This window comes from Micromonospora parva, assembly GCF_000718515.1.
In the GTDB taxonomy this organism is placed as follows: Bacteria; Actinomycetota; Actinomycetes; order Mycobacteriales; family Micromonosporaceae; genus Micromonospora; species Micromonospora parva.
In genome coordinates this window covers 112,831-226,184 of record NZ_JNZS01000008.1, presented here as the reverse complement: position 1 = coordinate 226,184, position 113,354 = coordinate 112,831, and the positions used below count along the sequence as shown (strand labels likewise).

Below are 113,354 nucleotides of genomic sequence, written 5' to 3'. Positions count from 1 at the left end.
GCGAACGGTGAGAATCCAGATCGGCCTTGGTTGTTGCTGCCGCCCAATTGCAAGTGCGACGCTCTGTACCTCTCAATTGCGCGAAGTTAAGAGATTCGCGAGGCGCGGAACAATGCCCCATCATCACTAATGATAACAGCGTGGCGGTTGGCGCCCCAAGTAATCGATTAGGGAAACTGAAATGCTTATTGAGGCGAGATGCCAGAGCAGTGAAGGTCGCTGACCGTGATCCAGAGCCGACTATAGGCTTTCAGCGGAGTCGGCACTTTGAATATTAGAATAATCCAATTGCCTCGGCCCCTCTTCAAAGCAGCGATGACGAACCATCATTGCTTCGAATATCTAGGCTTGTTGCACCCCACTGCATCCTACGTTCCTCTCGCACACGTAGTACCAATCGACCCCGACGCTAAAGCCGGCGCTCCCGCCGCCAGCACTACTCCCGTTCGGGTCGCCGACCGTGCGAGAGGTGCCATCGTTCAGCCAGAAGTAGCCGTACACGCCGTTGCCGTCCGCCTCTTTATCATAAACTTCCACGAAGGTGTGACCCGACGATACTGTTGCCACGTCAGAGCCGTGGTAGGCCGCAGTGAAGTGGGCATGGGCTGGTGATCCCCATGCACCCAGCATCAAGGTGGCGCCAATAGCGGAGGCCAAGGCGAGCCGGAGATTCTTAGGGATGTTCATATGCTCCTTCTTTCGATCGAAGATCGTTAAAGGTGAAGGCTACCTTGCAAGCTCTCTTCCGTCAATATCTATTGTTGCTTTCGAGATCGATGTCCAACGTAGTCGACGCGACGCTCATCAGGCGGTCGCGGGGTACCAGCGACCGCCTGATGAGCGTCAGGTTTCCTATAGCGCCGAGAGTTTGAACATCTAACTCACGTGCTACTACAGGGCATCACATTAGCGGCTCCACGCGTTTGAGGCTGCCCCGACAGCACGATGGGAGGAGTGGGTTCCGCGCACCGAGGGTGCGGCCGACGGGGCTGGGCGGGCACGCTGGCCGTATCCCGGCCGCGAAGGCGACCTGGGTCATTATGGTCGGCAACCTCACTGTCGGCGCCGGCGCGACGGTGACCATCGCACGCCCTTGGCGGTGTCGCAAGGCTGGGTGATTTCAGGAGTGCAGCGATCGCCGGCCGCCTGCGACCCGCCCGGCAGACCCCGCCGATGCCGATGTCGTCACTTCGAATCAGTTCCAGTCAAGCGCAGGTGAACTCACCGAGCATGACCAAACGCCCTGACCGATGATCCGGTCAGGGCGCTCTTTGATTGCTACGTCCGTTAAGGGCTGGATTAGCCCTGGCGGCTCTTCCACTGCGGGTTGGCGCGGTTCACCACGACCGTCCGGCCGCGACGGCGGACCACCACCGAACCTGGCTTCTGCTTCAGCGCACGCAACGAGCTACGTACCTTCATCTCTGCCTCCTCGGTGCAAGCGGTTCCGAGTATCGAAACGCCACGCCCACCCCGGGGATTCCCGCCCTCTACGCTGATGGCTGGCGATGCGTGGGGAGGTGCCAGAGTGTGGCCCGGGGCCTTTGTGACCGTGGTCTACGCGTTCCTCGGTTGGCTCGTGGCGTTCACCGCCCGGGCCGCGCTGCAACCGACGGTGAACAGAAACCGCAGCCCCGGTGTACGGACGCCGGCGACGATGCGTTCGGCGGAGCACTGGCACGCGGCGCACCAACGGGTCGCCCGCCCTCTGCGCCGCACCGGCATCCTGCTGGCGGCCGTCTCACCGCTGCCGATTGTGCTCGGGGCGGTCTTCGGTGATCCGCCGGTGATCGCGGCAGTGCTGGTGCTCGCCCTGCTCGTCGTGCCCTACCTGCTCTACCTGGCCTACCTCGCCGATCGCGCCGCAGGGTCCGTCGACGGGAAACGGTGACCGGAGCCGTCGAACCTTTGCCCCGCGCCGGCCGTACCAGTGGGCGGAGGTCGTCCCCATGCCCGTACGCCGGCTCCTCGCCACTGTGCTGGTCGCTGCCGCGACAGTGCCGCTGGCTGCCACGCCCGCCGCCGCCCACGGAGCCCCGACCGACCCGGTCAGTCGCGCGGCGGCCTGCGGCCCCGAGGGCCGGTACGCGGCCACCAGCGCCTGCCGGGCGGCGATCGAAGCCGGCGCGGCCGTGCGCGAGTGGGACAACGTACGCGTTGCCGCTATCAACGGGCGAGACCGGGAACGGATCCCGGACGGTGAGCTGTGCAGTGGTGGGCTGTCCGCGTACCGGGGACTGGACCTGCCCCGCACCGACTGGCCGAGCACCGAACTGACCACCAGTGCCACGTTCACCTTCCGGTACCGGACCACCATCGAGCACCGGGGCACCTTCCGGCTCTACGTCACCAAGCCCGACTACGACCCCCGCAAGAAGCTGACCTGGGCGGACCTGGAGTCGCGCCCGTTTCTGACCCGGACCGACCCGCCGGTGCGCGCCGGGGCGTACCAGTTGGCGGGTCGGCTGCCGGCGGGTCGCAGCGGCCGACACCTGATTTACACGATCTGGCAGAACTCCAACACCCCGGACACCTACTACTCCTGCTCGGACGTGGTGTTCCGGGGTGCCAAGGCCACCGGCTCGCCGCCGAAGGCCGCCGCACCGAAGAGCGCGCCGCGTACCGCTGCGAGCGCGCCAGCCGCCACCGGGTCGGCGGTGGCGGCGGCGGCCGACCCGGGCGTGCCGGTGGCGGCGGTGACCGACCTCGGCGGCCGGTGGCCGGTGCTGGCCGGTGCCGCCGTCGTGGTGGTTCTGCTGCTGCTGATCGGCGCGAGCCGGCGGCGTCGCGGTGCCCCCGCACCGGTGGGACGCCAGTGCGAGGTACGCAACCACCGGGCCGGGCGGCGTCGGATCTGGTGACCCGACCCGCCCGAAGCCCGGCGGTGCTCAGCCCAGGTGCTGTTCGATCTCGGCCAACTCGTCGGCGGTGAAATCGAGGTTGTCCAGCGCGGCGATGTTCGTCTCCAACTGCTCGACGCTGCTCGCCCCGATGATCAGGCTGGTCATCCGCGGGTCACGCAGCGCCCAGGCCAACGCGAGCTGCGCGAGGGACTGGCCGCGCCGCTCGGCGATCGCGCCGAGGGCACGGATGGTGGCCATCTTCTCCTCGCTGAGGTCGCTCTCGTTGAGGAAGACGCTGGTGCGCACCCGCGAGTCGGCCGGGATGCCACCCAGGTAACGGTCGGTCAGCAGGCCCTGCGCCAACGGACTGTACGCGATGCAGCCAGCGCCGACCCGCTCCAGCGTGTCGAGCAGGCCGTCGGACTCGGTCCAGCGGTTGAGCATCGAGTACGACGGCTGGTTGATCAGCAGCGGCGTACCCAGTTCGTCCAGGATCGCGGCGGCCCGCGCGGTCTGCTCCGAGTTGTAGTTCGAGATGCCGACGTAGAGCGCCTTGCCGGAGCGGACGATCGCGTCGAGCGCCCCCATCGTCTCCTCGAGCGGAGTGTCCGGGTCGAACCGGTGCGAGTAGAAGATGTCGACGTAGTCCAGCCCCATCCGGCCCAGCGACTGGTCCAGCGACGAGATGAGGTTCTTGCGCGAGCCCCACTCGCCGTACGGGCCGGGCCACATCAGGTACCCGGCCTTGCTGGAGATGACCAGCTCGTCCCGGTACGACTTCAGGTCCGTGGCGAGCATCCGGCCGAAGTTCTCCTCCGCCGAACCGGGCGGCGGGCCGTAGTTGTTGGCCAGGTCGAAGTGGGTGACGCCGAGGTCGAAGGCGCGGCGCACGATGTCGCGCTGCCGTTCGAACGGGCGGTCCGGGCCGAAGTTGTGCCACAGGCCGAGCGAGACGGCGGGCAGCCGCAGCCCGCTGCGTCCGCTGCGTCGGTAGGTCATGGTGTCGTAGCGGTCTTCCGCGGCGAGATAGGTCACGATCATGAGCCTAACTCCGGAGCACGGTGCCGGGGATCGGGCGTGTGAACCGGGACATCGGGGTAGTTTCGACGCCATGCGTTTCATTGCGCTCGACACCCCCAAACCGTTGTCCAAGATCGGGTTGGGCACCTGGCAGTTCGGCTCCCGGGAATGGGGATACGGCCCGGACTTCGAGCGGCAGGCGGCGCAGATCGTCCGGCGGGCCGTCGAGCTCGGCGTGACGGTCTTCGACAGCGCTGAGATCTACGGCTTCGGGCGCAGCGAACGCATCCTCGGCGCGGCCCTCGGCGACGACCGGCCGAGGGTGGTGGTGGCCAGCAAGATCCTGCCCGTGCTGCCGGTGGCCGCGGTGGTGCAGCAGCGGGCGGTCGCCTCGGCGGCCCGGCTCGGCGTCACCAGCATCGACCTCTACCAGGTGCACCAGCCCAACCCGCTCGTCGGCGACCACACCACCATGCGTGGCATGCGCGTCCTGCAGGACGTCGGGCTGGTCGGCGAGGTCGGCGTCAGCAACTACGGGCTGCGCCGCTGGCAGGTCGCCGAGGCGGCGCTCGGCCGTCGGGTGCTCACCAACCAGGTCCGCTACAGCATGCTGGACCGCGCGCCCGAACAGGACCTGCTGCCGTACGCGCGGCAGGCCGGCCGGGTGGTCATCGCGTACAGCCCGCTGGCACAGGGCTTCCTCTCCGGCCGGTACGACGCGAAGAACCCACCGACCGGGGCGGTCCGGCGGGCGAACCCGTACTTCCTCCCGGAAAACCTGGAACGCGGCGCGGCGCTGATCGACACGGTGCGTCAGGTCGCCGACGCCCATGACGCCACTCCCAGCCAGATCGCGCTGGCCTACCTGCTGCGCCACCCGAACGTGCTCGCCATCCCCGGCGCGTCCGGCGTCGAGCAGATGGAACGCAACGCCGCCGCGGCCGACATCGACCTTGCCGACGACGAGTACACGGCGCTGGCCGAGGCGGCGAAACGCTTCCGGCCGATCACCGGCCTCGCCGCGATGCCGGCGATGCTGCGCGCCCGGTTCGCCAAACCAACCGAGAAGTGAGCACAGTGGACGACATCACCGCACTGATCCTGGACGACCACGCCGCCTTCCGGCGCGGCTTCGCCCGCCTCGACGACGCCCGCGACGAGCAGGAGATGCTCGCCATCTGGGACGCCCTCGCCCTGCACCTGGACATCCACGCCGAAGCGGAGGAGGCGATTCTCTACCCGCACCTGGTCAAGCACGGCGACGACGGCGAGGACGAGACGGCCGACGCGATCGGCGACCACAACAAGATCCGCGACGCCATCGCCGAGGCGAAGCTGCACCCGGTCGGCTCGGATCAGTGGTGGGAGGCGGTCGGCACGGCCCGCCGGGAGAACAGCGAGCACCTGGCCGAGGAGGAGGACGAGGCGCTGCCCGACTTCCGCCGGCACGCCAGCACCGAACTCCGCGCCGAGCTGGGCCAACGCTGGCTGACCTTCTACGGCGAGCACAAGAACGGTCGCAACCTCCCGTTCCGCGACAAGGACCCGCAGCAGTACGTCGCCGACCACCGCTGACATCTCCCCGACGCGGGGGAGTCGCCGGGACCGGCCCCGGCCGCAGAATGGCGAGGTGACGATCCGAGCCGCGCTGGCCCCGCTGGTCGCCGGCACCACCTGGCGACGCGGCGTGTTCCTGCTGCTCGGCGGGGTGCTGGCACTGCCGTACGGGCTGCTCGCGGTGACCTTCGCCCAACTGCTCGCCGATACGACGATCCCGCGCCCGCTGGTGTACGTCCTGCTGGTCATCGCGGTGTTGATCGCCGTGGTGCCGTTGTTGCTGGACGGCAGCCGGGCGTTGGAGATCGCCGCCGTCCGGGCGCTGCTCGGCGTCGACCTGCCCGAACCCGCGCCCGGGCACCACGGTGACCGGGAGACCCGGCTGCGGAGCGCACTCTGGATCGCCACCCACCTCATCGTCGGCGCGCTGGTGGGGATCGCGCTGTTCAGCGCCCTGCCGATGGCGCTGGCGTTCATCGCCCAGCAGTTCGGCATCGGCGAAGAGTTGACCAGCCGGGAACGGTTCGGGCCGCTGGACGGGCAGGACAGCGGCTGGCTGACAGTGACCGGGGTGCTGCTGCTGGTCGGCCTCGGCTACGCCGTCGCCGGGCTCGGCGCGCTCGCCGGATCCATGGCGCCGGTGCTGCTCGGCCCGGCCCAGGCCGAGCGGATCGCCGCCCTCGAAGCGCAGGCCAGCCGGCTCGCCGAACGCAACCGGCTGGCCCGGGAGCTGCACGACTCGGTCGGTCACGCGCTGACGGTGGCCACCCTCCAGGCCGGGGCCGCCCGCGAGGTCCTCGACACCGACCCGGAGTTCGTCCGGCGGGCGCTCACCGCCATCGAGGACGTCGGGCGCAACGCGATGGACGACCTCGACCACGTGCTCGGCCTGCTCCGGGAGGGCGGACGCGACCGGCCCGTGGTGGCGCCGCAGCGTACCCTCGCCGACCTGGACCGGTTGGTCACCGACGCCCGCGCAGCCGGCCTGGCCGTGCACGCGCATCGCGCCGGCGACCCGACCCGGGTGCCCGCGGTGGTCTCCCGGGAGGGCTACCGGATCGTCCAGGAGGGACTGACGAACGCCGCGCGGCACGGCCACGGGCCGGTGACTGTCCGCCTGGACCTGCACTCGGACGCGCTGGAGCTGGAGCTGGTCAACGCGCTGCGCCACACCGTCCGGGCGCAGCTGGGGCGGGGCGGTCGAGGTCTGGACGGCATGCGGGAGCGGGTGCTGCTGCTCGGCGGCCGGCTCACCGTGGGCCCGGACGGCGACCGGTGGCTGATCCGGGCCCGCCTGCCCTACGAGGAGACGCGATGAGCACTGGCGTCCTCGTCGTCGACGACGACGAGCTGATCCGGATCGGGCTGCGGGCCATCATCGACGCCCAACCCGACCTGCGGGTGGTCGCCGAAGCCGCCGACGGGGCCGAGGTGCCGCCGCTGGTCGCCCGGCACCGGCCCGACGTGGTGCTGATGGACGTGCGGATGCCCGGCATCGACGGCATCCAGGCCACCCGGCACCTGCTGGCCACCTCCGCCGACCCGCCACGGGTGCTGGTGGTCACCACGTTCGCCAACGACGAGTACGTCTACGAGGCGCTGCGCGCCGGGGCCTCGGGGTTCCTGCTCAAACGGGCCCGGCCCGCCGAGGTGGTGGAGGCGGTCCGGGTGGTCGCCGCCGGTGAGTCGCTGCTCTTCCCGGCCGCGATCCGCCAGCTGGTCGCGGCGTACGGGCCGGCGGGCGGCGACCGGTTGAGCGCCGCCCGGCTCACCGACCGGGAGGCCGAGGTGCTGCGGTTGATGACCACCGGCCGGTCCAACCCGGAGATCGCCGCGCACCTGGTGGTCGGGGTGGAGACGATCAAGACGCACGTCGGCAACGTGCTGGCCAAGCTGGGCGTCCGCGACCGCACGCAGGCGGTCATCGCCGCCTACGAGTCCGGCTTCGTCACCCCGTCCGGCCCTGCCTAGCCGAGCGTTGCCGCGGAAAATGTGAGCTAGCGTGGTTCGGGTGACTGCGCCTACCCCGGTAATCCCGGTTCCACCGGCCGACCTGCCCGGCACGCTCGGCGCGCTGCGGGCGGCCGGTCACCACTACCGCACCGTCAAGCAGGAACTCCGTGACAACCTCCTCGCCCGGATGCGCTCCGGCGAGACCCGTTTCCCCGGCATCGTCGGCTATGACGACACAGTGCTGCCCGAGGTCGAGCGGGCGTTGCTCGCCGGGCACGACATGGTGCTGCTCGGCGAGCGCGGCCAGGGCAAGACCCGGCTGATCCGCTCGCTGGGCGCTTTGCTCGACGAGTGGACCCCGGTGCTGCCCGGCTCGGTGCTCAACGAGCACCCGATGCACCCGCTCACCCCGGCGTCCCGCGCCCAGGTCGCCGAGGCCGGCGACGAGCTGCCGATCGGCTGGCTGCACCGTTCGATGCGGTACGGCGAGAAGCTGGCCACCCCGGACACCAGCGTCGGCGACCTGATCGGTGACGTCGACCCGATCCGCATCGCCCAGGGTCGTACCCTCGGCGACCCGGAAACCATCCACTTCGGGTTGGTGCCGCGCACCAACCGGGGCATCTTCGCCGTCAACGAGCTGCCCGACCTGGCCGAGCGCATCCAGGTGGCGCTGCTCAACGTGCTGGAGGAGCGGGACATCCAGGTTCGCGGCTACCAGCTGCGGCTGCCACTGGACCTGCTCCTGGTGGCCAGCGCCAACCCGGAGGACTACACCAACCGGGGCCGGATCATCACCCCCCTCAAGGACCGGTTCGGCGCGGAGATCCGCACCCACTACCCGGTCGACCTGGAGTTGGAGCTGGCGCTGATCCGTCAGGAGGCGGACCTGGTCGCCGAGGTGCCGGAGCACGTGCTGGAGGTGCTGGCCCGCTTCGCCCGCGCCGTGCGGGAGTCGCCGTCGGTGGACCCGCGCTCCGGTGTCTCCGCCCGGTTCGCCATCGCCGCCGCCGAGACGGTGGCCGGTGCCGCGCTGCGGCGCGCCGGTCTGCTCGCCGCCTCCAGCACCCCGGACGGGCGTCCCGAGGCCGCCGTTGCCCGCGTCGGTGACGCGGTGTCGGTGACCAGCACGCTGCGCGGCAAGGTCGAGTTCGAGAGCGGTGAGGAGGGCCGGGAGATCGAGGTCCTCGCGCACCTGCTGCGTACCGCGACCGCCGAGACGTTCCGGGCCCACCTCGCCGGGTTGGACCTGTCCGGGTTCACCGCCCTGGTCGAGGACGGCGCCGCGATCGAGACCGGCGAGCTGGTCAGCGCCGCTGAGCTGTTGCGCCAGGTCGGCACCGTGCCCGGGTTGGCGAAGGTCCTGGACCGGCTCGGCCTGGGTGACGCGCCCACCTCGGAGGAGGCCGCCGCCGGCGTCGAGTTCGTGTTGGAAGGGCTGCACCTGACCCGCCGGCTCGGCAAGGACGTCACCGACTCGGGGCGCACCGTCTACGGCGGTCGGGGCTGACGGTGGCCGGTAACCGGTTCCGTTACGGGCAGTGGAACGGCGGGCCCGACCCGCTCGCACCCCCGTACGACGTGCGCGAGGCGGTGGACGCGGTCGGTGCGGAGGTGCTGGCCGGTGGCAGCCTGCGGGAGGCGCTGCGCGACCTGCTGCGCCGTGGTCCGCAGGGGCGGGGTGGCCTGGACGACCTGGCCGCCCGGGCGCGACGACTGCGCCGCGAGGCGATGCGCCGGGGTGACCTGGACGGCGCGGTGACCAGGGCGCAGGCCCTGCTCGACCAGGCCCTCGCCGCCGAACGGGACGAGCTGCGAGGTCGTGACGACGACGCCGCGCGGTTCGCCGAGGCGGTGCTGGACAATCTTCCCCGCTCGACCGCGCGGGCGGTGCAGGAGCTGTCCGGCTACCAGTGGGCCAGCGACGACGCCCGCCGTTCGTACCAGCAGATCCTCGACCAGCTCCGCGATGACGTGCTCGGCCAGCGCTTCGCCGGGCTGCGCGAGGCGGTGCGCGCCTCCGCCGACCCGGCCGCCCAGCAGCGGCTCGCCGAGATGATGGGCGACCTGAACGACCTGCTCGCCCGGCACGGTCGCGCGGAGGACACCACCGACGCGTTCGCCGAGTTCATGCGCCGGCACGGCGACTTCTTCCCGGAGCAGCCGGAGACCGTCGACGAGTTGATCGACGTGTTGGCCCGCCGGGCGGCGGCGGGTGAGCGGCTGATGAACTCGCTGTCGGAGCGGCAGCGCGCCGAGCTGTCCGGGCTGATGCAGCAGTCGCTCGGCGATCGCCTCGCGGGGGAGATGTCAGCTCTCGACGCGAACCTGCGGGCGCTGCGACCCGATCTGCGCTGGGGGCGGGGCGAGCGGGTCCGCGGCGACCAGCCGTTGGACTACGCCGACGCGGCCGGCGCGCTGGGTGAGATCGGCGAGCTGGACGACCTGCTGGACCAGCTCGACCAGGAACACCCGGGGGCGACGCTCGATGACGTGGACGTCGACGCGGTGGCCCGCACGCTGGGCCGGGACGCGGCCGACGACGTTCGGCGGCTGCGCGATCTGGAGCGGGAGCTGCGCCGCCAGGGGTGGGTGAGCCGGGACGCGGAAGGGCTCACGCTGAGCCCGAAGGCGCTGCGCCGGCTGGGCGGAACCGCGCTGCGGCGGGTCTTCGCCGACCTGACCGCCGGGCCGCGCGGCCAGCACGACCTGCGCTCGGCCGGTGCGGCGGGCGAGGTCAGCGGCGCGTCCAGGCCCTGGGAGTACGGCGATGAGCAGCCGTTGGACGTAGTCCGGACGTTGACCCGGGCGGTCAGCCGGGCCGGGCCGACGGTCCCGGTGCAGCTCGCGGTGGACGACTTCGAGGTGGTGGAGACCGAGAAGCGGGCCTCGGCCGCTGTGGTGCTCTGCGTCGACCTGTCGTACTCGATGATCTCGCAGGGTCGTTGGGGGCCGATGAAGCAGACGGCGCTGGCGCTGGCTCACCTGATGGAGACGCGCTTTCCGCAGGACGCCCTGCAGATCGTCGGCTTCGGGCGGGAGGCGATGACGCTCACCCAGCATGAGTTGGCGGCCGTGGAGCCGGACATGGAGCAGGGCACCAACCTGCAGCACGCGCTGCGGTTGGCGGGCCGGCACCTGCGCCGGCACCCGGACGCCGAGCCGGTCGTGCTGGTGGTCACCGACGGCGAGCCGACCGCCCACCTGGACCCGGACGACGGGGAGGCGCTGTTCCACTGGCCGCCGCTGCCGGAGACGATCGAGGCGACGGTCCGTGAGGTGGACCGGCTGAGCCGCTACGGCGCCACGCTCAACCTGTTCATGCTCGGCGACGACCCGGGTCTGCGGCGTTTCGTCGACGCGGTGGCCCGCCGTAGCCGGGGACGCATGTTCACCCCGGACACCGACGACCTGGGCGAGTACGTGGTCAGCGACTACCTCCGCTCCCGCCAATCCCGCCGCTAAGTCCCGCCGGGGCGGGTTGACTGGGGGGATGGAGAGCGGGGGGTTGCGACAGGCCTACGGTGCGGTGTTCGCGGAGGTCGACGCCGGCGGGTTCGGTCCGGCTCCGCAGGGACAGCTCAGCGCCGAGCAGATCGTCGCGCATCTGGTCGCCAACGACGAGCTGATGATCCAGGCCACCGAGGCGCTGCTGGCCGGGTCGCCGTTCGCGTACTACGAGTTGGAAGAGGACATGCACCGTCCGCAGCTCGACGCGCTCGCCGCCGAGCAGGGTGGTCTGCGTGGACTGACGGCGCTGCTGCACGGCACCAGTGATCGGCTGTGCGGGCTGGTCGACCAGCTCGGGCTGGCTGCGGAGACTCCGGTCGAGACGCACCTTCGCGAGGGCTTCGACCTCATCGTCGACGAGCCGCTGCCCTGGTCCCGGACTCTGGACCTGCACACCCGGGTCCACCTCCCCAAACACCAGGCCCAACTCCGACTCCTCCGCGCCTGAGACGCGTCACCGGCGCCGGGGCGCCGGGTGCCCGGGCGAGGCGTGGGCAGGGGCGGCAGCGTCCGGGTGTGGCGCGGGCAGGGGCAGGCCGTTCTGCTTAGCGTGATGTCTGTGAGACATCGTGATGTCTCACAGACATCACGCTCTCCCGAGTTACCGGCCCGGGCGGGCGCGTTTCACCGGCGCTCGTGCCGGCGCCGGGCGGCGTGGCCGGCTGAAGGTGCCTGCTGGCGTTGGGGCAGCGCGACGATCGGTTCCGCGCTGGGCCGGGAGGTGCTGCCGACCGACTCAGGTGTCGACCAACTCAGGTGTCGACCAGCTCGGGGCGGGGGTGGAAGGTGCGGCGGTAGGTGGAGGGGGCCACCCCGATGCGCTGGTGCAGTTGCTGGCGTAGGGCGGCGGTGGTGCCGAAACCCGAGCGGTGGGCGATCTGGTCGACGGTGAGGTCGGTTGTCTCCAGCAGCAGCCGCGCGTGGTCGGTGCGCTGTTGCAGCAGCCACTGGGCCGGGCTCAGACCGGTCTCCGACCGGAAGCGCCGGGTGAAGGTGCGCACGCTCATCCGGGCCTGCTCGGCCAGGTCGCGCAGCGCGATCGGCTCGTGCAGCCGCTGCCGCGCCCACTCCCGGGCGCCCGCCGTGCTGGAGTCGGTCGCCTTCGGCACCGGCTGTTCGATGTACTGCGCCTGGCCGCCGTCGCGCCACGGTGGCATCACGCAGCGGCGGGCCGCCCGGTTGGCCACCTCGCTGCCGTGGTCGAGGCGGATGACGTGCAGGCAGAGGTCGATGCCGGCGGCGACCCCGGCCGAGGTGAGCACCCGGTCGTCGGCGATGAAGAGCACGCCCGGGTCGAGGTCCACCCGGCCGTGCAGGTGGCGGAAGCGCTCGGCGTACGCCCAGTGGGTGGTCGCCCGCCGCCCGTCGAGGAGCCCGGCGGCGGCGAGCACGAACGCCCCGGTGCAGATCGACATGATCCGTGCGCCCCGCTCGTACGCCGCGCGCAGCGCCCCGGTCACCTCCGGCGCGATGGTGCCCGACGTCAGCACGGTGCCGTCGTGGATGCCGGGGACGATCACCGTGTCGGCGGTGTCGAGCAGTTCCAGGCCGTGGTCGGGGACCACCTGGAAGCTGGCGGTGCTGCGCACCGGCTGCCCGCCCGGGGTGCACACCCGCACGTCGTAGAAGGGTGTCCCGTCGGCGGCCCGGGCGGTGCTGAACACCTGGGACGGGGTGCCGAGGTCCAGGCCAACCACCTGGTGCAGAGCGAGGACGGCGATTCGATGCGGGCCAGCCTTCATGGCCCGATTATTGCGCATGATGGCTTTCCGGCCACTCGTCGCGGTGCCCGGCCCGGCCCAGACTTGCTCCGTGACCAAGAACCGTCGTCTGCATCCCGCCTGGCTGGTCGCCGCCGTCGCCTTCGTGGCGCTGGTCGGCGCGGCGGGCTTCCGCGCCACCCCGTCGGTGCTGCTGCACCCGCTGCACGAGGAGTTCGGCTGGCCGCTGGCCACCATCTCCGCGGCCGTCTCCGTCAACCTGTTGCTCTACGGGCTCACCGCGCCGTTCGCGGCAGCCCTGATGGACCGGTTCGGCATCCGCCGGGTGGTCTCGGTGGCGCTGCTGCTGGTCGCCGCGGGCAGCGGGTTGACGGTCTTCATGACCGCCAGCTGGCAGCTCCTGCTCTGCTGGGGTGTGCTGGTCGGGCTGGGCACCGGCTCGATGGCGCTGGCGTTCGTGGCCACCGTCACCGGCCGCTGGTTCGTCCGCAGGCGGGGTCTGGTGACCGGAGTGCTGACCGCCGGCGGGGCGGCCGGGCAACTGGTGTTTTTGCCACTGATCGCCATCCTGGTACGCGACCACGGCTGGCGGACGGCGGCGCTCGTCGTCGCCGCAGCGGCGCTGGCGGTCGTACCCCTGGTGGTGTGGCTTCTGCGCGAGCACCCGGCGGATCTCGGCCTGCCCGCCTACGGGGCGACCGAGGTCGTCGCGGCACCACCGGCGACCGGTGGCGCCGCGACCCGGGCGCTCGGCGCGCTGGCGACGGCGGCCCGGACCCGACCGTTCTGGCTGCTGGCCGGAGGGTTCGCGATCTGCGGCGCGACCACCAACGGCCTGGTCGGTACGCACTTCGTGCCGGCCGCGCACGACCACGGCATGGCCCAGACCACAGCGGCCGGGTTGCTCGCGCTGGTGGGGCTCTTCGACATCGTCGGCACTATCGCCTCCGGCTGGCTCACCGACCGGGTGGACAGCCGGCTGCTGCTCGGCATGTACTACGCGCTGCGGGGGTTGTCCCTGCTGGTGCTGCCGAGCCTGTTCTCCGGCAGCGCTGAGCCGAGCATGCTGGTGTTCATCGTCTTCTACGGCCTGGACTGGGTGGCCACCGTGCCGCCGACCGTGGCGCTGTGCCGGGAGTACTTCGGCGGGGCCGGGGCGGTGGTGTTCGGCTGGGTGTTCGCCGCGCACCAACTCGGCGCGGCGGTCGCCGCCACCGGCGCGGGGCTGGTCCGGGACCGGCTGGGCGACTACGCGATGGCCTGGTACGTGGCGGGCGCTTTGTCGATCGGCGCCGCCGGGCTGTCGTTGCTGCTGCGTCGACGACCGGGCCGAGCGGTGCCGGAGGCCGTGCTGCTCGCCGCGACCGCGCCCCGGGCCTGGAGCTACCGGGGCTGAGCGGGTTGGCTGGTCAGCCGAGGGTCCACTGCTGGGCGGGTCGGCCGTCGCAGGCGCGCTGGCGGATCTCGTCGTCGGGCTCGTCGCCGTCGTCGTCGGCCTGCGCGCACCTGCCGCTGTGCGCGGCCACCAGCAGCACCGGGCCGGTTCCGGTGGCGGACAGCCGCCACTGCTGGTTGGCCCCACCGTGGCAGGGGAACTGGAGCAACCGCGCGCCGTCGTCGGTACTGCCGCCCTCGACGTCCAGGCACTGCCCGTGGGCGGCGTTGGTCAGCGTCACCACGCCCGCGCCGGCCGGGTTGACGACCCACTTCTGTTCCGGACCGCCGGTGCAGACGGCCAGCTCGGCCCCCGCTTCCTTGTCGTCGCCGTCGAGCCCCAGGCAGAGCCCGGACGCGACCCGCAGCACCCGGGGGCCGGTGGTCGGTGCCGTCGAGGGCGTCGGCGACGGCTCGACCGACGGGGTCGGGCTCGGCCCGGCCGCCCCGGTGGTGGCCTCCGCCGCGCTGGACGTCGCACCCACCGGGGCCGGCACCGCCGGTTCGTCGTCGCCGCCGAGCAGCCCGGTCGCGAAGACCACCCCGAGGAGTACGCCCACCAGGCCGACGCCGAGCGCCACCCGCAGCAGCGGGTCGGTGAGCGGGCCGGAACGCGCGGCCCGTCGGCGGCCGCCGTAGACGGTGCCGGCGGGGTCGGGGCGTTCCTCGGGCGCGGGCATACGGGCCATCCTCACCCACCGCCGTCGGCCACGGCCAGTCGGTGCCGTCAGTCGACGACCCGGACGTCCTTCCAGAACGCCACCCGGTCACGCACCATCTCGGCGTCCGGTTTGGGCTCCGGGTAGTACCAGACCGCGTCCTTGCTGGTGCTGCCCTCGTGCTCAAGGGAGTAGTAGGAGGCGGTGCCCTTCCAGGGGCAGACGGTGTGCGTCGTGGACTCGCGGATCAGGTCGTCACGCAGGGCGGAGCGAGGGAAGTAGTGGTTGCCCTCCACCAGCACGGTGTCGTCGCTCTCGGCGACGACCAGGTCTTTCCACATGGCTTTTGGCATGCCTCAACACTATTCCGCGCCGCCCACCGGGGCTGTGCTCAGCGGGTGGGCTGGGGGTCGGTGACGTCTGCCACTGTGGCGTCGAGGGCGGCGATCGCGACGTCGGCGGCGATCGCGACGGCCAGGCCACGCTCGCCGGCGCCCAGGGTGATCTCCCGGCCGCGCAGTCGCTCGTCGGCGACCACCGGCCAGGCCGTGCTCGCGCCGAACGGGGTGATGGTGCCGCGTTCGTAGCCGGTGGCGGCCAGGGCACCGGCCGCGTCCGGCATGGAGAGCCGGTGCACCCCGAGCAGGGCGCGCAGCTTGGGCCAGGAGATGACCCGGTCGCCGGGGGTGAGCACGAACAGGTGATCAGCTTCACCACGACGCACCACGATCGTTTTGACCACGTCCGGGACGGCCACGCCCCGGACGGCGGCGGCCTCCGCGAGACTGCCGACCGCACCATGCCTGACCAGCCGATACGGCAGTTGGGCGGCGTCCAGGGCGGCGATCGCTGGCGATGGCATGCCCGCCACGGTAGCCGTCGCGCCTGCTACCGGACGGGAAACTGCCCCTGCCGACATCCCACGGTTTCCGAACGGCGAGCGTAAGGTGATCACATGCGCGCTGAGCGTGTGGATCATCCGATTGACCATGATCAAGCGGTGGACACGCTGCGGCGGTCGTACGCCGCGGTGCCCACGGGCGAGCCTGTCCGGCTGGCCAAACGCACTTCCAACCTGTTCCGCCCCCGGTCCGCTCCCCGGACTCCGGGGCTCGACGTGAGTGGCCTGAACGGTGTGCTGTCGGTCGACAGGGCCGCCCGCACTGCCGATGTGCAGGGCATGTGCACCTACGAGGACCTGGTCGACGCGACCCTCCCGCACGGGCTGATGCCGTTGGTGGTGCCACAGTTGCGCACCATCACGCTGGGCGGCGCGGTGACCGGCCTCGGGATCGAGTCGACCTCGTTCCGCAACGGCCTGCCGCACGAGTCGGTACGCGAGATGGACATCCTCACCGGCTCCGGCGAGATCGTCACCGCCCGGCCGGACGGGGAGTACGCCGACCTGTTCACCGCGTTCCCCAACTCGCTGGGCAGCCTCGGGTACGCCACCCGGCTGCGCATCGAGCTGCAACCGGTCGGCCGGTACGTGGCGTTGCGCAACATCCGGTTCACCCAGCTGGAGGCGCTCACCGACGCGATCGCCGAGGTGACCGCCACCCGCTCCTGGGCCGGCGAGCCGGTCGACGTGATGGACGGCGTGATGTTCAGCCCCGGTGAGGCGTACCTGATCCTGGGCACCTTCACCGATGCGGCCGACCCGCCCAGCGACTACACCGGTCAGGCGATCTACTACCGGTCGCTGCGCCAGCGCACCCGCGACGTGCTCACCGCGTACGACTATCTGTGGCGCTGGGACACCGACTGGTTCTGGTGTTCCGCGGCGTTCGGCGCGCAGCACCCGGTCGTGCGCAGGCTCTGGCCGGCGCGTTACCGGCGCAGCGACTTCTACCACCGACTGGTCCGGTTGGAGCACCGTCACCAGGTGGCGGCCCGGATCGACCGGCTGCGCGGGCAACCGGCCCGGGAGCGGGTCGTGCAGGACGTGGAGATCCCGCTGGACCGTACTGCTGACTTCCTGCGCTGGTTCGCCGGCGCGGTGGGGATGAACCCGGTGTGGCTGTGCCCGTTGCGGCTGCGGGAGCCGGCGGGTCCCGGTTCGGCGCGGTCCTGGCCGCTGTATCCACTCCAGCCAGGCCAGGACTACGTCAACATTGGGTTCTGGGGGAGCGTGCCGATCGCGCCGGGCGCCGCCGACGGCGACGTCAACCGCACGATCGAACGCAGGGTGTCGGAGTCGGGCGGGCACAAGTCGCTCTACTCCGACGCGTACTACGACCGGGACGCCTTCGATCGCCTGTACGGCGGCGACACGTGGCGGGCGGTGAAAGACCGCTACGACCCGGACCACCGGCTGACGGGACTGTACGAAAAGGCGGTAGCACGAGCATGAGCCTGACCGACCGAGATCAGGGGGCGGCGAGCGTCCCCGCCACCCCGCCGGCGGGGGGCCGGCGCACGGGTCCGACCGTCGCTGACGTCGTCCGCGCGGTCACCGCCGGGCCGCTTCCGGTGCGGATCACCGGGTACGACGGCAGCGCCGTCGGCCCGTCCGACGCCGGCATCACCCTGGCGATCCGTTCCGAGCGTGGGCTGTCGTACCTGCTCACCGCACCCGGCGACCTGGGCATGGCCCGGGCGTACGTCAGTGGTGACCTGGCGTTGCAGGGGGTGCACCCGGGTGACCCGTACGAGGCGTTGCGGGTGCTCAAGGACGAGCTGCGGTTGCGCCCACCGGCGCTGGCCGAGGGGCTGGCGTTGGTCCGTGGGCTGGGCTGGGAGCGGCTGATGCCGCCGCCGGCGCCGCCGCAGGAGGCGCAGCCCCGCTGGAAGCGGGTGGTGAACGGGCTGCGGCACTCGCGGGTGCGGGACAGCACCGCCATCTCGCACCACTACGACGTCTCCAACGCCTTCTACGAGAAGGTGCTCGGCCCGTCGATGACGTACACCTGCGCGGTTTTCCGGTCTCCGGACGACACGCTGGAGCAGGCCCAGGCGGCGAAGTACGACCTGGTCGCCGGCAAGCTGGCGCTGAAGAAGGGGATGCGGCTGCTGGATGTCGGGTGCGGCTGGGGTGGCATGGTGCGCCACGCCGCGCGTGAGTACGGCGTCAAGGCCCTCGGGGTGACCCTGTCGAAGGCGCAGGCGCAGTGGGCGCAGGCGGCGATCGAGCGGGAGGGGTTGACCGAGTTGGCGGAGGTGCGGCACCTGGACTACCGGGACGCACCGGCCGAGCAGTTCGACGCCATCTCCTCGATCGGGCTGACCGAGCACATCGGGGTGCGCAACTATCCGGCCTACTTCGGGGCGCTACGCAGCCGGCTGCGGCAGGGCGGGCGGCTGCTCAACCACTGCATCACCCGCGCGGACAACCGGGCTCCGCACCGGTCGGGCGCGTTCATCGACCGGTACGTCTTCCCGGACGGTGAGCTGGCCGGTCCGGGTCGGTTGATCAGCGAGGTGCACGACGCCGGGTTCGAGGTGCACCACGAGGAGAACCTGCGCCAGCACTACGCGCTGACGCTGGCTGCCTGGTGCCGCAACCTGGTCGAGCACTGGGACTTCTGCGTCTCGGAGGTGGGCGCGGGCACCGCCCGGGTGTGGGGGTTGTACATGGCCGGGTCGCGGATGGCGTTCGAGCGCAACGGCATCCAGCTGCACCAGGTGCTGGCCACCCACAACGGCCCGAACGGTGTGAGTGGCTATCCGTTGCGACCGGACTGGTTGCCCTGACCATCTGCTGAGTGTCGCCTGAAGCCGCGCCGGAAAAAGTCGGCGCGGCTTCTCGCGAAGCGATTGACAAAGAAGTTTTGTACGTACAAACTGATTTTGCCATGAGAGACGTCCTGTACCTGGAGCAGATCGAGCAGGCCGAAGTCCTGCTCAAGCCGCATCGCGTCGAGGTGCTGCGGCAACTGGCCGAGCCGCGCACCTGCACGGAGGTCGCGGCCCGACTCGACCAGACGCCACAGCGCGTCTACTACCACGTCAAGCAGCTCGTCGCGGCCGGCCTCGTCGAGCTGGTCAACGAACGCAAGGTCCGTGGCATCACCGAAGGCATCTACCAGGCCGCCGCCCGGTCCTACTGGCTCTCCCCACGGCTCGTCGGCCGGATCGGCCTGCGCCGGGCCCGCGACGAGCTGAGCCTCGGCTACCTGCTCGACCTGATGGAGGAGGTCCAGGCCGACATCGCCGGCCTGGACCGGGCGGCGCCCGAGCTGCCCTCGATCGGGGTCTCCGGCGAGATCCGGGTGCCCCCCGAGCAGCGCCAGCAGTTCCTGCACGACCTGCAAACCGCACTTCAGGACCTGTTCACCCGCTACGGCGGCAGCGAAGGCGACGCCTTCAAGCTGGCCGTCGCCTGCTACCCGAAAGGAAACGACAATGAGTGAACCGATGAAGGTTCAGGCTCGGCTCTCCGCGCCCGTCGGCCGGGTCCGCCAGGCCCTCACCGACCCGGCCGAGCTGCGTCTCTGGCTGGCCGAGCACGCCGAGGTCGAGCTGCCCCAGCGGTACGAGTTCTGGGGCCGCTTCACGCCCGAGGGCGACGCCCCGCACCAGCGGTTGCTGCACGTCGACGACGACACGTTGCGCTTCGGCTGGCTGCTCGACGGGGTGGAGACCACCACCGAGTTCCAGCTGGCCGCCGAGGGCACCGACAGCACCGTGCTGACGCTGATCCAGAGCCACTTCGACTTCGCCGAGGCGATGAGCGGCTCCAGCATCCGGGGCGTGCTCCAGACGTTCTGGGCGCTTGCCATCGCCAACCTGGCCGCCCAACTGGAGGGCAAGCCACTGCTGCCCCGCACCGACTTCACCTCCGCCGACCTGCGGGGTGAGCTGGTCATCGCCGCCCCCGCCGACAAGGTGTGGGAGTCGCTGACCGACTCCGAGCAGGCCAGCGCCTGGTTCGGCTACCCGATCGGCATCGAGCCCTGGGTCGGCGGCCGGTACGCCATGGGCGGCTTCGAGACCGGCTACGCGGCCAAGGTCGTCGACCTGGAGCCCGGCCGGCGGATGTCCGTGGACTGGGGACCGACCGGCGTGACGAACTGGGAGCTGGCCGAATCCGGTGGCAAGACCACGCTGACCTTCGTGCAGAGCGGCTTCGACGAGGCCAACCCGCCGTACGGGGCGTGGAGCGGGTCGGTTGCCGGGCTGTACGAGCTGCGCCGCTTCCACGAGGTGCCGAACTGGCAGCCGATCTGGATCTCCGAGGAGATCCCCGGCCTGGAGCCCGCCCCGACCAGCTGACGTGTGATCGTCTCGCCTTGATCGTGCTCGATCAGGGATGTAGTGGCCTCGTTCACCCCCCCCGGAGGCCCCCACATCCTGGATCGAGCACGATCTTGTGCGTACCGGGGCGGTGGTTGTTCTGATCAGGTGGCGGGATGTGGTGACTTTTCGCTGTCGAGTGGGTACTGGCGGGCGATGTTCTTCATCTTTGGTCTGCGTACCAAGGTCGACCGGTCCGGTGTCGTGCAGCAGGTCTGCCGCCACTGCGGCAACCAGGCCGCACAGGTGATCACCCGCCGCTCGACGAAATTCACCCTCTTCTTCATCCCCCTCATTCCGATCCGTACCCGGTACGCGCAGCAGTGCACGTTCTGCGGGGCGGAGTACGAGATTTCCAGGTCCGACGCCGAACGCCTCCCGGTCGGCTGACCCGACGATGGAACGCTTCCTCTGCTGGCTGATCGGCCGACCAACGCCCCCGGTCGACGTGGCGGTGCACACCGTTGCCCGCCCGCCCTGCACCCCCGGTCGGCGCAGACGCCGCCGCGCACGCCGTCCGTCGGCCGGCACGACGCTGCCCCGCTCACCCTGGAACCGCTCCGGCGGCCGCTGACCGCAGGTCCGGGCGTCCGCGACGGCGTGCACGTTCGGCTCTGGCGGGGTTTCTGAGCGCTGGTTAGGCTTTCGGGGTTTGCCGTGGACCGGTCCTGCCGAGGGTGCACGCACGACGAAAGGGCCGGAGCGACCGTGTCCCGACAGGACGGAACGCAGGCTGCGGGGGCGCTCAATCCCGCCGGTGCGTTCGTCGCGGCTGCGGTCATCCTGCTGGAGGCGGGCTGGCTGGTCGCCGCGATGCCCGGCGCCGCACTGGTCAGTGATGTGGGCGCGATGCTGGTCGCCGGCTGGGCGACACTCGCGTGCGTCGGGGTGGCCCGTCGGCATCCGACGCCGCTGCGTCGCTTCTGGACCCTGCTCGCCGTCACCATGGCGCTCGCCGCGATCGGCCGGGCGATCTGGACGGTGCAGCGGCTCGTCGGCGGCGACCTGCCGCACACGCCGGTGGTCGGGGTGGTCTTCACCGCCGGCATCCTCACCGGCACGGCCGCGTTGCTCAGCTCGCCGTCCGCACCACGGACCGCGGTCGGTCGGGCCCGTACGCTGCTGGACGGGGTGATCGTCGCCCTGGCCCTGGTGCCGATCGGTTGGGTGCTGGTCTTCCGCGGGGTCGCCGCGGCCGAGCTGGCCGACCCGGCGCGCACGCTCGGGCTGCTCTTCCCGATGTTCGACCTGATGCAGCTCACCATCCTGGTCGCAGTCTCCGGGCCGGCCCGGCCGATGTGGCGGCCGATGAGCATCCTCGCGGCGAGCCTCAGCCTGCGGGTCGTCGCCGACGTCGTCTACGTGTCGCTGGTCGCCCGCGCCGACTACGCCGCCGGTCACCCGATCGACCTGTGCTGGCCGTTGAGTTACCTGTTGATCGGCCTGGCCACCCGGAATCCGCCACCACCGGACTGCGACGGCACCGACGACACCGCCGAGTCGCCACTGCCACCCTGGTGGCGGGTGGCGCTGCCGTACCTGCCGGTGGGTGGGGCGATCGTCGCGGTGGTGCTGGCTCGTCGGCCCACCGGGCAGACCCCGCAGCTGGTGTTCGTGACCATGATGGTGTTGCTGGCGACTCTCGCCGTCCGGCAGGGGTTGGCCGCCAACGAGAACCTCCGGCTGGTGGTCCGGTTGCGTCGGCTCGCGTACGGCGACCAGCTCACCGGGCTGCCCAACCGGCTGTTGTTCAACCGGCGACTGCGGCTGGCCCTGCGCGACGGGCGGCCGGTGGCCGTGCTGCTGCTCGACCTGGACGGGTTCAAGCAGGTCAACGACCGGTTCGGGCATGCCACCGGTGACACCCTGCTGACCGGGCTCGCGGCCCGGATGCGCACTGCCGTCAACGGCGACGGCACCATCGCCCGGCTCGGCGGTGACGAGTTCGCCGTGCTGGTCGACGGCGACCGGCCGGTGTCACCCGAACGGCTCGCCGAGCGGCTGCTCGACGCGCTGCGGCCGTCCGACGACGAGGAGGACGTCGGGGTGCACCCGTCGGCGAGCATCGGTATCGCCGAGTTCGGCCCGCAGCACGCCTCCCACACCGACCTGCTGCGCGACGCCGACATCGCCATGTACGCGGCCAAGGCGGCCGGGAAGTCCGCGTACCGGACGTGCACACCGGCGCTGCGCGAGTCGGCCGTCTCCCGCGCCGAGCTGATCGCCGACCTGCGCCGCGCTGTCGACGAGGATCAACTGCGCCTGGAGTTCCAACCCATCGTCGACCTGAGCAGCGGTGCGGTACGCAGCGCCGAGGCGCTGGTGCGCTGGCGGCACCCCCGGCTGGGGATGTTGGCGCCGGCGAAGTTCCTGCCGCTGGCCGAGGAGACCGGGCTGATCCTGCCGATCGACCGCTGGGTGATCCACGAGGCGTGCCGGGCCGCCGCCACCTGGCGGGGGCGGGTGCCGGACGCGACCGTCGCGGTGAACATCGCCGCCGCGCACCTGCGTCGGCCGGACCTGATCGCCACTGTCACCGCGGCCACCAGCGCCGCCGGGCTGGCGCCCCGGGCGTTGACCCTGGAGCTGACCGAGTCGGCGCTGATCGAGGGCACCGATGCGGTGCTGGAGCGGCTGCACCAGCTGCGGGAGCTGGGCATCAGGATCGCCATCGACGACTTCGGCACCGGCTACTCGTCGCTGAGCTACCTGCACCGCATCCCGGCCACCGAGTTGAAGATCGACAGGTCGTTCGTGGCGCGGCTGGGCACCGACGACCGGGCGTACGCCACGGTGGAGATGGTCACCCGGCTGGCCGGCGCGTTCGACCTGGCGGTGGTCGCCGAGGGGGTGGAGACCGAACGTCAGCATGAGGCGGTCACCGCGATCGGCTGCCCGCGCGGTCAGGGCTATCTGTACGGGCGGCCGGACGGCCCCGCCATGGTGGGCCAGAATCGGAGTTGACTCTCACGTAACGGCAGGCAGGAGCCTGGTTCCCGGAAGGGAGGGGGACCATGGCGTACACGGTGGGTCAGGTGGCGAAGGTCGCCGGCGTGACGGTGCGGACGCTGCACCACTACGACGAGATCGGGTTGCTCTCGCCCAGCGGGCGGACCTCGGCCGGTTACCGCCGCTACGACGACGCGGACCTGCAACGGCTGCAACTCGTCCTGTACTACCGGGAGCTGGGTTTCCCGCTTGAGGAGATCACCGCGATCATCGACGACCCGGCGGCCGATCCGGCCGCACACCTGCGCCGACAGCACGAGCTGCTGACGGTACGGCTCAAACGGCTGCAGGAGATGGTCACGGCGATCGAGTTCGCGATGGAGGCGACCAAGATGAACATCCAACTCACGCCGGAGGAGCGGTTCGAGGTCTTCGGTGACTTCAGCCCGGAGGAGCACGAGGCCGAGGCGGAGCAGCGGTGGGGTGACACCGACGCGTACCGGGAGTCGAACCGCCGGGCCTCCCGCTACGGCAAGGAGGACTGGCTGCGGATCAGGGCGGAGAACGAGGACTGGGGTCGGCGGATCGTCGCGTTGATGGCCGCTGGCGCACCGGCGGACAGCGCGGAGGCGATGGAGTTGGCCGAGGAGCACCGGCAGCTCATCTGCCGTTGGTTCTACGAGTGCTCGTACGAGATGCAGACCGGGTTGGCCGACATGTACCTGGCCGACGAGCGGTTCACCGCGCACTACGAGAACATCGCCGAGGGGCTGGCGGCGTATCTGCACGAGGCGATCCACGCGAACGCGATCAGCCGGGCTTGATCGGCCGGCCGGCCGACCGGGAGCAACAGCGGCCGGCGGGCCGACCGGGAGCAACAGCGGCCGGCGGGCCGACCGGGACCAACAGCGGGCCGGCAGGCCGACCGGGAACAACGGCAGGTGCGGTCCGGCTACTCTGGCCGGACCGCACCACCCCGGGGGAGATGACAGTGCAGAAACCGAAGCTGATCGCCGCTGGTGTCATCCTGGTCGTGGCGGTCGCCGCGGGGGTGTGGGCACTCGTGGCCACCGGGGATGAGCCCGACGCGGGTCGTCCGGCGGCGTCGGCGGACCCGACCGACGGGGTCGGTGTGCTCAGGGCCGCCGCCGGGAAGGTCGACCAGCAGACCTACAAGCTGACGTTGAGCAGCGGCGGGACGACGGGCGGGGACGGCACCGTGGTGCTGTGGGACCCGAAGGCGAAGCGGGGTCTGGAGACCACCTCGCTGAAGGTGCCCACCGGTGAGGTGAAGATCGAACGGCTCACCACCGGGCCGGACGTCTACGTGCGGGTCAGCGCCCCGGACCGGCGCGTTCCGGTCTGGGACGGCAAGACCTGGTGGCATGTCGGCGCTCCGGGTTCACCCCCCGCCAAGCAGGGCCTGGACAACACCCGGCTGGCCGACACGCTCGGCACGGCGACCGCCGTCCGCCAGACCGCCACCCGGGAGTACGCGGGCACGCTGGACCTGCGCCAGAGCAGCGCGGTGCTGGGCGAGGGGGTCGGCAACGTGCTCGGTGACCGGGCCGGGGCGGTCCCGTTCACCGCTGCCGTCGACGAGCAGGGGCGACTGGTCCGTTACCGCATCGAGCTGGCGAGCGAGCAGTCGGAGGTCGCCCAGCTCGACCTGACGTACTCGGATTTCGGGCTGTCGGTGTCGGCCGACCCGCCGGCGGCCGACCTGGTCGGCGAGGACCCGCCGGCGAACATCCCCGGCGCCTGACGCCAGCTCACTCCTCGACCGCCCCGTCGGCCGGGTCGACCAGGAAGTCGTAGACGGTGCGGGCCATCCGTCGGACCGTCTCGTCGCCGGTGGCCATCGGCCCGGCGGTGAGGAAGGCGACGGCGGTCTCGGTGCCGGGGATCAGGTAGTAGCCGACGTCGTGTGAGGCGTCCGGCAGGTCACCGGTCTTGTGCGCCACCGGCACGCCGGGCGGCAACGCCGCCGGGATCTTCGTGTTCAGGGTCTGTTCCCGCATGAACCCGATCATCAGGTCACGGGAGGCGGGGGTGAGGATCTCGCCGTCCCAGACCGCGCCGAGCAGCGACACCACGTCGTCCGGGCTGGTGTAGTTCTCCTCGCCGCGTTGTGCGGCGGCGCTGTCGAGCATCCGGCGGGCCAGGATGGTGGACCGCTGGTTCATCGAGTCGATCAGCGCGTTGACCGGGGCGAACCCACCCAGGTAGGTGATCAGCACGTTCGCGGCCACGTTGTCGCTGTACTTGATCAGGTACTGGGCGAGCCGGTGCACCGTCACCACCTGCGGGAACGTCTCGAACTGGAGTTGACCGCTGCCGCCGACCACATCCTCGGGGGTGACCAGCACCCCGTCGTCGAGGAAGATCTGTCCGCAGTCGACCCGGCGCAGCAGCTCGACCAGGATCCAGAGTTTGATCACGCTGGCCGCCTTGGGGCGCAGCGACCCGTTGACGGCGATCTGCTGGTCGCCGTAGCGGCCGGACAGGTCACGGACGGTGGCCCCGGCCGGGTTGAGGCTCGCGTCGGCGACCACCCGGGCGAGCTGCCCGCTGAGCGGGAACAGCCGGGCCCCGGCGACCGGGTCGGTGGGCGGCTGCGGGCTGGTGACCACCACGCCGGTCAGCGTGGTCGGTGGGCGGTGCTGGGGGATCACCTCCAGCGTGCCCTCGCTGCGCCCGACCAGCGGCACCCGGTAGCGGTAGGCAGTGCCGCCGACGACGAGAGCGCCGCTGGCCACCCCGGCGGCGACCCGCATGGTCGGGTCGGCGACCCGGCCGGTGTCCCCGTCGCAGGCGCGGTAGCGCACCGTGTGACCGAGCGAATCCACTGCGAACACCCCGCCGGGAAACGACAGCCAGGACACCTCGCTGGTCGGTGGGCGCTCCGGTGTCGGGTCCAGTCCCGGTTCGTGGCTCCGGCCGTCACCGCCGTACCCCGGCTCGGTCGGCTGTGCCTGGTCCGTGGCGGGCCCGCGGCCCGGGTCGTCGGCGGTGGCCGGCCCGGTCGTCGCGAGCACCGCGAGCGCGACCGCCGCCGACAGCACCTTCACTGGTACGCGGGCAGAGTTCCCCAGCAGGGAAGATGAGCGCCTCTTGTCGCTTTTTCTCACGTTTGCACGATATGAAGCGGGCGGGGCGGTCGAGACCGGCGGGACTGGTGTCACCCGTCCGGGCGGCAGGTCCCGGTGCGTGTCAGGCCCCAGCGGTATAAACGTGACTCACAGGTATCACCGTCATCGGCGGTACCGGATCCTGGAGGCCCAATGTTGATCATCGCTGGCAGTCTGCGGGTCGAACCGGCCGCACGCGAGGCCTACCTGTCCGGCTGCGCGCAGGTCATCGCGCAGGCCCGTGCCACCGCCGGCTGCCTCGACTTCCTGCTGGCGGCCGACCCGTTGGAGCCCGGCCGGATCCACGTCTACGAGCGCTGGGAGTCTGCGGAGCAGTTGGAGGCGTTCCGTGGCTCCGGGCCGGACGACGGGCCGGAAGTGGCCATCCTCGACGCCGACGTGCGGCGTTACCTGATCTCCGGCGTCGAGGCACCCTGACCCCGCCGCTCAGGTGGGTGGCAAGGGGCCGGTGGGCAGGCCGGGTGCCATCCGACGGATCGACGCGAAGGTGGGCGTGAGGGCGTCGTACAGCTCGGCGAAGAGTGGCAGCAGCGCCGCGTAGGTGGCGGCGGCGGCCGGGTCGGGGCGGATCGTCTCCTCGATCTGCACCAGGTCGGCGGCGAGGTCGATGCTGGGGATCAGCCCGAGCGCCTCCATGCCGAGCAGCGCCGCGCCGAAGCTCGACCCCTCGTGCGCGGCCGGGAAGCTCACCGGCAGGCCGAGCACGTCGGCGAGCATCTGCCGCCACAGGCCGCTGCGGGCGAAGCCGCCACCGGCCCGGACCTCGCGAACCTCGTTACCGGCAGCGCGCACCGAGCTGAGCACCAGCGCGAGTTGCTGACAGACACCCTCCAGCGCGGCCCGCACCAGGTGCTCACGGCGGTGTGCGTGGGTCAACCCCACGTACGCGCCGCGCGGCAGGGCGCTCCAGTGTGGTGCCCGTTCGCTGTGCAGGTACGGCAGCATGATGAGCCCGCCCGAGCCGACCGGCGCGCGGGCCGCCAGCGCGACCAGCTCCTCCTCGGCGTGCTCGCCCAGGTCCGGGGCGAGCGCCGCGCCGGCCCACTTGAGCACGATGCCGCCGTTGTTGATCGCGCCGCCGACCGCCCAACGCTGCTCGGTCAGCGCGTAGCAGAACACCCCGCCGAGTGGGTCCACGCCGGGCCGCTCGACCATCACCCGCATCGCGCCGCTGGTGCCGATCGAGCAGGCCACCATGCCGGGGTGCACAGCGCCCAGGCCCAGGTTCGCCAGCGGCCCGTCGCCCGCGCCGACCACCACCGGGGTGCGCTCTGGCAGGCCGGTCTGGGCCGCGCTCTGCGGGGTGAGGTTGGGCAGCACGGCGGTGGTGGCGACGAGCTGCGGAAGCTGTTCCGCGGTGATGCCGGCGATGCGCAGCGCCTCGTCGTCCCACTCCAGTGTGTGGATGTCGAGCAGGCCGGTGGCCGAGGCGATCGAGTGGTCGGTGACCAGCGTGCCGCAGAGCCGCAGCAACACCCAGTCCTTGATGCCCACCCAGTGCGCCACCCGCTGGAAGATTTTCGGCTCCTGCTCGGCGAACCAGAGCAGCTTGGGCAACGGCGACATCGGATGCATCGGCGTGCCGGTACGCCGGTGCAGGGCCAGCCCCGACGGTGCCGCCCGCAACCGCTCGGCCTGCCGGGTGGAGCGCGAGTCGGCCCAGGTCAGCGACGGGGTGAGGGGGTTGCCGTCAGGATCCAACCCGATCAGGCTGTGCATCGCGGAGCTGAACGACAACCCGACCACCGGCTGCACCAGCTCGGCCACGACGATGCTGATCGACCTGAGCACCGCATCGAGGATCAGTTGCGGGTCCTGCTCGGCGTAGCCCGGTTGCGGGTTGTTCATCGGGTAGCCGGCCAGGTGGCTGCCGAGCTGCCGCCCGTCGGTGTCGTACGCGACGGCCTTGGTGCTGGTGGTGCCGATGTCGACCCCGATCACGACCCCGGGCAGCGTGACTGCCGGCACGACCGTCACCCCCTCGGAGAACATGAACGTCGGCACCAGTATCCCCCTATCGTGCTGATTGCTCCGCCGATCGGATACTTCGCCCGTTTCGACGTGTCCGGGTGCCGTGCCGCACCTGTTGAACCCGACGACACCCAGATTGGTGGCCTGCGCGGCGAAGGAGTCGGCGTGGCAAAGACTGATTCGACGGGTTCCACATGGCGGTACCGGTGGGCGCACCGGCAGAACGTGCGGCGGGTCAGCACGTTCCGTGGCGCTGAGACGGCGTGGCGGCGACGCGACGACGAGTTACGGCGGCTGCGTGCCCTGGCCGCCGACTTCCAGGGTTCGGCGGCTGCCGGCGCCGGCCTGCCGTTGGAGTTGGCCGGCGACGAGGTGGTGCTCTGGGCACTGCCCGCAGCGCAACTGGTCGAGGTGCGACACACCACAGTGCTGCCCGCGCCGGACCTGCATGTCGACCCGCGAACCGGGCCGCTGCGTCCACGCCGCCCCGACGGCGTCCGCGTCACCGACGCCGGCATGGCCGTGATCACCAGTCGTCGGCTCGTGCTGCTCGGCGGACGCGGCCGACGCGACTGGGCGTACGGCCGGATGACCGGCCTGGCCCACGACCCGACCGCACCGGTCACCCTGATCCAGGTGCTGGACCGGCGGCGTACCTCCGGGTTGCTGCTGCCCACCGACGCCGCGCCGGATTTCCGGTTCAAGCTCACCCTGGCCTTCGCCGACGCGATCGAACAGCGCTCCGCGGTGCTCGCCCAGCTCGACGAACTGATCGCCGAGCACGCCCAGCTCAAGCCGTTCCGGCCGGCGGTGGCCACCCCCGGGCAGGCCCGACTGTCGTCGTTCGTACCCGGTGGTCGCAGGAGCATCGCGGTGGCGGCGGCCATCGCGCTGCTGGTGCCGGCGGCGCTGATCGAGTCGAACCCGTCCGACCCGACCGGCGGCGCGGAGGTCGCTGCCGCCGCCACCCCGGCGCCCACCCACAGCGGGGCACCGGCGCTGATCCACCCGGTCGACCCGGCGCTCGCGCTGAAGACCCCACCACCGAAGCAGAAGAAGTCACCGCGCCCCTCGCCCAGCGCGACCACCGACCCGCGCTGCGGGGCACCGGAAAACCCCCTGGGGTACGGCTTCTGCGGCGGCACGCGGATCCGCAAACCGGCCGCCGAGGTGTGCGACTGGTTCGACTGCGTACCGCAGTTCTGGGCGGGTCGCGGCTACCTGGTGCAGTGCCGCGACGGCTCGGTCAGCCTGGCCGGGGGTCGGTCCCACGCCTGTGCCGAGCACAGGGGCGTGCGGCGGATCATCACGAAGTGACCGATTCGAGGCCTGAAGTCCGCTTCGCTCGGCCAGAATGATCGAGTGGAGATCCGGTCCGACGATGGCGCCCGGGTGCGGATACGCCCCGTCGGCTACCAGCCGGGCATCGACCCGCCCGACGACCCCGACGGGGCCACGCCCGGCTGGCACGACTGGCTGCTCATCGAGGTGGACGCCCGCACCGCCGACGGTCAGACCTGGTCACACCACTACCCCAGCCTGATGGTCGAGGAGGCCCGCGCGCTCGGCGGTTGGCTGCACGGGCAGGCCACCGCCGCCCTCGCGTTGAGCGCGCCACCGGCGATGGTCCGGTTCACCGAACCCAACCTGGCCCTGCGCAGCCGGGTGCTGCGCCGCCGCCGGCTGGAGTTGATCGTGGAGTTCTCCGCCGAGTCGTTGCCACCGTGGATGCGCCGCCCGTCCAGCGCGATCTACCCGCTGATCCTCACCGTCTCCGCGGACGCCCTGGCCACCGCCGCCCAGCACTGGGCCGAGCACTGCGAGGCGTACCCGCCGCGTACCCGGTCGAGGTTTCCGACCCGGGGCCGACTCCCCGACCCACTCGGCTAGAGTGATCTTCGTCAGCCACGAGAGGAGGTGAGCCCGGTGACCACCCATCGTCATTCCTGGGCGCTCCTCTCCGCCGTCCCCCTCAGCTGACCTTCCGCGTCGGGGAGCGCCCTCCTTGTCGGAGGACCAATGTCTTTCTCTTCCTTCCGCATCGACGTGCCCGATGCGGTCCTCAATGACCTACGGGCCCGACTGGCCCGTACCCGTTTCACCGACCGCGGCGGCAACCAGCCGTGGCAGGGCGGCGTCGACCCCGACTACCTGCGGGACCTGGTGTCCTACTGGCACGACGGGTACGACTGGCGCGCTCACGAAGCCGAGCTCAACGCGTACCCCCAGCACCTGGCCGTCGTCGGCGGCCGGAAGCTGCACTTCCTGCACGTCCGGGCCGCGCGCCCGGCGGGTACGCCCGCGCCGTTGCCGTTGATCCTCAGCCATGGCTGGCCCAGCAGCTTCGTCGAGATGCTGCCCCTGGTCGACCGGCTGACCAGCCCTGCCGGCGGCGGCTTCGACGTGGTGGTGCCGTCACTGCCCGGCTTCGGCTTCTCGGAGGTCCCAGACGAGCCGGTCACCCGGGCGTTGCTGGCTCGGACGCTGCACGAACTGATGACCGACGTGCTCGGCTACGAGCGGTACGGCGCCTTCGGCGGCGACGTCGGGGGAGTGGTCACGGGCTGGCTGGGCGCCCTCTATCCGGAGCAGGTGGCCGGCATCCACATGATCCATCCACCGTTCCCGGCCAGCTTCGACGCCCGTCCGCTGTCGGCGGCCGAGCAGGCGTACCTGGACGCCGAAACCGCGTACGACGAGACCGACGGCGGCTACAGCGCCATCATGGGCACCCGCCCGGACACTCTCGCGGCGGCGCTCGCCGACTCACCCGCTGGGCTGGCCGCCTGGATCGTCGACAAGTACCGCGACTGGAGCGACAACCACGGGGACCTGGCGAACAGCATCGACCGGGACACCCTGCTCACCATCATCACGCTCTACTGGGTGACTGGCACGATCGGCTCGTCGTTCCGGCAGTACGCGGACTTCGGCCACAACACGCCTCGACCCGACATCACCGTGCCGGCCGCGTTCACGGTGAGCACCGAACCCGCGATGGCCAACTTCCCTCGCTCGATCGCGGAACGGGCCTGTACCGACATCCGGCACTGGAGTGAGCCGGGCCGGGGCGGGCACTTCATGCCGCTGGAGGAGCCGGACCTGCTGGCCACTGAGATGAGGCAGTTCTTCACCTCGCTGTAGGGGCGATGCGCGGCGGCGGAGCCGAGCCCAGCGTGGCCGGCTCCGCCGCTGCCGGAAATTCTCTCCTTTCGGACGCAACGGGATGCATCGATCCGGTGCGCGTTGCCTGTCACGTACGTGAGCGGTTGTACCGCGTGTGACCGTGACCTCTGTGGCCTGTGCCCCCTGGCGGATCGCCTGGGCCGAGCGCGAGAACGAGCGGCGGCAGCGCGCGTACCGCGACGCCACCGACGCCTGGCGGCGCCGCGACGACCACCTGGGTCGGCTCCGCATCGAAGCCGCCAGCTTCCTCGGGTGTACGCAGCCGCGCACCGGCCTGCCGGTGGACCTCGACGACGACGAACTCGTCTTCCGCGTCCTCCCCGTCGCCACGCTCGTCGAGGCCGAGGGGCGGCACGTCCCCGGCCTGCCCACCCCGGGCTGGTGTTCCTTCGCTGAGCCGTCTTCTGACGCACTGCCGGCGGGGCTGCGGACCGTCGACAGGGGCATGGCCGTGGTGACCAGTCGACGGGTCGCCTTCGGCGGCGCTGAACACCGGCGCGAGTGGCGGTACGCCGACCTGATCGGCCCCGCCCACCACCCGGACGTCCCGGTCACCCTGCTGCCTGATCGCGGTCGACTGTCCGGCCTCCTGGTCCCGGTGGGCGCCGTGGTGAACTTCCGCTTCTACCTCACCCTCGCCGCCGCCGACGATCGCGCCGCCGTCATCGCGCAGGTCGACGCGCTGCTGGCCGCGCATCGGGCCGCCCGCCCCGCGCCCGTTGTCCTGGCGGAACCGGAGGACGCACCCCTGACCGCGGTACGCCCCGACCGACGGGCACTCGGCGCTGCCGCCGTCGCGGCAGTGGTGTTCGTGACCCTCGGCCCGGGTGCGCTGGGCCCCGGTGCTCTGGGACCTGGCGCGTGGGGTTCACACGGGCCGGTGGCCTCGGCGGACATCGTGACCATGGAAGTTCCGAGGGTCGGGGCGCTCCTCGTTCCGATCGGCCCCGCCGCGCCCGTGGCACCCCGGTCGCGGATTGGCTCAGCAGAGAGCGCCGTATGGAGTCCGGCTGTCCGACGGTCGACTCCGCCGGCCGTCTCTACAGTGGATCCCCCTGTCGTGGCGGTGGCCCTGCCGTCGACCGCTGCGCCGACCGTCGCCCCGGCCCCGCCGGCCAGTCCGGTGCCCACACCTGACCCGGCCCCCACCACCGACCCACCCGCGTCAGCCCCGCCGACACCGCCCGTCGCGTCGCTCACGCCGACGCCGACCGCGACTGTTACGGCGACGCCCTCATCGGATCCGGGGCTGCTGGCGATCTGCCTGGACCCACTTCAACTGCCGTTGCTGGACCCGCTGCTCTGCCCGTCTCCGGCACCCTGATCAGCGTCCGTGTCGGCGCGGCTCAGTTCATGGCGCTGAAGTCGGGAACGGTCAGGGAGCCGTCCTCCGCGAGGGCGAAGCCCGGGTTCCAGGCGATCTCCCACAGGTGGCCGTCCAGGTCGGCGAAATAACCGGCGTAGCCGCCGTAGAAGGTCTCCCGGGCCGGCTTGGTGATCGTGGCGCCGGCCTTGGTCGCGGTGGCGATCACCTCGTCGACCTCGGCCCGGGAACGGACGTTCTGGGCGAGGGTCATCGCGCCGGTGCCCGGCCCTTCGATGCCCGCGTCCTCGGCCAACTTGTCGCGGCCCCACAGGACGACGGCCAAGCCGCCGGCCTGGAAGAAGACGGTCTCCTCGACCTCCTGGCCCCGCCAGCCGAGCTGCTCGTAGAACGCCTTCGCGCGGGCCACGTCCGCGACGCCCAGGGTGATCAGGCTGATCCGCTGCTCCATGGTCTTCAACCTATCGCCAGCAGCACGCTCGCGGCCTGATCCCATAGCAGTGACTGTGCAGGGCTAGGCGGCGATCGTCCGGGCGGTGGCGTACACGTCAGCGGGTAGGGCGTGGTCGAGGTGCCACAGGACGCGCATAGGTCGGTCGCCGGTATGCGAGTCGTAGGTCATGGTGCCGGCGTAGAGGTACGGCGGTGCGCCCAGGTCACGGTCGGCGATGCGGGTTTCCCGTACGAAGAGGTGCACTGTCGAGCCGCCCGACGTGTAGCGCTGCCCGGTCGCCGACGCCGCCGACGTGGTGCTCTGCGACTCCCACTGGAACAACGTGTCGGTGATGGCCCGGTCGGCGTACATGGTGGTGGGGGAGTAGTGCGCCTCCGACTTGACCAGGGTGACGAAGAACAGGTCGGCCTGGGCGTCGGGCAGCCACTTCACCCCCTCACGCAGTGACCCCGGGTTGGTCATCCCGAAGGCGGCACAAGCCTCGTTGCGGCTGTACCGGGCGTGCACCCGCAACGGCACCGCGCCCGAAGCGACGGTCGGCATCACCCGGTGGATGCGGTCCCGCAGCACCTCGGCGAGCTGCCGCAACTCCGTGCAGCGGGCCGTTTCCTTCCACAGCCGTGCCAGCCGCTCATCGCGCGTCGACAGCGGGGCGTTCGGCCCCCAGAGGCTGAAGTGCAGCATGTCCAACAGTCGACTGTTGCCCGCGTACACCTGCTGACCTGGCGCGGGCGGTCCGGCCGCGACTCGGGTCAGCAGCTCCAGCCGGTCGATGTCGTCGGTGTGCAGCATCCGCCCGATGGCCCGGCCCAGGTCCCGGTCATCGGGGCCGGCGGCGGACGTCTCGATGCCGGCGAGCCGCCGCAGCCCGGTCCAGCCGCCGATGCTGGCCGACCGGTACACGTCCTCGACCTCCAGGCCGGTCTCGCGCAGGAACGTCGCCAGGCTGACGTCGCCGAGCTGTCGCAGCTCGGTCACCAGGCCGGTCTTCGAGGTGGGCAGCGCGCTCTTCAGGTTGGCCAGCACGACTTCCTTGGCCACCCGGTCCAGTTCGACGTGGCAGCCGCTGGGCAGGCTCGGGAAGTCGTCGCGGACCGCCTCGGTGATCGCTCGTCGACTCACCCCGGTCAGGGCACGCCACCGTAGGTCGAAGCGGAAGTTGGCGTGCTGCCCGCCGATGAAGTCGAGCACCGTGAGGCAGGGCTTGTCGTCGTCGAGGCGCAGGCCACGACCGAGCTGTTGCAGGAAGATCGTGGCGCTCTCGGTGGGCCGCAGCATCAGGATCGTGTCGACCATCGGCAGGTCGACGCCCTCGTTGAACAGGTCCACAGTGAAGAGCACCCGCAACTTGCCGGCCTTGAAGTCCCGCAGCATTCCCTTTTGCGTCGAGCGGTCGACTCCCGAGGTCACCGCCGCCGCCGCGACGCCGTGCTGCCTGAACCAGTCGGCCATGAACTCCGCGTGCCCGATGCTGACGCAGAACCCGAGCGCCCGCATCCGACCGACGTCCACCTTGTCGCTGACCGCGCGCAGCACCGACCGCGCCCGCGCGTGGTTGCCGGTGTAGAGGCCGTTGAGTTCTGCCAGGTCGTAGCCCTGGCCACGTTTCCAGGTGACCTGCGACAGGTCCACGTCGTCGTGCAGCCCGAAATACTGGAACGGCGCCAACAACTGCCTCTCCAACGCGTCCCACAGATGCAGCTCAACAGCCGCGCGGCCGTCGAACCACCGGCGCACGTCGCCGCCATCGGTCCGGTCGGGGGTCGCGGTCAGGCCCAGGAGTACGCGGGGGCGCAACCGCTCCAACAGCCGCGTGTACGTCGGTGCCTCGGCGTGGTGGAACTCGTCGACGATCACCATGTCGTACGCCTCGGGGTCGACCTCCCGGCGGTGCAGCGACTGAATGGAGGCGAAGACGTGCTTCCAGCCGTTCGGCTTCTCGCCCGCGACCAAAGTTTCGCCGAAGCTGCCGTCCCCCATGACCTGCCGGAACGTGGACAGGCTCTGCCGCAGGATCTGTTCCTGGTGAGCGACGAAGAGCAGCGAGTCTGCGCGGCCCGCCTTATGTAGCCGGCGGTAGTCGAGGGCAGCGACCACGGTCTTGCCCGTGCCGGTCGCCATCACCACCAAGTTGCGCCACCGTCCATGCACCAACCGCTCCGCGTCCAGGTCGGCAAGGATTTCCGCCTGGTACGGGTACGGGCGCACGTCCAGGTTCGAGATCTCGGTTGGTGCTTCGTCGCGGCGTTCTCCGGTGAGTGCCTGCCGCAGGCGTTCGGCGTCCCTGTCCGCGTCGTACGCCTCGAACGCCGGGTCGTTCCAGTAGTCCTCGAACGTCGCCGTGAACGTGTCGATGACGTGCGGCTGCTCGATGTTCGAGATGCGGACGTTCCACTCCACGCCGTCCACCAGCGCGGTCTTCGACAGGTTCGACGAGCCGACGTACGCGGTGGTGGTGCCGTTCTTGCGGCGGAACAGCCACGCCTTGGCGTGCAGGCGGGTGGTTCGCGTCTCGTAGGACACCTTGACCTCAGCGCCGAGCTCTTTGAGTCGGTCCAGTGCTCGCTGATCGGTTGCGCCGAGGTAGGTGGTGGTGATGACGCGAACCTTGCCGCCCCGGGCGATCAGGTCGCGGATGGCGTGCTCGACGACGCGGAGGCCGTACCACTTGATGAACGCGCAGAGCAGATCCACCTGCTCGGCGGAGGCCATCTCGTGGTTGACCTCGTGGCCGATGCGGGGCTGGTGACGGCCGTTGACCAGCAGCGCGCCGGTGGAGAGGGGAGTGGTCGGGCGCTGCGGGAAGGTGGGTTCCGCGGGTGAGGTTGGTGGGGCGGCGATGGCGTGGAGCAGGTGCTTGGCGTCGGTGACCTGGTCCTGCTCCGTCGCGGCCTTCGGGCTCAGGGCGGCGATGGCGTCGGCGATCTGGTTCGCCATTGCGACCTGGTGGTGGAGCTTGTCGTCGCCGTTGGGGAGGGATTGGAGGGCGCGGGCGGCCAGGGCGGCGATGTGCCGGGCGAGGGTGTGGTGCGCGTCGGCTGGGTCGAGTTTGTGGTGTTGGATCAGGGCGGGATCGACGTGCTGGAGTTGGTTGGCCAGCTCGCGGGTGATGAGGTGCTCGTACACACCCCGCTCAAGATCCGTCATCCTGACAGCCAATCAGCCAAGGCGCGTCTGCAGCGATTGTCCTCGATGCTGGGGGCCATCACGTCGTGGCCAGCCTCGTACCGACCCATGCTGTCGGCAAAGAGTTTGCCCACGGCGAGCATGGTCGGCAAGTTCTCAATGTGAGTGAACTGCAGAATCCTGGTTTGGCTTGGCTGACCGGCTGGTCCAGGCATAAATCAGTCCAAGTCAGTTGGATCGATGCGAGCCTTAACTTCTGCATGCTCGGCCAGCAGGTAGAGCAGGTTTGAGCCGTCGATTAACTCTAATGGCTTGCCTGAAGCGAACTCGTATGAGGCGGGGCCATATCCGCTTGTTGTAACCAAAATTCCCTTAGACGCGCCTTCATTCTGAAGGGTTCCATATAGGTCACGTACAGAAGAAACGTCTACGGTGTTGCGGTAGCGCTTCGCCTGAATGACGACCTTGCCACCGAAAATGGGTCGAGGATCGAACGCCACGCAATCCACACCACCGTCCCGTGACGCACGCGTTTGTTTAGCGTCGAGGCCCATCTTGGCGAATAGGTTTTGGATAAGGCTCTCAAACTCGCCCGGCGTCAGCCTTAGAAGATTTGGTCGCTGGTCGAGGTCGGCCAGCACGTCGACCTCGTCAATGAACCGCTTGTCCACCATGTCGAACTCAAGCACCGGTCGAACTGGCGCAAGGGCCTCGGGACGCTTCGAAACCGACGCGTTCAGGTGTTGCAGACATGCGCCTGGATCGACGCTGCGCAGCGTCAGGGCGGTAAACACTTCGCGGGTCGTTCGGAGTGTCACAAGGCAGGGTTGAACAGCAGTACCAGTGCGCGGGTCGGTTGTGTCGACGATGCCGTTGAAGACCATTGTCTCTACCAGTCCGGCTCGGTCGGACTCGAAGAGTTCATGGATTGTCCGCAGAGTCACTTGGCTCACGATGCTTGCATAGCGTTCCCTTATTTCCTTTGCCGGGCGCGCCACGGTGCTGATCTCGTCACGGGTTTTGACGTAGCGGTACTCTCGCACAGCTGGAATCACGTCCAACGTCGGCAAGTGGTATTCCACCACGAGCTGCCGGGATTCGGGCACGTATGCCAGTCGGTAGTGCTGGGGAAAGTCGTCGGGGTAGACCGAGTTACCGAGCACCATCCCGAAGTAATCCACCACCGCAGCGGGGTCCCCGGCGGCCACTGCGCCTGCAAAGCGATCGACCTCGGCGTTGTGCGCCTTAATTTCGGCCTCGACTTTCGCCCGGTCTTGTTGGTATCCCTGATATGCGAGAGCTAACCGGCGCTGCCGTTCGGCCTCTGCGGCTGCGTGCTGTGCCTGCGCTTGCGCGAAGGCGTGGTGCGCTTGGGCGAGATGCTGCTGATACTTGGCCTGACCGCCGAATAGCTTCCCAATGCCGGATGGGGCAGGGGGTTCGAAACGTCGCCAATCCGGTGGTGACAGGGGAGTGCCGAGAGGCCCTGGTTGGAAGGGTGGGTGATTTACCGATTTGCGAAGGCGCCGAAAATCAATGTGATCGTCCACATCAAGCGTGGCCAGCAGCAAGCCATCGAGCTCCTCTATGCGCGTCTGTAGGTCCGAGTTGTTTGCCGCAACCTCGGCATTGCGCGCCTCCGCGTAGAGTCGCTTGCGCTCTCGTTCATTCGCGGCGGACGCGCGCTCTGCGGCCTTCCTGGCGCGATCTGCCTCACGGTGTAGGTGCTGATGATGCCGGTAGGCGGCGGCTTGAGCCTGCCTCTGGGCGCGCGCGTGGCGAGCTTGCGCCCGTTGCATTTCCTTGAGAATCCCCACGCCATTCCTAAGGTCGCGACGACTGCGGTTCGGACACCATAGCCAGTAACTCGGCGTCCCGACACCCGCTCTGCGGCTGTAATCAAAATTCTTGGACAGAACCTTACGTCCTGCCTTGTTCGTGTTCATTAACGTTCTTAGTGTCGGATCTCCGACAGATGCACCCGTGCGATGCGTGCCTGGCAACCCTAGTTGCTGCACTTGGCCGGCGTTCGGCTCGATGCGAGAGAGACCTGCCAGTGAAGTTGGGCAACGGGCAGCGTTAATGGCAGCCGTGGACCGATTGCTGGCTCACGCCGTGCCTGCACCCACAATCCCTGACCACCGCAGTCATCCACTTGAGTCGGTGCGGCTCCCTGTGGCGCTGCGAACCAAGACATCGAAGATTGGTCCGTCTTCCCAGCTCGGTTGCAGCTTGGTGATCTTGCCCCAGCCCCAGGAACGGTACGCGGTCTGCGCGGCGACATTGTCAGGACGGGCCAGGAGCGTCGTTCGGGACTCTGCTCGACTACCGATCAGGTCTTCATGCAGCACCCTTGCGATGCCCTGACGCCGCCAACCGGAGTGCACCAACAGCTCGCTGAGCGCGAAGGTGCGCTTCCCGTCCTCCTGGGTGAACCCGGGCGGCACGGGCTCGTGAATGCCTTCCCACCATCGCGTGTTTGGAGGTAGCGGGAACCCGTAGATGTATCCGACCAAAGCTCCTTCAACGGTTGCAGTGACGAGCTTCCACCCAGCTCGCTGCATGTGGAGGTCGAGTTGGTGCCGGTAACGCTCCTCACTGTAGAACTCGCCGCAGCCTGCATAGACCTCCAAGTAGAGGTCCACAAGTTGATCGGTGATTCCTTCAGCCTCGTCGGCGCTGTGATGGCGAAGTTGCAGACCTTTGATCACACGTTCACCGCCTGGTCGTATGCATCAACGAACTGACGGGTCGTCGTGGTCGCTTGCAGTGGCGCCGCCAAGCTCCCGCGCACCTGCGCGAGATGCTGACTTACCCGCTTCGAGTTGATCTGGCGCACAGCAGGCAGGACGTCCAGGGCGATACGTGCTGCCGCGTTGACGTCACCCTGCTGGTACGTCGCCTCCGAGAGTCGCACCGTGTAGTACACCTGGTTCCGCCGATGACTAGGTGAGGGGTTGGCAGTGATCGCGCGCAACGACTGGACAGCGCGTTCGGGTCTGCCGAGGGCAAGGTACGAGAGCCCTTCGATCCCGTTCAACTCTTGGGCGTTCACGAAGTGCACGAAACCCTGGTCATCCTCGTGAGGGCCACGATCCAACTCTCGGCGGGCCTTGGTCATCTCGCGACTGAATCCGCTGGCATCCCCGAGAACCGCGTATGCAGGTGCCCGTCGCAGGTGCAGCAACGTGGTGAGTCGAGGTGTGGCCCATCCGGCGGAGATTCGTAGGGCTGCTTCGGCGCAGTGCAGTGACTCGCCGGGCTGACTCTCGCGGATCAGCAGCGACAGGTGCGTGAGGGCACGCACCTCCACCTGTGGGTCGTCCGCGATTCGCGCACGAGTGATGGCCTCATGTAGGTACGGCCGCGCCTCAGACCGGCGATCAGCATCGATGGCGAGCCAGGCAGTCTCGATGGATAAATCAGCAAGGGCGCTTTGGAGCGCGTCACCGACCTCCCGGCTGTAGCTCGCCCGCGCTGCCCAGTCCGACAGCCTCGTGTGCGCTTGCATGGCGACGTCGCAGAGCAGGTCGGCCCCGACGGCCGCGTCGGCCCGCCGGAGATCCTCGACCAGGGAACTGGCGAGCCGTACCTGCTCCATGCCAATGCTTCCCGGAACCTCCACAGACGGCCCGGGGAGCAGGTACGTGTGACCAGCCGCAGCGAGTCCCGCGAGCGCGGCCAGTACGTTGAAGCGTCGACGGTCCGTAGCGCCACCCCCTTTGCTTGATGCCTGCCCCACGCTAACCGCCACGGCTGCAGGGTTGCCTCGCTCAACCACCTGATCATCGGGCGGCGCGCTGATTGCTTCGCCACCCATGGGGCTTGCATCGGGCCAGCAATCCTGACCAGGAAGACGGAACCAGAGGCTCCTTGCCGGCATCCCAAGGAGCTTCGCCCAGTGCACGAGTCGGTCCAGGTGCACGAGCGGTGGTCCGTTCTCCACCCGACTGAGCTGCGCCTGCGTGATCCCCAACCACCCGGCCACCACGGTCTGCGGCAACACGACCCGACCGTGGTACGGATGGCACCGGTACGCCCTGATCACCCGCCCCAGATGCCGCTCGGCGAGGGCATGTCGCACCGGCTCGTGCTCCCAGAAGCTCGCCGGCACCACCGGTGGCGTGCTCAACCGGTCCCGCTCGGCGGCCTGGCACGGCGTACACCGTCCGCTGTCGTTGTCCCGGGCCAGCCGTCCGCCGCACCGAGGGCAGTTCGCGTGGGTCACCGGCGGCTCCGTCCGTCTCGCCTCATCCGAGCCTATCCATTGAACACGCTGCGTAGTGCGCTGGTATACGCACGACGCATATCGTCAAAGGACCGCCAATAGGCGGCAACCGTTCAGGACGTGCGTGCCGTCCGCAGCGCGTCGATGACCACGCCCCAACGCCCCGGCCCGTTCATCGAGTCCAGCGGCTTGCCGTCGGCCACGACCACGCCGGCAGCACGCAGAACCTCCAGGTGACCGGAATAGGCCGGATGCGCCGCCAACTCCGCCTTGGTGTGCGGAAACGCGATGATCGGCAACCCCGCGCCCAGCGATTCGTTGAGGACGCCGAGCGCCAGCGTGTCGTTGATGCCCAGCGCCCATTTCGTCACCGTGTTGAACGTGACGGGCGCGGCCAGCACCACATCGGCCGGTGGGTGCGGCTCGGGGTCGCCGGGCATCCGCCACTCCACGCGTACCAGATAGCCGGTCTTGTCTTGCAGCGCCTGACGGTCGAGCCACGGCGCGGCGGTCGGGCTGACGATCATGCAGACCTGCCACCCGTCGGCGATCAGGAGGTCGACCAGCTCGTCGATGTGTTCGGCCGGGCCTGCGGCGCAGACGACCAGATACAGCACCGGGCGTTCCGTCATGCCCGCAGTCTGCCCGATTCGATCGTCGCGACGTCGACCGCATGCGGATCGCGCATGCCGTCGATGATCACTGTGACATGCCGTCGTACCTGGTCAGCCGGGACAGTCGTCGTATGGCCCGGGGCGGGTGCCTTGTCCCGGAGTTGCGCCGGCCCTCAACGGCGCAACTCCTCCCGCCCGCCCCGGTGCCATCCATGAAGCAACGTCTTGGAGCCGGCATGCCCACCGTGATCGACGACGACCCCGACCGCCCGAGTCTGGTCGCCGCCTGGGAGTCGGTCGACGTGCGGGCCGCCGCCGATTTCTGGTGGACCCTCGAAGACCGCCGAACCGGGCTACTCCCACACCGCGACGCGCCGCTGTTCTTCACCGCGCTGGGCCGCCTCCTGGTCGGCGGCGACGACCCGGCGAACCGGGCGGCGCTGCTCCGGGTGCTCGGCCGTGCGTACCGTCACTTCGACCTGCTCCCGCATGCCACCACCATCGGCGACGCGCTGCTCGCCACCGTGGTTCGCCACGCGCAAACACTGTGGACGCCGCAGCTCGCCATCGCCGCCGGGCGCGCCCGGTGCCACGCCACGCACGCCATCCGCCGCGCCGCCGCGCAGGCCGGCGACGGCCCGGCCTGGTGGCACGTCCAGGTGATCGACCACGACCGGCCGTCGCCCGACATCGCCATCCTGACGGTACGTCCCTGGCGCCGGCTGCCCTTCCAACCAGGTCAGGCGGTGCCGGTCTGCACCCCGCGCCTACCCGGTCACTGGCGTTGGCTCTCCCCGGCCAATGCCCCACGCGCGGACGGCACCGTCGAGCTGCACGTCCGCGCCGTACCCGCCGGCACCGTCTGCCACCGCCTGGTCCATCAGGTATGCCCCGGCGAGCTGCTCTGGTTCGGCCCACCCCTCGACACCGGGCTGAGCCTCGATCCGGCGAGCACGGGCGATCTGCTCCTCGTCGCAGGCGGCACCGGCCTGGCGCCGCTACGCGCCCTGGTCGAGCAGGTCGCCGCCGCACCGGACGGCCGGCGGGTGACGCTGATCGTCGGCGCGCGCACCTTCACCGACCTGTACGACTCGATCGCCCTCGACAAGCTGCAATGCGCCCACGACTGGTTGACCATTGTGCCGGCGTTGTCCGACGACCCCGGCGCGGAGCCGGCCGAACGGGGAGACGCCCTGACCATCGCCCTCGAACACCACCAGCCGGATCAGGACATCTACCTCTGCGGCCCACCCGCGATGCTGGCCCGTGCGCGACCACTGCTGCTCGCCCTCGGCGTTCCGGCCGCCCGGCTCCACCTGCCCAAAGGCTTCGCCCACTGATCGCTGCGCCTTCTCATCCATCGATCGACATGAGACGCTTCATGCCTGAGCGTGTTCGTCTCAGTGCGGGGGGTGAGCGACGTGCGGGATGCTGACGGTCCGTCCCGGTGGTCGATCGAAAAGTTCGGGCTGCCGCTGGCAACCACTTTGCGCACGGAGATCCCTGCGGCGCTGCGCCGCGCGGTCGAGCTTGCCCAGGACGCCCGTGACGCGTCGGAGTTGGACACCGATCATGCGTTCGGCCCGGTTCGGTGGAAGCAGCAGTACGAGGTGTTGCACGAATATCTGCACGACCTCCCCGATGTGGTGGGCGTGCACCCACCGGGTGCGCAGGTGAGAGTCACCATCTGTCGGGGCCACCTTCTGCTGCCCTGGCGGTACACGACGCGGAGCGACCTGGACATGCGCGACGCCCGCCCGGGGCGTGACCTCAACCGGCTGATCCGAGACCTGTTGATCCTCTTTGGGCCTGAGCCGAGCCATGAGGAGGTCACTCTGCCGCTGATGCCGCTCACGCCGGAGGAGGCCCGCGACCGCTCGGCTCTTCGGGAGGCCGTGGAGCAGATGACCGACGAGCCGAGGGTGCTGCTCGTCGGGTTCGCCTGCAACTCCGACGAAGGTTTGCTCCGGGTCTCGTGGGGCGAGGCGGCTCTGCTCGGTGGCACCGAACTCAAATGGGGCCACGTCGAGGACCTGCCAGTCGCACGAGCACGGTGACGGCTTCGCGGGACCGCGAAAAATGTTTCAGGTCAGTAGCGTCTGGGCGTGTCCGACACTTCCTCCGACGATCCGCTGTCCGGCTTCAGCCCCGCGCGGCCCTACACACGGGACACCGCCGGTGACGCTCCCCAAACGCCCGGTGTGCACGTGGTTGTCGAGAACGGCGAGGTCGTTTACGTCGGTTCGACCGGGGATCTACGTCGACGCCTCCGCCAGCACCTGACCGGCAATCGGGGCTCGTCGGTCCTGCACGACCAGGTCGGCCGGCTGCTCGACCAGCACGGTGCTCCGGCTGCGGCTGCTGACATCGCCAATTGGTTGGCTCACTGCGACCTCCGCTGGCCGCGGACCGACGATGCGCGGGGCGTGAAGGAGGCGCTGGTCGCGACCCTTGGGCCTCGATTCAACAGGCATGTGCCGAAGGAAGCGAGGTTGCCAGAGGTCTCCGCGCAGGTGTTGAACGTTGACGACCTGCTGGACCGAGGGTTGATCTGGATTGACGAGTCGTACGTCTTGCACGTCGTGGGAGGCACCGAGCACTACTCCGGCTACCACGGCCAGCGGATCCGCCTACCGAGGAGGATCGAAGACCTGCCAGACCCGGAAGCGCTGCTTCGGCACCGACGCGACGTGGCATGCATGCCTTGACGTCGTAGAACGCCAGAAGCCAGAGCCAGGGTGCGGGATGGTCGGGGGTAGTTCGCGGTAGAGCGTGATGCCTGTGAGGCATCAATATGACTCACAGGCATCACGCTCGTCAGGACAAGTCGGGCCGGACGCCCGTTCGCGCCGCGACCACCAGGCGCGCGGTCAGGAGTAGGTGTCGCCGAACTCGCGTACCCCGTCGACGTCCAGCGTGATCCGGTCGTTCTCGGTCCACTGGCCGGTGGCGGCGAGCCAGCTCGGGTCGTCGCGTTCGTCGATGGTGCTCCAGCTGTGCCGGTGGTGCCGTAGCTGGATCGGCCCGGTCGACTGGCCGGGCGCGAGCGTGCCCTCGGTGAAGGTCAGCTCCACCCAGCCGGGGACTGGCGTTCCGGGGACCGGGTAACTCGGCGGCGCCGGGGTCGTCATCCCGCTGGGCGGCCCGCCTGGCGGGATGAAGAACTGCACGGTCTGCCGGATCCGGTCACAGCCCAGTGCGGCCCAGTCGCAGTTCGGCACCAGCGAGGTGTTGGCGCCCTCGAAGCGCAGGTGGTAGCGGACCTGCACGGTGCTCAGGTCGAGTGGCCCGGTGCCGGTGTTGGTCACCTTCAGCAGGTGCTGGATCTGGTTGTTCGTCGGGGACCAGTCCAGGTTGAAGTAGCTGACCGTCGCGCGGCCCGCCGCGGTGCGCACTGTGGTGGTGGGCGAGGTGTCGGAGTAGCCGCCGAGTGCGCGGGCGGCAATCCCGATCCGGTACGTCGTGCCGGGCGCGAGGTCGGTCAGCGTGATCGTGGTGTCGGTGGTGGAGCCGAGGAAGCGGTACGTGTTCGGCCCGAGCGGCACCTGCACCTCGTAGTTGATCGGCTGCTCGTTGCCAGGCTCGACCCAGGCGGAGGGCGTCCAGCTGAGCGTGAGCTGATGCGGTTCGTTGGCCACCACCGTGGGTGCGCCGGGGGTGCTGATCGCCGGGCCGTCGGCCCGGGCGGCGTTGACGGCGAGCAGGCTCGCCAGCGTGGCTAGGGCGATGGTGGCGGTGACGCGGCGAGCAGGCATAGCCGAATGGTATGCATGCGCATCGATGGCCATCCATCGTCCGTCAGTTCAGTGCGCGCCGACGACGGGCCCAGTCCATTACGCGACGGGTCGGCTCGAAGATGATGCCCGCGCCACGCCGTAGAGACCGACCAGCCGATGCAGGCGCCCTGCGAACACGCGAGCGGCTGCACCGGCTGGGTGGTCGGCTCAGGAGCCGCCCTGGCGCTGGATCCGCCCGTCGCCCGAGACCTTGGCCCGGCCCAGGTCGCGTTCGGTGCCGGCCGGGCCGGTCGCGGTACGGCGGTGCCGTTGGTCGGGCGAGTGCTCCACGGGCGAGCCCTGGCGGCCCGGAGCGCCGCTGCCCGAATGCCGCCGGCCTCGTGCCGACTCGCCGCCGCTGTCGTGTTTGTTCTGCTTGTGGCTACCCATGGATCGCGCGTACCCGGTCCCTGTGCGGCTAGTCCTGAGCCCCCGTCAGCTCCAGCGGCCTCACGGGTTCCAGTAGACGAGGACTCTCGCCTGGTCGAAGCGTCGCTCCTTCAGGTCGGCACGCTGGATCACCCAGTGGATGCTCGCGCCGCCCTGTCTGCCTCCGTGGAATTCGGCCAGCACCACCCAGTCACCATGGTCGGGTGGCCCGCCACCGCGTACCCCTCCGTCGTGGCCGGACCGGCCCGAGGGGTTGGCGCCCAACCAGGCGGGGTTGAAGCCGTTGCATTCAGTGCCGTAGCCGCCCAACAGCAGCGGCGTCCAGCCTCCAGAGAACGGGCCGTCCGGCACCTTGCCCAGGACGTCCTTCCACAACTCGGTCATCTCTTCGAACGGGGGGTCTCCCGGCAGCGGCGGAGACCACGGGGGCCCCGGGATCGTCTTGACGTAGGGCAGCGAGATGTCGACGGTGAGGTGCAGATCGCCCGGTGGGATCTCGGCGTAGACCTCGGCGAACTCTTCGTCGTCCGGCGGAAAGTCAGGCGGGTACTGCTCTCGCTCCTCGACCGCCACGCCTGCCGGCACGTACATGACCTCGCCCCAGCCGCTTTCCTCGGGCCAGCCGAACAACAACAGTTGGCCGTCGGACGGTAGTGGAAGGTCGGTCACGTCTGCCGGAAGGGCAGCGCAGTCGATGGTGGCGATCAGGGGGAACTCGGGGTCCTCGGCGTCAGCCGGAAGCATCACGGGCCCACGGATGGCACCCACAACCGGCCCGTCACCCCCCTGTGTCAGAAAGGCAGACGGGCGGGCAAGCCCCAGCCAGCGCTCCACGTCGCCAGCGGCTATGCCGCGGCGCAGCGCCTCGGCGCGGACCTGATCGAGGATCTTCACGTTTCGGGGAAGCACGGGAGCACCGTAGGTCAACCATGCGACGTTCTCGATCCCGTCAGATGCTGGCTGCCCAAAGACAGGCGTGATACCGCGATTTGCTGTCGGCAGGCAACGGGTGGAAGCGGCCGACCATAGTGTCCGAACCACGGAGTTCTGCGAGCGCGCGATCTGGGGGAGGCGACCATGCAGGCGACCGGGGGTGTGGTGTTACCGGGGGAGCGGGCTCCGGTCCGGGTCAACATGGACAGATGGCGGGCGGGGCTGCCCCCGGAGGCGTGGCCCGACACCCTGCCAGCTGGCGGGGAGCTCTGGCGGCGCGACGTCTTCGTAGTGGCCGACACGTACCGGGCGGGGTCCGCGAGCCCACGGCAACTACTGACCGCCGTGCTGGCCTGGGCTTACGGACCCCTCGGGTACGGCCCGTGGCGCGCCGCCAGGTCGCTCGACGCCGATCCGGGCGGCAAACGCCTGGCGTACGCGCTGGAGGAGGTTTCCACACCAGCGCCCGACCAGGAGGCGTTGTGTACGGCGTACCGCCGCTTCAGTGACCCCGACCACGCTCGTCTGCCCTGGTTGGGGCCGGGCCTGTTCACGAAGGTCCTCTACTTCGTCGGCTACCGGCGTGGGGTGGGTGGTGTGCAACCCCTGATCCTCGACCGTGTCGTGGCCAGCCAGCTCCCGGCCGAGGCGGGCGTCGGCCGCCGCAACGGGTGGTCGTCGGAGGAGTGGCTGGCCTATCTCCGCTGGGCGGCCGAGCAGGCTCGGGTCGGGGGAGTGGAGCCGGACACGGTGGAGATGGCGGGTCGTGCCTGACCAGTGAGGTGGCTATCTGCCGGCGCGTAGGCGGGTGTCCAACGCGTCGAGGTCGGGGAGGAACCAGATGTGCCCACCCCGGTTCGACTCGTGCACCAGCGCGCGCAACGCAGAACTCTCCGCGAGCTGCGCCGAGATGTCGCCGACGACTGCCAGTCGCAGCCGGTAGTTGACGAACTTCTGCATCACGTCGCCGGCGAAGCGGGTGCCCAGCGAGAAGAACCGTTCGTCGAGTCGGTTGGCCGGCACGGCGACCACCTGGGCGCCGAGGAACGCCGCCCCGATCAGGTCCAGCGCATCCTGCTCGGTGGCCAGTGGCGGGCCGTCGGGGTCGCAGACCAGCACCGGCACTCCGGCGCGTTCCTGGATCTCGTCAGGCATCGTGGACCTCCCGGTCGAGCAGGCCGTTGTCGGCGTTGAGTACAGCGTCGAGCAGGTGCAGCAACTCGGCGGTGGCGGCCGGGTCACCCAGGATGATGATCTTCATGCGGTGGCGTTGCGCGTCGTAGACGGTCTGCACCCGCAGCGGATTGGCCTGGTCGTGGGCGGTGTTGGCGCTGGTGAGCACGAGCGTGCCGAGCCGGTCGGCGGCGGCTCTGTCGACACCGTCGATCTGGACGATGCTCGACACCTCCGCCTGCCTGGCGAGGCTGGGCGCGGTCGGGGCCCGACCGGTGAGCGCGTCGAGATCACCGGCGGCGATCCGGTACTGCTTGCCGATCCGCACCGCGCGCAGCCGGCCCGAGCGGATGTAGCTGCGCACCGTCCGCACGTGCAGCCCCAGCCGGTCGGCCACCTGCTCAACTGAGTACATGTCTTCCGTCATCGTTCCCTATCCTATGCCGATAGGGAAGTTTAGTGACAGGTAGGGTCGATTCATTGGCGACATCAGCTCGACAGCGCCCTATCGACACGTGCGCTCCCCTGGGATCAGGAGAGGGGATCGGCCGGCCAACTCGCTCGCGGTGTCGGACGGTTGCCGTACCGTCTGGAAACCATGGACGCGCGGCGCGGCGACGCCATCATCGGGCGGGATCATCCTGCGGGCCTGTTGCGCGCCGAGTTGGACCGCGCCACCACCAGTCACGGCGGCCTCGTCCTGGTGACCGGCGAGCCGGGCATCGGCAAGACGACCCTCGTCACGTCGGCAGCCCGGGAGGCCCGGCACCGTGGCGCGCTGGTGCTCGGCGCTGCGTGCTGGGATTCCGACAGCGCCCCCGGCTACTGGCCGTGGGTGCAGGTGCTGCGCGGCCTGCGTCGATCCGCCGACGACTGGGCGGTGGCGCGACCGGACGCCGAGCCGGCCCTCGCGGCACTTCTCGGTGAGACCGACGCCAGCAAGCAGCAGGCCGAGCGGCTCGCCAGCTGGGCCGGCGTCGACACCGACAGCGTCGACCAGGAGGCGTTCGCGCTGTACGACGCGGTGACCGCCGCACTGGTCGCCGTCTCCCAGCACCGGCCGGTGGTCGTCGTCCTCGACGACCTGCACTGGGCCGACCCGGCCTCACTGCGGTTGCTGAGCTTCGCCGCCCAGCACACCTGGTTCGAGCGGCTCCTGCTGATCGGCACCTACCGTGACGCCGAGGTCGAGTCGGGTGAGCATCCGCTGCGCCCGCTGCTGATGCCGCTCGTCGCGAAGGCCACCACGATCACCCTCACCGGTTTCACCCGCGACGAGGTGGCCGCGCTGATGACCCGGACCGCCGGACGCGAGCCCGAGGCCGGCCTGGTCGACGAGGTGCACCGGCGTACCGGCGGCAACCCGTTCTTCGTCGAGCAGACCGCGCGGCTGTGGCACGCCGACGACGCGGTCGGCGCGATCGCGCCAGGCGTACGGGAGGCGGTGCGCCGCCGCCTGGCCCAGCTGCCCGCCGCCGTGGTCGAAGCGCTGACCGTCGCCGCTGTGCTGGGTCGTGAGTTCCACCGCCAGGTCCTCGCGGCCTGCGTCGCCGCCCCGGCCGCGCAGGTCGACCGGCTACTCGACCGGGCGGTGACCGCCCGGCTGGTGGTCTCCCGGGGCGGTGGCCGCTTCGCGTTCGCCCACGACCTGGTCCGCGAAACCCTCTACGACGGGCTGACCGACGACGACCGGCAGGCCCGACACGCCGCGCTCGTCCGCGCGGTCGACGACCTGCCGGAGCTCACCGAACGGCTGATCCCCGCCGACCTCGCCCGCCACGCCTACCTCGCCGGCCCCGCGCTCGACCCGGCCCGGGTGGCCACCCTGCTGGTCGCCGCCGGGCGGGACGCGTTCGTCCGGCTGGCCGGCGACGAGGCGGCCGTGCACTTCCGTCGAGCGCTGGAGGTCGTCGACGACCGGGAACAACGAGTGCGCATCCTGGTCGAGTTCGGTGAGACGCAGTACCACCACGCCGGTCGGGAAGAGGCCATCGCGCTGCTCACCGAGGCCGGGGTGCTGGCTCGTACCCTCGACGACCCGGTGCTGCTGGCCCGCGTCGCCCTCATCGTGAACCGCGCCCGCCAGGTCGAGGTCGCCTTCTCCGTCGAGGCGGCGGAGCTGGTGCGCGAGGCGTACCGGCGGCTGATCGGCGAACCGGCCGCCGACGCGTCGGTCGGCACGCTGGTCGCCGACCTGATCACCGCGACCGAGACGATCGCCCGTCGAGGGCAGGACGACGAGGCGCTCACCTTCAGCCTCTGGGCCCGCCACGACACCACCTGGGGTTTGGGCACCGCGGCGGCCCGCGCCGCGCTCACCGCCGAGATCCGGGACGTGGCCCGCCGGACACCAGACCGGGAGACCGAGCTGTGGGCCACCGCGCTGCGCTGGGTGGCGCTGCTGGAGCTGGGCGATCCCGGCTTCATCGGGGAGTTCACCACCTTCGTCAACGCGGACCGGCACGGCGACCCCACCCGGTACCGGATAGCGGCCTCCGTCGACAGCGCCATCATCGCGGCCTTCCGGGGCGACTTCGCCGAGGCCGACGAGCGGTTCGCCGACATCACCGACATCGCTGACCCGAGCCATGCCGAGTTCGGGTTCATGGGCCATCACCTGCGCTGGTCCCGGCTGCTGCTTGAGGGTCGGTTCGCCGAGGCCGACACCCTGCTGGACGGGCTGGCCCCGACCGACTACCCCTACCGGGAGCTGCTGCAAGCGATCACCGCGGCGGAGCGGGGCGACGACGAGACGGCGGTGCGGCTGACCGCCGGCATCGAGGCCGCCGCCGTCCGGTACCCGCGCCCGGTGTCACCGCTCTGGCTCCGGCTACGCGCGCAGGCCGCTGCCGCGTCCGCCGACCCGCAGCGCTGCGACGTCGCACGGGCCGCGCTCGCCCCGCATCGTGGAGAGTGGATGGTGGGGCTGTTCGGCTGCGACATCAGCGGCCCGGTCGACTACTGGCTGGCGCTGATCGACGCCGCCCAGGGCCGCTGGGACGACGCCGTCGCCGGCTTCACCGCCGCCCACCACTCCGCCGACCGGTTGGGCTCCCGGCCCTGGTCGCTGCTCGCCCGCACCGGCCTCGTGCATGCCCTCGCCAGCCGAGGCCGCCCGGACGACACCGCGACGGTGACCCTGCTGCGGGCCGCCACCATCCAGGAGGCGACCGCTCTCGGCATGACGCAGGTGCTCCACCGTCTCGCCGCCCCGACGACCCCCGACACCGACCGCCCGGACCACACCCCCGCGCCGGGCCGGACTGCCGTACCGGGCCAGGCTGCCGTGCCGGGCGAGGCCATCGCGCCGGGTCAGGCCGCCGCGCCCAGCCAGGCCGTGCCGGTCGCGTCGGCCATCGCGGGGTACGAGTTTCGGCGCGACGGGCCGGTCTGGCAACTCGCGTACGCCGGTGTGGTCGTGCACCTGCCCGATGCCAAGGGGTTGCACGACCTGCACCTGCTGCTGAGCCACCCGGGCAGTGACGTGCCGGCGGTCGAGCTGCTCGACCCGGCGGCCGGGCCGGAACTGGTGGCCGCCCGCCGGATGGGAGCCGACCCGGTCCTCGACGACGAGGCGAAGGCCCGCTACCGGCGGCACCTGGCCCGCCTCGACGAGGAGATCGACCGGGCCGCCGCCCGCGATGACGACCTCAAGGTGTCCAAACTGGACGTCGAGCGGGGTGCACTGCTCGACGAGCTGCGTGCCGCGGCGGGCCTCGCCGGCCGGAGCCGCCGCCTGGGCGACGAGGCCGAACGGGCCCGCAAGACGGTGACCGCGCGGATCCGCGACACGCTACGCAAGCTCGACGACCGGCACCCGGCACTGGCGAGCCACCTGCGCGACTCCGTCTCCACCGGCACCACCTGCCGCTACCGGCCCGCCGAGCCGCTGCCCTGGCGGCTCTGAACCCACGGTCGGGGCGGGCCGTTGGCTCAGCTCAGTCCTTGAGATCGGGGCCGGGTTCCAGGACCCGGGCGAGCCAGTCGGCCTGGGTGCGCCGTGCCGCGTCGGAGACGCGAACATGCGGGAACAGCGCCGAAAATCCGTGGAAGCCGCCAGCCCACAGGTGCAGTTCGGCCTGGCCGCCGGCGGCCCAGATCCGGGTGGCGTAGGTGACGTCCTCGTCGCGGAACACCTCGGCGGTCCCGGCGTCGATGTACGTGGTCGGCAGACCGGACAGGTCGTCCGCCAGTGCGGGTGAGACGTACGCGGAGACGTTCTGGTCGGGGTGCTCGCCGAGGACGCTGCGCCACCCGAACTCGTTCATCTCCCGGGTCCACACGCCGTCCAGCCCGCTGTACTGGTGACTGGAGGTGGTGTCGTTGCGGTGGTCGAGCATGGGGCACGACAGCAGTTGGGCGGCGATGGTCGGGGTGTTGCGGTCGCGAGCCATCAGTGTGACCCCTGCGGCAAGGCCACCTCCGGCGCTGGCGCCGGCCACGACGATGCGGGCGGGGTCGATGCCGAGATCCGCGGCGTTCTCGGCCACCCAGAGCAGACCGCGGTAGCAGTCGTCGACCAGGGTCGTGCCGGTTGCTTCCGGGGCCAGCCGGTATTCCACCGAGACCACGACGGCACCGAACCGGTCGAGCCATTCCAGCGGAATGTCGATGTTCGAGAAGCGGTCGCCCCACATCATCCCGCCGCCGTGGATCCAGTAGACGCAGGGTGCGCCGGCGGCACGATCGGTGGGGCTGAGGATGGACAGCGGGATCGGCGTTCCGTCACCGGCGGAAACTGTGACCTCGCGCCGGGAGACCGCGCGGCCTTCCAGGTGGATATCGATCGACGGTTGGGGGAAGTGGCGAAGCTGTTCGATCACCTCGGGGCCGAGGGGCGGCATGGGCGGCAGCTCAGTCAGGGGTACGAGCAACTCGGGGTCGATGCCCGCGCGGGGGAGGTTCATCGTGGATCCTTTCGCTGGTGCGGGTCGGGTGAGGGGGTGCTGTCGCCGGCTCAGAAGGTCGCCTTGCCGCCGACGGGCACCGCGTCGGTGTACGTCGAGTCGCCGGCCAGCAGCGGCTGAAGCTTCGCGACCAGGGCCTGCGCCTGCTCCCCGGCGAAGAACGCGCTGTGCGCCTCGGCGCTGGTCCAGCCCTCGATCACGTGGACGACGTCACGGTCGGTGGCCGAGCGGGCCACGAGGAAGACGACGCAGTCGGGGTGGGGCAGGGACGGCGCGTCGAGCAACAGTTCGATCAGCTCGTCCGCCTTTCCCGGCTGAGCGCTCATGGTGGCCTGGAACCCGTGGTGGGCAGTCATCGAAGTGACTCCTAATCGTCTAGCTCTTGCTGCGATCTCGGAAAACTGACACTTCAATAAGAGCATTGCCACCAGCGGAAACGTTAGACAGATGCTCTTGGGTTCTTGCCTGATTCTCTCGTTGTGACGAGCATCGGTCATGTGCTTCAATCGGGCCGTGTACCTCGACGAGCTGCGGACGTTGCTGGCCCGCCACGCCCACCCGGACATGCGCACCCCCATCGACGGGGTGCTGATCTCGAAGGTCGACCAGCAGACCGGACCAACCACGTCGATGTCGGGCACCGTGCTGGCGCTCATCGCTCAAGGCGCCAAACACATGGCGCTGGGTGACCGTGTGTACGAGTACCGGGCCGGCCAGTACCTTGTCGCGTCGGTGGATCTGCCGGTCACCGGCCGGTTCACCCAGGCCAGCGCCGACTCGCCAGCGCTGGGGTTCGGGCTGGTGCTGCATCCGGCCACGGTCGCCGAGTTGCTGCTGCAGGCGGCACCGGGCGACCTCCCACCCCTGTCCGGCGGAACGCCCTCCGGGATGGTGGTCAGCGACGCTCCCGACGAGCTCGGCGACGCGGTGGTCCGACTGCTTCGACTGCTGGACCGGCCCCGGGACGTCACGGTGCTCGCACCCCTGATCAAACGGGAGATTCTCTGGTTGTTGCTCAGCGGGGAGCAGGGTGCCGCAGTGCGGCAGCTGGGCCTGGCCGACAGCAGTCTCAGTCACATCGCCCGGGCGGTGCGGTGGATCCGCGACCACTACGCGCAGGCGTTCCGGGTGGAGGAGCTGGCCAGGCTGTCCGGGATGAGCGTTTCAGCGTTCTATCGCAACTTCCAGGCGGTGACCGCGATGAGCCCGATCCAGTTCCAGAAGCAGATCCGGTTGCAGGAGGCCCGGCTCCTGCTCGCCACCCACCCCAACGACATCACCGGGGTCGGCATCCGGGTCGGCTACGAGAGCCCGTCGCAGTTCAGTCGCGAATACCGTCGCCAGTTCGGCGCGCCGCCCAGCCAGGACGCCACCCGCCTGCGCGGCACCAGCCGAAGCGAGGTGCCAGCGGTCGTCTGACCGCAGACCGACGCGCCAACGACGGACGGACGCCGCCACGGCTGTGGCGGCGTCCGTCGCACTGTCAGCGGCGGTTGTACTTGTACATGGTCAGGGTGCCGAAGACGAGGACGAAGCCGGCGCTCCACAGCAGCAGCCACATCGTTGCCGACGGGTCCGACTCGCCGCTCATCGCGCCCCGGATCGCGGCCACCAGCTGCGTCACCGGGTTGACCTTCACGAACGCCTGGAGCCAGCCGGGCATGGTGCTCGGCTCGACGAAGACGTTGCTCAGGAACGTCAGCGGGAACAGCACCATCATGCTGACCCCCATCACCGACTTCTCACTGCGCAGGATCAGCCCGAAGAACGTCCACACCCAGGAGAACGCGAACGAGAAGATCACCAGCAGTCCGATGCCGGCGGCGACACCGAGCGCCCCGCCCTCGGGCCGGAAGCCGAGCACCAGCCCGAGGCCCAGGATCACCAGTGCGGCGAGGATATAGCGCAGCACGTCGCCGAAGATCATGCCGACCAGGGCGGCCGGGCGCCAGACGGGCAGCGTCCGGAACCTGTCGAAGATGCCCTTCTCGATGTCGGTGTTGAGGCCGACACCGGTGTACATGGTGATCATGACGACGCTGGTCACCATGATGCCGGGCAGGAAGAACTGCAGGTAGTCACGCGGGCTGCCGGCCAGGGCGCCACCGAACAGGTACGTGAACATCAGCACCATGATGATCGGGAACGCGGTCACGTCGAAGAGCTGCTCCGGCACGTGCTTGATCTTCAGCATGGCCCGCCAGCCGAAGGTGATCGACGCGCCCAGCGCGCTCGGCCGGGGAGGTCGGGCACCGGGCGCGAGGACTGTCGCCAGCGCCTCGGCGGACGGAACGTAGACGGCCGGCGCCCGTTCGGTGGTGGTGGTGGTGGTCTTGGTGTCGCTCATCGGGCTGCCTCCAGCTCGTCGTCGCGCTCGTCGGTCGGCACGGCGGGGTGGTCGGTCAGGGCCAGGAAGACCTCGTCCAGGCTCGGCTGGCCGAGGGAGAAGTTGTCGACCACGATGCCGGCGCGGGCCAGGTCGCTGAGCACGCGGGCGGCCTGGGCGCTGGCGTCGAGGTCGGTGCCGGCCTCACCGACGCGGGCGGTCAACGCCACCGGATCGGCGGCGAGCTGCACCGGCACACCGAGTGCCTCGCGGAGCACCCGCTCCGCGTCGGGGCGCTGCCCCGGGTCGCGCAGTCGCAGGTGGACGGTGCCCGAGCCGATCGACGACTTCAACTCACCCGGGGTGCCCTCCGCGATCACCCGGCCGTGGTCGACCACCGCGATCCGGCCGGCGAGCTGGTCGGCCTCGTCGAGGTACTGGGTGGTCAGCAGCACGGTCGTCCCGTGCGACACCACCGCTCGGACGATCTCCCACACCTGGTTGCGGCTTCGCGGGTCGAGGCCGGTGGTCGGTTCGTCGAGGAAGAGCAGATCCGGGGTGTTCAGGATGCTCGCGGCGATGTCGATGCGCCGCCGCATCCCACCCGAGTACTTCTTCACCTGACGGTCGCTCGCCTCGGTCAGCCCGAACGCGGCGAGCAGCGCTGCCGCGCGGTCCCGGGCGGCCGGCTTGCGCAGGCCGAGCAGGCGGGCCAGGAGCACCAGGTTCTCCGTACCGGTGAGGTCCTCGTCGACGGAGGCGTACTGGCCGGTGAGGCTGACCCGGGAACGGACCTTGTCGGCCTCGGTTACCACGTCGTGCCCGAAGACCCGGGCCGAACCGCCGTCGGGTCGCAGCAACGTGGCGAGCACCCGGACGGCTGTGGTCTTGCCCGCGCCGTTCGGGCCGAGCAGGCCGTAGACGGTGCCGGCGGGCACCTGCAGGTCGATGCCGGCCAGCGCCCGGGTGTCCCCGAACGAGCGGGTGAGCCCTTCGGCCTCGATGGCCAGGCCGGTGGTGCGTCTACTCATGATTTCTACCTTTCGTGGCGGACGTGTTCAGGAGACGTAGGGCCGAGCCGCCCGGCCGTCGCGCAGCGCCAGGCCCCACCAGCGCAGCTGGTCGAGCAGGGCGTCGACGTCGCGGCGCAGTTCGTCGGTGCACCGGGCGGTCGGTTCGCCGGCGAGCAGGTCGATCCCGACGACGTCGCGCACCGTCATCGCGTGCAGTGCGGTGAAGACGGTGCGGAGCTGGTCGACGGCGTGCCCGCCGGTGGACCGACAGCCGTACGACACGAAGCCGACCGGTTTGGCCTGCCACTCGTCGTACGCGTAGTCGATGGCTTGTTTCAAGGGTGCCGGGAAGCTGTGGTTGTACTCGGGGGTGACCACGACGAACGCGTCCGCCCGGCCCACCTCGCGAACGAACGCCCGGATCGGCGCGGTCGGCTCGGCGGGGTAGGTGGCCGGGAAGTCGTACCCGGTCAGGTCAACGACCGTCACCGCCAGGTCGTCGTGCCGCCCGGCCTGCTCGACGAACCAGGTGGCGAGCCGGTCGCCGACCCGCCCCTCCCGCGTGCTGCCGACGATCACGGCGATCCGTAGCGGCGTCATGGCCACCCCCTTCCATTCTGAAGGCGCGAGGTGACAGCGGGCGCCCGCTAGATCTGATCTAGCGGGCGCGGTTTCGGGGCGGAGTGTCGGTGGGATCGGCTTGACTGGGGTCGACGAACGGGGGAAACGGGATGGCCCAGGTACGCATCGAACCGTGGCACGAGGACGACCTCTACCTGCTGCGGCAGCTCAACTCACCGGACACCCGCAAGCACACCGGCGGCCCGGAGACCGACGAGCAGGTGCTCGCCCGCCACGACCGGTACGTGCACTTCGCCGACACCGGGCAGGGCTGCATGTTCACGCTGGTGCTGCCGGACGGGGCGCGGGCGGGCAGCGTCGGCTACTGGGGTCGGGAGTGGCGCGACCACCCGGTGTACGAGCTGGGTTGGGCGGTGCTGCCCGCGTACCGGGGGATGGGGCTGGCCACGACGGCGGTGCGTGCGGTGGTGGACGTCGTTCGCGCCCGACGGGACCGGCGCTACGCGCACGCCTACCCCTCGGTGGACAATCCCGCGTCGAACGCGGTGTGTCGCAAGGCGGGTTTCACGCTGCTCGGCGAGACCGGTTTCGAATATCCGCCGGGGCGGATGATGCGGGCCAACGACTGGCAACTCGACCTGACCGCCCCACCGACAGTGAGCTGAGGTCGGCGGGGCGGCCGGTGACAGGTCACCAGGTGGTGTCGAGGCGGTGTCGTTGCTCGGCGGTCAGCTCCAGGTCGACAGCCGCCAGGCTCTCCTCCAGTTGCGCCACCGACGAGGCGCCCACCAGCGGGATGGACGGCAGCTCGCCGCCCAGCAACCAGGCGAGCACCACCTGGTTGACCGTCGCGCCGCTCTGCCCTGCCACCTCCCGCAGCGCGGCCAGTCGCCGGGGCGCGCTCGGCAGGTCGTACGCCGAGCTGAGCGGCTTGTCCGCCCGGGTGAACGCCCCCTTGAGCAGCGGCGAGTACGCCACCAGGGTCAGCTCGGGTTCGGCACGCAGGTAGCTGAGCAGGTCACCGCTGACGCCGCCCGGCTCGCCGTCCGGGTCCAGTTCGCTGATCACGTCGGTGCGGTTCGGCAGGTAACTGCGGTGGTACTGGAGCACCTCGTACCCCGGCAGGCCGGCGGCGGCGGCCAACGCGCGGGCCCGTTCCACCCGCCAGGCCCGGTGGTTGCTGGCGCCCAGCAGACCCACAGTGCCCTCGGCGACCAGCTCGGCGAAGCCCTCCACGGTCTCCTGGAGCGGCACGGTCCGGTCCTCGATGTGTGCGTAGAGCAGGTCCAGCCGCTCCACCCCGAGCCGTTCCCGGCTGCGCTCCGCGGACTCGCGGATCATCTTGGCGGACAGGCCCTCGGCGTTGTCCAGGTAGCTGGTCCCCGGGGCCAGCGGTCGGGCACCCAGCTTGGTGGCGATGACGATCTCGGTGCCGACGCCCCGGCTGCGCCGCCACCTGCCGAGCAACTCCTCACTCTGCCCGCCCTGGCCGCCGTCCACCCAGAACGCGTAGTTGTCCGACGTGTCGATGAACGTGCCGCCGGCCTCGACGTACCGGTCCAGGATCGCGTACGAGGTGGCCTCGTCGGTGGCGCTGCCGAAGAGCATCGCGCCGAGGCTGAGCACGCTGACCTCGCGCCGGGTCGCCGGGTCGGCGCCGATCGTGCGGTACCGCATGGGGGTCTCCTCTCGTGCGCCCTACCGGTGGGCGCACGAGTCACACTGCCGGCTGGAGCGCACTCCAGGTCAAGCGCTCAGTCACCACTGCAGCACGCCGTACCCACCGCCGGCGTTCATCTGGAAGCCCCACAGCAGCCCGCTCGGCCCGTCGGCTGGCAGGGTCGCCAGGTGCACGCTCACCTCGGCGCCCTGTTCTGCCGTGCGGAAGCCGCTGTTGCCGTTCAGGTCGGTGGGCCGCATCCGTCCCGGCAGGTGCTCGCGTCGCTGGCCCGGGCGCTGCTGTTGAGCCGGGACGAGCGGGAGTACCTGTTCCGGGTTGCCGGGGAGAACCCGCCGCCGACCCGTGGGCCGAGCCGGGCGGTGCCGTCGGGCCTACGGCACCTGCTCGACGCGATGACCGAGACCCCGGCGTACCTCGTCGACGCCGCGTACCACGTGCTGGCCTGTAACCGTCTGGCCACGTACTTCGTCGGGGATCTCTCGACAGTGCCCGACGCGGACCGCAACATGATCCGCTGGACGTACCGGCAGCCGGTGACCAGCGGCCACTGGAATGACGCCGAGATTCTCCGGTTCGTCCGCGGTACGGTCGCGGATCTGCGGGCCGCGTACGGCCGCTACCCGGCCGACCCGGCGATCCGTGAGCTGGTGACCGAACTGCTCGGCACGTCACCCCGGTTCGCCCAGCTCTGGGCCGAGCACGACGTGGCCGAACGTCGCCCCGTCGTGAAGCGGGTGCCGCACCCCGGGCTGGGGCCGTTGGAGTTCGAGTGCCGGGTGCTGCACGTGCAGGAGACCGACCAGCGACTGATCGTCTACGTACCCGAGCCCGGCTCGCCGACCCAGGCGGCGTTTCACCGGATTGCGCAGCGCGTCTGTTCCTGACCTGCCGGCGACAGCGTGATGCCTCAGGGTCATTACGACGACTCTGAGGCATCACGCTCGTTGGAGACCTGCCCGCCGGTGGCGGGCTCGGCTCAGTTGGGCAGGTAGGCGAAGGTGTCCGGGTTCGGGCCCTGCCGACCGGCCTCGCCCTTGTTCAGCTCGGTGATCCGCTCCATCGCCACGTCGTCCAGCTCGAAGTCGAAGATCCGGGTGTTCTCCTCGATCCGCTTCGGGGTGGTCGACTTCGGGAAGATGATGTCGCCGCGCTGCACATGCCAGCGGAGCACCACCTGCGCCGGGGTCCGGCCGAGCTGCTCGGCGATGTCGACAACCGTCGGGTCGCCGAGCACGTTGCCCTGCGCGATGGGCGACCACGCCTCGGTGAGAATGTTGTGCTCCCGGCCGTAGGCGCGGACCTCGTCGTTGGTGAAGTACGGGTGCGCCTCGATCTGGTTGACCGCCGGCACGACGCTCGCCTCGTCGGCCAGTCGCTGCAGGTGCGGCACCTGGAAGTTCGACACGCCGATCGAGCGGGCCCGACCGTCGCGCTGGACCTCCTCCAACACCTTCCAGGTCGACACGTAGTCGCCGTCGTACAGCGTCGGCAGCGGCCAGTGGATCAGGAACAGGTCGATGTAGTCCATCTTCAGCGCCGCCAGCGTCGAGTCGAACGCCCTGCGGGCGTCGTCGGGGCGGTGGAAGCCGTTGTTCAGCTTGCTGGTCACGTAGACCGCGCCCCGGTCCAGGCCGGACATCCGTACCGCCTCGCCGACCTCGGCCTCGTTGCCGTACATCTCGGCGGTGTCGATGTGGCGGTAGCCGATCTCCAACGCGGTGCTCACCGCCGCGACGGTGTCCTTCGGCTCGATCTGGAACACCCCGAAGCCGAGCTGAGGAATGGTGGTGCCGTCGTTCAGGCTGATGTCGGGAATCGTGATTGCCACTGCGGCTCCTTCGCGTCTTCGTTTACCTGTCATCCATACCCGGGCAGGTGGACGAATCACCGCTCAAGCCGGCGTGACGAACGCAACGGCGGATCGGTTCACCCGGTCGTGTCGAACAGCACCGGCCACGGCCGTGCCGCCGGTGTCGACGCCGACGGCGGCTCGGGCGCGGTGGGCTCGGCCAGCACGTCCGCGGCGAGTTGGCCGAACATCGCCGCCGCCGGGTGCGCGGACCGTTCTGGCCAGGCCGCCGAGGTGCGTTTCGCCAGCGGCGCGTCGACGATCGGCCGCCAGGCCATCCGGGGTTCCCGGCGGGCCACCGCCGCCGGTTCCACCGCCACCGCGCCGCCGGCCAGCACCAGCCCGAAGAGGAACTCCGGGTTGCGGGCCGGGCGCACCCGGGTCGGGCGCCAACCGTGCTGCCGGCACACCGCCAGCAGGTGATCGTGCCAGCCGGGGGCGGTGGCGCGGGGCGCGGCCACCAGATCCAGACCGGCGAGCGACGCCAGCGTCACCGCACGGTCGCGGGCCAACGGCGAGGTGCGCGGCAGCAACACCCCCAGGGGTACGTCGACCGGGGCGCCGAAACGTAACCCGTCCGCCGCCACCGGGTGATGCACGAGCCCCACGTCCAGGGTCCGCTCGGCGAGCATCCGTACCTGCTCGGCGGTGGTCAGCTCGTGCAGCTCCACGTCCAGCCCGGGTGCCCGGGCGCTGAGCCCGTCCAACAGCGAGCGCAGCGTCACAGCGGGCGTCTCCGGTGGCACCCCGGCCCGCAGTACGCCCAGCTCACCGGCACGGATCTGGGCCATCAGGCTGCGCAGTCGCCCCTCGCCGGCGAGCAGTTCCTCCGCCTCGCCGAGCAGCAGCTCACCGGCGGTGGTCAGGCGTACCTGGCGGCGGGAGCGGTCGAACAGCTCGACCGTCAGCTCCCGTTCCAGCCGCTGGATCGACTGGCTCAGCGGCGGCTGGGCCATTCCGAGCAGCTCCGCGGCCCGCCCGAAGTGCAGTTCGTGTGCGACCACCACGAAGTGCCGCAGGTGCCGGAGCAGGTCCACGGCCGGGACCCTACGCCAGCGCCGCCACGGTGCCGCTGGATACCGTGCTGGCGTGGACGTGCAGGAACGGATCGAGGCCATCTTCGCCGCCGCCGGGGTGACGGCCAGCATGCACGCCGTCGACCTGGACGCTGTGGACCTGGCCGCCGACGGCCCGACCGGCAGTGGCCGGGAGGTCGGGGTGCGGGCCGACGAGCAGGTGGTGATCGCCTCGATCTTCAAGATCCTGCTGGTGCTGGAGTTCGCCCGGCAGGTCGAGGCCGGTCAGCTGGACCCGACCGAGCGGGTACTGGTCACCGCCGCCGACCGGCTCGGCGGGTGGGGTCTGGCGGGCTGCGTCGACGACGCCGAGGTGTCGCTGCGCGACCTCGCCTACTTCGCCATGTCGGTCAGCGACAACACCGCCGCCGACCTGCTGCTGCGCCGGGTCGGCCCGGACCTGCTGCCGATCCTCGCCGTCGAGCTGGGGCTGACCCGTACCCGCGTCCTCGGCGGCCCCCGGGACCTGGTCGAGGTGATGCTCGCCGACGTGGGCGCGCGCACCGAGGCGGAGTTCGCCAGGATCTTTCCCACCCTGCCGGCGGAGCGGGTCCGGGCCATGCGGGTCTTCGACCCCGCGCGCACCACGTCCAGCACGGCCCGGGAGATCACCCGGCTGCTCACGCTGATCTGGCGGGACGAGGCCGGGCCGCCCGCAGCGTGCGCGATGGTTCGCACCTGGATGGCCCGGCAGCTCTTCTGGACCCGGCTGGCCGCCGGTTTCCCGCCCGGCGTCCGGGTGTCCGGAAAGACCGGCACCCTGCCCGGGTTGCACCTGGAGGCCGGCGTCGCCGAGTACCCCGACGGCGGCCGGTACGCGATAGCCGTCTTCGCCCGTGCCGAACAGTTGACCCCGCGCCGCATCGACGTGGACCTGGCGATGGGGGAGGCCGCCCGGACGGCCGTCGAGGCGCTGCGCGGTAACTGATTTGTCGCCCGTCGGAGCGTCTGCGCACCGCCGCTGAGCAGGTCCGATATGCGGCGTCGTATCGGAGCCGACGGCGTTTGATCTTGGACCGGGGCCGGGTGGCGCTGGTTGGCTCGTGTCGACCGATCACCCGAGCACGGGGAGCAGATCCGCATGCCCAACCTCGACCGTCGCCGCTTCCTGCGCGACGCCGCCGCCACCACCGCCCTGGTCTCCGCCGGTGGCCTCGCCGCCGGCGTCGCCACACCGGCCCAGGCCGCGCCCCCGACCGCCGCCCCCGCGCCGACCGCGCGCCGCAAGGGCGCGGTCAGCTTCCGCTGGTGGGGTACGGCCGGCTGGCGCGTCGACATCGGCGACCGCACCGTCCTCGTCGACCCGTTCCTCAGCCGCATCGACACCGGGCTGTTCACCGGCCCGTTCAACACGCAGACCCGGTTGACAGTGCGCACCGACGTGATCGACCCGCGCGTCGACAAGGCCCTGACGGTGCTCGTCACGCACACCCACTGGGACCACTTCATGGACGTGCCGTACATCGCCGAGCGCACCGGCGCGCGGGTGTTCGGCACGCTGACCGCGTACCACCTGGGGTTGGCCTACGGGTTGCCGTCGACGCAGCTCAGCGCCGTCAAGGGTGGCGAGGTGCTGGACTTCGGGGACCACACCGTCGAGGTGGTCGGCTCACTGCACAGCCGCAACCCGTCGTACTCGGTGGCCTTTCCCGGGGTGCTGGTGACCCCACCGCCGCAGCCGGCCACCATCGCTGACCTGCCGGAGGGCGACACGCTGGGCTACCTGCTGCGGGTCGACGGCGGCCCGTCGGTCTACTTCACCGGGGCCAGCGACGTCGCCGAGCGGAATCTGACCGGCCTCGCGCCCGACGTGGCGATGGTGGCCATGCAGAACGCCACCACCACCGGCGACTACCTGCCCCGGCTGCTGGCCGGCCTCGACTACCCGAAGGTCGTGGTGCCGGTGCACTACGACAACTTCGAGACGGCGTTGCAGAACCCGCCGACCGTCGCACCGACCGACCGCACCCGGCTGAACGAGATGATCGCGGCGATCCGCCGGATCTCGCCGCGCAGCCGGGTCCTGGTGCCCGAGTACGAGACCGCGTACCACTTCTGAGCAGCGCGGATGGGGGTCGCGGGGGCCGCGACCCCCACCGTGCTCAGCCAGCGGTCATCTCCGCCAGGGCCCGCACCGACTTCCAGTTGCGGGTGGTGGCCACCACGCCGAGCTTCTTCTCCAGGTACGCGTTGGTGAACTTCGACCGGCCGTAACCGCCGTCGACGTAGTGCAGGAACACCTCCCGGCCGGTCACCGTGAACGACACGTTCTCGCCACCGGGCACGGCGAGCGCGTCCACAGCGGACTTCTCCGGCGCGGTGGCGAGGAAGGCCACCAGCAGTCGGGTCGGGTCGTCGTCCCGGTCGGCGTACGGGTTGCCGCCGGCGATCGCCGCCAGCTCCCGGCCGCTGCGCACCAGCACCGGCACTGACAACGCCAGCTCGCCGGTGAGCGCCCGCTCAATGCCGGCCGCCAGTTTCTCCGCGTCGCGCACCGTGCTGCCGAAGGTCACGTTGCCGCTCTGCAGGTACGTCCTGACGTCCTCGTGACCGAGGTCGGTGACGATCCGGCGCAGGTCGGCCATCGCCAGCCGGGTGTTGGCGCCGACGTTGACCCCGCGCAGCAGGGCGACGTAACGGGTCATGGTTCCTCCTCGGATGCGCGCCGACCGGCTCAGCGTAGGCCGCCCGGCCCGACCAGTCCCGTCTCGTACGCGACGATGACCAGTTGCGCCCGGTCGCGTACCGCCAGCTTGGTCAGCAGCCGCCCGACGTGCGTCTTCACGGTGGCCTGGCTGAGGTTCAGGTGCGCGGCCAGCTCCGCGTTGGACAGGCCGCGGGCGATCAGCGCCAGCACCTCCCGTTCCCGGTCGGTCACCCCGTCGAGCCGCCGGGGCAACGGCCTGGTCGGCTCCGGCCGCCGGGCGAACTCGTCGATCAGCCGGCGGGTCACCGTCGGCGCGAGCAACCCCTCCCCGGCGGCGACCACCCGGATCCCGGTCAGCAGGTCCGCCGGTGGGGTGTCCTTGAGCAGGAACCCGCTGGCCCCGGCGCGCAGCGCCCCGTAGACGTACTCGTCGAGGTCGAACGTGGTCAGGATGATGACCCGGGTGTCGGCCGTCGCCGGGTCGGCGCAGATCCGCCGGGTCGCCTCGATGCCGTCCATCTCCGGCATCCGGACGTCCATCAGCACCACATCCGGGTGGTGCTGCCCGGTCAACGCGACGGCCTGCGCGCCGGTGCCCGCCTCGCCGACTGTGGTGCAGTCCGGGCTGAGATCGACCAGCAGCCGGAAACTGCCGCGCAGCAACGCCTGGTCGTCGGCGATCAGCACCCGGATCACGCGGCCACCCGGTAGGGCAGGCTGGCCGTCACCGCGAAGCCGCCGTCGGCGCGTGGGCCGGCGCGGAACTCCCCGCCGTGCAACGCCACCCGTTCCCGCATGCCGATCAACCCGTGCCCCTCCCCGCCGAGCAGGACCGGCCGCCGCCCGTCGTCGGTCACCTCCACCCGCACCTCGTCGGGCCGGACGGTCACCGTGGCCCGGCACTCGGCCGGCGCAGCGTGCTTCACCACGTTCGTCACCGCCTCCTGCACGATCCGGTACACCGCGAGGCCCACCGACTCCGGCACCGCGCCGGCCGGCTCCTCCCGTCGTACGTCGAGCTGCACGTCGACCCCGCCGATCGCCGCCTGCCGGGCGAGGACGGGCAACTCGTCCAGCCCGGGCGTCGGGGCGTACGGGCTGTCCGCACGCAGGACGCCGAGCACGCGACGCACATCGTTCAGGGCGGTGCGGCCGGTCTCCTCGATGACCCGCAGCGCGGCGCCCGCCTCCCGGGGGTCGGCCTCGGCGACGTGGTTGGCGACGGCCGCCTTCACCACGATGAGGCTCAGCGTGTGCGCGACCACGTCGTGCAGCTCGCGCGCCACCCGCAACCGCTCCTCGGTGGCTGCCTGACGGACCAACTGGTCGCTCTGCCGGGCGGCGAGGGCGCGTCGCTCCCGGATCAGCCAGCCGATCACCCAGGCCGGCGCGATCATGACGGTGGCGTAGACGACAGCGCCGGTACGCGACCAGAGGTCGCCAGCGGTCAGCACCAGGGCGACGCTCACCAGTGCGAGACAACCGGCGGCGCACAGCATCGACCGGCGGGTGGGCGTCGACACGGCCACCGTGTAGAAGGCCAGGCCGATGGCGAACGCCGGCGCGGCGGCCGCGAAGTTGGGTATCACCCCGGTGATCAGGGCGACGGTGGCCACGGAGCTGATCGTCGCGGCCACCGTCACCGGCCAGCGTCGGCGGACCGCCAACGGCAGCCCCAGGGCCATCCCGACCAGCACGGACACCCAGAGCGGCTCGTGTACGCCACCGTGCAGCGGCGACTCCAGCGCCGCGTACGGGCAGAGCGCCCCGCCCACGGCCAGCGCCAGCAACACGTCCACCGTGTACAGGTCCACCGGCCGCATCCGTCGGGTCAACAGGAGAGCGGTCACCCGTCGAACGGTAACGGCCGGCCCGGCCGGCCGCGTCCACCCGCGGGTGGTCATCCCCGGGGACGACGTGCCGGCGCTGCCGGGCCGCCGGCTCCACCCCTGGGAGGGTTGGCAAGTGCCAGCCCTGGCACGACGCGCCGCACCCCCGGCATTCGGCACCGTAAACGGTCATGACCACAGACACGGTGACAGTGACGGGGTTGCGCGCGGTGTACGGCACCGGCACCCGGCGGGTGACAGCGCTCGACGGCGTGACCACCAGCTTCGCGAGCGGCACGTTCACGGCGGTGATGGGCCCCTCCGGCTCGGGGAAGTCCACCCTGCTGCACTGCGCGGCGGGGCTGGACCGCCCGACCGAGGGGAGTGTCACGATCGACGGCACCCGCCTCGACGACCTCGACGAAGACGAGCTGACCCGGCTGCGGCGCGACCGGATCGGCTTCGTGTTCCAGGCGTTCAACCTCGTGTCCACACTGACCGCCGCGCAGAACGTCGAGTTGCCGTCGCGCCTGGCCCGTCGCCGCCCGCCGGCCGGGGACGTCACCGCCGCCCTCGACGCCGTCGGACTCGCCGACCGGGCCGGGCACCGGCCGAGTGAGCTGTCCGGCGGCGAACAGCAACGCGTCGCGGTGGCCCGAGCGTTGATCACCCGTCCGGCGGTGGTCTTCGCCGACGAACCGACCGGGGCGCTGGACAGCGCGTCCTCGCGGCAGGTGCTGCGGCTGCTGCGCGCGCTCGTTGACGACCACGGGCAGACAGTGGTGATGGTGACCCACGATCCGGCCGCCGCCGCGTACGCCGACCGGGTGCTCCTGCTCGCCGACGGCCGGGTCGTCGACGAGCTGACCGGCGGGATCACCGCCGCCGCCGTCGCGGCCCGGATCGCCGAGCGGGAGATCGTCGCGGAGTCGTCGTGCTGAGCGTCCGCCGGTCGGCCAGCGCGTTCGTGGCCGTCGCCATCGGGGTCACGCTGGTCGCGGCGGCCACCCTGCTGCTCGCCTCCGGCCGCCCGCAGGTGCCGGACCGGCTGGCACGGGCGGCGGTCGTGGTGCAGAGCCCCGAGGCGGGAGCGTCGGCCGACCAGTTCGTGCCGACCCGGCCCTGGTCCGCCACCGCCGCGGCCGGGCTCGTCGGCCGGCTGTCCGGTCTGCCGGACGTCGTGGCGGCGGTGCCGGACCGCACCTTCTACGCGCAGCCGCTCGTGGACGGCCGACCCTCGGCTGCCGACAGCGGGCGGGAGGACGCCCACCAGGGGCACGGCTGGTCCAGCGCCCAACTGGGTGGGCTGCGCCTCACGGCGGGCGAGCCACCCCGCCGGGCCGGCGAGGTGGTCGTCGACCGCGCGCTCGGGCTGCGCGTCGGCGCGCCGGTCACGGTGCTGACCGCCGTCGGCCCCGAGCCGTACACCGTCACCGGTCTGGTCGACGGGCCCGGCGTGCATGTCGCCGACGAGGTCGCCGCCGCCCTCGCACCCGGCGTCCGGGCCATCGGGCTGGTGCTCGCCCCGGGGGCCGACCCCGAGCGGGTCGCCATGGCGGCGCGCGGGGTCGTCGGCGGCGACGGGCGGGTGCTGACCGGTGCCGCGCGGGGGGTGCTGGAGCCGCCCGGCGACGCCCGTACCCGGTGGATCGGCATGCAGGTGCTCACCGCCACGGCGGCTCTCGCCGGCTTCGTCACGGTGTTCGTGGTCTCCTCGACCTTCGCGTTCACCCTCGCGCAGCGCCGCCGGGAATTGGGTCTGCTGCGCGCGGTCGGCGCCACCGGCCGCCAGGTCCGCCGCATGGTGGGCGCGGAGGCGCTCGCCGTCGGTGCCTCGGCCGGCCTGGTCGGCCTGCTGCTGGGCGCGGCGCTCGCGCCGGTGCTGGGACGGCTGCTCGTCGACGTCGGCTACGAACCGTCGACCTTCCGGGTCCGCTACGAACTCTGGCCGGTGGCGGTGTCGCTCGCCGCCGGGCCGGTGATCGCGGTGCTGGCGGTCTGGTCGGCGTCCCGCCGAGCGGCCCGGGTGCGCCCGTTGGAGGCGCTCCGCGAGGCCGCTGTGGAACAGCGGCCGATCGGCCGGCTGCGCGCCGCCACGGGGACGTTGCTCCTCGCGACGGGGGTGGCGCTCAGTGTCGGCACGGCAACCGCCGACGAGGCTCGGGTGGCGGCGCAGTACGCGCTCTACGCGGTGATGGCCCTGGTGGCCGGTGCCACAGTGCTCGCCCCGGTGGTGGTCGGGCCGCTGGTGCGGCTGCTGCGTTCCCCGGTGCGTCGCCCCGGTGGCGCGATCGGGATGCTGGTCCGGGGCGGGGCGTTGACAGCGACCCGGCGGACCGCCGCCATCGCCGCTCCGGTGCTGCTCACCGTCGCGTTCGCGGTGCTGGTCTCCGGGATGGTGCGCACCACCAGCGCCGCGTACGCGGCCGGTCGGGCGGACAACGTGAACGCCGGCTGGATCGTCGTGCCGGACCGTGCGCCCGGCCTGTCCGACCGGGCCGTCGCCGCGACCGGCGGCACCGCGCTCCTGCCCACCACCGTCTACCGCACCGACCCCGCGACGCCGCCGAAGGACCGGCCGCTGACGGCGCTGGGCGTGGAGCCGGAGGGCTTCGCCGCCGCGAACCGGGTACTCACCGTCGTCGCCGGCTCGCTGGACGACCTGACGGGCGCCGACACCGTGGTGGTCACCGCGTCGGCGAACCTGCTGCCGTCCGAGCCGTACCCGGTGGTCTTCGCCGACGGGACGTCGGTGTCGTTGCGCGTCGTCGCCGTGGTCACCGACACCTCGATCCCCGGCGACCTGCTCGTACCCCGGGCCGTGGTGCGGGCGCACGACCCGTCGGCGCTGACCTCCACCGTGTACGTGCGGGACCGGATCGATCCGCCCGTCGGCGCGCGGATCCTCGACGTCCCGGCTTGGGCGGCCGAGGCGGACGCCGCCGAGGACCGCCTCATCTGGCTCTTCACACTGCTGCTGATCGGGGTGTCGGCCGGCTACGGTGCCATCGCGGTGGCCAACACGCTGTTGCTGGCCGCCGCCGGCCGCGCCGCCGACCTGCGGCTGATCCGGATGGCCGGGGCGACCCGACGGCAGGTCATCTGGCTGGTCACCGCCGAGTCCGCACTGGTGGTGCTGATCGGCGCCCTGCTGGGTGGGGCTGTCGCGTTCGTCGGCCTGCTCAGCGTCCGTGCCGGCCTCGCCGAGCAGGTCGGTGCCCCTGTCGACCTGATGGTGCCGTGGCCGGTGGTCGCCGGGGTGGTGGGGTTGTGTCTGCTGCTCGCGGTGCTGTCGAGTGTGCTGCCGACGTGGCGGTTGCTGCGTCACCGTCCCGCCCGGTCACCGGTCGGCGGATGACCGCGCCCCCCGCGGAGCCCAGCCGGCCGTTACCGTCCATGGATGCGATCCGCGCGCCCGGTCGGGCTGTTCCTCTCCGCCGTCGCCGTGCTGCTCTGGGCGTACGGCATGACCAGGTGGCAACCGCTGACCGAGCCGCTCGGCCCGTGGTCGGAGCGCCTGCCGGGCAACAACGCCTACTGGGCGCGCGACCTGCGGTTCATGGCGATCATGGCGGTGTCGCTCGGGTTGGTGCTGGCCGGGCGCGGTCAGCTGCGGTGGGGCGGCCCGGCGGTGCTGCTGGGTGGCTGCTGGGTCGCCGCCGACGTGGCGATCGACAGGGCCGACCCGATCGGCGTCGACGCGACGGTGCTGCTCGCCGTCGGCGGTTGCACCGTGCTCGGCGTGGTCGCGGCCATTCCGCTGTGGTGGGAGCGCCGCACGTCGTCGGCGCGCGAGCCTGGCCGGCCACAGCGGGAGCGCGGCGCGCCTGCGGCCACCGACCGGCGGGTGCTGACCGGCGCGGCCTGCGTGGCCGGAGTGCTGACGCTGGTGGCCGCCGCGATGGAGTCACCGACCGACCGGGAGCCGGAGCTGAACCAGGGCGCGCTGGCCACGGCGGCGCTGCTGGTGGCCGTGGCGGTCGGCGCCGGGCTGGCGGCGGCTCCGGCCCGGACCCGGGCCCGCGTCGTGTTGGCGGCCGGCGTCACGGTGGCCGCCCTGCTCGGGGCCGGGCTGGTTCGTGCCGTCCCGCCCGGCACCCGCCTGCTGCCGGAGGCCGCGCTCGGTGCGGTGCTGCTCACCGGGGTCACCCTGCTGGCCTGGGACTGGCCGGGCGGCCGGCCGGTCTGGTGGCACCACGGGGTGGCGGCTCTCCTCGCGTTGGTGGGCCCGGTCGTGTTTCTGGTGGCCACTGCCGTCCCCATGATGATCGCGCTGCCGATCGGCGCGGCGTTCACCTCGTTGGCCGGCAACAGCCCGATCAACGCCGCCGACTCCGATCTGCTGGTCTCACTGGCCGGGCTGCTCGCCGGGCTGGGAATGGCGGTGCTGCTGGCCCGACCGAGCATCGACGACCGCCGGCAGCTCCGATAGCTCACTCCACGACCGGCAGCACGACCTCGTTGCGGCGCAGGAACCACGGCTTCCACGGCCTGTCGAAACGCGCGTACCGGATGGCACCGGTGGGTTGCAGCCCGGCCGCGGTCACCGACCGGCCGAGCATTGTCGCCCGCTGACTGAACGCCTGCTCCGTCCACCGCCCGGAGAACCGCATCGCCGCCGCCAGCCGCGCCGCCACCGGGTGGATCCGCACCCGGGCGTCCACCGGCTCGGGCAGGGTGGCGGTGGTGAAGGTGGCCGGCATGATGAACTGGATCAGGTACGCCCCCGGCGACTCGCCCTCGATCTGGATCACCGGCACGGTCATGGCGATCTTCTCCGAGCCGCCGGCCGCCTCCGTGCCGAGCGGACCCCGGGCCCGATTGGCACCGCCGATGTACGCGGCCAGCGGCCGGAACGCCTCGATCGGCGCCCGGGTGAACGACGCCTGGATCTGCATCTCGGCCACCAGGTGGGCCGGGTACCGACGCAGCTCGAACCCGGGGTGTCGGGACACCACCCGGTACGGCTGCTGTTCGGTCATCGCGCGGCTCCCAGGGTCTGCTGGGACAGACGCTACCGCCCGTCCGCGTCCCGCTCGGCCGAAGTCGGCTGCTCCGACCCGGGGGCGACGGCCCGGTTGGTCAACCGCCAGTACTGGCGCTTGTCGTCGTCGCGCAGCACCACCCCGATCAGACCCAGTTCGCGGCGCAACTCCCGGGCGTCGTCGCGGCGGTCCCGCTGGATCGCCCGTTCCCGGGCCCGTAGCAGCGCGTCCGCACCGGTCGGCAACCCGGGCAGGTCGCGCACCCACAGCCGGTACGCCGACCGGTGCGGGTCGTCGTCCGCCCAACCCCAACCGTGCTCGCGGAACGCCGCCGCGAGTGCGGCGGCGGACAGGTCCGTCGGCTCCCGAACCAGTTCCGCGCCGTCGGCGTCGAGCAGCACCAGGTGCTTGTGGGCGAGGAAGGCCACCCGGGTGTCGACCCGCGCGACGGTCCGGTTCTCGGCGGAGCGGCGCAGCCGGACCTGCGCCGCGTCGACGGTGACGATCAGCCGTTCGGCGGTGCCGATCCCGGCGATGACCAGGCCGGCCAGCACGCCCACCGCGATGGCGCCGGCGGTGGCCTGCGGCTCGGGCAGCTGGTCCAGCCACCGGACCAGGCCGCCGAACGGCACCCACGGCAGTCGGGCGAGCCAGCCCGTCGTCGCCGCCAGGAGCCAGCCGGCGCCCGCGCCGAGCAGCGGGAAGCCACCCCACAGGACGGCCAGCTCCAACGGGCCGCCGCTGACCACGGTGCGCGGACGGTAGTCGGCCGCGTCCATGGTCAGGACACCTCGCGGCGCAGCGTCCGGAACAGGCCGGCGGCCAGCGGCAGCACCATCCAGACCAGCAGGGACACCACCAGTCGTCCCCACTGCTCGCCGGTGACGTGGCTGGTGAACAACGGCTCCATGGTCCGGCTGGTGTCCAGCCAACCGGCAGCGCCGCGCAGCGGTCGGACCAGTTCGCCCAGCACCGACCAGAGGGTTGGTAGCAGCAGGTAACCGACGATGGCCAACGGCGGGTTGAGCAGCAGCAGGCCGAAGGCGGCACCCATCAGCACGCCGGCGACCTGGACGATCGCCGCGTTCACGATCAGCGCCGCGTCGACGCGCCAGGTGCCCGCGCCGCCCGTGGCGGACGCCACGAGCGTCCCGACGCTTGCGATTGCCAGGGTGACCAGCACGGAGGCGAGCGCGGCCAGCACCACCGCGATCAGCTTCGCGGCCACCACCCGCTCCCGCCGGGGCACCAGCGCGTACGTGGTGAGGGCGGTGCGCTGGGACCACTCGCTGGTGATCGACAGGATGCCCAGCACCGGCAGGAGCACGTTGACCGGCAACAGCGACGTGACGAAGAAGGTGAAGAAGGTCTGCTCGGAGTCCTCGGCGTAGATCAGCAGGAGGGTGACGATCGCGACGACGACGAGGCCGATGGTGATCAGCAGCCAGCGTCCGGCCCGGGTGTCGGCGAGCTTGCGCAGCTCCACACCGGTGAGGCGGAGCAGTGACGGCCGGCGTACCGGAGTGTGGTGCCGGGGCGCGACGAGGCCGCTGGCGGGCGCGGTGGTGGTGGTCATCGGACGGCCTCCTTGGTGGATTCGCCGGCGGTCAGGGTGAGGAAGAGTTGTTCGAGGCCGCCGCCGCTGGCGGGGCGCAGCTCGGCGAGCGCGACGCCGGCATCGGCCGCCGCCTGGCCGACCGCCTCGGCGTCGGCCTGCACCAGCAGGCCGTCGGTGCTGTCGGCGGCGGTCAGACCCGCCGTTTCCAGCGCCCGGCGCAGCGCCGCGTCGTCGCGGGCCCGGACCACCGTGCCGCCGCCGGCCAGCAGCTCGTTCTTGTCGCCCTGGGCCACGATCCGGCCACCCCCGATCACCACCAGCCGGTCCGCGACCGCCTCCACCTCGCGCAGCAGGTGGGAGGAGAGCAGCACCGTGCCGCCCCGGTCGGCGAAGTCGCGCAGCAGGCCGCGCATCCAGAAGATCCCCTCCGGGTCCAGCCCGTTGGCCGGCTCGTCGAGGATCAGCACCCGGGGGTCGCCGAGCAGCGCGTGCGCCAGCCCGAGCCGTTGGCGCATCCCCAACGAGTACGCCCGGACCCGACGCTTCGCGGCCACCGCGTTCAACCCGACCAGGTCGAGCTTCGCGGCGACCTCGCGCCGGTCCAGACCCATGGTGTACGCGGACAGCGTCAACGCCTCGCGGCCGGTGCGTCCGGCGTGCTGGGCGGAGGCGTCCAGCAGCACTCCCACCTCCCGCCCCGGGTTGGGCAGGTCCTGGTACGGGTGCCCGGCGACGGTGGCGCGGCCGGCGGTCGGCGTGGTGAGCCCGCAGATCATGCGCATGGTGGTCGACTTGCCGGCGCCGTTGGGGCCGAGGAAGCCGGTGACGGTGCCCGGCTCGCACTGGAACGACACGTCGTCCACGGCCGGGTGTGGCCCGTATCGCTTGGTGAGGTTCTCCACGGTGATCATGTCGTCGAGCGTGCCCGTGCCGCCCGGCCATCCGCTGCGGCCACCGGTCGGTGCCGCGTCGACCTTGGTCGGCGGCCGGGATCAACTTTGGTAGCTGGTCGTGCCCCCGACGGCTCCCTAGCATGGGTGCGTGACCAGCCTCGCCGTCCCGGAGCACCCCTGGCTGCTGCCGGGGGAGCTGGTGGTGCCGGCTGAGCGCGGGCGGCGGCGTCCGCGCCGCACCACCCGCGACTGGGTCGTGGACAGCCTCGCCTTCCTGCTCGGCCTGCTCTGGGTGCTGTTCGCCACGGTGGACGGGCTGTCGCCCAGCCCGGAGACGGCGATTGCGCTGCCGTACGACTGGATGGTCGGCGCGGACGCGCTGATCGGGCTGGTCTGCTGCGGGCTGCTCTGGGTGCGGCGGCGGTGGCCGCTCGGGTTGGCGGTTGCCACACTGCCGCTGAACCTGTTCTCGATGGCCGCCGCCATCCCGCTGCTGATCATCTACTTCACCGTTGTGGTGCACCGACGGACCGCCGTCGCGGTGGCGGTCACCGGTGCCGGCCTCGTCACCAACCTCGTCTTCAGCTGGACGCGGCCGGATCCGGTCATGCCGTACTGGGCCACCGTGTCGTGGGGTGTGGTGATCACTTTTGCGGTGCTCGCCTGGGGGATGTTCGTCCGGGCCCGACGGCAGTTGATCGTGTCGCTGCGGGAGCGGGCCGAACGGGCCGAAGCCGAGCAGCAGCTGCGGGTCACCCAGGCCCGCCACCTCGAACGCACCCGGATCGCCCGGGAGATGCACGACGTGCTGGCGCACCGGATCTCGCTGCTCAGCCTGCACGCGGGCGCGCTGGAGTTTCGCCCGGACGCGCCGGCCGACGAGGTGGCCCGGGCCGCCGGGGTGATCCGGGGCAGCGCGCACGCCGCCCTGCAGGACCTGCGGGAGGTGATCGGGGTGCTCCGCGCCGAGGACGACGGGGCCGGCGACGCCCCGGAGCCGCCGCAGCCGACCATCGCCGACCTGCCGGCGCTGATCGCCGAGTCGCGCTCGGCCGGGGTGCGGGTCAACGTCAGTGACAGCGTGGCAAGCCCGGGGGAGGTGCCGGCGGCGCTGGGCCGGGCCGCGTACCGGATCGTGCAGGAGGGGCTGACCAACGCTCGCAAGCACGCGGCCGGAGCGGTGGTGACCGTGGACGTGTCCGGCGGGCCGGGCACCGGGCTGAGCGTGGCGATCAGCAACAGGTGGCCGGTCGGCACACCGGAGGGCGGCACCCTGCCGGGCGCGGGCACCGGCCTGGTCGGCGTCAGCGAACGAGTCACCCTCGCCGGTGGCAGGCTCGCCTACGGGCGGGACGACAGCGGCGACTTCCGGCTGGCCGCCTGGCTGCCGTGGTCGGCGTGACCAGCCCTGCCGGCGCAGCCGGACCGCCGGACGCGAGCGGGCCGGCCGGCGCGGCCGCGCCGCCGGTGCGCGTGTTGATCGTGGACGACGACGCGCTGGTCCGCGCCGGGCTCTCGATGATCCTCGGCGGCCTGCCGGACCTGACAGTGGTCGGCGAGGCGACCGACGGTGGCGAGGTCCCGGCGGCCGTCGCCGCGTACACCCCGGACGTGGTGCTGATGGACATCCGGATGCCCCGGGTCGACGGGCTGACCGCCACCGAGGCGCTGCGTGCCCAGCCGCACCCGCCGGAGGTGCTGGTGCTGACCACCTTCGACGCCGACGAGCAGGTGCTGCGGGCGCTCCGCGCCGGGGCTGCCGGTTTCCTGCTGAAGGACACCCCACCGGCGGAGATCGTGCACGCCGTACGCCGGGTCGCGGCGGGCGAGGCGACCCTGTCCCCGACGGTGACCCGCACGTTGATCGCCCACGTGACCGCCACCGCTCCCGGCCCGGTCGGCCCGGACCCGCGCCGGGAACGGGCGCTGCGGCTGCTCAACGCGCTCAGCGAGCGGGAGCGGCAGGTGGCGGTAGCGCTGGGGCGGGGTCACACCAACGCGGAGATCGCGGGGGAGTTGTTCATGAGCGTGGCGACGGTGAAGGCGTACGTCTCCCGGCTGCTGACCCGCCTGGAGCTGAACAACCGGGTCCAGGTGGCGCTGCTCGTGCACGACGCCGGCCTGGTCTGACGGCCCGTTCCTCGGGCGAATCTGCTTACCGGGTACCGGAATTGAACTTTCGGCCAGTGCCCGCCGTACTCCTGACCGAGGATGTCGGTGCGGTGGGTCCGCCGTACCGCTGCCGAACTGCGGGAGGCCTGCCGTGCGAGTTGGTGAGCAGTCGACGGATCCCATCGACCAGGTGCTGGGTGAGGTGCCGATGCCGACACCGCTGACCCCCGAGGATGTCCGGCTCGCGGTTCGGGCGGTGGTCGTGCACACCGCCGAGGAGTGGCCGACCGGGCCGCTGTGCCGCAACGACGGTGCCTCCTATCCGTGCCGCTTGCATCGGTGGGGGCGGCGGGTGTTGGAGGCACACGGGCTCAACGAGCGGCAGATCGAGGCGTTGATCCGGCATGGCAATCCGTTCGTGCACGTACCCTTCCCGTTCACGGCGACCGGGCCGTCGCGGCAGCAGGCCGCGCGGGTCGTCCCCCAGGGCGTACGGCCCACCGCTGCTGGCCGGCCGGTGACTCCCCCCGTCACCGCGCCGCGCTGGCCCCGGGCGAGCTGAGCGCGCTACCCCCTCCGCCCACCCCGACCCGGGGCGACACGACGTCGGCCCGACGCGGAGATTCCCCCTCCGCGTCGGGCCGACGCCGCTCTGGGCGGGCGACTCAGTTACCGACCCCGCAGTCCGGGGCGGACCAGCTCGTGGTGTTCGAGCTGCGGTCGCTGTTGTTCTCCCGACGCGAGTCGACGTGCACGTGGTCGTCGTGGTCGGGGTAGCCCGGTCCGTAGAGCCCACTGAATCCGTTGTTGCGGGCGTTGCGGGCGATCTGGCACAGCGAGGACGTCCGTGAGGTCACGTCGGCCGCGTTGCCGTACAGGTGTTGACTGTCGGACGCGCCACCGACCTGGTTGTTGCAGGCGCGACTGCGGAAGCCGCTGGACACGTAGAGCGGCTTGTCACCGAGGCCCTTGCGCAGCGCCTCCAGCTTCCACATGGTGCGCAGCGCGTTCTGCTTGGTCTGGCTCGCCGACAGCGGGCCGCCGCTCCACCCGCTCCCGCCGCACCCGTTGTCCAGCTCGCTGTAGCTGAAGTGGGCGGGCGTGCAGTCGTTGTCCTGGAGTTGGTACAGCTTGGCGAAGGTCTGCGGGCCGGCGATGCCGTCGGCGCGCAGCCCGTACGCCTGCTGGAACCGCTTGACCGCGGCGGCGGTCTTGGGCCCGTAGCGGCCGTCGTTCTCCACGATGTCCCGGTAGCCGGCCCACCCGGCGACCCGGATCTGCAACTGCCGGACGTCGTTGCCGGAGCGGCCCTGGGTCAGGGTGCGGTTCCAGGTGTAACAGCCGTCCGCGTGCGCCGCCGGTGCGGCGACCACCGTGGCGATTGCGGCCCCGGGCAGTGCCAGGGCGAATGCGACGGCGGCACGCTTCAAGGTGTTTACGCGCACAGAAGTCCTCCCGATAGGAGAGCGAATGGGGTGGCTCCGGGACATCGACCGAGAAGTCCCGTGATTTCCACCCTCGCACTGATCCGTGCCGTTGGCGGCGATTAACGAGAATCGTGCTCACAATCCGCTGTCCCTGGGTATTGCCTGGGAATTCAGCTGATTTGCGAAACAGCCATTTCCCACCGATCGGCCTTTCTGCGGCCAAGCACACCGAACGTCGCGTTCCGCCACACCGAGGGTGATGTTCCCAGGGTGGCGGCGGCCGGTAACGTCAGCCCGGGCGGCGGACTGGCGGAGGTGCGCGTGGCACGCGGTGGCGTCTTCTGTGTCGAGGGTCAGTGGCACCGGGACCTCAACGAGCGGGGCTCGGTGCTGCCCACCCTGGAGCTGCTGGAGCGGCTGGGCAAGATCCGCTTCATCCACAAGGACGCGGCCACCCGCGACGAGCTGTTCTACTTCCTGGACCGCTGGCTGCTCAAGCAGTACGCCGACCACCGGGTCGGCTTCTTCGCCATGCACGGCGAGCCGAGCCGGCTCTGCCTCACCGACTGGCAGTCGGTCGAGTTGAACGAGGTGGCCGAGCTGATGGCCGGCCGCGCCGAGGGCCGGCGACTCTATTTCGGCAGCTGCTCGGTGCTGCGCGCCTCGGACGCGGTGCTGCGCGAGTTCCTGGAGGTCACCGGAGCCGCGCTGATCTGCGGTTTCACCCGGGAAGTCGACTGGGTCGAATCGGCGGCCTTCGAAACGGTTCTGCTCGACGTGCTCGCCAACGGCCAGCGGCACAACGCCGCCGAGCTGCGAATGGGCTCCGCCCACTGGGCGCCGCTCGCGTCGTACCTCGGTTTCCGGGTGATCTACGCCAACGGTCGGGCCTGGCGTCCGTCCGGTCGTCCCCGGGTGCCCACCCAGGCGGTGCACCGCTCCCCGGCCCGACCCCGCTGACCCGCCGCCGTCGCCGCGCCCGGCCCCTGGTAGGAACGGGGAATGGCACGCAGCATCGCAACGAACACCCGGGTCGACCGGGACGGCCTGCTCGACTTCCTCCGGCCGCGGCACCGCGTCCTGCTGATGACCACCCGGGCCGACGGGCGCCCGCAGTCCTCCCCGGTCTCCGCCGGGGTCGACGGGCAGGGGCGGTTGGTCGTGTCCACCTACCCCGAGCGGGCCAAGGTGACCAACATCCGCCGCGACCCCCGGGTCTCGGCCTGCGTGCTCAGCGACGACTGGAACGGCCCGTGGGTGCAGATCGACGGCACCGCCGAGGTGCTGGACCTGCCCGAGGCGCTGGATCCGCTGGTGGAGTACTTCCGCAGCATCTCCGGCGAACACCCGGACTGGGACGACTACCGGGCGGCGATGGTGCGCCAGGGCAAGTCGCTGATCCGGGTCACCATCGACGCCTGGGGTCCGATCGCCACCGGTGGCTTCCCGGCCCGCCTCGCCGACTGAGCACCGCCGGACGGCACCCCGGTCAGTACGCGACGGTGAAGCGGGCGTTCCGGTGTCGTGGCTGTTCGATCTCGTCGACGATCGCCACCGCCAGGTCCTCGTAGGTGAGCACCGAACGGCCCTGCCTGTCGGTGACCGGCTGGTCGGTGCCGGTGCGGTAGTGCCCGGTGCGGGCGCCGGGGTGGAACTCCAGCGGGGGCGGCGAGACGTACGTCCAGGTCACCCCGTCGGCGGCGGTGCGGTAGTAGTCCAGCGCCTCCGCCTGGCCCAGCGCCGCGTCCCGGTACTCGGCCGGGAAGTCCGGCTCGTCGAGGATGCGGGTGCCGCCCGGGGTGAGCAGGGTGGACCCGCCGCCCAAGTGGATGATCCGCGGTGCGGCCGCCATCCCGCGCAGTGCGGTCACCAGGTTCTCCGCCGCGTCGCGCCACAGCTCGCGTTCGCCGCCGCCGATCGCCACGACCAGCGCGTCGGCGTCCGGGGCCAGCTCCCGCACACTCCGCTGGCTGGTCGCGTCGCCGGTGACCGTCCGCACCCCGGCCGGCAGGTACGAGGTGGCCTCCGGGCGGCGGACGGCGGCGATCACCCGATGCCCCCGGTCGGCCGCCTCGGCGACGACCCGCGAACCGGCGGTGCCGCCCGCGCCAAACACGACGATGGTGCTCACCGGCTCAGGTTAGGCAGTGGGCCGACTCGGCGTCGGTGGAACGGCGAACCGTCAGTCGACCAGGGCGGCGTAGACGAGCTGGCGCAGCTGGGAGCGCAACGGGTAGGTGCTCGACGGCATCAGCTGGGTGAACAGCAGGGCAGTGATCTCCTCCGCCGGGTCGACCCAGAACGCGGTGCTGGCCACTCCGCCCCAGTAGTACTCGCCGACGCTGCTCGGCAACCGGCTGGGGATCGGGTCGTCGACCACCGCGAAGCCGAGGCCGAACCCGATCCCGTCCAGGGTGGTCTCGGCGAAGCCGCCGGTGGACAGGGTGCCCAGGTCCTGACCGCCGGGCAGGTGGTTGCGGGTCATGAGCCGCACCGTGCGCGGTCCGAGCAGCCGGACGCCGTCCAGCTCCCCGCCGCGCAGCAGCAGCGAGGTGAAGCGGTGGTAGTCGGCCGCGCTGGAGATCAGACCACCGCCGCCGGAGAGCAACGCCGGCTTGCGGAACGCCAGCGACCCGAGGCTGTCGTAGCGGACAGCCCGGCCGCTGCGCGGATCCGGTACGTAGAGCGCGGCCAGCCGCTCGGTCTCGTCGCCCTCCACCCACCAGCGGGTGTCGGTCATGCCCAGCGGGTTGAAGATCCGGTCCGCGAAGAACGCGTCGAGGCTCTGCCCGGAGATCACCTCGACGAGTCGGCCGAGCACGTCTGTGGCGACGGAGTAGCCCCACGCCGTGCCGGGCTGGAACAGCAGCGGCAGCTCGCCGAAGGTCGCGCTGGCGGTGGCCAGGTCCACGTCCGCCGGCGGGTACAGGTCGTAGCCGGCGGCCCGGTAGAGCCCGTCGACCACCGAGGTCTGCAGGAAGCCGTACGTCAGGCCGGCCGTGTGGGTGAGCAGGTGCCAGACCCGGATCGGCTCGACCGCCGGCACGGTGTACGGCTTGAGCGTCGACCCCTTGGAGTAGACGCGCAGGTCGGCGAACTCGGGCAGCCAGCGGCTGATCTCGTCGGTCAGCTCGAACCGGCCCTCCTCCCACAGCATCATCGCCGCGACCGAGGTGACCGGCTTGGTCATCGAGTAGATCCGCCACAGGGTGTCGGCCTCGACCGGCGCGCCCGACTCCCGGTCGCGCAGCCCGTACGTCGAGGAGTGCGCCACCTCGCCGCGGCGGGTGACCACCACCTGCCAGCCGGACAGCCGGCCGTCGTCGACGTACCTGCCGAAGTGCTCGTCGATCCGCGCCAGCCGCGCCGGGTCGAAACCGATCTGATCCGGGTCCATGCTCCGAGCCACACTCACGCCGCCGAACCTACTCGCCGGTACACCGGCGTCGGAAGGGGGCCGGCGCCGGCCCGCCGTCCGTCGGCCGTCGGCGGTGCCCACTAGCCTGGCCGGATGCCGGAGTTGACCGAGGACGTGACCTTCCGCAACGACGACTGGTACGGCGAGGAGCTGACCGACCGGCACTTCGTGGGTTGCGAGTTCTTCGGGGTGGACCTGACCGAGGCGGTGAGCAGAGGCGCCGTCTTCACCGGGTGCACGTTCGGCAACGTGGCGTTCAACTCCTCCCGGCATGTCGACTCCGCCTTCACCCGGTGCGTCTTTCGGCGGTGCAACTTCTTCGAGGCCGAGTTCACGGGCTGCAAGCTGGTCGGCAGCACCTTCAGCGAATGTGATCTGCGTCCGTTGACGGTGGACGGCGGTGACTGGTCCTTCGCCGCGCTGCCGGGCGCCGACCTGCGCGGCGTTCGGCTGACCGGGGTGCGCATGCGCGAGGTGGACCTCACCAGGGCCAATCTGACCGGTGCCTCCGTCACGGGCGTCGATCTTTCCGGCGCCCAGCTGACCAATGTCCGGCTCGGCGGCGCCGACCTGCGGGGCAGCGATCTCACCGCGCTCGACCCGACGGTCGTCGAACGGGCCGGTGCCATCATCGACGTCGAGCAGGCCGTGACCATCGCGCAGCTGCTCGGTTTCCGGATCGGCTGACGCGTAAGGCGGTCGTGGGCTGCCGAAGTGTCAGTCCGGGCGGGCCAGGTTGTCCGACAGCGTCCCGTTGTGGGCTGGACACGTCCGGCAGTCCGGATCTAGCGTGTCGTCCACGCCCGTGTAAACGTGAATCGGCCCACAGTGGACGGTGTGGTCCGCTGCGGTCCAGGACGGCCGGGCGGTGGAGTTGGAGGGGTCGGTGGCGGACGAAGACCGCACGCGGGCTGGTTCGAGGGCTGGCGACGCGCCGCCGAGGCACCGTCCGCGTGCCACGACCGCCGGATTCACCCGCAGCGTGCTGCGCCGCGCCCGGCAGCGGCGGCGCTTTGTGGTTCAGGGAGCCGCCGTACTCGTCGGCCTGGTGCTGTTGATCTCGTACCTCAGCTTCTGGTCCGGGCCCGAGCCGGACGACCAGGTGGGTCTGGGCGGCGGGTCCGCCGGGACCGGCCGTTCCCCAGTTCTCCCGGCCGCCGACGGGCGCACCGGTGAGGCGGGGCCGGCCACCCCCGGTCTGCGCCCGCGCCAGCGCCCGCCCTCGCCGGACCCGACACCGTCGACCAGCCCGCCCGCCCCGCCGCCACCACCGGCCAAGCCCGGTGCGCCGGCGCTGTCGGTGAGCCGGGAGGAGATGCCCGCCGCCGTCGACCTCACCGCCGTGGGCACCCGGGACTGGGTGCACTGGGGGGAGGACGGCGGCAGGTCGACGATCCGCAAGCGCTCCGGCTCCGGCGAGATCATCGACGGGGGAGGCGCCGGCAGGCGGGTCGGCTGGGACGGCAACCAGGAGTACGTGCGCTGGTCCGACGGCACACCGAACCGCTCGACGAACGGCACCTCCAACGGTGTCTACACCTGCGGTGCCGGCAACGGCTTCAGTCTCGCCGTCGCGGGCAGCGGCGGGCCGCGCACGGTCCAGCTGTACGGCGGCATCTGGATGGCACGCGGGCGGCTGGAAGCGCGGCTGTCCACCGGCGGGCCCGCCAGCACCGCGCGACTGGAAGATCCCTACACCAGTCAGAGCGCCCAGTTCACCATCCGCTTCACCCTGCCGAAGGGTGCTCGACTCTTGCTGAAGTGGACCGTCGAGAAGGTCTTCACGCAGCACTGCGGAAACGTCGGCCTCCAGGCCGTGGCGGTGCGCTGACTGACCGATCCATCGTCGCGCGGGCGGCGGCGGGACAGTTTGTCCGTCGCGGAGCGTCGAATGCGACGTAACTTTCTGCTGTCCCCATCCGACCATCCAGTGTGGAGGCAGCGGAAATGAGCAGCAGCACCGCCCACCGCGTCCGTCGTGCCGCTTCGTCCGGCACCGGTGAAGCGTCCGGGGAGGTTCTTCGCGACATTCCCCTGCCGCCGTACGTGACGGGCGAGGACACCCAGTTCGCCGTGCGGGCGGTGGTGGTGCACGCCCCCCGGCGGTGGTCCGGGGGTGTGGTCTGCCGCAACGATGCCAGCCCACACCCGTGCCGCCTGCACCGCTGGGGCACCCGGGTGCTGGCACTGCGCGGGCTGCGGGCCGCTGAGATCGCCGCGCTCATCGAGCGGGGCGACCCGACGGCGGTGGTCCCCCCACCGGACCGTCCGGCCTGAGCGCTCGCCGGGCCGGGAGGCGCGTCCGCGCCTCCCGGCCGTCGCTCAGCAGGTGATCGGTTTCACCCAGGCGCACTCGACGCCCTCCGGGGTGCGCGGCGTCTCCGGCACCGCCGGCGCTGCCACCCGGGCCGTCGACGTCTGTCCCTCGCGGAAGCCGGCCAGCGTTACGGCGATCTGGTCCTCCAGCGACTTCACCGACGCCGTCAGGTAGTTGTTCAGCAGGATGGAGAACGCCAGCAGCCGACCGTCGGCGCTGGTGACGTACCCGGAGAGCCCGGAGACACCGGTCAGGCTGCCGGTCTTGGCGTGCACGTTGCCCGCCGCCGGGGTGCCGGCCATCCGGCTGCGCAGGGTGCCACCGACGAACCGCTCGGGCTGGCCGGCGATCGGCAGCGCCGCGTACCAGGTGGCGAACCACGGTTCGGCGCGGACGGCGCTGAGCAGGTCGACGAACTCCGTCGCCGGGACGAGGTTGCGCCGGGACAACCCCGAGCCGTCCCGCTGGCGCAGCTTCCCGGTGTCCATCCCGGTGTCGGCGACGTACTCGCTGATCGCGGTGAGGCCGGCCGTCCACGTTCCCGAGCCGGAGAGCACCCGACCGATCTCCTTGGTCAACACCTCGGCGTGCCCGTTGTTGGAGAGCTTGAGGAACGGTGTCATCAGCTCGCCCAGGCTCATCGAGTCGTGTCGCGCCACCGGGTCGGCCGTCTCCGGGGTGGGCTGGCCGAGCACGGTCCGGCCGAGCACCCGGACGCCGTGTCGGTGCAGCGCCGTCCGAAACACGTCGGCCGCGTAGCCGGTGGGTTCCCAGACGGTGACCCAGTCGCTGGCCGGCTCGTCGCCGAGGGCGATCTGACCGGTCACCACGACGGTGTTGCCACCGTGTTCGCGCTCGATCGAGATGGAGGTCTCGCCGCTGCTGACCGTCTCGGCGCGGTTGTCGACCCGGACGTATCCGGTGGCGGGGGTGGTGGTTACCACCGGCGGGGCGCCGGCCCGGTCGGCCGGCGCGGCGTGCACGATCACCGTGCCCGCGTCGTAGTCGGTGTCCGGGGCGACGGTCAGCGCGGAGACGGGGGCGGCGTAGTAGTAGGGCTCGTCGTCCCAGGTCCAGTCGGGGCCGAGCCGGGTGCTGTCGTAGCGGGTGTCGTCGGCGACCAGGTTGCCGGTGACCACCCGTACGCCGTCGGCGGCGACCTGCGCGGCGAGCGCGTCGTAGTCGGCGGCGAGCATTGTCGGGTCGCCTCCGCCGTGCAGGTAGAGGTTGCCGGAGAGCAGGCCCGCGCGACGCTTGCCGCTGGCGCGGACGTCGGTGGTGAAGCGGTGGCCGGGGCCGAGCAGCTCAAGGGCCGCGGTCGAGGTCAGCAGCTTGGTGTTGGACGCCGGAATCAGCCGGCGGTCGCCGTTGCGGTCGTAGAGCGTCTGCCCCGTGCTGGTGTCGACCACGACCACCGAGGCCTGCGCGCCGCTCAGCCGGCTGTCGGCGAGGATCGTGTCGATGGTGGCGCGCAGCTGGGTCGTCGCGGGGGTGGGCGACTCGGCTGTGGCGCCGGGCGCGGCGGCGGTGGCCGCGGTGGCGACCAGCGCCAGCAGCGCGAGGGCCCGGGGAAAGTGACGACGATGCATGTGCTGATGCTGCCACGGAGATATTCGCCGGAAAAGGTCCCCGGGCGAAAGATATTGCCGTACCTGCCTATTTCGGCTCGCCGACCGATTTCTCGTGACCACCCCAGTAGTGCCGCTGCGCCCCCATCAGCAGTGGTGCGACCAGCGCCGCGAGCGCCCCGCCGAGCAGCGGGAAGACGATGAACACCCAGAGCTGCCGCAGCGCCACGCCGCCCTCGAAGACCGCCGGGCCGAACGCGCGGGCCGGGTTGACGGCCGCACCGGTGAGCGTCACGCCCACCAGTTGGGTGGCGGCCAGCGCCAGCCCGATGGCCAGTCCGGCGGTGCCCGGATTCTCGCTCCGACTCGTCACCACCAGCACCACCAGCACGAAGAGGAAGGTCAGTACGACCTCCAGCACGGCAGCGCCGCCCCGGTTGATGTGCGCGCCGTAGCCGTTCGCGCCCAGGGCTCCGGTCTGGTCCGCGACGTCACCCCATCGGGTGAGCGCCCACAGCACGAAGGCCGCGATGGTCGCGCCGACGAACTGCGCGATCCAGTACGCCACCGCCCCGAGCACCGAGATCTTTCCGGAGAGCAGCACACCGAGCGTCACCGCCGGGTTGACGTGGCTGCCGGAGAGTGGGCCGATCGTGTAGACCAGGGCCACCATCACGAACCCGAAGGCCAGCGCCACCACCACCACGCCGCCCTGGACCCGGGCGGCGACCGCGCTGCCCACGCCGAAGAACACCAGCAGCAGGGTGCCGAGGAGTTCGGCCGCGTACCGACGGAAGTCGCTCATTCGCTCAGCGTAAGTGCCGGTCGGGTGGTCGACGCCGGAATGGCCGGCTGTGACCGGCGCGACGACCGACGGCGGGCACAGTCCCGACAACCGGGCTGTTGTACCCCGTGTGGACACCCTCTCCGCGGACGTCGTGGTGATCGGCGCCGGCCAGGCCGGTCTGAGCGCCGGCTACCACCTGCACCGCACCGGTTTCGCCCCCGGCAGTGGCTTCGTCATCCTCGACGCCGACAACGGGCCCGGCGGCGCGTGGCAGCACCGCTGGCCGACGCTGGTCTTCGACAGGGTGCACGGCTTCCACGACCTGCCCGGCCTGCCGCTCCCACCCGCCGATCCGCACCGCCCGGCCGCCGAGCAGGTCAGCGCCTACTTCGCCGCGTACGAGAGGACCTTCGACCTGCCGGTGCGGCGGCCGGTACGGGTCCGGGCGGTGCGCTCCCGCCCCGACGGACGACTGGACGTGCACACCGACCGGGGCACCTGGACCGCCCGAGCCCTGATCAACGCCACCGGCACCTGGACGCGGCCGTTCTGGCCGCACTACCCGGGCCGGTCGACGTTTCGGGGACGGCAGCTGCACACCGCCGACTATCGGGGGCCGGCCGAGTTCACCGGCCTTCGCGTGGTGGTCGTCGGCGGCGGCACCTCGGCCGTGCAACTGCTCGGTGAGGTCTCCACCGTCGCGGCGGCCACCACCTGGGTGACCCGCCGGCCGCCGTCGTTCAACGACGAGGAGTTCGGCCCGGAACTGGGTCGTGCCGCGGTGGCCCGGGTGGACGAGGCGGTCCGGGCCGGTCGACCACCGGGAAGCGTGGTGGGCGTGACCGGGCTGCCGGTCACCCCCGAGGTGCGCCGGCTGCGCGAGCGCGGCGTCCTCGACCGGCTACCCGTGTTCGACCGGATCACACCCGACGGGGTGGCCTGGGCGGATGGGCGGAACGTGTCGGCGGACGTCATCCTCTGGTGCACCGGCTTCCGGGCGGCCATCGACCATCTCGCCCCGCTGGGCCTGCGCGCGCCGGGCGGCGGTATCACGATGGACGGCACCCGGGTGGTCGCCGACCCGCGGGTTCACCTGGTCGGGTACGGCCCCTCGGCCAGCACGATCGGGGCCAACCGGGCCGGCCGCGCGGCGGTCAACGAGATTCGCGCCTGGCTGGCCCCGGCCGCCGCTCTCCACTGATCCGGCTCTATTTGACGGATGGTCCGCCAGCGGGCACGGTGGAAGTGACGGGGCCGTCAGCTGCCCCGATCCGATGCGACGGCGATGACCGTTCGCCCCTCTGTCGCCTCCCACGCGTGCTCGTAGGCGGGCCCGACTGTCCGGTCCGTGCCGTATTCGACAGCGAGCCGAGAATCCACGAGGAGTTCCACTCATGCTCACCATGACCGATAACGCCGTGCTCGTCATTCGTGACCTCGCCAATCAGCAGGACGTCGCCCAGGACGGTGGGGTGCGAATCGCCGCCGACACCGAGGCCGGCTCGCTCACCGTCGAGCTGGTGCCCGAGCCGGTGCAGGGCGATCGGGTGGTCGACAACCAGGGCGCCCGGATCTTCCTGGACGAGGACGCCGCCGAGCTGCTCGGTGACGCGTCGGTGGACGCGACCGTCGACGACGAGGGCGTCATCCAGTTCGGCTTCACCGAGAAGCAGTAGCACCAGAAGCTCACCGCAACGGGCGCCCCCGCTGCGGTGGACCCTGCCCGGGGTGCCACCTCGGCACACCGTCGTCGGCCGGGTGCAACAGCGTGTTCAGCACGTGGGCCAGGTGGTGCGAGGTGCTCCACGCCGCCCAGTTGGCGGTCGAGCCGGCGCCGGCACCCCTGCGGGCCCGGCGCAACAGCTCATGGTCACCCCACGAGAAGGCCGCCCCGGTGGTCGGCCAGTGTGGCGCCGACACCAGCGTGCGACACAGGTCGGCGAACCGGTCGTCGCCCCGGCCGCCGCGTCGCGCCCAGCGGTAGATCCACCAACTGCCGTCGTCGGTGTACCGCACCGTCGGCAACCGGTCGCCGGGATCACCGGTGCCCGGCACCGCCGGGTGGACGCCGTAGTCGCCGTAGTCGACCCCGGCGTCGGCCAGCCGTCGCCACAGCTGCCAGTCCCAACGGTCCAACTGGACCGGTTCGTCGGTGGGCAGGCCGGACAGCGTCGGCGGCATGCCGCCCGCCGCCACCGTCACCGACCGCCAGGCGTGTCGGCGCGCCCAGTCCAGCAGGCGGCGTATCCGGGGCTCGGCGGCCCGCACGTCCGCCGGGCAGCACACGTCCCCCGCGTCCACCAGCAGGTCGCACTCCTCCGGGGCGAGGTCGGTGAACCGCCAGATCCGTTCCACAGCGGTGGTGCTCGCGTCCGGCCCGGCCCGGTCCTGGCCGGCCCGCAGCCGGATGAGCGCCCGGCGGCCGTACGCCCGTGCCGCCGCGCCGTGCGCGACCAGCCGGTGGTCGCTCTCGGAGAGCCCGATGACCGGCACCATCGGTACGCCCCAGCGGGTCAGCTCCGCCTCGGGGATGTCGGGCAGCGCGCTGACGTCGACGGCGGGCAGCAGCCCGGACGGCAGCCGGCGAACGGTGTCCATGGTGGACCTGTCGATCGTGCCGATCTCCAGGACCGGGGCGACCAGCTCGGCGTACGCGGGATCGAGGTGGCTCAGGGCCTCAAGCTCGCCTCGTCGGTTGGCGAGGATGGGGCGGTAGAGCGTTGCCGCCGCCCGGCCCCCGTGGGCGGGCACCATACTTCAATCTAGCCAGGCATGCGCATGTCTCACAGGGGTGTAAGTCGGAATTCGGCTGCTCGACTGTCGGTTCGACGACTACCATCCACCGGTGCTCACGCCAATTCACCGGTACCGATCCGACGACGAGGACAGCGCGCGGTGGACCGGTTTCCCGTTCCGCGACGGCGACATCGTGATCAGCACCCGGTCCAAGAGCGGCACCACCTGGATGCAGATGATCTGTGCGCTCCTGGTGCTGGGCACCCCGGACCTGCCGGCGCCGCTGCCCGAGTTGTCGCCGTGGCTGGACTGGTTGGGCGAGCCGCGAGCCACGGTGTACGACCGGCTGGCCGCCCAGCAGCACCGGCGGTTCATCAAGACGCACACCCCGCTGGACGGGGTGCCGCTCGACCCGCGGGTGCACTACGTGGTGGTGGCCCGACACCCACTGGACATGGCGGTCTCCCTCTATCACCAGGCCGCCAACCTGGACCGGGCGCGGCTGGCCGAGCTGACCGGCCGACCCGCGCCGGCCGGGCCGCCGGGTGAGCGGCCCCCGGTGCGGGAGTGGTTGACGAGCTGGGTCGACCGGGAGGTGGACCCCCACTCCGAGCTGGATTCGCTCCCCGGGGTGCTGATGCACCTGACTGACGCGTGGGCCCGCCGGCACGAGCCGAACATCGAATTGGTGCACTACGACGACCTGCTGGCCGATCTGGGCGGTGAGATGCGCCGGCTCGCCGACCGGTGGGGCATCACGGTCCCCGACGCGCGCTGGCCCGCGCTCATCGAGGCGGCCACCTTCGGCCGCATGCGCGAGCGCGCCGACCAGCTGGCACCGGACACCCTCGGCGTGCTGCGCGACCGCCTGGCGTTCTTTCGCCGAGGAGGCTCCGGTCAGGGACGCGACCTGCTGGACGAGCCCGCGCGATCCCGCTATCAGCAACGGGTCGCCGCGCTGGCCCCGCCCGAGCTGCTCACCTGGCTCCATCGCTGAGTCGGGTTGAGCGCACGGTGGCTCGAAAGAGCGCACGGCGCCGCTCGACCGTGGTCGGAACGTCGCCGCGCTCTGGCCGTCTCCCACCACCGCAGCCGTTCGGCGGTACGCCGGCGGGGACCTGGCTCGACCGGCGCTTCGTGCCGGTCCGCGCTGTCGATCCCCGGTGCGCGCGCATCCAAACCCTCTGACCGTGGGGAATTCCACCATCTGCGACTCCCGGCGTGGCGCGCCGCCGGACGGGGTATGAGCGTGGGCATGGAGCATTTCACTATCGCGACTGTCGCCGAGAAGAGCCCGGATTTCCGGCGGGTGCTGTGGACCGGTGAGCACACCCAGCTGGTCATCATGACCATTCCGCCGGACGGGGAGATCGGCGAGGAGGTGCACGAGGGCATCGACCAGATCCTGACCTTCGTCAGCGGCGTCGGCGAGGCCCGGGTCGCCGGCGCGAAGCGGAAGGTCGCCGCAGGCGACCTGGTCGTGGTTCCGGCGGGCACCAAGCACAACTTCGTCAACACCGGCCCCAACCCGCTGGTGCTGTACACGGTCTACGGGCCGCCGGAGCACGCCGACCAGGCGGTGCACAAGACCAAGGAGGAGGCCGACGCGGCCGAGGCGGCGGGGGAGGACGAGCCGCCCACCGAGTGAGGCGCCCGGTCTGATCCGGGCTGATGCGGGTACCCCCGGCGGGTGGAGCAGCAGCCGGCGATCTCCGACTACGGGTTCCTCTCGGACTCCCGTTCGGGTGCCCTGGTCGGCAAGGACGGCTCGATCGACTGGTGGTGCCCGCACCGGTTCGACGGGTCGGCCGTGTTCGCGCGGCTGCTCGACCCGGGTGCCGGCCATTTCCGGCTGGCGCCGGTAGGCGTCGGCGGTCCGGGCCACCGGGTGGAGCGCGCGTACCTGCCGGACTCGCTGGTGCTGCGGACTGTGCACCACACGCCGCACGGCAGCGTGGCGGTCGTCGATGCCCTCGCCGCCGAGGTGGGCGCCCGCGCCCACGAGTTGGGCAAGAACTCCCCGGCCGTGCTGATCCGGGTCGTCAAGGGGCTGTCCGGGCGGGTGCGGATGGGGCTCGACTTCGCACCCCGCCCGGAGTACGGCCTGCTCACGCCGTACCTGCACGACCAGCCGGACGGCGGGGTGCTGGCCGGGGCCGGCCCGGTGGTGCTGGTGTTGCGCGCCGGGGGTCTGCACCTGCGGGCGGGCACCGACCGGGTGACCCACGAGTTCGAGGTCTCCGCCGGTCAGGTGATCGGGATGGACCTCGCATTCGGTGAGGCGTACGGCGATCCGCCGGCCCGACTGGACCCGCTGGCCGCCCTCGCGGAGACGACGCAGGCGTGGCAGGCGTTCCGGGAGACGCACGGGTACTCCGGCCGCTACCCCGAACTCGTCAAACACAGCGCGACGGTGCTGACCGGCCTCACGTACGCCCGCAGTGGCGCGGTCGCCGCCGCGCTGACCTCCTCGCTGCCAGAGCAGATCGGTGGCGACCGGAACTACGACTACCGCTACTCGTGGCTGCGGGACTTCTCGTTGACGATGCGGGCGCTCTGGGTGGCGGCCTGCCCCGAGGAGACCTCCCGGCTGTTCGCCTGGGCGACCCGCTCGATCGGCCGGTTCGGCGACGAGCCCGTGCCGGTGCTCTTCGGGCTGGAGGGCGAGCGCGACCTTTCCGAGCACCACTGCGACCACCTGCGCGGCTACCGGGACAGCCGGCCGGTGCGGATCGGCAACGACGCCTGGCGGCAGCGTCAGCTCGACGTGCCGGGCGAGGTGATATCGGCGGTGTGGCGGCTGCGCGACTACCTCGGTGCGAACTTCGAGGTCGAGTTGCGGGAGATGGTGCTCGGGTTGACCGAGCAGGTGGCCGCGACGTGGCACCTGCCGGACCGGGGCATCTGGGAGACCCGCGACGACGAGCGCCACTACCTCTCGTCCAAGGTGTCCTGCTGGCTGACCATGGACCGGGCGGTGGGGCTCGCCGACCGGCTCGGTGATCAGGCCGACCCCCGTCGCTGGGCCAACGTGCGTGACGAGATCCGCGAGACCGTGCTGCGCGAGGGGTGGAACGAACGGATCGGGGCGTTCACCGGCGCGTTCGGGTCGGCGGAGTTGGACGCCTCGGTGCTCGCCCTGCCGGTCACGCACTTCCTGCCGGCCACCGACCCACGGATGCGCTCGACGATCGCGATGGTCGAGCGCGAGCTGGGCACCGAGGCCGGTCTGCTGCGACGCTGGACGGCCGACCCGGCCGGCTTCCTGCTGTGTTCGTTCTGGCTGGTGGAGTGCCTGGTGATGACGGGCGAGCAGCAGCGGGCCGAGGCGCTCTTCGAGCGGGTCGTCGGGTACGCCAACGACGTGGGGCTGTTCAGCGAGCAGATCGACCTGGCCACCGGGATGCAGCTGGGCAACATGCCGCAGGCGCTCTCGCACATCGGGCTGATCAACGCGGCCTGGCGGATCACCGAGCCGGAGAGCTACTGATCCGTCGAATCCTGCAACAGACCTGCAAGCGCCAGGCATTGACGCTGATGGTTGGACAGTCCTAGCCTCGAAGATGCGGGAAAGCCCTTTCCCACGGCTTTGATCCCGCTTCACCCCGCTTCGGATCCGGGCGTCCGACGGGGCCACACCGATCCCGTTCAGTGCCGCACGCCGCGCCGACGCGTCTCGGGCCCGACGGGCACAGGGATCACCACCACATGCGTCAAGGAGGACACCTGTGCAGCAAAGACGACTCTCCGGCCGCCGACCACTACTGCTGGCGGTGGGTGCCGGGGTGACCGTGGCGGCCCTCGCCGCCGGCATGACCTCGGCCTTCGCGGCCACCATCTTCAGCGACGACTTCACCGACGGCGACACCTCCGGCTGGTCCAAGTCCGGTGGCACCTGGGCGGTGGACGGCTCGGGGGTGCTCAACCAGTCCAACGCCGGCAGTGAGCTGGCGCGCCAGTTCGCCGGCCAGACCAGCTGGACCAACTACTCCGTGCAGGCCCGGGTCAGGCCGGCGAGCTTCGGCTCGTCCAGCGCCCTGGTCGGGCTCGCCGCCCGCTCCTCCAGCAGCACCAAGATGTACCGGCTGGCCCTGCTCGGCTCCGGCCGCGCCGAACTCCAGGCGGTCAACGGCAGCTCCGTCACGGCGATCGGCTCCGCCTCGCTCGGCGTCGGCACCGGCACCTGGTACACCCTGCGCATCGAGACCAGCGGCAGCACCATCCGCGGGTTCGTCAACGGCACCCAGATCGCCTCCGGCAGCAACAGCCTGGTCGGCGCGGGCCGGATCGGCCTGGTCACCGCGTACGCCAGCGGTGGCTTCGACGACGTGCTGGTCGACTCGTCCGGCGGTGGCACCCCGACCACGCCACCGCCGACCACCACCCCGCCGCCGACCACTCCGCCACCCACCACCACCCCGCCACCGGCCGGCTGGCCGACGCCCACCGCCAGCCAGAAGGTGGACGCGACCATCCCGGTGTCCGGCACCTTCGACGGCGGGCTCAAGCGTTACTACGGCATCGGTGACGGCGGGCAGAGCGAGAGCCAGGACCCGATGTTCGAGTTGGCCGCCGGGGCCACCCTGCGCAACGTGATCATCGGCGCGCCGGCCGGTGACGGTGTGCACTGCGAGGGCAACTGCACCCTGATCAACGTCTGGTGGGAGGACGTCGGCGAGGACGCGGCGACCTTCCGCGGCGGCACCACGTACACCGTCGACGGCGGTGGCGCCCGCTCCGCCAGCGACAAGGTCTTCCAACACAACGGGTCGGGCACCGTCTACATCAAGAACTTCCGGGTGGAGAACGCCGGGAAGCTCTACCGGGCCTGCGGCAACTGCTCCACGTCGTACCAGCGGCACGTGGTGATCGACAACGTGATCGTCCGGAACACCGACGCGATCGCCGGCATCAACACCAACTGGGGCGACACCGCCCGGTTCACCCGGATCACCATCGTCGGCGACCCGGACCGGGAGACCTCGATCTGCGTGAAGTACAAGGGCGTGCCGAAGGGCAGCGAGCCGACCGAGATCGGCGAGGGCGCCGACGGCGTCAACTGCCTCTACTCACCATCGGACATCACCTACCAGTAGGCACCGTGCGTCGGCACCCCGCGGTCCGCGGGGTGCCGGCTCTCACGCCAGCACGGGTACGCCGGACACGTCGACAGTGTCCGGATACTTCAGCCCGGCGCCGGTGTTGAGCACCACCACCCGTTCGCCGGCCCGGATCCACCCGCCGGCGCGCAGCTGCCGCGCCGCCGTCAGGCAGGCCGCACCCTCGGGGCAGAGCAGCAGCCCTTCGCGACCGGCGAACTCCCGCAGGTCGGCCAGGAGGTCCGCGTCGTCGACGGCGACGGCCGTGCCGGAGGACTCCCGCAGCGCCGCCAGGATCAGCTCGTCGCCCAGCGGGGCCGGCACCGTGATGCCGAACGCCACGGTGTGCGCGTCCGCCCACGGCTGCGCCCGATTCTCGCCGGCGGCGAACGCCCGCACGATCGGCGCGCAGCCGGTGGACTGCACGGCCACCAGCCGGGGCAGCTTGTCACCGACCCAGCCCAGCTCGCGCAGCTCGTGCAGCGCCTTGTGGATGCCGATCAGACCGACACCGCCACCCGTCGGGTAGATGATCACGTCCGGCACCTGCCAGCCGAGCTGCTCGACGATCTCGTACCCCATCGTCTTCTTGCCCTCCAGCCGGTAGGGCTCGCGCAGCGTGCCGGCGTCGAAGATCGCCCCGTTCGACTCCGCGATCAGCTCGGCCACCCGCCGGCCGGCGTCGCCGATCAGCCCGTCGATCAGGCGCAGGTCGGCCCCGGCGGCGACGCACTCCCGCCGGCAGATGCTCGGCGCGCTCAACGGCATGACGATCGTCGCGCCCATCCCGGCCCGCGCGGCGTACGTGGCCCAGGCCGACCCGGCGTTGCCGTTGGTGGGCATCGCGACCCGCTCGACGCCCAGCTCACGGGCCCGGCTCACGCCGACCGCGGCACCCCGGGCCTTGAACGAGCCGGTCGGGATCAGCCCCTCGTCCTTGACCATCAGGTCCGCGATGCCGATCTCGGTGCCGTATGCCGGGGTGCGAAGCAGTGGCGTCCAACCCTCGCCCAGCGTGGTGACGTGCCGGGGATCGGCTACCGGCAGCAGCTCCCGGTAGCGCCACAGATCGGCCGGGCGCAGCGGAAAGCGTTCCGGGGTGACCGCCTTCGCCACGGCTGGCAGGTCGTAGCGGGCGAGCAGCGGCGACCCGCAGTCGCAGAGGTTCTGTAACCGGTCGGCGGCGTGCTCCTTGCCGCACCGCGGGCAGTCCAGGTGGGTCAGGTACACGTCGCTCCTCGCGTCAGACCGCGTCGATGCCCAGCCAGCGTCGGCTGCGCCGCCCCGGCTCGTAGACCGAGTCCAGCCGTTTGGCGACAACGCCCGGCAGGCCCTGTTCCTGCCCGGCACGCAGGGCCTCGTCGCCCGCGCCCGGGAACCACGGCGGAGTCTGCCAGTGCGCACCGGCCAAGGCCAGCCCATCGAGCAGCTCCCGGCGTTGCGCGTACGGCACGTCGACGCTGCTCACGCCCTCCAGCCAGAGCAGGTCGACGATCAGGTACTGGGCGTCGGCGGGGACCCGGCTGCCGGTGCTCGGACGCACCGGACGCACCCGGCCGGCACCGTCGATGCGCACCAGCACACCGTCGAGCACCGCCTCGGTGGGGGCGAGCGCCTCGGCCATCGCGCGCAGCCACTGATATCCGCCGGTGATGTCCTCGTCGGTCTCGGAGAGCAGCCGCAGCCGGCCGCCGGAGACGTACGCCATCGCCCGGACGCCGTCCCAGCGCAGCTCGTACCCCCAGGCGGCGCTGTCGCGGGGGAGCCCGGCGGCGGGCGTGGCGTGCATCGGCCGGACCAGATCCGGCATCGTTGTCCAGCCGGGTGGCGCGGGGTCGGTGCGGCGGATCATCCAGTCCCGCCCGCCGGTGGCGAACAGCACGTAGCGCCCGGCGGTCCGGTCACCGGCGAGGGTCACGATCACCTCGTCGTCGCGCCACTTCTCGCAGTGGTAGGTGCCCCGGTCGTGGATCAGCATCCGGCCCCCGCCGTACTCACCGGCGGGGATCTCGCCGGCGAAGTCGAGGTACTCCATCGGGTGATCCTCGGTGTGCACGGCGAGGTGGTTGCGACCCGGATCACGTGGCAGCCCGCGTGGCACCGCCCAGGACGCGAGCACCCCGTCGTGCTCCAGGCGCAGGTCCCAGTGCAGGCTGCGGGCGTGGTGCTGCTGGATGACGAAGCGGGCGGCGTCGGGGCCGGCCGACGGCGGGCCCTGCGGCACCGGCTCGGGTGTGCGGGCCGCGTCCCGCCGTCGCCGGTACTCCCGCAGCCGGTCGGTCACACCCGCATTCTCCGGCAAAACCGACCGGTGCGCTGGACGCCCCAGTGTCCGGTTCACTCGGCGGTCGGGGGCGCGGCGGGGTAGAACGGACCTCATGGACCTCACCGACCAGCCCACCGCCCTGCTCCCCGGTGACGTGCGGATGCCCCTGCTCGGCTTCGGCACCTGGCAGGCCACCGGCCAGGCCGGGTACGACGCCGTGCTGGCGGCGCTCGACACCGGCTACCGGCACCTCGACACCGCCACCGTGTACGGCAACGAGCGGGAGGTCGGCCGTGCGGTGCGCGAGAGCGGGCTGCGCCGGGAGGACGTCTTCATCACCACCAAGCTGCCGCCCAACCAGGTGGGCCGGGAGCGGCAGACGCTGGAGGCCAGCCTGGAGGCGCTCGGCGTCGACCACCTGGACCTCTGGCTGATCCACTGGCCGCCGAGGTCGCCGGCCGACAGCATCCCGCTCTGGCGGGAGCTGATCGCCGCCCGGGACGAGAATCTCACCCGGGCCATCGGCGTCAGCAACTACAGCACCGCTCAGATCGACGAGCTGATCCAGTCCACCGAGGAGAACCCGGCGGTCAACCAGATCGAGTGGAGCCCCGCGCTGTACGACCGGCAGCGGCACGCCGAGCACCGGGACCGGGGTGTGGTGCTGGAGGGGTACAGCCCGTTCAAGACCAGTGACCTCAGTGACCCGGTGCTGGTCAGGATCGCCGCCGCGCACGGCGTCTCGCCCGCGCAGGTGGTGCTGCGGTGGCACATCGACCACGAGATCGTGGCGATTCCGAAGTCGGTGACCCCGGAGCGGATCACCGCCAACTTCGACGTCTTCCACTTCTCGCTGACGGCGGAGGAGATGCGCGACATCGACGCGCTCGGCGAGGGCTGATCGGCGGATTCCTTCAGCGGGTGACCCGCTGATGAAGGGTATCGACATCGACGTACGTGACGGTATAGCGTGCCCGTCATCACGTTCGTCGATCCGTTCGTGCCCGCCGTCGCTGGAGGATCGCCATGACCCGATCACCATCCGTCCGTCTGCGCCGCCGTGGGGTGCTGGGCATCCCCGCCCTACTGGTCGCCGCGCTGACCGTCGTCGCCCGACCCGCCCCGGCCAGCGCCGCGCCGAAGGCCGAGTGCCTCGCCGACCTGCTCGCGGACGCCTGATGGCGACGATCCCCTGGCTGGTGGACGTGCTGCGGGCCGCCGGGGTCCAGGTCGTCGTCGAGGGCGACTGGCTCAACCGGATGCGCCCCGGCTCCTTCGACCCGATCGGAGTGCTCTGGCACCACACCGCCTCGACCTCGAGCGCCAGCAACCCGCACCCGGCCCTCGGCATCTGCATCAACGGCCGCTCCGACCTGCCGGGGCCGCTGTGCCAGGCGCTCGTCGACTACAACGGCGTCTTCCACGTCATCTCCGCCGGCCGCTGCAACCACGCCGGGGTCAGCGGCGGTAGTGGACCGATCCCGTCCGGGGACGGCAACACCCTGATGATCGGGTGGGAGATCGACTACAACGGCGTCAACCAGGAGATGACGGCCGCGCAGTACAACGCGTCGGTCGCCGCCACCGCCGCCGTGCTCACCCGCCTCGGCCGGGACAGCAGCTACGCCCGGGGCCACCGGGAGACCAGCACCACCGGCAAGATCGACCCGTCCTTCATCGACCTGAACGTCATGCGCGCCGACGTGGCGGCGAAGATGGCCGGCGGCGGCACGACCTGGTCCGCAACCGTGGACAACACCACCAGCGGTCGGTTCACCGCCAGCGCCAACTGGGGCGTGTCGTCGTACTCCAGTCAGCGCTACGGGGCTGACTACCGCTACGCCGAACCGGTCGCCGCCAGCGATGTCGCCTGGTACCGGTTCAACGTCCCGGCCGCCGGCAACTACCGGGTCGAGGCCTGGTGGCCGGCGAACTCGGGCTACAACAGCGCCGCCCCGTACATCGTCGCCACCAGCAGCGGCAACCAGACCGTCCGGGTCGACCAACGGGCCACCGGCGGGCAGTGGCGCGCCCTCGGCACGTTCGCCCTGCCGGCGGGCGACGCCAACCGGGTCGGTGTGAGCCGGTGGAGCAGCTCCAGCGGCCTGGTCATCGCCGACGCGGTACGCCTCACCCGCGTCTGACCTCCGACGCGGCCCCGCCCGGGCTTGACGCGGCCCGGCCCGGTCTTGATCCGCTCGCCTTTCAGGAAGTCGGGGCATCCCACGTGCGAGGATGCCCCGACTTCACGGAAGCCGAGTGGATCTCCGCAGGGTGGGAGCTGAGCAGGAGAGTCATGGAGCGAGATGCGAACCTGATGGCGGTGTTACGTCGCCTCGATGATCCCGAATGGCTGGAGTTTCCCGCTGGCTACAGCAGAACGGAGCTTGCGGCCTCGTGCGGCATCCTCGCCGCAGATATCGAGTCTCGCTTCTCGACGAGTTGCGAGATCGAGCGAGACATTCAAGACTCCGCACAGTACGCGCGGATCGAAGTGCCGGGGGAATCTACGGTCAGCGGAACGCGGATCGTCGTCCTGGTGAGCAAGTTCAAGCCGTTGGCCATGGTCGCCGCCGACAACCCCGGTGCCTTTCTGAGCACCGACGAGGCATGCGCCGAAGGCGCACTGGACGCCAGCGACCTCGAAGAGGTCAAGCAGGCTCTCGTCGGCTCGGGACACCTGGTGATTCCGGAAGAACTCTTGATGAGCCGCTATGACGGAGTTGCCCACCTGCGCTTCCACGGTTCCGGGGAACCTGACTGGTGGGATCGGTTCTTTGGTTCATTCTGAATCGTCGTCTGGGGGGACGGATCAGGGCGTGCGCGGCTCCGCGCACGCCCTGACTCCTCCCGGTGGCCCGCTTCCGTTTGCGGTGGGGGCGCGACGGACGGTCACGCCCCCAGCCGTCAGGTCAGTTGCGGGAGCAGGTTGCCCCGTTGAGCGAGAAGCTGCTCGGCGACGAGTACGACCCGTTCACCGTCCCCTGGTAGCCGAAGCTGGCAGTGCCCCCGGGTGCGATGGACCCGTTGTGGCTCACGTTCCGGGCGGTCACCGCGGACCCGCTCTGACTCACCGTGGCGTTCCAGGCGTTGGTGACGGTCTGCCCGCTGGGCAGGTTGTAGTTCATCGTCCAGCCGTTGATCGCGCTGGACCCGGTGTTGGTGATCTGCACGTCGGCGGTGAAGCCGTTGTTCCACGAGTTCGCCGTGTACTTCACCGCGCAGCTCGCGCCACCGCCCGGCGGCGGCGTGGTCGGCGGCGGGTTGGTGGGGTTGCCGCCGCCGTTGACGTTGGCCGAGAACGACGTCACGGCCAGGCCGACGCCGCCCTGCCACGGCTCGAAGCCGGCCTGGATGCTGGTCAGATACCAGGAGTTGGTGATCGCGCCCCGGTTGCGGGTGTCGTTGATGAAGTCCAGCACGCTGAAGTTCAGGCTGGAGATCGCCGACTGCGCGACGTACGAGATGACGTTGTTGGAGCCGTTGCTGCCCCGCCAGACCTCCCAGGTGCGGCCGGCCAGGTTCGTCGTGCCGACCACCGAGCCGATGGGCTGGATCGGGCCCTGCCGGTTGAGCCAGATCATGATCTCCATCTGGTTCACCCCGTCCCGCTTCGGCGACGGGTCCAGCCAGATGTCGTACGACGCGTTGTAGGTGGCGCCGCTGACGTAGCGGTAGGAGATGCTGCTGGTGGCGCTGCTGATCTGGCTCACCTGGATCGGCAGGTTCGTGCCGGGGGAGCAGTTGGTGTAGTGGCAACCGAAGAACACCGAGGGGTACGCGGTGGGCGCGCCGTTGGTGGGGCTGCTGCCGTTCAGGGTGGTGATCTCGAAGCCGCTGCTGGTGACGTTGATGCACTGCTGGGCGGTGGTGCCCCAGCGGTTGTTCTGCACGACGTAGCGGCCCTGGATGGTGGTCGAGCCGTACTGTTCGCAGATCAGGGTGTCGGCGGAGGCGGTGCCGCCGAAGGTCACGGCCACCAGGGAACTGGCGACCAGCAACCCGGCGACGGCCAGGGCCCGAAGTTGACGTTTCATGACGCTCCTTGACTCGGCGCGTGCCGGGCGCCGGATGTGGTGGGGCAGTGCGGGAGCGCTCCCACGCTCAACGACACATTTACATGTCTGAAACTGACGCGCAACCGTCGGGGTTGAACTGGCAAATTGTGAGGATTGCCATCCCCGCCTTACGGCCGGCGACGGCCGGCCGGCCAAACGGCACGGGTCGCCGACGAGCGGCGGGGTGCGGGCCGATTGGGCCTGGTGTGCGCCGATCGCTCCGAGTAGCGTGTTGCCTCCAACGCGTGCCGCTCCCCCTCCGGAGGCGTACACCACCATGGGTGGCTCCCCCCTGCGCATCCTCGTCGTCGGCGCGGGCATCGCCGGCCTGTCCGTAGCCCGGGCGCTGCGCCTGGCGGGCTTCCGGCCCGACGTCACCGACAAGCTGCCACCGGGGGAGTCCACCGAGACCGGTCTCTACCTGCCCGGCAACGCCGCCCGCGCACTGCACCGGCTCGACCTGCACGACCCGGTCCGGCCGGTCGGGCAGGTGATCCACCGGCAGCGGTTCTTCGACGCCGCGGGCGCGCAACTCTGCGAGGTCGACCTCGACGCCCTCTGGGCCGGCGTCGGCGAGTGCCGGGCACTACCCCGCGCCGACCTGCACCGGGTGCTGCTCAGCGGTGCCGGCGGCGCGGTCCGGCACGGCGCCGAGGTCCGCACCCTGGACCTGCTCCCTGGCGCGGTGGGCGTCACCTTCACCGACGGCACCACCACCGAGTACGACCTGGTCATCGGCGCCGACGGGCCACGGTCCTCGGTCCGCGCGCTGGCCGCCCTCGGCGGGCCGCCGCGCCCGGTCGGGCAGGTGGTCTACCGGGCCGTCCTGCGCGACGGCCCACCGGTCACCGAGTGGACCGCACTGCTCGGCCAGCGCTCCGGGTTCCTGATGGTGCCGATCGGCGCCGGGCGACTGCACCTCTACGCCGACGAGGCCGGCACCGAGGAACCCGCCGACCCCCTCGCGCGGCTGCGGGACCTCTTCGCCGACTACCGCGGCCCGGTGCCCGAGGTGCTGGCGGCGCTCGACGAGGTGCACGTCGGGATCACCGACGAGGTGGAGCTGGGCCGTTGGCACCGGGGGCGCGTGCTGCTGGTCGGCGACGCGGCGCACGCCACCGCCCCGACGCTGTCGCAGGGCGCGGCCATGGCGTTGGAGGACGCCGTGGTGCTGGCCGAGTCGCTGCGCGCCGCCAACAGCGTGGAGGCGGCGCTGGTGGCGTACGAGAGCCGTCGCCGCCCGCGTACCCGATGGGTGCGGGACCGGACCCGGGACCGCAACCGGACCAGGGACGTGCCCCCGGCGCTGCGCGACCCGCTGCTGCGCGGACGCGGCGACCGGATCTTCGGGGAGCACTACCGGCTCCTGCTCGGCCCGCTGTAGGCCCGTTGTAGATCGTGTCACGCCACCCCACGCGGCGCTGCGACCTGCCGGGGACTATCCTCCTTGCGGATGACGGCCCGCCGATAACCAGCGTGTGCCGAGCGGGACAACCGAGAACCGGAGGCCACTCGTGACCACCGTCGCACCCAAGCCGGTCGTGACCCGGCCCTGGCCGGTCCGGGAGCCGGTCAAGGGGTCGGCCATCGCGCGGCTGCTGCGAACCACGGACGCGAAGCAAATCGGGATCATGTACATGGTCACCGCGTTCGTGTTCTTCATGATCGGCGGCCTGATGGCGCTGATCATGCGGGCTGAGCTGGCCCGGCCAGGGCTGCAGTTCCTGTCGCCCGAGCAGTACAACCAGCTCTTCACCATGCACGGCACGATCATGTTGCTGTTCTTCGCGACGCCGATCGTGTTCGCCTTCGCCAACTACATCGTGCCGATCCAGATCGGCGCGCCCGACGTCTCCTTCCCCCGGTTGAACAGCTTCGCCTACTGGCTGTACCTGTTCGGCGGGACGATGGCGACGGCCGGGTTCATCACCCCGGGTGGCGCCGCCGACTTCGGTTGGTTCGCGTACGCGCCGCTGAGCAGCGTCGAGCACTCGCCCGGCGTCGGCGCCAACATGTGGATCATGGGTCTGGCCATCTCCGGTCTGGGCACCATCCTCGGCGCCGTGAACATGATCACCACGGTGCTGACCCTGCGCGCGCCCGGCATGACCATGTTCCGGATGCCGATCTTCACGTGGAACATCCTGGTCACCAGCCTTCTGGTGATCCTGGTCTTCCCGCTGCTGGCCGCCGCGCTCTTCGCGCTCGCCGCGGACCGCATCCTCGGCGCGCACGTGTACGACCCGGCAACCGGTGGGCCAATGCTCTGGCAGCACCTGTTCTGGTTCTTCGGGCACCCCGAGGTCTACATCGTGGCGTTGCCGTTCTTCGGCATCATCAGCGAGGTCATCCCGGTCTTCTCCCGCAAGCCGATCTTCGGCTACAAGGGTCTGGTCGCCGCGACCGTCGCGATCGCCGCGCTCTCCATGAGCGTCTGGGCGCACCACATGTTCGCCACCGGCCAGGTGCTGCTGCCGTTCTTCAGCTTCCTGAGCTACCTGATCGCCGTGCCGACCGGTATGAAGTTCTTCAACTGGATCGGCACCATGTGGCGGGGCCAGATCAGCTTCGAGACGCCCATGCTCTGGGCGGTCGGCTTCCTTGTCACGTTCCTCTTCGGTGGTCTCACCGGTGTGCTGCTGGCCAGCCCGCCGATCGACTTCCACGTGTCGGACTCATACTTCGTGGTGGCGCACTTCCACTACGTGCTCTTCGGCACCATCGTGTTCGCCGTCTTCGCCGGCATCTACTTCTGGTTCCCGAAGATGTTCGGCCGGATGCTCGACGAGCGCCTGGGCAAGGTGCACTTCTGGCTCACCATGATCGGGTTCCACACCACGTTCCTGGTGCAGCACTGGCTCGGCAACGAGGGCATGCCCCGCCGCTACGCCGACTACCTGCCCAGCGACGGCTTCACCACGCTGAACATGATCTCCACGATCGGCGCGTTCATCACCGGTATCTCCACGCTGCCGTTCATCTACAACTGCTGGAAGTCGTACAAGACCGGCCCGGTGGTCGAGGTGAACGACCCCTGGGGTCACGGCAACTCGCTGGAGTGGGCGACCAGCAGCCCGCCGCCGCTGCGCAACTTCGACCGCATGCCGCGCATCCGCTCCGAGCGGCCGGCGTTCGACGCGAAGTTCCCCGAGCTGGCCGCCGGCCAGAGCGTGGCCGGCCCGCCGGAGGGTGGCGCCAAGCCGCTCACCAGCGAGTCCGACGGTGGCGCGAGCTACCGCGAGGACACCGCCAGCGACATCGATCGGCACTGACGCTCAACCGCAGCAGTACGACGGGCGCCGCCCCCGGGGACACCGGGAGCGGCGCCCGTCGCCATGTCCAGCCGCTGTCACTCTCGCGTCTCGCCTCGCTCCAGCCGCTCCACGCCGCTTACCGGCGGCTGCCTTCCGTAGCGTCTGCAGGGCCTGGGCTCGGTGTCGGCTCGGCTCAGCCTGGCCCGGCTCGGCTCAGCCTGGCCTGGCCCGGCTCAGCCTGGCCTGGCCCGGCTCAGCCTGGCCTGGCCCGGCTCAGCCTGGCCCGGCCCGGCTCAGCCTGGCCTGGCCCGGCCCGGCCCGGCTCAGCCTGGCCCGGCTCAGCCTGGCCCGGCCCGGCTCAGCCTGGCCCGGCCCGGCCTGGCCTGGCCTGGCCTGGCCTGGCGCGGCGTCGGCGCGGCCTGACTCGGCGTCGGCGTAGCTTGGCTCGGCGTCGGCTCGGCCTACCCGGCGTCGGCTCGGCCTACCCGGCGTCGGCGCGGCTTGGCCGGCGCGGCCTGGCCCCGGGGGCAGGCCATGTCCCTGGTGAGCGTGATGTCTGTGAGTCATCGTGATGACTCACAGACATCACGCTCACTAGCAGGTATGTGGCCCGGTGGCCCGGTGGCCACCTCGATCCGCAGTCACCCCGGTATTTGCTGCCCAGACAGCGCGCCGGCCGGAAACTGCCGAGCGGCACACCCACCCAATTAGGTCGGCGCACGGCTGCCCCGACCCGTTCCGGCTCGCCTGCCGGCGGAGCTGCCTCAGTCCGGTCCGGTCCGGCCTGGCCTGGCCTGGGTCAAACCGTTAGCGGGCGGCGGGGGTGAGGTCCGCCTCGACGGGCGGTGGGACGGATGCGGCGGCGCGACGGCGGCGCAGTTCGATCGGGAGCACCACCACCGTGACCAGCGCGCCGAGTGCCCCGGTGACCACGAAACCCCAGGCCGGCGAGCTGGCGTCGATCACCGCTCCGGCGAGCGGCGCACCGATCGCGATGCCCACGGTGACCGCCGAGCCGTGCAGTCCCATCGCCTCACCGCGTACCTGGGCCGGGACCAGGCGGCTGACCGCGTCCGAACTGGCCGCGATGGTCGGCGCGCAGAGCGCACCGGCCGGGATCAGCGCCAGGCACAGCAGCCACCAGTGCGCGCCGCCCAGCCCGACCGGGATGGTGCACAGGGCGAGTGCGGCGGTCAACGCCAGTGGGGAGAACGATCGGTGCACGGCCCCGTAGGCGAACCCGCCGGCCAGCGAGGCGACCGCCCAGATGGCCAGCACCGCGCCAGTCCAACCGACCTCACCGCTGGCCCGGAGCACCGCGACCACCGCCACGTCGGTGCCGCCGAGCACCAGTGTCGCAGCGGTGCTGAGGGCCAGTACGGCGAGCAGCCGGGGCGTCAGCCACTGCCGGCGAGGCACCCGCTGGGCCGGTCCGCTGGGCTCCCCGGTGGTGGCTTCGCGGATCGGCGGGTTGACCAGCCACAGGGCGATGCCGGCGGCCACGATGCCGCCGCCGACCAGGTACATGGTGGTCTGCGCGGAGATCGCGGTGACCAGCGCGACGGCCAACGCCGGGCCGATCATGAACGACAGTTCCACCGACATCGAGTCCAACGCGTACGCCGGGCGGCGCTGGTCCTCCGGGACCAGCGCGGCGATCGACTGACGGACCACCGAGAAGATCGGCAGGGCCAGCGAGCCGGCCACGAACGCGGCGGGCAGGAGCACTGGGTACGGCAGTGTGGGCGCGGTGGACCAGAAGATCGCCTCCGCGATGCCGGTGAGCACCAGGACCGGGCGGAGACCCCGCTGGTCCACCAGCCGACCGAGAATCGGCCCGCCGATCGCCGCGCCGACGGTGACCGCCGCGCCGACCAGGCCGGCCGCCCCGTAACCGCGGTCAAGGTCGAACACCACGTGGAAGGTCAGCGTCACCCCGGTCGCGGTGAGCGGGATGCGGGCGAGGACGGCGACCACCAGCAGCGATCGCAGGCCGGGCAGGGCGAGTGCCCGCCGGTAAGGCTTCATGTTCACGTGGGTCCGTACCTCCGGCGACATCCTCAACCGGCGGCGGCCCCTTGGCCAACGAATTAGCGGCTCATGCGGCCCTGATCACAGGCTGCCCGTGCATGATCACCCCGGCGCCCTCCATCGCGCGCAGCGCCACGTCGGTGGTCGCCGGGGCGACGGCGGCGGTCAACTCGAGCAGCACGGTGGTGGCGAAACCCTCCCGGGCGGCGTCCAGCGCGGTCGCCCGCACGCAGTGGTCCGTGGCGATGCCGACCAGGTCGACCCGGTCCACGTCGTGCCGGCGCAGCCAGTCGGCCAGGCACTCGCCGTCGTCGGCATGCCCCTCGAAACCGGAGTACGCCGCCGCGTGCTCGCCCTTGTGGAAGATCGCCTCGATCCGGGCGGTGTCCAGTTCGCTGTGGAACTCCGAACCGCTGGTGCCGACCACGCAGTGCCGGGGCCAGGACTCTACGAAGTCCGGCGGATCGCCGAAGTGGGCACCCGGGTCGACGTGGTAGTCCTTGGTGGCGACCACGTGCGTCCACCGGTCCGGCTCGGCGGCGAGGAGCCGGGAGATCCCGGCGGCCACCCCGGCCCCACCGGCGACGGCCAGCGAGCCGCCCTCGCAGAAGTCGTTCTGCACGTCCACGATGATCAGCGCGTTGGCCATCAGGGGTTCCCCTTCGAGATCGGATCGGCGGAAGGCTCAACCAGCGGGTACGACGGTGACCGGCACGGCCGGGTCGCCGGCCGAGAGCTTCAGCCCTTCCCACGGGATGGAGATCAGGCACTCCCGCAGGTGCTCCCGCGACTCGTCGAGCGTCGGAATCGGCACCGGCTCCCCGGCGACCACGAACGACTGCTGGAGCAGGCGGTCGTTGGGCTGCCGGTCCGGAACGCCCTGCGGGACGATGATCTCCTCGGTGGCGGTGCCGGTCGGCTTGTGCCGGCGGACCGCGACCTTCCGCCCTCCGATCGTCGCCTTGTGCTCGGAGCGCTTCACCACCGGCCGTCCCTCGACCTCGACCAGCTTGTACACCAACCCGGCGGTCGGTGCCCCGGAACCGGTGACCACGGCCGTGCCGGCGCCGTACATGTCGACCGGCTCGGCGGCCAGCGCGGCGATCGCGTACTCGTCCAGGTCACCCGAAACGATGATCTTGGTTTCGGTGGCGCCCAACGAGTCGAGCAGCTCCCGGGACTGCTGAGCGATCACCGCGAGGTCGCCGGAGTCGATGCGTACCGCCCGCAGCTCCGGCCCGGCCACCGCTATCGCGTTGCGGATGCCCTGGCTGATGTCGTACGTGTCGACCAGCAGCGTGGTGTCCTTGCCCAGCGTGGCGACCTGCGAGGCGAACGCCGCCCGCTCGTCGTCGTGCAGCAGGGTGAAGGCGTGCGCCGCCGTGCCCGCCGTCGGAATACCGTAGAGCGCACCGGCGGCGAGGTTGGACGTGAACCGGAAACCGGCCAGGTACGCCGCCCGCGCCGCGGCCACCGCCGCCTCCTCGTGCGCCCGGCGCGACCCCATCTCGATGAGCGCCCGGCCGCGCGCCGCGGTCACCATCCGCGCCGCCGCGGCGGCCACCGCACTGTCGTGGTTGAGCACGGACAGCACCAGCGTCTCCAGCACCACACACTCGGCGAAACCGCCGGAGACGGTGAGGATCGGTGAACCGGGGAAGAACAGCTCGCCCTCGGCGTAGCCGTCGACGTCCCCGCTGAAGCGGTAGTCGGTGAGCCAGGCCGCCGCCATCTCGTCGACCACCCCGGTCCGCAGCAGGAACTCCACCTCGCTGGGATCGAACCGGAAGTCGCGGATCAGCTCGATCAGTCGGGCCGTCCCGGCGACCACGCCGTACCGGCGGCCACTGGGCAACCGGCGGCTGAACACCTCGAAGACACACCGGCGGTCGGCGGTGCCGTCCTTCAGGGCCGCGCTGACCATCGTCAGCTCGTAGTGGTCGGTCAGCAGCGCGGGGCGGTGGATGCTCACCGCCCCAGCCTAAGGTTCAGCCCGCGTCGCCGCCGTCGTGGCCCGGGATCGACCGTAACGCCGCCCACAGCTCGGCCCGGCTGGTCACGCCGAGCTTGGCGTAGATCCGCTGGAGGTGGTTCTCCACAGTGCGCGCCGACAGGTAGAGCCGTTCGGCGATGGCCCGGCTGGCCGCACCGTGCGCGGCGAGGCGAGCCACCTGCCACTCCCGCTCGGTGAGCACCGGCGCACCGGCCTGGAGCGCCGGCGTCCGGATCAGGTCGCAGCGCCCGAGCAACCCGGCGAGACGCTCCCGGGCGTCGTTGGCCGCCGCCGACTGCCGCTGGCGCAGCCGCTGAACGGCCTGGGAGGTGGCCTCGGCCGCGTACACGGTCAACTCCAGTGCGGCGTAGTCGTCGGCGACCGCGAGCAGATCAGCGGGGGAGTCGGTCACCGCAGCGCGGGCGTGCCGTGCCAACAGCGGCGGCAACACCCCGTCGACCCGCTCGGAGAGCTCGGCGAGGCGCTGCGCGACGGTGCGCCGACCACCGTCGGAACAGGTGGGCCCGACCGCCATGCCTGCCTGATCCAGTCGAACCAGGTCGTGCAGAACGTGCACCTCGTGCCCGGCGAAGCCGTCCGAGCGCAGCCGATCCACCAGGTCGCCGAGGTGCTTGATCGCGCCCGGCAGGTCGCCACCGGCGGCCAGCGACGCACCCCGGGCCTGCTCCAGCCACGGGTAGAGCACCGCCATTCCCGGCGCGTGGGTGCGGTCGGCCTCGGCCATCGCCGCGGCCGCCTGCACGGCGTCGCCGCGCAGCGCCGCCGACTGGGCGCGTTCGGCCTGGGCCAGACCGGCGTAGACCCGACTCGTGGCCAGCACCGCACAGGCACTCAGGGAGGTCCGCATGGCGGCGCCGCTCTGCCCGCGCAGCCGGAACGCGTACGCCTGAAGGATTGCCAGGTATCCGGTGCCGAGGCGGAAGTCACCCTCCCCGGCGAGGTCGGCGAACTCGTCGGCGACGATCGCGTCGATTCCGGTCAGGTCGCCGGTGAGCATGAGCCGGGTGCCGCGGGCCAGCTCCAGGGCCAGTTGGAGGTACGGCATGTCGGTGCGCCAGTTGGCCGCTGCCGAGTGCACCTGGGCGATCGCCGTACCGCTGCGGGTCAGCTCGCCCTGTGCGGCCTGGACGTACGCGATCGTGGAACGGGCCAGCTCGCGGGCGGCGACGCCGGCCGCCGGCCGGTCCAGGACACGTTGGCTGAGCCGCACCGCGGCGGCGGTGTCCAGCCGGTGCAGGCGCATGATCGCCTCGAAGGCGTGCACCCGGGCCCGGTCGGCGGAGTCGCTGAGCTGCTCGACCCGGTCGGCGATCTCCTCCACCGTGGACTCCTGGCTCAACCCCCAGTAGCTGACCATGCCGCGCACTGTCAGCCAGCGGCAGAGCCGTCGCTCGTCACCGGGCTCCGGGGGCACCGCGTCGAGGACGTCGATGGCCTCGCCGGGCCGGTCGGCGAACATCAGGATGGTGGCCAGCAGCTCGGCCGCGTCGGAGCCGCCGTCGGCGTTCAGCGCGGCCCGCGCCAGGCGCGTCGCCAGCGGCACGTCGTAGCGGGTGAACGCCTGTACGGCGGCCTCCAGCAGCAGGGCCGGGTCCTGTGCGGTGCCCGAGTCGAGTCGCCAGACGGCCACCCGCAGCAGGTCGTCGCGGCGGCGCTTGCCGACCTGCTCGATCAGCTCCGCGAGGTGTGCCTGAAGCCGGCGGGTGCGGCTGACCGGACAGCGCCGACGCATCACCTCGCCGTAGAGCGGGTGGGCCAGCCGGACGTTGGTGCGCCGGTCGTGCTGGTCCACGGTGATCAGCCCGCGCTCCTCGGCGGTCTCCACGTCCTTCTGATCGGCGGCCTGCTTGAGCAGTTGCAGGCCGAGCGGTTCGCCGAACGCGACAAGCTCGACCACCGCGCGGACGCCGTCGGTGAGCTTTCCGACCCGGGTGTCGATGAGGTCGGTCAGGTTCGGCGCCAGCTCCAACCGCCCGGTCCACTTCCAGATCCCGTACGTCTGCTTCAGCTCGGCGCTGCCGTTGGCGGCGTGCACCAGCTCACGCAGCAGCAGCGGGTTGCCGGACGACAGTCGGCCGAGCCGGTCGGCGGAGCCGGGGTCGACCGGGCCGCCCAGGATCGCCGCCAGCAGACCAGCGGTCTCCGCCTGCGGCATCGGGGTCAGCTCCACGTGCTCGACCAGGTCGTCGGTCCAGAGCGCGCGGATCGGCAGCGGGATCTGCTCGCCGTCGCGCAGGGTGCCGACCACTGTGGCGTTCTCGGCGCGGGCGACCAGGTGCACCAGTGCGGCCGAGGGTGGGTCGAGCAGGTGGGCGTCGTCGATGGCGAGCACGATCCGTCGGCCGGCCGCCTGCTGTTGCAGCACGTTGAGCGCCCAGCGCAGGACGCCAGCGGGGGAGAGGCCCTGGGGCTGCTCGGCGGGGAGGACCTGGACCAGGCCGCCGAACGGCAGCGCGGCGGTGGTGGCGCTCGCGGCGATGGACCAGATCGCGAACCGGTCGGTGGGCAGGGCGCCCACGCCCTCGCGCAGCAACCGACTCTTGCCGATGCCAGCGCTGCCGCTGAAGAAGAGCCCCCGGCCGGCCTCACCGGTCACCGCCTCCAGCAGGCGGTTGAGCTCATCCGTGCGGCCGACGAACTCCCATCGACTCATCCGCGCAGCATATCGATCGAAATCCGTCCGCGCCCGCACCGTCACGGTGCGAAGTTGAGTAAGCGCACAATTACCGGTGAGTATTCGGGGTGTTCTGCCCGGTCGTCGGCCCGCCCGTAGTCTTCCGACATCCGGGTTGACGTACCGGAAAATTTCGCGACCGGACCTCCGACCACCTGCAACGGGAGGCACCTGATGAAGCAGGGCCCTCTCCCCTCGGTCGACTCGTCGGACGACATGACCGGCCCAACCGACCTACCCACCTGCGGCCCGCTCCCCACCCGGATCGGCGTGGCGGGCCCCGCCCCGGACGAGCCGCTCGGTGTGGTCGCCGTCGGTCCGGCCGGTGCCGAGCGGCGTGCCGTGCTCGCCACACTGCTCGGGCTCGACCCGGTCATGCTCACCGTGCCCGCCGGCAGCTGGTTGGTGGTGCGCAACGCCCAGGTGCCCACCCGGGCGGCTTTCGTGCCCGGTTACCGCCAGCCGCACTCGTACGGCGCGGACCGGGACGCCGCCGGTCCGGCGTTGGCTCGCCCGCCCCGGCGGGTCGAGCTGACAGTGCCCGAGCCGCTGCTGCGGCACTTCGCCCTGATCGACGTTCCGGACACCGCCACCCTCGGCGTCGCCGGCACCCAGGTGCTGCTCGAAGCGGCGGGCCGGGCCGGCGCGCTGCTCTTCGTGATCGCCGCCGACCAGGCTTTCACCGCCGCCGAGTTGAACCTGCTCGCCGAAGTCGCCTCGACCTCGGTGGAGGTCGTCTTCGCGGTCACCCCCGGCGCGGCGGGTTGGGCTCCGCTGGCCGACGGCACGGCGACTACGGAGGGCGCGGGGGCGTCCGTCCCGCCGGTCGGGGGTGCGCAGACCGAGGTGGACGCGGTAGCGGTGACGGTGGAGGCGCATCGGGCCGCGCTGCTGGCCGCGGTGCCGGCGTTGGCCGGCGCGCGGTGGTTCCCGGTCGACGACGCCGCCTCTGCCGCCGACCTGCGGCGGGCGCTGGTGGGTTGGGCGTCGCGTGAGGGTTTGCAGCGAGCCAGCGTCGGCCCACCGGTAGTGCCGGGCCAGCAGGGTCGCGTCGCCGTGGCCGCCGATCCGGGTGACTGGTCCGAACGGCTCGACCGTCACGCCCGCTCGTGTGCTCAACGGATCCGCCAGCACCTCGCCCTGGAGTTGGCGAACATCCACCTGCGGGCCGTTCAGGAGATCGTGTTCGGAGTCGGCTGTGCCGGCCTGCCGGATCTGCTCGACCGGGAGATGGCGGCGTTGTCGCTGTTGGCCACCGCGCAGTGCGATCAGGCGGTGCGCGGCATCGTGACCGACGTCGCCTCCCGGGTGTTGGGCGTGCCGCCGAGCGAAGGCGTGCGACGTCGGATCGCCGCCGCTGTGCAGTACGGCCTGGCCGATCACCGGCCCGGCCAGGAGTTGGACAAGGTGCTGTTGATCACCAGTACGGCCGGGGTGGCCGAGTTGACCGGCCCGGAGGCGATCGACGCCGCCGCCAGCTATCCGGTGGCGTCCCGTGACGAGGTGCTCCCACCGGTCGCGGTGGCGCTCTCCGGCGGGTGCTGGCAGCAGTGGCGTACCCCCGGCAACGACAACCACAGCGCGGCGCGGGCCTGGTCCCAGCGGGCGGTGCGCGAGGTCGAGCTGGGGTTGTCCAGGGAGATCTCCCGACGGTTCGAGGTGATCCGCCTCTCGCTGGGCGTGGTGCTCTCCGATGCAGTTGATCACGGCATCCTGCTCGCCTGACGGCGCGCCCGCCGGTTGGCCCGGGTCCGGGCCCGACCCGGCGCTCGGCGGCGTCCAGAGCGGGTCGGGAGTGCCCGGAGTGGGTGATCCGCGCCGGGCCGGCGTTCCGGTTCCTCGGTTCCGGGAAACCGGTGGCACGATGGGGGGCATGGCGGCTCCGCAGGTTGTACCGGTCGAGACGCCGGACACTGACGAGGTGCCGGCGTCCGACCGGCAGTGGGTGACGATCGTGTGGGACGACCCGGTCAACCTGATGACGTACGTGACCTGGGTTTTCCAGAAGCTTTTCGGCTACAGCCGGGAGAGGGCCGAACAGCTGATGCTGGACGTGCACCACAAGGGGCGTGCCGTGGTCTCCACCGGCGCCCGCGAGCGGATGGAGCACGACGCGTCGCAACTGCACGCGTACGGGCTCTGGGCGACGGTGGACAGATCATGAGCATGTTCCGTCGCCAGGCCGGTCACTACGTGGCCGTCTTCGCCGTCGACGAGGTGCGGGTGCTGCGGAAGGTCGCCTCCGAGGTGGTGGGTCTGCTCACCGACGGCTTCGACCACACCGACCCGGTCGTCGGTCGGCTCTTCCCGGCGGTCTACCCGCAGGACGCTCCGGGCACCGCCGAATTTCGCCGCTACACCGAGGGCGACCTGAAGACCGCGAAGATCGATCAGGCGGGGGCGATCCTGGCCGCGTTGCCGGACGACGCCGGTGGCGAGGTGCGGCTGGACGCCGAGGCCGCCGAGGCGTGGTTGCGGGCACTGAACGACGCCCGGCTCGCGATGGGTGTCCGCCTGGAGATCAAGGACGGCACGGATCTGGGCGAGGAGTTGGACGACGCGGTCGCTGAGGACCCGGGTTCCAGCAGGGTGTTCCAGCTTTCGGTCTACGCGTATCTCGGATATCTACAGGAGTCGCTGCTCAACGCCTTGATCGACTAGGGGTGACCGGCACCACTTCGGCCTGTGCTCGACAGGCGTTAGGCTGGTGCACGTGCTGAGCATCGACCGGTCGATCATCGACGCGATCGTCGCCCACGCGCGGCGGGACCACCCCGACGAGGCGTGCGGCGTCGTCGCCGGTCCCGTCGGCAGCGACACCCCGACCCGGCACATCCCGATGGACAATGCCGCCCGCTCGATGACCTTCTACGAGTTCGACTCGATGGAGCACCTGCGCGTGTGGCGGGAGATGGACGACCGGGACGAGGAGCCCGTCGTCATCTACCACTCGCACACCGCCACCGAGGCGTACCCGTCGCGGACGGATGTCGCCTTCGCCGGTGAGCCGGGGGCGCACTACCTGCTCGTCTCGACCCGTGAGCCCGACTCGGAGGAGATCCGGTCGTTCCGGATCGTCGACGGTGTGGTCACCGAGGAGCCGGTCCGTGTCGTGGAGGCCGGCGTCGACCCGCACGCCGTGCAGTCCTACATGTTCGGGCAGAGCCCGGCGACGGTCGATTACGAGTGTTCCGGCCGCTGACCCGTCAGCGCCGCAACCGTCTCGTCCCGTCACCGTAGGCACACCCGATCGAGGAGTTCGACATCATGGCTATCGAGGTTCGCATCCCCACCATCCTGCGCAGCTACACCGGCGGCGCAAAGGTCGTCGAGGGCACCGGCGACACGCTCGCCGACCTGCTCACCGACCTGGATTCCCGGCACGGCGGTCTGCGCGGCCGGCTGATCACCGACGCGGGCACGCTGCACCGTTTCGTCAACGTCTACGTCAACGACGAGGACGTCCGTTTCCTCGGCGCGCTGGACGCGAAGCTCTCCGACGGCGACAGCGTCACCATCCTGCCGGCCGTGGCCGGCGGCGCGTTCGGCTTCGCCGCGGCGGCGGCGATCAGCTCGCACAGCGCCGCGGCGGCGGCGATCAGTTCGCACAGCGCGGCGGCCGTGGTGGCCGGCGACGCCGTCGCGGCTCGCTGAGGTCGGCCGCCATGGCGCGGTACGACAGCCTGCTCGACGCCTGCGGGGGCACGCCGCTCGTCGGTCTGCCCCGGCTCTCCCCGACGGTGCCCGACGGGGCCCCTCCGGTGCGGCTCTGGGCCAAACTGGAGGACCGCAACCCCACCGGCAGCATCAAGGACCGCGCGGCGCTGTTCATGGTCCGGGCGGCGGAGGAGTCCGGCCGACTCCGCCCGGGTGACACCATCCTCGAACCGACGAGTGGCAACACCGGCATCTCGCTGGCGATGGTGGCGAAGCTGCGCGGCTACCGGCTGGTCTGCGTGATGCCCGAGAACGTCTCCACCGAGCGGGTCCAGTTGCTCCGGATGTACGGGGCCGAGATCATCTTCTCGCCGGCGGCGGGCGGTTCCAACCAGGCGGTCGCCACCGCCAAGCAGATCGCCGCCGAGCACCCGGACTGGGTGATGCTCTACCAGTACGGCAACGAGGCGAACGCGCGGGCGCACTACGAGACGACCGGGCCGGAGCTGCTGCACGACCTGCCCAGCATCACGCACTTCGTGGCGGGGCTGGGCACCACCGGCACCCTGATGGGCACCGGGCGGTACCTGCGGGAAAAGGTCGAGGGCATTCAGGTGGTGGCCGCCGAGCCGCGCTACGGCGAGTTGGTCTACGGCCTGCGCAACATCGACGAGGGCTACGTGCCCGAGCTCTACGACGCCTCGGTGCTCTCCCGGCGGTTCTCGGTCGGCACCCGCGACGCGGTGCTGCGCACCCGCCAACTGGTGGAGGTGGAGGGCATCTTCGCCGGGTTCTCCACCGGTGCCATCCTGCACGCCGCGCTGGCGGTGGCGCACGAGGCGGTTCGCGACGGCCGGCGGGCCGACGTGGCCTTCGTGGTCTGCGACGGCGGGTGGAAGTACCTGTCCACCGGCGCGTACGGCGGCACGCTCGCCGATGCCGAGGACGCCCTGGAGGGGCAGCTCTGGGCCTGACCGATCTGGTCTGCCGACTACGGGCCGTCGACATCCGTCGACGGCCCGTTGGCTGCCCGGCGTACCGCGAGCCGGTGTCACGTTCGTGACAACTTCCGTTGGATGATTCTTGCTGCCGGGCGTGTCAGCGTAGGCTGCGCAGCGTGGCGTACGCGTCGGTAGAGATCATGGCCGGGACGATCGCCGGCACGGGTGCTACTGATAGTGACAGCGAGACCACTCGATGCGACTGACCGTCCTGGGGAGCGCCGGCAGTTTTCCTGGCCCCGAGTCGCCCTGCTCGGCCTATCTCGTCGAGGCTGACGGCTTCCGGCTCCTGGTCGACTTCGGCTCGGGCTCGCTGTCCAGCCTCCAGCGGTACGCGGGGCTGCACGCCCCGGACGCGATCCTGCTGACCCACCTGCACTG

Annotated in this window: 111 protein-coding genes (1 of these 111 running past the window's edge); 63 read left to right on the top strand and 48 right to left on the bottom strand. The window is 71.2% G+C overall.

Annotated features, from left to right (window positions below; all coding sequences use genetic code 11):
• Positions 1–342: 342 nt before the first annotated feature.
• Both IF22_RS34975 and IF22_RS0112580 read right to left on the bottom strand, forming a co-directional pair.
• Positions 343–687 (bottom strand): hypothetical protein, encoded by a 345-nt coding sequence (locus IF22_RS34975; RefSeq protein ID WP_156057512.1) that lies wholly within the window; start codon positions 685–687, stop codon positions 343–345.
• Positions 688–1,299: 612 nt separating this feature from the next.
• Positions 1,300–1,422 (bottom strand): 50S ribosomal protein L36, encoded by a 123-nt coding sequence (locus IF22_RS0112580; protein WP_030331473.1) that lies wholly within the window; start codon positions 1,420–1,422, stop codon positions 1,300–1,302.
• Between the two features lie 124 nt (positions 1,423–1,546).
• Here IF22_RS0112580 and IF22_RS0112575 point away from each other — a divergent pair, with 124 nt between their 5' ends.
• A complete protein-coding gene (locus tag IF22_RS0112575; protein WP_051708405.1) occupies positions 1,547–1,891 on the top strand; it encodes an SdpI family protein in 345 nt (114 codons plus the stop codon).
• Positions 1,892–1,949: 58 nt separating this feature from the next.
• The gene (locus IF22_RS0112570) at positions 1,950–2,861 is read left to right on the top strand and encodes a lytic polysaccharide monooxygenase auxiliary activity family 9 protein (protein ID WP_030331469.1); all 912 of its coding nucleotides are present in this window, start codon (positions 1,950–1,952) and stop codon (positions 2,859–2,861) included.
• Between the two features lie 27 nt (positions 2,862–2,888).
• Here IF22_RS0112570 and mgrA read toward each other — a convergent pair whose 3' ends face one another.
• Positions 2,889–3,884 (bottom strand): L-glyceraldehyde 3-phosphate reductase, encoded by a 996-nt coding sequence (gene mgrA, locus IF22_RS0112565; RefSeq protein WP_030331467.1) that lies wholly within the window; start codon positions 3,882–3,884, stop codon positions 2,889–2,891.
• Between the two features lie 70 nt (positions 3,885–3,954).
• Between mgrA and IF22_RS0112560 the strand changes: the two genes are divergently transcribed.
• From IF22_RS0112560 to IF22_RS0112530, 7 genes are read left to right on the top strand one after another with little or no spacing between them, the layout of a single operon-like run.
• A complete protein-coding gene (locus tag IF22_RS0112560) occupies positions 3,955–4,935 on the top strand; it encodes an aldo/keto reductase (protein WP_030331465.1) in 981 nt (326 codons plus the stop codon).
• Positions 4,932–5,438, top strand: coding sequence for a hemerythrin domain-containing protein (locus IF22_RS0112555; protein ID WP_112582361.1), 507 nt, complete (start codon positions 4,932–4,934; stop codon positions 5,436–5,438). The genes IF22_RS0112560 and IF22_RS0112555 overlap by 4 nt, the downstream gene beginning before the upstream one ends.
• A 55-nt stretch (positions 5,439–5,493) precedes the next feature.
• On the top strand, positions 5,494–6,738 hold the full coding sequence (locus IF22_RS0112550; RefSeq protein WP_030331461.1) for a sensor histidine kinase: 1,245 nt from the start codon (positions 5,494–5,496) through the stop codon (positions 6,736–6,738).
• On the top strand, positions 6,735–7,391 hold the full coding sequence (locus IF22_RS0112545; RefSeq protein WP_030331459.1) for a response regulator transcription factor: 657 nt from the start codon (positions 6,735–6,737) through the stop codon (positions 7,389–7,391). Before IF22_RS0112550 ends, IF22_RS0112545 begins: the two co-directional genes overlap by 4 nt.
• A 31-nt stretch (positions 7,392–7,422) precedes the next feature.
• Positions 7,423–8,883, top strand: a complete 1,461-nt coding sequence (locus tag IF22_RS0112540) for a magnesium chelatase ATPase subunit I (RefSeq protein ID WP_030331457.1) — start codon at positions 7,423–7,425, stop codon at positions 8,881–8,883.
• Positions 8,884–8,885: 2 nt separating this feature from the next.
• Positions 8,886–10,838 carry a vWA domain-containing protein gene (locus IF22_RS0112535; RefSeq protein ID WP_030331455.1) on the top strand — a complete coding sequence of 651 codons (1,953 nt, stop codon included), beginning with the start codon at positions 8,886–8,888 and terminating at the stop codon, positions 10,836–10,838.
• A gap of 28 nt (positions 10,839–10,866) precedes the next feature.
• Positions 10,867–11,331: a hypothetical protein gene (locus IF22_RS0112530; protein ID WP_030331453.1), complete on the top strand. Its 465-nt coding sequence runs from the start codon at positions 10,867–10,869 to the stop codon at positions 11,329–11,331.
• Between the two features lie 304 nt (positions 11,332–11,635).
• Here IF22_RS0112530 and IF22_RS0112525 read toward each other — a convergent pair whose 3' ends face one another.
• The gene (locus IF22_RS0112525) at positions 11,636–12,643 is read right to left on the bottom strand and encodes a GlxA family transcriptional regulator (RefSeq protein WP_030331451.1); all 1,008 of its coding nucleotides are present in this window, start codon (positions 12,641–12,643) and stop codon (positions 11,636–11,638) included.
• 1 nt (position 12,644) lies between these two features.
• On the opposite strand from IF22_RS0112525, the gene IF22_RS0112520 reads away from it, so the two are divergent.
• On the top strand, positions 12,645–14,000 hold the full coding sequence (locus IF22_RS0112520) for an MFS transporter (RefSeq protein WP_425339846.1): 1,356 nt from the start codon (positions 12,645–12,647) through the stop codon (positions 13,998–14,000).
• A 13-nt stretch (positions 14,001–14,013) separates the two neighbouring features.
• Here the strand turns inward: IF22_RS0112520 and IF22_RS0112515 are convergent, their stop codons facing one another.
• Genes IF22_RS0112515 through IF22_RS0112505 form a run of 3 tightly spaced genes read right to left on the bottom strand, consistent with a single transcriptional unit; the run spans position 14,014 to position 15,559 of the window.
• A complete protein-coding gene (locus tag IF22_RS0112515; protein WP_030331447.1) occupies positions 14,014–14,718 on the bottom strand; it encodes an RICIN domain-containing protein in 705 nt (234 codons plus the stop codon).
• Between the two features lie 47 nt (positions 14,719–14,765).
• The gene (locus IF22_RS0112510; RefSeq protein ID WP_030331445.1) at positions 14,766–15,050 is read right to left on the bottom strand and encodes a DUF427 domain-containing protein; all 285 of its coding nucleotides are present in this window, start codon (positions 15,048–15,050) and stop codon (positions 14,766–14,768) included.
• A 38-nt stretch (positions 15,051–15,088) separates the two neighbouring features.
• Positions 15,089–15,559: an aminoacyl-tRNA deacylase gene (locus IF22_RS0112505; RefSeq protein ID WP_030331443.1), complete on the bottom strand. Its 471-nt coding sequence runs from the start codon at positions 15,557–15,559 to the stop codon at positions 15,089–15,091.
• A 93-nt stretch (positions 15,560–15,652) separates the two neighbouring features.
• On the opposite strand from IF22_RS0112505, the gene IF22_RS0112500 reads away from it, so the two are divergent.
• From IF22_RS0112500 to IF22_RS33760, 8 genes are all read left to right on the top strand, one after another.
• Complete coding sequence (locus tag IF22_RS0112500; RefSeq protein WP_030331441.1) at positions 15,653–17,050, top strand: FAD-binding oxidoreductase; 1,398 nt, start codon at positions 15,653–15,655, stop codon at positions 17,048–17,050.
• A complete protein-coding gene (locus IF22_RS0112495) occupies positions 17,047–18,390 on the top strand; it encodes a class I SAM-dependent methyltransferase (RefSeq protein WP_030331439.1) in 1,344 nt (447 codons plus the stop codon). The genes IF22_RS0112500 and IF22_RS0112495 overlap by 4 nt, the downstream gene beginning before the upstream one ends.
• A 101-nt stretch (positions 18,391–18,491) precedes the next feature.
• Positions 18,492–19,049, top strand: a complete 558-nt coding sequence (locus tag IF22_RS0112490) for an ArsR/SmtB family transcription factor (protein ID WP_030331438.1) — start codon at positions 18,492–18,494, stop codon at positions 19,047–19,049.
• Positions 19,042–19,911: an SRPBCC family protein gene (locus tag IF22_RS0112485; RefSeq protein ID WP_030331436.1), complete on the top strand. Its 870-nt coding sequence runs from the start codon at positions 19,042–19,044 to the stop codon at positions 19,909–19,911. Before IF22_RS0112490 ends, IF22_RS0112485 begins: the two co-directional genes overlap by 8 nt.
• Positions 19,912–20,088: 177 nt before the next feature.
• Complete coding sequence (locus IF22_RS0112480) at positions 20,089–20,322, top strand: zinc-ribbon domain-containing protein (protein ID WP_030331435.1); 234 nt, start codon at positions 20,089–20,091, stop codon at positions 20,320–20,322.
• A gap of 318 nt (positions 20,323–20,640) precedes the next feature.
• Complete coding sequence (locus tag IF22_RS33765) at positions 20,641–22,896, top strand: putative bifunctional diguanylate cyclase/phosphodiesterase (RefSeq protein ID WP_030331434.1); 2,256 nt, start codon at positions 20,641–20,643, stop codon at positions 22,894–22,896.
• A gap of 50 nt (positions 22,897–22,946) precedes the next feature.
• Positions 22,947–23,705, top strand: a complete 759-nt coding sequence (locus IF22_RS0112470) for a MerR family transcriptional regulator (RefSeq protein ID WP_030331433.1) — start codon at positions 22,947–22,949, stop codon at positions 23,703–23,705.
• A gap of 167 nt (positions 23,706–23,872) precedes the next feature.
• Positions 23,873–24,646, top strand: coding sequence for a hypothetical protein (locus IF22_RS33760; protein ID WP_156057509.1), 774 nt, complete (start codon positions 23,873–23,875; stop codon positions 24,644–24,646).
• 7 nt (positions 24,647–24,653) lie between these two features.
• On the opposite strand, the gene IF22_RS0112460 is transcribed toward IF22_RS33760, so the two are convergent.
• Positions 24,654–25,952, bottom strand: a complete 1,299-nt coding sequence (locus tag IF22_RS0112460; RefSeq protein ID WP_030331431.1) for a serine hydrolase — start codon at positions 25,950–25,952, stop codon at positions 24,654–24,656.
• Between the two features lie 213 nt (positions 25,953–26,165).
• Between IF22_RS0112460 and IF22_RS0112455 the strand changes: the two genes are divergently transcribed.
• On the top strand, positions 26,166–26,450 hold the full coding sequence (locus tag IF22_RS0112455) for a putative quinol monooxygenase (protein WP_030331430.1): 285 nt from the start codon (positions 26,166–26,168) through the stop codon (positions 26,448–26,450).
• 9 nt (positions 26,451–26,459) lie between these two features.
• Here the strand turns inward: IF22_RS0112455 and IF22_RS0112450 are convergent, their stop codons facing one another.
• Complete coding sequence (locus IF22_RS0112450) at positions 26,460–28,037, bottom strand: gluconokinase (protein WP_245233617.1); 1,578 nt, start codon at positions 28,035–28,037, stop codon at positions 26,460–26,462.
• Between the two features lie 132 nt (positions 28,038–28,169).
• Between IF22_RS0112450 and IF22_RS0112445 the strand changes: the two genes are divergently transcribed.
• The 4 genes from IF22_RS0112445 (at position 28,170) to IF22_RS33755 (ending at position 32,514) form a co-directional block, all read left to right on the top strand.
• Positions 28,170–29,321, top strand: coding sequence for a hypothetical protein (locus tag IF22_RS0112445; RefSeq protein WP_030331427.1), 1,152 nt, complete (start codon positions 28,170–28,172; stop codon positions 29,319–29,321).
• Between the two features lie 45 nt (positions 29,322–29,366).
• Complete coding sequence (locus IF22_RS0112440; RefSeq protein WP_030331425.1) at positions 29,367–29,894, top strand: WapI family immunity protein; 528 nt, start codon at positions 29,367–29,369, stop codon at positions 29,892–29,894.
• A gap of 129 nt (positions 29,895–30,023) precedes the next feature.
• A complete protein-coding gene (locus IF22_RS0112435; protein WP_030331424.1) occupies positions 30,024–31,148 on the top strand; it encodes an epoxide hydrolase family protein in 1,125 nt (374 codons plus the stop codon).
• Positions 31,149–31,299: 151 nt separating this feature from the next.
• The gene (locus tag IF22_RS33755) at positions 31,300–32,514 is read left to right on the top strand and encodes a hypothetical protein (protein WP_156057506.1); all 1,215 of its coding nucleotides are present in this window, start codon (positions 31,300–31,302) and stop codon (positions 32,512–32,514) included.
• Positions 32,515–32,536: 22 nt separating this feature from the next.
• Here the strand turns inward: IF22_RS33755 and IF22_RS0112425 are convergent, their stop codons facing one another.
• The 6 genes from IF22_RS0112425 to IF22_RS0112400 all read right to left on the bottom strand — a co-directional run bounded on the left by IF22_RS0112425 (position 32,537) and on the right by IF22_RS0112400 (position 40,954).
• Positions 32,537–32,965 (bottom strand): VOC family protein, encoded by a 429-nt coding sequence (locus tag IF22_RS0112425; RefSeq protein WP_030331420.1) that lies wholly within the window; start codon positions 32,963–32,965, stop codon positions 32,537–32,539.
• Between the two features lie 63 nt (positions 32,966–33,028).
• The gene (locus IF22_RS0112420; RefSeq protein WP_030331418.1) at positions 33,029–36,115 is read right to left on the bottom strand and encodes a DEAD/DEAH box helicase; all 3,087 of its coding nucleotides are present in this window, start codon (positions 36,113–36,115) and stop codon (positions 33,029–33,031) included.
• A 197-nt stretch (positions 36,116–36,312) separates the two neighbouring features.
• Positions 36,313–38,040, bottom strand: a complete 1,728-nt coding sequence (locus tag IF22_RS34355) for a restriction endonuclease (protein WP_245233616.1) — start codon at positions 38,038–38,040, stop codon at positions 36,313–36,315.
• A 201-nt stretch (positions 38,041–38,241) separates the two neighbouring features.
• Positions 38,242–38,805, bottom strand: a complete 564-nt coding sequence (locus IF22_RS0112410) for a GNAT family N-acetyltransferase (protein ID WP_030331414.1) — start codon at positions 38,803–38,805, stop codon at positions 38,242–38,244.
• Complete coding sequence (locus IF22_RS35900) at positions 38,802–40,100, bottom strand: NsdA family TPR-like regulatory protein (protein ID WP_245233615.1); 1,299 nt, start codon at positions 40,098–40,100, stop codon at positions 38,802–38,804. Before IF22_RS35900 ends, IF22_RS0112410 begins: the two co-directional genes overlap by 4 nt.
• Positions 40,101–40,435: 335 nt before the next feature.
• Entirely contained in the window at positions 40,436–40,954 is a 519-nt protein-coding gene (locus tag IF22_RS0112400; RefSeq protein ID WP_030331410.1) for a flavoprotein, read from the bottom strand.
• 218 nt (positions 40,955–41,172) lie between these two features.
• On the opposite strand from IF22_RS0112400, the gene IF22_RS0112395 reads away from it, so the two are divergent.
• The 3 genes from IF22_RS0112395 (at position 41,173) to IF22_RS34970 (ending at position 43,644) form a co-directional block, all read left to right on the top strand.
• The gene (locus IF22_RS0112395; RefSeq protein ID WP_051708397.1) at positions 41,173–42,276 is read left to right on the top strand and encodes an FAD-binding oxidoreductase; all 1,104 of its coding nucleotides are present in this window, start codon (positions 41,173–41,175) and stop codon (positions 42,274–42,276) included.
• 72 nt (positions 42,277–42,348) lie between these two features.
• Positions 42,349–42,993, top strand: a complete 645-nt coding sequence (locus tag IF22_RS0112390; protein WP_156057503.1) for a hypothetical protein — start codon at positions 42,349–42,351, stop codon at positions 42,991–42,993.
• Positions 42,994–43,041: 48 nt separating this feature from the next.
• Positions 43,042–43,644, top strand: a complete 603-nt coding sequence (locus IF22_RS34970) for a GIY-YIG nuclease family protein (protein WP_167337297.1) — start codon at positions 43,042–43,044, stop codon at positions 43,642–43,644.
• A gap of 162 nt (positions 43,645–43,806) precedes the next feature.
• Here the strand turns inward: IF22_RS34970 and IF22_RS0112375 are convergent, their stop codons facing one another.
• From IF22_RS0112375 to IF22_RS0112365, 3 genes are all read right to left on the bottom strand, one after another.
• The gene (locus IF22_RS0112375) at positions 43,807–44,691 is read right to left on the bottom strand and encodes a fibronectin type III domain-containing protein (RefSeq protein ID WP_030331400.1); all 885 of its coding nucleotides are present in this window, start codon (positions 44,689–44,691) and stop codon (positions 43,807–43,809) included.
• Between the two features lie 189 nt (positions 44,692–44,880).
• Positions 44,881–45,102: a hypothetical protein gene (locus IF22_RS33740; protein WP_030331398.1), complete on the bottom strand. Its 222-nt coding sequence runs from the start codon at positions 45,100–45,102 to the stop codon at positions 44,881–44,883.
• A gap of 60 nt (positions 45,103–45,162) precedes the next feature.
• Entirely contained in the window at positions 45,163–46,011 is an 849-nt protein-coding gene (locus tag IF22_RS0112365; RefSeq protein ID WP_156057494.1) for a YwqG family protein, read from the bottom strand.
• Between the two features lie 168 nt (positions 46,012–46,179).
• On the opposite strand from IF22_RS0112365, the gene IF22_RS0112360 reads away from it, so the two are divergent.
• Entirely contained in the window at positions 46,180–46,809 is a 630-nt protein-coding gene (locus IF22_RS0112360) for an 8-oxoguanine DNA glycosylase OGG fold protein (RefSeq protein ID WP_030331394.1), read from the top strand.
• 12 nt (positions 46,810–46,821) lie between these two features.
• Here IF22_RS0112360 and IF22_RS0112355 read toward each other — a convergent pair whose 3' ends face one another.
• Both IF22_RS0112355 and IF22_RS0112350 read right to left on the bottom strand, forming a co-directional pair.
• On the bottom strand, positions 46,822–47,190 hold the full coding sequence (locus tag IF22_RS0112355) for a DUF4180 domain-containing protein (protein WP_030331392.1): 369 nt from the start codon (positions 47,188–47,190) through the stop codon (positions 46,822–46,824).
• Positions 47,183–47,635 (bottom strand): helix-turn-helix domain-containing protein, encoded by a 453-nt coding sequence (locus IF22_RS0112350; RefSeq protein WP_030331390.1) that lies wholly within the window; start codon positions 47,633–47,635, stop codon positions 47,183–47,185. Before IF22_RS0112350 ends, IF22_RS0112355 begins: the two co-directional genes overlap by 8 nt.
• A gap of 171 nt (positions 47,636–47,806) precedes the next feature.
• Between IF22_RS0112350 and IF22_RS0112345 the strand changes: the two genes are divergently transcribed.
• On the top strand, positions 47,807–51,115 hold the full coding sequence (locus IF22_RS0112345) for an ATP-binding protein (RefSeq protein ID WP_030331388.1): 3,309 nt from the start codon (positions 47,807–47,809) through the stop codon (positions 51,113–51,115).
• Between the two features lie 31 nt (positions 51,116–51,146).
• Here IF22_RS0112345 and IF22_RS0112340 read toward each other — a convergent pair whose 3' ends face one another.
• Together IF22_RS0112340 and IF22_RS0112335 are read right to left on the bottom strand one after the other, a co-directional pair.
• Positions 51,147–52,115 carry an alpha/beta hydrolase gene (locus IF22_RS0112340; protein WP_030331385.1) on the bottom strand — a complete coding sequence of 323 codons (969 nt, stop codon included), beginning with the start codon at positions 52,113–52,115 and terminating at the stop codon, positions 51,147–51,149.
• Between the two features lie 50 nt (positions 52,116–52,165).
• A complete protein-coding gene (locus tag IF22_RS0112335) occupies positions 52,166–52,471 on the bottom strand; it encodes a putative quinol monooxygenase (protein ID WP_030331383.1) in 306 nt (101 codons plus the stop codon).
• Between the two features lie 139 nt (positions 52,472–52,610).
• Here IF22_RS0112335 and IF22_RS0112330 point away from each other — a divergent pair, with 139 nt between their 5' ends.
• Positions 52,611–53,534 carry an AraC family transcriptional regulator gene (locus IF22_RS0112330; RefSeq protein ID WP_209444545.1) on the top strand — a complete coding sequence of 308 codons (924 nt, stop codon included), beginning with the start codon at positions 52,611–52,613 and terminating at the stop codon, positions 53,532–53,534.
• Positions 53,535–53,598: 64 nt separating this feature from the next.
• Here IF22_RS0112330 and IF22_RS0112325 read toward each other — a convergent pair whose 3' ends face one another.
• Genes IF22_RS0112325 through IF22_RS0112315 form a run of 3 tightly spaced genes read right to left on the bottom strand, consistent with a single transcriptional unit; the run spans position 53,599 to position 56,054 of the window.
• On the bottom strand, positions 53,599–54,462 hold the full coding sequence (locus IF22_RS0112325; protein ID WP_030331379.1) for an ABC transporter permease: 864 nt from the start codon (positions 54,460–54,462) through the stop codon (positions 53,599–53,601).
• Positions 54,459–55,472, bottom strand: coding sequence for a daunorubicin resistance protein DrrA family ABC transporter ATP-binding protein (locus IF22_RS0112320; RefSeq protein WP_030331377.1), 1,014 nt, complete (start codon positions 55,470–55,472; stop codon positions 54,459–54,461). Before IF22_RS0112320 ends, IF22_RS0112325 begins: the two co-directional genes overlap by 4 nt.
• A gap of 27 nt (positions 55,473–55,499) precedes the next feature.
• Complete coding sequence (locus IF22_RS0112315; protein ID WP_030331374.1) at positions 55,500–56,054, bottom strand: NADPH-dependent FMN reductase; 555 nt, start codon at positions 56,052–56,054, stop codon at positions 55,500–55,502.
• A 131-nt stretch (positions 56,055–56,185) separates the two neighbouring features.
• Here IF22_RS0112315 and IF22_RS0112310 point away from each other — a divergent pair, with 131 nt between their 5' ends.
• A complete protein-coding gene (locus IF22_RS0112310; RefSeq protein ID WP_030331373.1) occupies positions 56,186–56,701 on the top strand; it encodes a GNAT family N-acetyltransferase in 516 nt (171 codons plus the stop codon).
• 25 nt (positions 56,702–56,726) lie between these two features.
• On the opposite strand, the gene IF22_RS0112305 is transcribed toward IF22_RS0112310, so the two are convergent.
• Positions 56,727–57,713: an aldo/keto reductase gene (locus IF22_RS0112305; protein ID WP_030331371.1), complete on the bottom strand. Its 987-nt coding sequence runs from the start codon at positions 57,711–57,713 to the stop codon at positions 56,727–56,729.
• Between the two features lie 171 nt (positions 57,714–57,884).
• Here IF22_RS0112305 and IF22_RS0112295 point away from each other — a divergent pair, with 171 nt between their 5' ends.
• A complete protein-coding gene (locus tag IF22_RS0112295; RefSeq protein WP_245233614.1) occupies positions 57,885–58,601 on the top strand; it encodes an MmyB family transcriptional regulator in 717 nt (238 codons plus the stop codon).
• A gap of 92 nt (positions 58,602–58,693) precedes the next feature.
• Here the strand turns inward: IF22_RS0112295 and IF22_RS0112290 are convergent, their stop codons facing one another.
• Both IF22_RS0112290 and IF22_RS0112285 read right to left on the bottom strand, forming a co-directional pair.
• Entirely contained in the window at positions 58,694–59,545 is an 852-nt protein-coding gene (locus tag IF22_RS0112290; protein WP_030331366.1) for an aldo/keto reductase, read from the bottom strand.
• A 98-nt stretch (positions 59,546–59,643) separates the two neighbouring features.
• The gene (locus IF22_RS0112285) at positions 59,644–60,603 is read right to left on the bottom strand and encodes a LysR family transcriptional regulator (protein WP_030331364.1); all 960 of its coding nucleotides are present in this window, start codon (positions 60,601–60,603) and stop codon (positions 59,644–59,646) included.
• Positions 60,604–60,655: 52 nt separating this feature from the next.
• On the opposite strand from IF22_RS0112285, the gene IF22_RS0112280 reads away from it, so the two are divergent.
• On the top strand, positions 60,656–61,570 hold the full coding sequence (locus IF22_RS0112280) for a serine hydrolase (protein ID WP_030331363.1): 915 nt from the start codon (positions 60,656–60,658) through the stop codon (positions 61,568–61,570).
• A gap of 153 nt (positions 61,571–61,723) precedes the next feature.
• Complete coding sequence (locus IF22_RS0112275) at positions 61,724–62,701, top strand: MBL fold metallo-hydrolase (RefSeq protein WP_030331361.1); 978 nt, start codon at positions 61,724–61,726, stop codon at positions 62,699–62,701.
• A 43-nt stretch (positions 62,702–62,744) separates the two neighbouring features.
• Here IF22_RS0112275 and IF22_RS0112270 read toward each other — a convergent pair whose 3' ends face one another.
• Genes IF22_RS0112270 through IF22_RS0112260 form a run of 3 tightly spaced genes read right to left on the bottom strand, consistent with a single transcriptional unit; the run spans position 62,745 to position 65,139 of the window.
• Positions 62,745–63,287 (bottom strand): DUF1697 domain-containing protein, encoded by a 543-nt coding sequence (locus IF22_RS0112270; RefSeq protein ID WP_030331359.1) that lies wholly within the window; start codon positions 63,285–63,287, stop codon positions 62,745–62,747.
• Positions 63,288–63,316: 29 nt separating this feature from the next.
• Positions 63,317–63,985 (bottom strand): response regulator, encoded by a 669-nt coding sequence (locus IF22_RS0112265; protein WP_030331357.1) that lies wholly within the window; start codon positions 63,983–63,985, stop codon positions 63,317–63,319.
• Positions 63,982–65,139, bottom strand: coding sequence for a sensor histidine kinase (locus IF22_RS0112260; protein ID WP_030331355.1), 1,158 nt, complete (start codon positions 65,137–65,139; stop codon positions 63,982–63,984). Before IF22_RS0112260 ends, IF22_RS0112265 begins: the two co-directional genes overlap by 4 nt.
• Before the next feature lie 170 nt (positions 65,140–65,309).
• Between IF22_RS0112260 and IF22_RS0112255 the strand changes: the two genes are divergently transcribed.
• From IF22_RS0112255 to IF22_RS33735, 3 genes are read left to right on the top strand one after another with little or no spacing between them, the layout of a single operon-like run.
• A complete protein-coding gene (locus IF22_RS0112255; RefSeq protein ID WP_030331353.1) occupies positions 65,310–66,059 on the top strand; it encodes an ABC transporter ATP-binding protein in 750 nt (249 codons plus the stop codon).
• Positions 66,053–68,476, top strand: a complete 2,424-nt coding sequence (locus IF22_RS0112250) for an ABC transporter permease (protein ID WP_036411335.1) — start codon at positions 66,053–66,055, stop codon at positions 68,474–68,476. The genes IF22_RS0112255 and IF22_RS0112250 overlap by 7 nt, the downstream gene beginning before the upstream one ends.
• Positions 68,477–68,518: 42 nt before the next feature.
• The gene (locus IF22_RS33735) at positions 68,519–69,550 is read left to right on the top strand and encodes a hypothetical protein (RefSeq protein ID WP_030331349.1); all 1,032 of its coding nucleotides are present in this window, start codon (positions 68,519–68,521) and stop codon (positions 69,548–69,550) included.
• Position 69,551: 1 nt separating this feature from the next.
• On the opposite strand, the gene IF22_RS0112240 is transcribed toward IF22_RS33735, so the two are convergent.
• The 4 genes from IF22_RS0112240 to IF22_RS0112225 are packed head-to-tail and all read right to left on the bottom strand — an operon-like array spanning position 69,552 to position 72,572.
• Positions 69,552–70,100, bottom strand: a complete 549-nt coding sequence (locus IF22_RS0112240; protein WP_030331347.1) for an SOUL family heme-binding protein — start codon at positions 70,098–70,100, stop codon at positions 69,552–69,554.
• A 32-nt stretch (positions 70,101–70,132) separates the two neighbouring features.
• On the bottom strand, positions 70,133–70,882 hold the full coding sequence (locus IF22_RS0112235) for a YqeB family protein (RefSeq protein ID WP_030331345.1): 750 nt from the start codon (positions 70,880–70,882) through the stop codon (positions 70,133–70,135).
• A gap of 2 nt (positions 70,883–70,884) precedes the next feature.
• Positions 70,885–71,679 carry an ABC transporter permease gene (locus tag IF22_RS0112230; RefSeq protein WP_030331343.1) on the bottom strand — a complete coding sequence of 265 codons (795 nt, stop codon included), beginning with the start codon at positions 71,677–71,679 and terminating at the stop codon, positions 70,885–70,887.
• On the bottom strand, positions 71,676–72,572 hold the full coding sequence (locus IF22_RS0112225) for an ABC transporter ATP-binding protein (protein WP_030331341.1): 897 nt from the start codon (positions 72,570–72,572) through the stop codon (positions 71,676–71,678). Before IF22_RS0112225 ends, IF22_RS0112230 begins: the two co-directional genes overlap by 4 nt.
• Positions 72,573–72,702: 130 nt before the next feature.
• Between IF22_RS0112225 and IF22_RS0112220 the strand changes: the two genes are divergently transcribed.
• The 3 genes from IF22_RS0112220 (at position 72,703) to IF22_RS0112210 (ending at position 75,228) form a co-directional block, all read left to right on the top strand.
• Positions 72,703–73,956 carry a sensor histidine kinase gene (locus IF22_RS0112220; protein ID WP_030331339.1) on the top strand — a complete coding sequence of 418 codons (1,254 nt, stop codon included), beginning with the start codon at positions 72,703–72,705 and terminating at the stop codon, positions 73,954–73,956.
• Positions 73,935–74,684 (top strand): response regulator transcription factor, encoded by a 750-nt coding sequence (locus tag IF22_RS0112215; RefSeq protein ID WP_030331337.1) that lies wholly within the window; start codon positions 73,935–73,937, stop codon positions 74,682–74,684. The genes IF22_RS0112220 and IF22_RS0112215 overlap by 22 nt, the downstream gene beginning before the upstream one ends.
• Before the next feature lie 133 nt (positions 74,685–74,817).
• Positions 74,818–75,228: a hypothetical protein gene (locus IF22_RS0112210; RefSeq protein WP_030331335.1), complete on the top strand. Its 411-nt coding sequence runs from the start codon at positions 74,818–74,820 to the stop codon at positions 75,226–75,228.
• Between the two features lie 103 nt (positions 75,229–75,331).
• Here IF22_RS0112210 and IF22_RS0112205 read toward each other — a convergent pair whose 3' ends face one another.
• Positions 75,332–76,111 carry a D-Ala-D-Ala carboxypeptidase family metallohydrolase gene (locus IF22_RS0112205; protein WP_030331333.1) on the bottom strand — a complete coding sequence of 260 codons (780 nt, stop codon included), beginning with the start codon at positions 76,109–76,111 and terminating at the stop codon, positions 75,332–75,334.
• 303 nt (positions 76,112–76,414) lie between these two features.
• Between IF22_RS0112205 and IF22_RS0112200 the strand changes: the two genes are divergently transcribed.
• Both IF22_RS0112200 and IF22_RS0112195 read left to right on the top strand, forming a co-directional pair.
• Positions 76,415–77,053, top strand: a complete 639-nt coding sequence (locus tag IF22_RS0112200) for a DUF6642 family protein (RefSeq protein WP_030331331.1) — start codon at positions 76,415–76,417, stop codon at positions 77,051–77,053.
• A gap of 42 nt (positions 77,054–77,095) precedes the next feature.
• Complete coding sequence (locus IF22_RS0112195) at positions 77,096–77,560, top strand: PPOX class F420-dependent oxidoreductase (RefSeq protein ID WP_030331329.1); 465 nt, start codon at positions 77,096–77,098, stop codon at positions 77,558–77,560.
• Between the two features lie 22 nt (positions 77,561–77,582).
• Here IF22_RS0112195 and IF22_RS0112190 read toward each other — a convergent pair whose 3' ends face one another.
• Positions 77,583–78,224, bottom strand: coding sequence for an NAD(P)-dependent oxidoreductase (locus IF22_RS0112190; RefSeq protein WP_030331327.1), 642 nt, complete (start codon positions 78,222–78,224; stop codon positions 77,583–77,585).
• Between the two features lie 51 nt (positions 78,225–78,275).
• Entirely contained in the window at positions 78,276–79,508 is a 1,233-nt protein-coding gene (locus IF22_RS0112185) for a serine hydrolase domain-containing protein (protein WP_030331325.1), read from the bottom strand.
• A gap of 96 nt (positions 79,509–79,604) precedes the next feature.
• On the opposite strand from IF22_RS0112185, the gene IF22_RS0112180 reads away from it, so the two are divergent.
• The 3 genes from IF22_RS0112180 (at position 79,605) to IF22_RS0112170 (ending at position 81,788) form a co-directional block, all read left to right on the top strand.
• Positions 79,605–80,198, top strand: coding sequence for a pentapeptide repeat-containing protein (locus tag IF22_RS0112180; RefSeq protein ID WP_030331323.1), 594 nt, complete (start codon positions 79,605–79,607; stop codon positions 80,196–80,198).
• 148 nt (positions 80,199–80,346) lie between these two features.
• The gene (locus tag IF22_RS0112175) at positions 80,347–81,342 is read left to right on the top strand and encodes a hypothetical protein (RefSeq protein ID WP_245233613.1); all 996 of its coding nucleotides are present in this window, start codon (positions 80,347–80,349) and stop codon (positions 81,340–81,342) included.
• A gap of 116 nt (positions 81,343–81,458) precedes the next feature.
• Complete coding sequence (locus IF22_RS0112170) at positions 81,459–81,788, top strand: hypothetical protein (protein WP_030331319.1); 330 nt, start codon at positions 81,459–81,461, stop codon at positions 81,786–81,788.
• 45 nt (positions 81,789–81,833) lie between these two features.
• On the opposite strand, the gene dacB is transcribed toward IF22_RS0112170, so the two are convergent.
• Both dacB and IF22_RS0112160 read right to left on the bottom strand, forming a co-directional pair.
• Complete coding sequence (gene dacB, locus IF22_RS0112165) at positions 81,834–83,417, bottom strand: D-alanyl-D-alanine carboxypeptidase/D-alanyl-D-alanine endopeptidase (RefSeq protein WP_030331317.1); 1,584 nt, start codon at positions 83,415–83,417, stop codon at positions 81,834–81,836.
• 67 nt (positions 83,418–83,484) lie between these two features.
• Positions 83,485–84,201: an MIP/aquaporin family protein gene (locus tag IF22_RS0112160; RefSeq protein ID WP_030331316.1), complete on the bottom strand. Its 717-nt coding sequence runs from the start codon at positions 84,199–84,201 to the stop codon at positions 83,485–83,487.
• 109 nt (positions 84,202–84,310) lie between these two features.
• Here IF22_RS0112160 and IF22_RS0112155 point away from each other — a divergent pair, with 109 nt between their 5' ends.
• Both IF22_RS0112155 and IF22_RS0112145 read left to right on the top strand, forming a co-directional pair.
• A complete protein-coding gene (locus IF22_RS0112155) occupies positions 84,311–85,384 on the top strand; it encodes an NAD(P)-binding domain-containing protein (protein ID WP_030331314.1) in 1,074 nt (357 codons plus the stop codon).
• A 193-nt stretch (positions 85,385–85,577) separates the two neighbouring features.
• Positions 85,578–85,859, top strand: coding sequence for an adhesin (locus tag IF22_RS0112145; RefSeq protein WP_030331312.1), 282 nt, complete (start codon positions 85,578–85,580; stop codon positions 85,857–85,859).
• A 10-nt stretch (positions 85,860–85,869) separates the two neighbouring features.
• Here IF22_RS0112145 and IF22_RS0112140 read toward each other — a convergent pair whose 3' ends face one another.
• Positions 85,870–86,937, bottom strand: a complete 1,068-nt coding sequence (locus tag IF22_RS0112140; RefSeq protein WP_030331310.1) for a beta family protein — start codon at positions 86,935–86,937, stop codon at positions 85,870–85,872.
• A 91-nt stretch (positions 86,938–87,028) separates the two neighbouring features.
• On the opposite strand from IF22_RS0112140, the gene IF22_RS0112135 reads away from it, so the two are divergent.
• From IF22_RS0112135 to IF22_RS0112120, 4 genes are all read left to right on the top strand, one after another.
• The gene (locus IF22_RS0112135; RefSeq protein WP_030331308.1) at positions 87,029–87,916 is read left to right on the top strand and encodes a sulfotransferase domain-containing protein; all 888 of its coding nucleotides are present in this window, start codon (positions 87,029–87,031) and stop codon (positions 87,914–87,916) included.
• Between the two features lie 258 nt (positions 87,917–88,174).
• Positions 88,175–88,567, top strand: a complete 393-nt coding sequence (locus tag IF22_RS0112130; protein WP_036411381.1) for a cupin domain-containing protein — start codon at positions 88,175–88,177, stop codon at positions 88,565–88,567.
• Positions 88,568–88,609: 42 nt separating this feature from the next.
• Positions 88,610–90,409, top strand: a complete 1,800-nt coding sequence (locus tag IF22_RS0112125; RefSeq protein WP_030331304.1) for a glycoside hydrolase family 15 protein — start codon at positions 88,610–88,612, stop codon at positions 90,407–90,409.
• A 238-nt stretch (positions 90,410–90,647) separates the two neighbouring features.
• Positions 90,648–92,015, top strand: coding sequence for a pectate lyase (locus IF22_RS0112120; protein ID WP_030331302.1), 1,368 nt, complete (start codon positions 90,648–90,650; stop codon positions 92,013–92,015).
• A gap of 42 nt (positions 92,016–92,057) precedes the next feature.
• Here IF22_RS0112120 and IF22_RS0112115 read toward each other — a convergent pair whose 3' ends face one another.
• On the bottom strand, positions 92,058–93,248 hold the full coding sequence (locus IF22_RS0112115; RefSeq protein WP_030331301.1) for a threonine synthase: 1,191 nt from the start codon (positions 93,246–93,248) through the stop codon (positions 92,058–92,060).
• A 13-nt stretch (positions 93,249–93,261) separates the two neighbouring features.
• Complete coding sequence (locus IF22_RS0112110; protein WP_030331299.1) at positions 93,262–94,302, bottom strand: DNA polymerase ligase N-terminal domain-containing protein; 1,041 nt, start codon at positions 94,300–94,302, stop codon at positions 93,262–93,264.
• Positions 94,303–94,396: 94 nt separating this feature from the next.
• Between IF22_RS0112110 and IF22_RS0112105 the strand changes: the two genes are divergently transcribed.
• The 4 genes from IF22_RS0112105 to IF22_RS0112090 all read left to right on the top strand — a co-directional run bounded on the left by IF22_RS0112105 (position 94,397) and on the right by IF22_RS0112090 (position 97,075).
• The gene (locus IF22_RS0112105; RefSeq protein WP_030331297.1) at positions 94,397–95,185 is read left to right on the top strand and encodes an aldo/keto reductase; all 789 of its coding nucleotides are present in this window, start codon (positions 94,397–94,399) and stop codon (positions 95,183–95,185) included.
• A 125-nt stretch (positions 95,186–95,310) separates the two neighbouring features.
• Positions 95,311–95,463, top strand: a complete 153-nt coding sequence (locus tag IF22_RS35380) for a hypothetical protein (RefSeq protein WP_167337296.1) — start codon at positions 95,311–95,313, stop codon at positions 95,461–95,463.
• Positions 95,463–96,428 carry a golvesin C-terminal-like domain-containing protein gene (locus IF22_RS0112095; protein ID WP_030331295.1) on the top strand — a complete coding sequence of 322 codons (966 nt, stop codon included), beginning with the start codon at positions 95,463–95,465 and terminating at the stop codon, positions 96,426–96,428. The genes IF22_RS35380 and IF22_RS0112095 overlap by 1 nt, the downstream gene beginning before the upstream one ends.
• A gap of 152 nt (positions 96,429–96,580) precedes the next feature.
• Positions 96,581–97,075 carry a hypothetical protein gene (locus IF22_RS0112090; protein ID WP_030331293.1) on the top strand — a complete coding sequence of 165 codons (495 nt, stop codon included), beginning with the start codon at positions 96,581–96,583 and terminating at the stop codon, positions 97,073–97,075.
• Positions 97,076–97,196: 121 nt separating this feature from the next.
• On the opposite strand, the gene IF22_RS0112085 is transcribed toward IF22_RS0112090, so the two are convergent.
• Positions 97,197–98,321, bottom strand: coding sequence for a glycoside hydrolase family 12 protein (locus tag IF22_RS0112085; RefSeq protein ID WP_030331290.1), 1,125 nt, complete (start codon positions 98,319–98,321; stop codon positions 97,197–97,199).
• 298 nt (positions 98,322–98,619) lie between these two features.
• Here IF22_RS0112085 and IF22_RS0112080 point away from each other — a divergent pair, with 298 nt between their 5' ends.
• Both IF22_RS0112080 and ctaD read left to right on the top strand, forming a co-directional pair.
• Positions 98,620–99,726 carry an FAD-dependent monooxygenase gene (locus IF22_RS0112080; RefSeq protein ID WP_030331288.1) on the top strand — a complete coding sequence of 369 codons (1,107 nt, stop codon included), beginning with the start codon at positions 98,620–98,622 and terminating at the stop codon, positions 99,724–99,726.
• 130 nt (positions 99,727–99,856) lie between these two features.
• Positions 99,857–101,614, top strand: coding sequence for an aa3-type cytochrome oxidase subunit I (ctaD, locus tag IF22_RS0112075; RefSeq protein WP_030331286.1), 1,758 nt, complete (start codon positions 99,857–99,859; stop codon positions 101,612–101,614).
• 789 nt (positions 101,615–102,403) lie between these two features.
• On the opposite strand, the gene IF22_RS0112070 is transcribed toward ctaD, so the two are convergent.
• From IF22_RS0112070 to IF22_RS0112055, 4 genes are read right to left on the bottom strand one after another with little or no spacing between them, the layout of a single operon-like run.
• Complete coding sequence (locus IF22_RS0112070; RefSeq protein WP_030331284.1) at positions 102,404–103,654, bottom strand: MFS transporter; 1,251 nt, start codon at positions 103,652–103,654, stop codon at positions 102,404–102,406.
• A gap of 40 nt (positions 103,655–103,694) precedes the next feature.
• Complete coding sequence (locus IF22_RS0112065) at positions 103,695–104,276, bottom strand: isochorismatase family protein (RefSeq protein WP_030331282.1); 582 nt, start codon at positions 104,274–104,276, stop codon at positions 103,695–103,697.
• A gap of 36 nt (positions 104,277–104,312) precedes the next feature.
• Positions 104,313–105,599 carry a nicotinate phosphoribosyltransferase gene (locus IF22_RS0112060; RefSeq protein WP_030331281.1) on the bottom strand — a complete coding sequence of 429 codons (1,287 nt, stop codon included), beginning with the start codon at positions 105,597–105,599 and terminating at the stop codon, positions 104,313–104,315.
• 16 nt (positions 105,600–105,615) lie between these two features.
• On the bottom strand, positions 105,616–108,294 hold the full coding sequence (locus IF22_RS0112055; RefSeq protein WP_030331280.1) for a LuxR C-terminal-related transcriptional regulator: 2,679 nt from the start codon (positions 108,292–108,294) through the stop codon (positions 105,616–105,618).
• 195 nt (positions 108,295–108,489) lie between these two features.
• On the opposite strand from IF22_RS0112055, the gene IF22_RS0112050 reads away from it, so the two are divergent.
• From IF22_RS0112050 to IF22_RS0112020, 7 genes are all read left to right on the top strand, one after another.
• Positions 108,490–110,040, top strand: coding sequence for a P-loop NTPase family protein (locus tag IF22_RS0112050; protein ID WP_030331278.1), 1,551 nt, complete (start codon positions 108,490–108,492; stop codon positions 110,038–110,040).
• Positions 110,041–110,188: 148 nt separating this feature from the next.
• Positions 110,189–110,479 carry an ATP-dependent Clp protease adapter ClpS gene (gene clpS, locus IF22_RS0112045; protein WP_030331276.1) on the top strand — a complete coding sequence of 97 codons (291 nt, stop codon included), beginning with the start codon at positions 110,189–110,191 and terminating at the stop codon, positions 110,477–110,479.
• Positions 110,476–110,976: a DUF2017 domain-containing protein gene (locus IF22_RS0112040; RefSeq protein ID WP_030331274.1), complete on the top strand. Its 501-nt coding sequence runs from the start codon at positions 110,476–110,478 to the stop codon at positions 110,974–110,976. The genes clpS and IF22_RS0112040 overlap by 4 nt, the downstream gene beginning before the upstream one ends.
• 52 nt (positions 110,977–111,028) lie before the next feature.
• Positions 111,029–111,517, top strand: a complete 489-nt coding sequence (locus IF22_RS0112035; protein ID WP_030331272.1) for a M67 family metallopeptidase — start codon at positions 111,029–111,031, stop codon at positions 111,515–111,517.
• 65 nt (positions 111,518–111,582) lie between these two features.
• Positions 111,583–111,969 carry a MoaD family protein gene (locus IF22_RS0112030; protein ID WP_030331270.1) on the top strand — a complete coding sequence of 129 codons (387 nt, stop codon included), beginning with the start codon at positions 111,583–111,585 and terminating at the stop codon, positions 111,967–111,969.
• 11 nt (positions 111,970–111,980) lie between these two features.
• A complete protein-coding gene (locus IF22_RS0112025; RefSeq protein ID WP_030331268.1) occupies positions 111,981–112,946 on the top strand; it encodes a PLP-dependent cysteine synthase family protein in 966 nt (321 codons plus the stop codon).
• Positions 112,947–113,169: 223 nt separating this feature from the next.
• On the top strand, positions 113,170–113,354 hold the 5' end (the start) of the coding sequence (locus tag IF22_RS0112020) for an MBL fold metallo-hydrolase (protein WP_030331266.1). The gene runs 559 nt beyond the window's last position; only the first 185 of its 744 coding nucleotides appear in the window; it begins with the start codon at positions 113,170–113,172; the stop codon falls past the right edge of the window.

Coding starts and splice junctions, on each gene's coding strand:
- IF22_RS0112340 (WP_030331385.1), bottom strand. CDS start 52,115: ATGAACCTCCCCCGCGCGGGCATCGACCCCGAGTTGCTCGTACCCCTG.
- IF22_RS0112055 (WP_030331280.1), bottom strand. CDS start 108,294: ATGAGTCGATGGGAGTTCGTCGGCCGCACGGATGAGCTCAACCGCCTG.
- IF22_RS0112395 (WP_051708397.1), top strand. CDS start 41,173: ATGCCCACCGTGATCGACGACGACCCCGACCGCCCGAGTCTGGTCGCC.
- IF22_RS0112435 (WP_030331424.1), top strand. CDS start 30,024: ATGTCTTTCTCTTCCTTCCGCATCGACGTGCCCGATGCGGTCCTCAAT.
- IF22_RS0112080 (WP_030331288.1), top strand. CDS start 98,620: ATGGGTGGCTCCCCCCTGCGCATCCTCGTCGTCGGCGCGGGCATCGCC.
- IF22_RS0112025 (WP_030331268.1), top strand. CDS start 111,981: ATGGCGCGGTACGACAGCCTGCTCGACGCCTGCGGGGGCACGCCGCTC.
- IF22_RS0112505 (WP_030331443.1), bottom strand. CDS start 15,559: ATGCCATCGCCAGCGATCGCCGCCCTGGACGCCGCCCAACTGCCGTAT.
- IF22_RS0112070 (WP_030331284.1), bottom strand. CDS start 103,654: ATGTCGCCGGAGGTACGGACCCACGTGAACATGAAGCCTTACCGGCGG.
- IF22_RS0112375 (WP_030331400.1), bottom strand. CDS start 44,691: ATGCCTGCTCGCCGCGTCACCGCCACCATCGCCCTAGCCACGCTGGCG.
- IF22_RS0112195 (WP_030331329.1), top strand. CDS start 77,096: ATGGCACGCAGCATCGCAACGAACACCCGGGTCGACCGGGACGGCCTG.
- IF22_RS0112040 (WP_030331274.1), top strand. CDS start 110,476: ATGAGCATGTTCCGTCGCCAGGCCGGTCACTACGTGGCCGTCTTCGCC.
- IF22_RS0112480 (WP_030331435.1), top strand. CDS start 20,089: ATGTTCTTCATCTTTGGTCTGCGTACCAAGGTCGACCGGTCCGGTGTC.
- IF22_RS0112335 (WP_030331383.1), bottom strand. CDS start 52,471: ATGACTGCCCACCACGGGTTCCAGGCCACCATGAGCGCTCAGCCGGGA.
- IF22_RS0112085 (WP_030331290.1), bottom strand. CDS start 98,321: ATGAAACGTCAACTTCGGGCCCTGGCCGTCGCCGGGTTGCTGGTCGCC.
- IF22_RS0112255 (WP_030331353.1), top strand. CDS start 65,310: ATGACCACAGACACGGTGACAGTGACGGGGTTGCGCGCGGTGTACGGC.
- IF22_RS0112065 (WP_030331282.1), bottom strand. CDS start 104,276: ATGGCCAACGCGCTGATCATCGTGGACGTGCAGAACGACTTCTGCGAG.
- IF22_RS0112425 (WP_030331420.1), bottom strand. CDS start 32,965: ATGGAGCAGCGGATCAGCCTGATCACCCTGGGCGTCGCGGACGTGGCC.
- IF22_RS0112105 (WP_030331297.1), top strand. CDS start 94,397: ATGGACCTCACCGACCAGCCCACCGCCCTGCTCCCCGGTGACGTGCGG.
- IF22_RS0112145 (WP_030331312.1), top strand. CDS start 85,578: ATGCTCACCATGACCGATAACGCCGTGCTCGTCATTCGTGACCTCGCC.
- IF22_RS0112560 (WP_030331465.1), top strand. CDS start 3,955: ATGCGTTTCATTGCGCTCGACACCCCCAAACCGTTGTCCAAGATCGGG.
- IF22_RS35380 (WP_167337296.1), top strand. CDS start 95,311: ATGACCCGATCACCATCCGTCCGTCTGCGCCGCCGTGGGGTGCTGGGC.
- IF22_RS34975 (WP_156057512.1), bottom strand. CDS start 687: ATGAACATCCCTAAGAATCTCCGGCTCGCCTTGGCCTCCGCTATTGGC.
- IF22_RS0112495 (WP_030331439.1), top strand. CDS start 17,047: ATGAGCCTGACCGACCGAGATCAGGGGGCGGCGAGCGTCCCCGCCACC.
- IF22_RS0112490 (WP_030331438.1), top strand. CDS start 18,492: ATGAGAGACGTCCTGTACCTGGAGCAGATCGAGCAGGCCGAAGTCCTG.
- IF22_RS0112485 (WP_030331436.1), top strand. CDS start 19,042: ATGAGTGAACCGATGAAGGTTCAGGCTCGGCTCTCCGCGCCCGTCGGC.
- IF22_RS0112180 (WP_030331323.1), top strand. CDS start 79,605: ATGCCGGAGTTGACCGAGGACGTGACCTTCCGCAACGACGACTGGTAC.
- IF22_RS0112275 (WP_030331361.1), top strand. CDS start 61,724: ATGCCCAACCTCGACCGTCGCCGCTTCCTGCGCGACGCCGCCGCCACC.
- IF22_RS0112320 (WP_030331377.1), bottom strand. CDS start 55,472: ATGAGTAGACGCACCACCGGCCTGGCCATCGAGGCCGAAGGGCTCACC.
- IF22_RS0112345 (WP_030331388.1), top strand. CDS start 47,807: ATGGACGCGCGGCGCGGCGACGCCATCATCGGGCGGGATCATCCTGCG.
- IF22_RS0112580 (WP_030331473.1), bottom strand. CDS start 1,422: ATGAAGGTACGTAGCTCGTTGCGTGCGCTGAAGCAGAAGCCAGGTTCG.
- IF22_RS0112225 (WP_030331341.1), bottom strand. CDS start 72,572: ATGATCACCGTGGAGAACCTCACCAAGCGATACGGGCCACACCCGGCC.
- IF22_RS0112420 (WP_030331418.1), bottom strand. CDS start 36,115: ATGACGGATCTTGAGCGGGGTGTGTACGAGCACCTCATCACCCGCGAG.
- IF22_RS0112310 (WP_030331373.1), top strand. CDS start 56,186: ATGGCCCAGGTACGCATCGAACCGTGGCACGAGGACGACCTCTACCTG.
- clpS (WP_030331276.1), top strand. CDS start 110,189: ATGGCGGCTCCGCAGGTTGTACCGGTCGAGACGCCGGACACTGACGAG.
- IF22_RS0112360 (WP_030331394.1), top strand. CDS start 46,180: ATGCAGGCGACCGGGGGTGTGGTGTTACCGGGGGAGCGGGCTCCGGTC.
- IF22_RS0112095 (WP_030331295.1), top strand. CDS start 95,463: ATGGCGACGATCCCCTGGCTGGTGGACGTGCTGCGGGCCGCCGGGGTC.
- IF22_RS0112325 (WP_030331379.1), bottom strand. CDS start 54,462: ATGAGCGACACCAAGACCACCACCACCACCACCGAACGGGCGCCGGCC.
- IF22_RS0112455 (WP_030331430.1), top strand. CDS start 26,166: ATGTTGATCATCGCTGGCAGTCTGCGGGTCGAACCGGCCGCACGCGAG.
- IF22_RS0112130 (WP_036411381.1), top strand. CDS start 88,175: ATGGAGCATTTCACTATCGCGACTGTCGCCGAGAAGAGCCCGGATTTC.
- IF22_RS0112090 (WP_030331293.1), top strand. CDS start 96,581: ATGGAGCGAGATGCGAACCTGATGGCGGTGTTACGTCGCCTCGATGAT.
- IF22_RS0112525 (WP_030331451.1), bottom strand. CDS start 12,643: ATGCGCAATAATCGGGCCATGAAGGCTGGCCCGCATCGAATCGCCGTC.
- IF22_RS0112240 (WP_030331347.1), bottom strand. CDS start 70,100: ATGACCGAACAGCAGCCGTACCGGGTGGTGTCCCGACACCCCGGGTTC.
- IF22_RS0112330 (WP_209444545.1), top strand. CDS start 52,611: ATGTGCTTCAATCGGGCCGTGTACCTCGACGAGCTGCGGACGTTGCTG.
- IF22_RS0112500 (WP_030331441.1), top strand. CDS start 15,653: ATGCGCGCTGAGCGTGTGGATCATCCGATTGACCATGATCAAGCGGTG.
- IF22_RS0112160 (WP_030331316.1), bottom strand. CDS start 84,201: ATGAGCGACTTCCGTCGGTACGCGGCCGAACTCCTCGGCACCCTGCTG.
- IF22_RS0112235 (WP_030331345.1), bottom strand. CDS start 70,882: ATGGACGCGGCCGACTACCGTCCGCGCACCGTGGTCAGCGGCGGCCCG.
- IF22_RS0112315 (WP_030331374.1), bottom strand. CDS start 56,054: ATGACGCCGCTACGGATCGCCGTGATCGTCGGCAGCACGCGGGAGGGG.
- IF22_RS0112350 (WP_030331390.1), bottom strand. CDS start 47,635: ATGACGGAAGACATGTACTCAGTTGAGCAGGTGGCCGACCGGCTGGGG.
- IF22_RS33740 (WP_030331398.1), bottom strand. CDS start 45,102: ATGGGTAGCCACAAGCAGAACAAACACGACAGCGGCGGCGAGTCGGCA.
- IF22_RS0112230 (WP_030331343.1), bottom strand. CDS start 71,679: ATGACCACCACCACCGCGCCCGCCAGCGGCCTCGTCGCGCCCCGGCAC.
- IF22_RS0112520 (WP_425339846.1), top strand. CDS start 12,645: ATGGCTTTCCGGCCACTCGTCGCGGTGCCCGGCCCGGCCCAGACTTGC.
- IF22_RS0112050 (WP_030331278.1), top strand. CDS start 108,490: ATGAAGCAGGGCCCTCTCCCCTCGGTCGACTCGTCGGACGACATGACC.
- IF22_RS0112170 (WP_030331319.1), top strand. CDS start 81,459: ATGAGCAGCAGCACCGCCCACCGCGTCCGTCGTGCCGCTTCGTCCGGC.
- IF22_RS34355 (WP_245233616.1), bottom strand. CDS start 38,040: ATGAACACGAACAAGGCAGGACGTAAGGTTCTGTCCAAGAATTTTGAT.
- IF22_RS0112530 (WP_030331453.1), top strand. CDS start 10,867: ATGGAGAGCGGGGGGTTGCGACAGGCCTACGGTGCGGTGTTCGCGGAG.
- IF22_RS0112515 (WP_030331447.1), bottom strand. CDS start 14,718: ATGCCCGCGCCCGAGGAACGCCCCGACCCCGCCGGCACCGTCTACGGC.
- IF22_RS0112355 (WP_030331392.1), bottom strand. CDS start 47,190: ATGCCTGACGAGATCCAGGAACGCGCCGGAGTGCCGGTGCTGGTCTGC.
- dacB (WP_030331317.1), bottom strand. CDS start 83,417: ATGCATCGTCGTCACTTTCCCCGGGCCCTCGCGCTGCTGGCGCTGGTC.
- IF22_RS0112570 (WP_030331469.1), top strand. CDS start 1,950: ATGCCCGTACGCCGGCTCCTCGCCACTGTGCTGGTCGCTGCCGCGACA.
- mgrA (WP_030331467.1), bottom strand. CDS start 3,884: ATGATCGTGACCTATCTCGCCGCGGAAGACCGCTACGACACCATGACC.
- IF22_RS0112510 (WP_030331445.1), bottom strand. CDS start 15,050: ATGCCAAAAGCCATGTGGAAAGACCTGGTCGTCGCCGAGAGCGACGAC.
- IF22_RS0112545 (WP_030331459.1), top strand. CDS start 6,735: ATGAGCACTGGCGTCCTCGTCGTCGACGACGACGAGCTGATCCGGATC.
- IF22_RS0112470 (WP_030331433.1), top strand. CDS start 22,947: ATGGCGTACACGGTGGGTCAGGTGGCGAAGGTCGCCGGCGTGACGGTG.
- IF22_RS33735 (WP_030331349.1), top strand. CDS start 68,519: ATGCGATCCGCGCGCCCGGTCGGGCTGTTCCTCTCCGCCGTCGCCGTG.
- IF22_RS0112270 (WP_030331359.1), bottom strand. CDS start 63,287: ATGACCCGTTACGTCGCCCTGCTGCGCGGGGTCAACGTCGGCGCCAAC.
- IF22_RS0112030 (WP_030331270.1), top strand. CDS start 111,583: ATGGCTATCGAGGTTCGCATCCCCACCATCCTGCGCAGCTACACCGGC.
- IF22_RS0112305 (WP_030331371.1), bottom strand. CDS start 57,713: ATGCGGTACCGCACGATCGGCGCCGACCCGGCGACCCGGCGCGAGGTC.
- IF22_RS0112140 (WP_030331310.1), bottom strand. CDS start 86,937: ATGGTGCCCGCCCACGGGGGCCGGGCGGCGGCAACGCTCTACCGCCCC.
- IF22_RS0112400 (WP_030331410.1), bottom strand. CDS start 40,954: ATGACGGAACGCCCGGTGCTGTATCTGGTCGTCTGCGCCGCAGGCCCG.